The organism is Bradyrhizobium betae, assembly GCF_004123905.1.
GTDB lineage: Bacteria > Pseudomonadota > Alphaproteobacteria > Rhizobiales > Xanthobacteraceae > Bradyrhizobium > Bradyrhizobium betae_A.
Genome location: NZ_MZXW01000015.1, coordinates 171,370 through 285,088, shown reverse-complemented (window position 1 = coordinate 285,088; position 113,719 = coordinate 171,370). Strand labels below are relative to the sequence as shown.

The window sequence follows — 113,719 nt, the reverse complement described above, 5'->3', positions numbered from 1 at the left end:
GCGGCGCTGGAACCGCCACGCCGGGCACACACAGTTTGATTGATCAGCCCTTCGAGACCACCGCGCGGCCGTAAGGCGGCTGCGCCTGGACCGGCGGATTGGTGGTCTGGGCGGCGAGCTCGCCGATCAGGCGGTCGGCGTCGGCGGCCATGCCGTCGGGCGCCTGGATCACGAGGCGCTCCAGCCCCCAGCGATAGGACGAGACGCGCTGCTCCAGGCATTGCTGCACCCACTGGATGATCAGCGAGTTCTCCTGCATGCGCGCGACCGCATCCTCCTTCTCCTTCGGCGAGAGGGCGGAGACGCGCGCCATGCTGGCATTGCGCTTCTTGTCGAGGTCGATGACGCGGATCGCGGAGGCGAAAAACGGCTCGAAACGGGTGATGTCGTTGCGCACGTCCTCGATCAGCTGCGCATAGCGCGACGAATGCGAGCGGTGCGGCTCGTCGATCAGCGTGCGGCCATACATGGTGCGGTCGAACACGACCTTCTGCTGCCAGGGCGACGGCAAGGCCTTGTAGTCGCCGAACACGCTCTTCCACGCGGGGCGCGACAGCGGCGGCTCGATCAGGGGATAAGCGAGGTCGCGCAGCTGGCGCTCCTCGTCGGTCAGCTGGAATTGCGATGGCTTGAGGCCGAGGCTGCCGGTGACCTCGGCGCCGAGCCAGCTATGCATGTCGTCGCTGCGCATGCTTTCGCGGGTACGGCCGAAATCGCCGCCGCTACAGGCGGCAAGGCTCGCGCCCACAGCTGCGAGCAGGAGGGCCGTACCGAAAGGCCGGAGATGGCGAATGGTGTCCGGCATTGCAAAAACCTGACGTCAACGACGGCGACGACGACGTCCCGGCGCAGTGCCTGCTTCCGGCCCGCGATCGCCGCTGGTTTCGTCCGCCTCGCGCTCGATGCGGATCACGGGAAGGATCAGAATGGTCCCCATGTCCGCGCTCGGCGCCACGTCCCCCGATGAGCCTACCCGGCGACCGGCCGGAAATTCGATGATGGTCCCCATGTCAGCTCTCTCAATTGCCGCGCGATGAAATGCGCTCCTGCAACATGAGGGGCATTAGGATCAGTTTATGGTTAACGGGGTGTAAACATGGGCTTTGGACCGTAACCGCACGGGCCCGGCCAGCCCGTCCCGTTGCGGCACGAGAAGCCCTTAAATTGCAGGGCTGGCTTCACGCCTCGTTTTCCTTAACGAGCCTTTAAAGGAACCTGCGCTAGCCTCGGGCCGAGTATCTTTTCCGAGTTGCGTACGCCTCCATGACCAAGTCGCTGTTTCCCGGATTCGACGGGTTGATGAACCTGTCCCGTCGCGAAGGCGTCGATGTTCGCCCGACGCTGCTGCGCGTGCTGACGGACCTCTATGTCCAGACCCGCATCCACAGCGACGACGAGCAGCGCCAATTCGTCGAGCTCGCCACACGATTGATCGACCAGGTCGACGATGCGACGCGCGCCTCCGTCAGGGCAAAGCTTGCGATCTATCCGCAGACGCCCGTCCCGGTCCTGCAGAAGCTCGGGCTGGTCGCGGCCCAGGAAGGCCGCAGGGTCCCGCTCGCGCGCGAAATCCCCTCGCCCCCGGCAGCGCCCTCCCCGGCGCGCGCGCCGACCGAAGCCGAGCAGCGCATGGCCGCGAACCTGGAGATGCAGCCGAAGGACGCCGCCGAGATCCACGACATGTTCTTCCGCGCCGGCGCAACCGAGCGCGCGCTGATCCTGCACAATCTCGCGCAGACGCCGCTGAAGGCCGCACCGCGGATTCCGACCGTGCGCGCCAAGCGCGCGATCCAGATCCTGGAGATGGCGGCGATCGCCAACGACGCCGAAAACTTCACCTTCGAACTCGGCGACAGCCTGATCCTGCCCTCGCGCGTGGCAGGCCAGATCGTCGACGATGCCGGCGGCGAAGCGCTCGCGATCGCAGCGCGCGCGCTCGACATGCCGAGCCCGAACTTCCAGCGCATCCTGCTGTTCTTCAAGCCCGAGATCGGCAACTCGGTGGACATGGTCTATCGGCTGTCGCGGCTCTACGATCGCCTCAGCGACCGCTCCGCGCTGGTGATGCTGGCGGCCTGGCGTGGCTCGACGCTTGCTGTGACCCGCGCCAAATATCAGCCGTCGCTGCACGACAGCGACCGCCAGCGCGCACGCGCGAGTGCCAGCCAGACGCGGCCGGGCGTGCAGCCGGGCTCCGCGTCTGGGGCGCGGACCGGCACCGGTGGATCGTCGGATCGGTAACGCCAATCTTCACAGGCAGCGACAGTGGATGTGGGGCGCGCGACACCTCCCCAAGCTCGTCATTGCGAGGAGCTCTTGCGACGAAGCAATTCAGAATGCCTCCGCGGAAGGATTCTGGATTGCTTCGCTATGCTCGCAATGACGATGCTGCCCCGGCAGCGCGCCAGCCTGCGGTCTCGTGCCCCGGACGCAGCGCAGCGCTTCTTAGCGATGCGCTGCAGAGCCGGGGCCTACGCAGCAGCGAGTGCCGCAGCCTGCTGGGTCCCGGCTCTGCGCCGCAACGCAAGAGCGTTGCAGCGCGTCCGGGACACGAGAGAGGTGGACGCCGCTACTCCGCACTCCGTCATAGCAATGACGGCGGTTAGGTCTTCGCCAGGTCGAGAAAATGCCGCCCGGCGCGGTCTTCGGTCTCGACGATCCAGGCATCCGGATCGAAGCGAAGTTCCTTGGTCAGACGCTCCTCGACGGCTGGCTCCGGCATCGGCTGCGGCGCAAGCGGCACGAAGAAGCGATCGACCGGCCGGCCGTCATCATAGGAGGTCTGCGGCGCCGGCACGTAGAGCATCGCATTGCCGTCGAGCAGCGACACTTTGACGAACACCGCGCCCGCCTCCTCGGCGCCGCGACGGCGCACGGCGCCGAACACGCCCTCGGTCTGGCACCGGCGCAGATAGGCTGAGACCCAGATATTTGATTTCAAACGCATCAGCGCACGATAGGCCAGCGCTGCAATCAGCACCAGCCTCCAAGATTCAGTCTTCGCTCAGCGATGACGCTTATTCGACGGGATGACCGATCGCGGCCCCGAGCTCGCGCAGCAGGCGGTCGGACACCTGGCCGGTGACCTGCATCTTGTGCTCGCGCTCGAATTTCTGAATCGCGGACTGGGTCTCTGCGCCCATCGCGCCCGTGATCTTCAAATTGCCGTAGCCGTATTCGGACAGCGCGCGCTGCACGCCGGCGATACGCTTCGCGGCCGGGCTCTGCTGCACCGGGATCGGCGCCGGCGGACGCGCGACGGCGACCGCGGACGGTTGCGGTGTCGTGGCCTTGATCACCAGATTGGTCATGGGATCGCCGGTGCGCGACGTCGAGGCTGTCGTCTCGGCGGGCTTCTCAGGCGCCTTCTCGGCAGGCTTCGGCTCGACGCGAAACTCGGTCGCCTTCGGCTCGAGCGGCGAGGTGTCGGCACCGACGGGGCGCGGACGCGGCATGGGATTGGACAGTGCTACCGCCGAGGGCGCGGGAAGATTGATCACGGTGCCGAACATCGGCGCCGGGTGCCGGCCGGTCTGGAGGAACAGCGCGTTGGCAACGATCGCGGTGATGGCGGCAACGGCGACGAGGCCGGCCAGCGTATCCTTGGGGCTGTGCAGCAGCACGCGCATCACAAGGTTGCGCTCGGTCTCGACATCGACAACCGCGGCCTTGGCACCACGACGGCGCGGAGCGGCTTCGCCTTTGGCAGACTTCTTAGGCACTTTTCTTCACCGGAGCAGGTTGATCCTGAAGGTCTTCGTGAGGTTCGCTATGAGATTCCTGGCGCAGCACCGGCGTCAGCGTCGCGATCTTGCGCTCAGCCGGTTTCGTTTGCGGCGGCGTGTAGACAAGCGGCAGCTTGACGGTGACGGCGGTACCCTCGCCGAGCCTGCTTTGTACCGTCATTTCACCGAGATGCAACGCCACAAGGCTCTTCACGATGGAAAGGCCGAGACCGGTCCCTTCGTGACGGCGCTGATAGGTCTTGCCGCATTGGAAGAACGGCGCGCCGATGCGCTTGAGATCGTCGGGCGCGATGCCGACGCCGGTGTCGCTGATGCGCAGCGTGAGCTGCGAGCCCGTCACCGCGGCGGTGACCGAGACCTGACCGCCGCGCTCGGTGAACTTGATGGCGTTGGCGACGAGATTGAGCACAATCTGCTTGAAGGCCCTGGGATCGCCGGTCATCACCGGCAAATCCTGCGGCGCGTCGGTGACGAGGTCAATGCCGTTCTCCCGCGCCTTCAGCGCCAGCAGATTGCAGCAATGCATCAGCGAGGCGCGCGGCGCGAATGGCTCCGACGCAATCTCGAAATTGCCCGATTCCATCTTCGACATGTCGAGGATGCCGTTGACGACCGACAGCAGATGCTGACCGGAATCGTTGATGAGCTGGGCGTATTCCTTGCGCTGGCTGGCTGCCAGCATCAAGGTCTGCTCCTGCGCAATCATCTCGGAGAAACCGATGATGGCATTGAGCGGCGTGCGCAGCTCGTGACTCATGGTGGCGAGGAAGCGCGTCTTGGCGGCATCGGCCGCTTCCGCCGCGCTGCGGGCCTGATCGAGCGCCTGCTCGGACAGCTTGCGATCGGTGATGTCGCGCATCACGCCGACGACTTCGGCCTCGCGCGTGGCATCACGGCCGAGATCCTGGTCGAGCGGACGGCAACGCATCTCAACCCAGATGAAATCGACCTGATTGCGCTCGGAGCCGACAGGCTCCCGCCGCAACCGGAACTCGACGCTGCGGACGTCGCCGCGCGCGGCATCGGACAGCGCCGTGAGATAGGCCGGACGATCGGCGACATGGACGCGGTCGAACAGGCCGTGGCCGTGCAGCTGCGCCACTGATATGCCGAGCATGACTTCTGCGGCCGGCGAGATGAACTGCACCGCGCCGTTGCGCTGATGCCGCGAGATGACGTCGCTCATGTTGCGCGCGAGCAGGCGATAACGCTCCTCCTCCCGCGACAGCAGCGCAACGCTGGTGCGGGCGAGCGATTCCGCGCCGAAGGCAAGGCCCGCAGCATAAAGAGTGGCTGAAGCGACGCCGAACGCCATCAGCACGCCGCGCTGCGCGGTTCCCGGCTCTTCCACCGGCAGCCAGCCGAGCTGGCTGACCAGGATCAGCATTCCGGCGCAGGACAGCGCGAGCAGCGACGCGAAGGCCGCGACGCGACGCGAGGCCGATAGCGCAGCTTCGAGGGGAACCACGACCAGCCAGACCGCAGCAAATGATTCGATGCCGCCGGTCGTGACCGCAACCGCCATGATCAATCCGGCGAGCGCCAGCGACGACAGCACATGCGCGCCTTCGTAGCGTCCGGTGCGCGACAGGAACCAGGACAACATGATGGGCGCGATCAGCCAGGCGAAGGCTGCGACCTCGACCGCACTCGGCGCGCCACGCATGGCGAGATAAACCGGGAATGCGGCAAAAGCCGCCAGGCTGCCCAGCAGCCGCGGCGCCATGAAGGCACGATGGCGTGCACGCGTCAGCGCATCGTAACGCGCGGAGGGATGCAGCAGCGCATCGAGACAATCGCGGATGATACTCAAAACTGTCACGGGTCTCGCGCTTCGGCTCACTCGTCGAGAAGACGCGCCGGAACGCCTCCTTATCGTTGAGCCACCGTGTCAGAGCGACCTTAAACGAGTGCTAAGGCGATGCCGCGTGCAGCCGGACACCGTGTCATCGCGGAGCTTTTTAGACGATTTGACGACGTCTTCAGCGGGGATGGTGAACACAGGGTTTCACCTTGCTTCTCATGGTTTCGAATTGGTGGATATGTGAACCCGGCGGAATTACGGGCATGGGCATCAATGGAAAATTTACGAGACTGCGACTTCCGACAATTTTTGCGTAAATTTTCCGCGAATTAAGCGGAAGGCAATCACTTGCGATTTATCGAGAGTTGCTAGGTCCGACACGCTCTGCGGGGATCGCCGCGGCGGGATCTAACGTACAGGTCGATAAGATGCGCTTTCTGCTCCGCATCACATTCTGGCTCGGGCTGGTGCTGGTGCTCCTGCCGCGGGACAAGACACCCGAATCGGAGAAGCTGCCGCAGATCGGTGCTGCCGACGCGGTGCAGGCCGCGACCGCGGCCGTCTCCGACATGACCCAGTTCTGCAAGCGCCAGCCAGCGGCCTGCGAGGTCGGCGGACAGGCCGCGACCATCATCGGCCAGCGCGCCCAGGACGGCGCGCGCAAGATCTACCAGATCATCAACGAGAAGAAAGAGCAGCTCGATAAGCCCGACAAGAGCGACAAGAAGGCGCCCGACCACACCGGCTCGATCGCGCTGGCCGGTGAAGGCGATGCCGCATCGGGCGAGGCGCCGCGCGACACTCTGAGCCAGGACGACCTCGCGCTGGAATGGCGCGGCCCTGCGGCGGCGAATTAGCCCCCCAAACCCTATCGATTTCACGGCTTTCCGTCCCTATATTGGCCCAAAGAGGAACTTTGGGCCAATATGACGACGATTGACGACATCAGGGACAATTTCGAGCTTCTGGACGAGTGGGACGACCGCTACCGGTACGTCATCGAGCTCGGCCGCACCCTGGAACCGATGCCCGAGGCCGAGCATTCCGCCGCCAACAAGGTGAATGGCTGCGTCAGCCAGGTCTGGCTCCAGAAGCTGGTCGACCGCGATGGTGGCGCGCCGATCCTGAAATATCGCGGCGACAGCGACGCGCATATCGTGCGCGGGCTGGTCGCCATCGTGCTCTCGCTTTATTCCGGCCGCACGCCGCAGGAGATCCTCGCCACCGACGCGATCGCGGTGTTCAACGAGTTCGGCTTTCGCGATCATCTGAGCCCGCAACGCTCCAACGGCCTGCGATCGATGGTCGAGCGCATCAAGACCGATGCGAAAGAGGCGCTCGCGGAAGCGTCCTAGGAATTTTACTTCCGCTTCCGCTGCTGCTGTCCCAGACCCATCTGCTTTGCCAGTTGCGAGCGCGCCACTGCGTAGTTCGGCGCGACCATGGGATAGTCGGCGGGCAGGCCCCATTTCTCGCGATATTGCTCCGGCGTCATATTGTACTGGGTGCGCAGATGGCGCTTCAGCGACTTGAAGCGCTTGCCGTCTTCGAGGCACACCAGATAGTCCGGCGCGATCGACTTCTTCAGCGACACCGCCGGCTTTGCCGGCTCGAGCGGCACGGCCTCGGTGCGGCCTGACGAGACGCGCACCAACGCGCCGTGCACCTGGCTGATCAGGTTCGGGATCTCGGCGGCCGGCGTCGGGTTGTTGCCGACATAGGCCGACACGATGCTCGCCGTCAGCTCAATGAAATTCTTGGCCCCGGCATCCGACATGGCCCGACCTTTCCCTCATGCGCCTCCTGGCAGAGACGCCACCAAAGTATTCCGTGTCAACAATACGTTCGGCTGAAATAAGACGACAGACGAATATGGGCTGATTACTGACGACAGCGGCAGCACTTTACTTGTGAATGCCCGGCTTAGCCACGCTGGTCGAGATGGGCGCGCAACTCGTCGATCGAGGCAAAGCGCATCATGCCTTCCGGCATCTGCGCTTCGATCGAGCCGTCGGAATAGAGCGAATAGGCCATGCCGTCGACGATGCCGGATTTGAGCACGGTCACCGGCGGATGCTCGACCTCCGGCTCGGGCGCAGGTGGTGGCGGCGGTGCGGCCTCGGTAAAGGTCGATCGCGAGCGCGGCGGCGGGTGGCGCGCGGCGGCCGGCGGCTCAGGAGGGCGCATCCGATCCTGCTTTGGCCAGGCGTCGTCGAAGCTTGCGGGCGGCGTGTCCGGGGCGGCGGGCTCTGCATGCGGCTGCGATGGCGGCGTACCGTCTGTGGCCTTTGCCTCCGCGCGTTCGCGTTCCCTGCGCGAGGTCGAGGCGAACAGCAAATTGCGCCGGCGCGGCGCTTCCGAAGCGTCAGGCGGCGTCGGCATGTCCGGCTCCGGAACTGACGGCGGCTCGACCCGCGATCGCTCCCGCACCGGTGCTTCACCTTGCCATGGCGGAGGCGCGGCGGGCGCTGGCGGGGCCATCGGCTCGGTCCGCATCGCCGGAGCAGGCGTCGGCGCGGGAGCTCCAGGCACTGCGAGACCCGGCAGCACCGGCCTGACCAGAACCTCGGACGGTGCGCCGGCCAGCCGGCGGGCGATGCCCTTCAGCTCCGCGACCACGACGTAGAGACCAGCCAGTAACATTCCGGAGCAGACGCCGATCGTGCCGGAGATTATGAGGGTGCTGCCAAGGCTGAATTCCCTGACGGAAAAGCCAAAAGCGACCGCAAGGAGGCCCGCCACGACGGCGACGATGCCCGCGATCAACAATGCCAAGGTCATCGAACTCACCCCAAGCCGCGCGTCCACGCGCGACATCCTCTACGCCACGATACCGTCATACTGTGTTCCTCGCCAACGGCCAATTGTTGGCAGCGTTCCTTAGAGGAAGGAAATCAGGGACTTATTCACATTCCCTTCAGCTACGGATCGTTACTGCTAGTCTGCTCCGGGTTGCAAGGATTTGCTGCGTCGCATCAGGAATTTAGCCATAATGCCCAATTACTTGGTAATGGAACTGCGCTATAGGGATTCCGGGGAAATGGCCCGCGCGCACCGGCAGGGCCAAGAGGGGATTCCGGGTCACCAATAGCCATGACATCCATCACGACTTCGGCGATCGACACGCCTCTGCGGCGCTCGGTCGAACGGACTTGCGACGATCTCGCCATGCTGGTGCTGGCGGCGGTCGCCGTCATTGCAGGCTTGACCTTCCGCGACTACGGGCTCGGCTGGGACGATTACACCCACGCTGAATACGCCGATTTGTTGCTGCGCATGTACGGTTCCGGCTTCAGGGACACCGCGGCGCTCTCCTTTGCCAATCTCTATATGTATGGCGGCGGCTTCGACATGGTCGCCGCCCTCCTCCACAAGGTCATTCCGCTCGAGCTGTTCGAGACGCGTCGCTTGGTCGGTGCGATTGTCGGCCTGATCGGACTTGCCGTGACCTGGCGGCTCGGCCGCCGCATCGGCGGACCGCTTGCAGGGCTTGCGGCGGTGCTGTTGCTCGCGCTCTGCCCGATCTTCTACGGCCACATGTTCATGAACCCGAAGGATGCACCCTTCGCGGTGGCGATGATCATCCTGATGCTGGGTCTCGTCCGGCTCGCGGAGGAATATCCGCAGCCCTCGCCGCGCACCATCCTGATCGTCGGCCTGGGTGCCGGCCTCGCGCTCGGCACGCGCGTTCTCGGCGGCCTTTCGCTGGTCTACGCCGTGATCGGCTTCATGCCGCTGTTGCTGGAGGAGCTGCGCACCGAAGGCCTGCGCGAGGCGGCCCGCCGCTTTGTCCATGTGGTCTATGTGCTGCTGCCCGGGCTTGCGCTCGGCTATCTCGTGATGGGCCTGATCTGGCCGTGGTCGATCATGGAGCCCGGCAATCCCTTCGAGGCGCTGACCTACTTCTCGCACTTCTTCGAGAAGCCCTGGAAGGAGATGTTCGACGGCGCGATCGTGTCCGTGCCCGACATGCCCTGGTCCTATTTGCCGACGCTGTTCGCGCTGCAGCTGTCCGAGGTGATGCTGATTCTGTTGGGCGGCGCGGTGTTCAGCACCTTCGCCATGCTGCCCCGCCGCGAGGTTCCGGGGCGCCGCAAGACCATCCTCCTGATGCTGACGCTGGCGGCGACCCTGCCGCTCGCGATCGCGATGGTGAAACGCCCGGCGCTGTACAACGGCATCCGCCACTTCGTCTTCGTGATCCCGCCGATGGCGGTGCTCGGCGGCGTCGCCTTCGCCTGGACCATGGAGCGCCTGCGCGCCAATCATCGTGCCTGGCAGCCGGTCGTGCTCGCCACCTTCTGCTTTGGCCTCGCGCTGCCGCTCGCGGAGATGATCCGTCTGCATCCCTATCAATATACGCATTTCAACCACATCGCCGGCACCGTGCGCTCTGCCGACGACCGCTTCATGCTGGACTATTGGGGCCTGGCGCTGAAGCAGGCCTCGGATGAGCTGCGCGAGCAGCTCGTGGAACGCCAGGAAGCGCCGCCGCGCAACCGCAAATGGAAGGTCGCGGTGTGCGGTCCGCAGCGCCCCGCCCAGGTCGCGCTCGGGCCCGACTTCACCATCGGCTGGGATTCCAATGCCGCCGATTTCGCCATGACGCTCGGCGAGTTCTACTGCAAGGGCCTGACCGCGCCCGTTCTGGTCGAGATCAAGCGCGACGACGTGGTGTTCGCCCGCGTCTACGACATCCGCGGCAGCAGCATTTCCAGCCTGCTCTCGATCCCGGCGCCGTAATAATTTTCTCCTGACTCCTAGCCCGGATGTAGCGCCAACGACATCCGGGACAGCGACCGCCCCCCGCATTCCGCTGGCGCTCCATGCGGGCTACGCTTGACTGCCGCGCTTTGTGCGCCTTGCCGCCTGCCATCACCGCGACTACGCTCCCTCCCCGCAACAACGATGTTTCGGAGAGACCAGCCATGTCACCAGCGGAAGCGCGCCTGAAGGAAGTGCCGTCTGATATGACGGAGGCCGAGTGGCAGCAACGGGTCAATCTCGCCGCCTGCTATCGCCTCGTCTCGCTGTACGGCTGGGACGATCTGGTCGACACCCACATCTCCGCCCGCGTGCCCGGCCCCGAGCATCACTTCCTCATCAACCCCTACGGGCTGATGTTCGACGAGATCACGGCCTCGAGCCTGGTCAAGGTCGATTTGCACGGCAACCAGCTGTCCGAGAGCGAGTACAGCATCAACCCGGCCGGCTTCACCATCCATTCGGCGATCCACGAGGTGCGCGAGGACGCGACCTGCGTGCTGCATCTCCACACCCTCGACGGCACCGCGGTGTCGAGCTCGGCCGAGGGGCTGCTGCCGCTGAATCAGACCGCGCAGCTCGTCACCCACGACCTTGCCTATCACGACTATGAAGGCATCGCGCTCGACCACGACGAGCGACCGCGGCTGCAGAAGGACCTCGGCGACCACAACCACATGCTGCTGCGTAACCACGGCACGCTGACGGTCGGCCGCTCGGTCGCCTCCGCTTTCGAGCGCATGTACCACCTCGAGCGCGCCTGCTCGATGCAGGTGCGCACCCGCGCGCTGGGCACCCCGGTCTATCCGGTCGACGATATCGCGATCGACAAGAACACCGAGCTGCTCGCCAACCGCGACCGCGCCGAGCTGCGCGCGACCAACCTGGTGTGGCCGCCCCTGCTGCGCAAGCTCGACCGCGAGTTGCCGGGCTACCGGTCTTGAAATTCTTGGGATTTCGTGTAGGATAGTTTTCGAACGACCTCTGCACGTTTCGGAATGAAACGCCGCCCAATTCCGGGCGGCGTTTTTATTTGGGGCAGGTCGCCGCCACACCCGTCATTGCGAGGAGCTCGCGACAAAATTGCGAAGCAATTTTGCGCTGATGCGACGAAGCAATCCAGACTGTCTCCGCGGAGGGATTTCTGGATTGCTTCGCTTCGCTCGCAATGACGGATGAAGGTCTCGTAGGGTGGGCAAAGCGAAGCGTGCCCACGTCTTCGTCGCGATCGGGGAGAGATGGTGGGCACGGCGCTTTGCGCCTTTGCCCACCTTACGGCACCGCCGCCTCTACTTCACCTCGGCCAGCGCCGCGAGAATCCGGGCCCAGGAGCGGATGCCCTTCTGGAAGCTGCGGAGGTCGTATTTCTCGTTCGGCGAGTGGATGTTGTCGTCGTCGAGACCGAAGCCGACCAGCAGCGAGTCCAGGCCCAGCGTGCGCTTGAAATCGGCGACGATCGGGATCGAGGCGCCGGAGCCCATCAGCACGGTCTCCTTGCCCCATTCCTCCGACAGCGCCTTGCTGGCGGCCGCAAGCGGCTTCATGTTCCAGTCGAGCGCGACGGCGGGTGCGGCGGAATGATCGCCGAACTCGACCTTGCAGTCACCCGGGAGCCGCGCGGTCACGTAGTCGCGAAAAGCCTTGCGGATCTTCTGCGGGTCCTGCCCTTCGACCAGACGGAACGAAACCTTTGCCGAGGCGTGCGACGGGATCACCGTCTTGGAGCCTTCGCCGATATAGCCGCCCCAGATGCCGTTGACGTCGCAGGTCGGACGCGAGGACGCCTGCTCGATCAGCAGCCGGCCCTTCTCGCCGGCCGGGATCGACAGCCCGATCGGCTTCAAGAACATCTCCGGCGTGAGATTGAGCTTCTTCCACTGCTCCAGGATGTCGGGCGGCAGATCCTGCACGCCGTCATAGAAGCCGGGGATGGTGATGCGGTTGTCGTCATCGAACAGCCCGCCGAGAATCTTCGTGAGAACCCGGATCGGGTTCATCGCGCTGCCGCCGAACACGCCGGAATGCAGATCGCGATTGGCAGCCGTGATCTTCAGCTCTTCATAGAGCAGGCCGCGCAGCGACGTCGTGATCGCCGGCGTGTTGCGGTCCCACATGCCGGTGTCGCACACGAGCACGTAATCCGCTTTGAACTCGTCCTTGTTGGCCTCGATGAACGGGACAAAGTTCTTCGAGCCGACTTCTTCCTCGCCTTCGATCAGGAAGGTGATGTCGATCGGCAGCGAACCCGTCACCTTCTTCCAGGCGCGGCAGGCCTCGACGAAGGTCATGACCTGGCCCTTGTCGTCCTCGGCGCCGCGGGCGACGATGATCTTGCGGCCGTCGGCATGATCGGTGACCACGGGCTCGAACGGCGGACGATTCCAGAGATTTTCCGGATCGACCGGCTGCACATCGTAATGGCCGTAGAAGATGACGTGCGGGCGGCCGCCTGCGTTGGTCTTGCCGACGATGGCGGGATGGCCGGCGGTGGCGCGCACTTCGGTTGCGACACCGAGGCTCGCGATATCCTTGGCGAGATGCTCGGCGGCCGCCTTGCAATCTCCGGCAAAGGCCGGATCGGCGGAGATCGACTTGATCCGCAACAGCGAGAACAGACGCTCCAGGCTGTTGTCAAAATCCTTGTCGATGTGGTCGAGCACGGATTGAAGCTGCGGATTGGCCATGGTCGGATTCCCTGCGTTCAAGATGTCTTGTCGTTCAAGATGCTTTGGCTTTTAGCGCCGTCTCGGGCTCGGAGCCAGAAGCAACCGGCGGATGGCGGATGTGCCATGCGAGGCTACCTGCAAGAATGGCCGTGGCAATGAGGTTGTTGCCCCAGGCCTGGATGACATTCGGAAACCACGGCAGCGCCAGCAGCATGAGGATGCCGGCCGCGCCCAGCGCCAGCCAGGTTCCCAGACGCACATTCGGCCGCACGTCGAAGGCGGCACGATGCATCAGCACCGTCATCGGGAAGAACAGCCACATGAAGTAGTATTGCCGCGCCAAAGGCGAGGCGACCGTCATGAGGCAGAACAGGATGCCGAGCTCCTCGGCATCCGAGCGCGCCGTCCGCCGCGCTTGCGGCGGCATCACCGCGAGGAATCCTAGCCCGAGCAGCGCCGACACCGCGAGCACGATCAAGTTCGCCGTCTTGTAGTCGACGTCGATGATGTTCATCGTGCGCGGTGGCTTGTTGGGATCTTCCTGATTGTAGTTGATCGGCCGGACCAGGCGGTGCGTGACCGCAATGACGGACTGGTTGACCCACGACCAGTTCTGCTCGTCGCGCTGGCCAAAGCCCTTTTCCGAGCTCGTGCCGACCATGCCCTGGTACCAGGTCTTCAGTTCGGCCGCGTTGCGCTCGAAGCCGCGGATCGGCGCCGGCACGACATAAAGAAGGATGCCGGTGAAGGCGACGGTCGCGACCACGGCCGCCCACTGCCGCCGCCAGATGAGATAAGGCAGCACCGCGATCGGAAACACCTTGATGGCGGTGGCGAGCGCGAACAGGAAGCCTGCGAGCCAGCCCCGCTGATGCTGCAAGCACCAGAAGCCCCACAGCATCATCGCGAGCAGGACGAGGTTCGGCTGGCCAAGGTCGAACATGTCGAACACGAAGGTCACGGTGACCAAGGCCGGCAACGCTTCCAGCCATGGGCCGGCCCGTTGGCCCGATCCCGTCATGGCATTGGAGAACATGCCCGTGTACCACCACGCCACGACATTCAGGATCGACAGGACGGTGTAGAGCGCGATCTTGCCGAACCAGCTCGGGATCGCCAGCAGGATCGCGGGCAATGGCGGATAGATGAACTCGAAGTACTCCCTGACATCGCCGGGATAGAGCGGCCCTCCCTGCAAGACCTGCTGTCCGGCCCAATACCAGAGCCCATAATCCTTGGTCTTGCCGTGGCCGAAGATCTCCGGACCGAGAACATCAGCGGTCAGGATCAGGCAACAGAGCAGGAAGAGCAGGTCGAGCGGCGCATGCAGCGAGAAGGTCCGGAGTGCGCCCGGTTTGTCTGATAGATTCGGTGATGTCACATTATGTCCAGTCGGCAACAGGTAGCACGTAGCAGACCGGCGGACGCTTGGAGAGTCCCCCTCACCCAAATTTGTACCGTCGCGCGCTCGCCCCCGGCAGACGAATTGCCCCAAACAGGGCTTGACTTGCCTACCTCCGCAGCAGGCCGCCAAGCGCGCCGCGGACCAGGGTGCGGCCGATCGAGCCGCCGAGCTGGCCGGCAACCGACTTGCCGACATTGGCCGCCATTCCTCCGATCACCTGGTTGGTCACCGATCGCGTCACGTCGCGCGCGATGACCTGGCCCGCCGACAGGCGACCCCGCTTGACGTTGGTGCCGAAGATGGTGCCGACGATCGAGCCGATCTGGCCGAGGATGCCTCCACCTCCGCCGACCGCGCTGGTATCCGCCGTCGCCGCCGTGCCGGCGATGCGCTTCTGGATCATCTCATAGGCTGACTCTGCATCGACGGCGGTGTCGTATTTGCCCTTCACAGGGCTTGCATCCATGATCGCCTTGCGCTCTTCCGGCGTGATCGGCCCGATCCGGGCGGATGGCGGCCGGATCATGACACGCTCGACCATCGCCGGCGTGCCGTTGCCTTCGAGGAACGATACCAGTGCCTCGCCCTTGCCGAGCTCCATGATCACCTTGGCGGTGTCGAGCTTCGGGTTGGGGCGGAAGGTCTGGGCCGCGGCGGCGACCGCCTTCTGATCGCGTGGGGTGAAGGCGCGCAGCGCGTGCTGCACCCGGTTGCCCAATTGTCCGAGCACGCGGTCGGGAACGTCGACCGGGTTCTGCGTCACGAAGTAGATGCCGACACCCTTGGAGCGGATCAGACGCACCACCTGCTCGATCTTGTCCATCAGTGCCTTCGGCGCATCGTTGAACAACAGATGCGCCTCGTCGAAGAAGAACACCAGTTTTGGCTTGGGCAGATCGCCCGCTTCAGGTAGCTCCTCGAACAGCTCCGACAGCATCCACAGCAGGAATGTCGCGTAAAGCCGTGGACTCTGAAGCAGCTTGTCGGCAACAAGGATGTTGACCATGCCGCGGCCGTCGCGGTCGGTCTTCATGAAATCCTTCAGCGTCAGCGCCGGCTCGCCGAAGAATTTGGAGGCGCCCTGATTCTCCAGCACCAGCAACTGGCGCTGGATGGTGCCGACGGTGGCCTTGGTGACGTTGCCAAACCCCTGCGCCGCCTTCTTGATGTCGGCAAGCGGACTTTCCTCGGCGTCCGCCGCCTTCTTGCCTGCGTCGGGCACGATGGCATCGAGCAACGCGCGCAGATCCTTCATATCGATGAGGGTCAGTCCGGCGTCGTCGGCGACGCGGAAGGCGACGTTGAGCACGCCTTCCTGCACATCGTTCAGATCGAGCATGCGCGCGAGCAGCAGCGGCCCCATTTCCGTGACGGTCGCCCGCACCGGATGGCCCTGCTCACCGAACACGTCCCAGAACACCGTGGAGAATTGATCAGGCTGGAACGTCAGCCCCATCTCGGTGGCGCGCTTGACAATAAAATCCTTGGCCTCGCCGACCTCGGAGATGCCGGAGAGGTCGCCCTTGATGTCGGCCGCGAAGACCGGGACACCGGCGCGCGCAAATCCTTCCGCCATGACTTGCAGCGTCACGGTCTTGCCGGTTCCAGTTGCACCGGTGACGAGGCCGTGGCGATTGGCGAGCGCGAGCGTCAGCCATGCCTGCTCGTCTCCCTTGCCGACGAAGATCTTGTCGTCGGTGTCGTCGAGCTTGCTGTCCTGTGCCGTCATGATGCTCTCTGATCTCTCTGCCGTGTTTCGCGTATTGAAACCTAAATGCACCAGTTCCGTAGTTTAACGCATGTCGCGTGTCGATTAAAACCGTTCAACATGCCCTGAACATGCGACATTGTCGGAAAAGAAGCCGACGACATCAGACAAAAGTCGGAACGAGGCGTTCGCACCGCGGCAATTTTTTGCCGATTCCATCTCCGCTCTTGCATCGCTGCAACACTTTCCGCGCGTTCGAGAATGAATCGGAACGTTGGTCGCGTTCATCGCTTGAATTTCACATCACACCGGCTCAAGATCGTTTTTCGAAGAAATACTCCGGCGTGCAACCGGCTGAGGGGCGAGCTTTATGGACGAGCTGATCGGGCGGCTGGCGACAAACGCCAGCATAGACGGTGCTGTGGCTGAAAAGACCGTCGGCATTATCCTGGGCTTCCTTCGCAACGAGGGTCCTTCCGACAGCGTCCAGGCCCTGATCGATCAGATTCCCGGTGCTGAAGCAGCCATCGAGGCGTCCAGGAGCGGCGGCGGACTATCGCGGCTGATGGGTGGCGGCCTGATGGCGGTAGGCACGCGCCTGATGGGCCTTGGACTTGCCATGTCCGACATTCAGACGATCGCCCGTGAACTTTTCCGCTTCGGCCGAGACAAAATCGGAGCGGATCAGATGGGCAAGATCATTGCAGGGACTCCCGGCCTCAGCCAGTTCGCCTGAGGCTTTCGCATTTCATATCGAGTATCATGACATATCCGATTTCCGAGATTGAGGGCCTGTCGGCCTTTGCCGCCAACAAGTTGAAGGCGCAAGGCATCCGCACGACCGACGCGCTGCTCGAGGCGGCCTCGACCGTGAAGGGCCGCAAGGCGCTCTCCGCTAAGACCGGCATCAGCGAGCAGCAATTGCTCGAATGGGCCAACGTCTCCGACTACATGCGCATCCCCGGGATGGGCCGCGCCAAGGTCGGCCTCGTCCGCGCCGCCGGCGTCACCACCGTGCGCGAGCTCGCCTATCGGAATCCGGCAAGGCTCGCCCAGAGCATGCGGGACGCCAACGAGAAGAAGAAGCTCGTCCGCATCCTGCCGTCGGAGAAGTCGGTCGGCGACATCATCGCCAGGGCGAAGAAGCTGCCGCCGAAGATCACGTATTAGGGCCGCTCTCGCGTCATCCGACCTGCAGCCATAGCTCTCGGTGTCATACCCCGCGAAGGCGGGGTATCCAGTACGCCACGGCTCCTCCGTATCACCACACTGCCTCGGAGTACTGGATTTGCCCGCTTTCGCGGGCAATGACAGTCGAGTGTTGGTCTTGAACTCCCCCTCCCCGACCGCTAAAGCGAGCCGCATGAATGCCTCGCCCTCCCCATCCGTCCCGTCGGCCGGCTCGGCCGGGGCTGATACGTTGCGGAAACTGCTGGAACGACCGATCCCGGCAGTGATGGGCGTGCTCAACGTCACCCCGGACTCCTTCTCCGACGGCGGCCAGTTCATCGCGCCCGAGCAGGCGCTGAAGCGGGCGCAGGCGATGATCGAGGCTGGCGTCGACATCATCGATATCGGCGCGGAATCCACCCGGCCCTACACCGGCGCGAAGACCGTCACCGCTGCGGACGAGCTCGCCCGGCTGAAGCCGGTGCTGGCAGGCCTGGTAGCGCTCGGTGTGCCGGTGTCGATCGACAGCATGAAGGCGGACGTGGTCGCCTTCGCACTCGACCAGGGCGCAGCGATCGCCAACGACGTCTGGGGTCTGCAACGCGATGCGGCCATGGCGCCGCTGGTCGCGGCGAGAGGCGTCCCAATCATCGTCATGCACAACCGCGACAGCGTCGATCCCACCATCGACATCGTCGTCGACATGAAAGCGTTTTTCCTGCGCTCGCTGGATATCGCCGCGAAAGCGGGCATCGCGCGCGAAAAAATCGTGCTCGATCCCGGCATCGGCTTCGGCAAGACCGCCGAGCAGAGCATGATCGCGCTGGCGCGGCTCGGCGAGCTCGACATGTTCGGGCTGCCGATCCTGGTCGGCGCCTCGCGAAAACGCTTCATCGCCTCGGTGTCGCCATCGGAGCCATCGGAGCGGCTCGCCGGCTCGATCGCCGCGCATCTGATCGCCGCACAGAAGGGCGCAAAGATCATCCGGACCCATGACGTCGCCGAGACCTTGCAGGCTCTGCGGGTCGCGCACGCAATCGAGAGCAAGCCAGAGAGCAAGCCATGACCGATACGATCTTCGTCACCGGCCTGTCGATCCACGCCCGCCATGGCGTGATGGAGCACGAGACCGAGGTCGGCCAGCGGTTCGTCATCGACCTCGAACTCTATACCGACCTGTCGGAGCCTTCGCGCAGTGACCGGCTCGCCGACACCGTGTCCTACGCCGAAGTCGTGGCGACCACGACGGCGGCGTTCAAGAACACCAATTACAAGCTTTTGGAGCGCGCGGCCGGCGCGGTGGCCGATGCCATTCTGTCGCACTTCCCGCGCATTCGCGCCGTGAAGATCACCGTGCACAAGCCGCATGCGCCGATCGCCGCGATCTTCGACGACGTCGGCATCATGCTGACGCGCTCGCGGCATCCCTGACATGGCAAGCGTGCTGATCGCACTCGGCGGCAATGTCGGCGATGTCCGCGCGACATTCCGTAAGGCGATCGCCCATATCTGCGGCATGGCGCAAGCCGCAATGATCGCACGCTCCTCGGACTACAGCACCCCGCCCTGGGGCGACGAGGATCAGGATCCTTTCGTCAATGCCTGCGTCGAGATCGAGACCGGCCTCGATCCGCACGCGCTGCTGTTCGTGATGCAGAAGGTCGAGCAGAAATTCGGCCGCACGCGCAACAAGGACCGGCAATGGGGCCCGCGCACGCTCGATCTCGACATGATCGCCTATGACGATGTGTCGTTTCAGAAGCCCGACCTGACCCTGCCGCATCCGCGCCTGTTCGAGCGGGCCTTCGTGCTGGTGCCGCTGGCGGAAATCGCGCCCGACCGCGTCATCGCAGGCATTCGTGTGCGTGACGGGCTTGCCAGCGTCTCGACGCAAGGCATTGAGCGGCTTCGGGATACCGGTTAACCAAAAACAACCGTTTGCAGAGACGGCCCGCCGTGGCAATTTCGGCTGCGAACAACAAGATTTTTGGGAGCCCCTGGCCGCATGACCTCCGTGACTGACGACCTGCCGCTGGCGGCCGATTTTCCCAAGGCGACCGTCGAAGACTGGCGCAAGCTGGTCGACGGCGTGCTGAAGGGCGCGCCGTTCGAGAAGCTGGTCGGCAAGACTTATGACGGACTCAAGATCGAGCCGCTCTATCCGCGCGCCACAGGCGTTGCGCCCGTGGTGGGGCGGTCTGCGGCAGCGCCCTGGCAGATCGTGCAGCGGATCGACCATCCCGACGCGGTGGCCGCGAATGCGCAGGCGTTGCAGGACCTCGAGAATGGCGCGACGGGGCTCGCACTGGTGTTCGCCGGCGCCAATGGGGCTTACGGTTTCGGCCTGGAACCTTCGGCCGATGCGGTCGCAACGGTGCTGAAGGACATTCATCTCGACGCCGGCATCGGGATCGAGCTCGAGATCGGGCCGCAATCGCGGATGGCGGCGATCCATGTCGCGGAATATGTGAAGAGCAACGGCCTCGATCCCGCCGCCTGCAACATCCGCTTCGGCCTCGATCCGCTTGCAGCTTGCGCGGTGTGGGGACACAGCCCTTATACCTGGGACGAAATCGCTCCTGCCGTCACCGGCGGCATCAAGGGTCTCGCCGCGCTTGGCTTCAAGGGGCCGTTCGCGTCCGCTGACGGCCGCGTGATCCATGATGCTGGCGGCTCCGAGGTGCAGGAGCTTGCTTTCGTGCTCGCCTGCGGCGTTGCTTATCTGCGCGCGATTGAAGGCGCCGGCGTTCCGCTGGAGCAGGCGCAAGGCATGGTCTATGCGCGGCTCTCTGCCGACGCCGACCAGTTTTTGACCATGGCCAAATTCCGCGCGCTGCGGTTCTTGTGGGCACGCATCGAGACGGCGTGCGGGCTGACGCCAAAGCCGCTGTTCATCGCCGCCGATACCGCCTGGCGCATGCTGACGCAGCGCGACCCCTATGTGAACATGCTGCGCGCGACCATCGCGACATTCGCGGCCGGACTCGCCGGTGCCAACGCGATCACCGTGCTGCCGCATACGCTGGCGCTCGGGCTGCCCGATCCGTTCGCGCGGCGCGTGGCACGCAACACGCAACTTCTGCTGCTGGAAGAAAGCAACCTCGCCAAGGTCAGCGATCCCGCGGCCGGTGCCGGCGGCATCGAGACACTGACGGCGCAGCTCTGCGACGCCGCCTGGACACTGTTCCAGGACAGCGAAAAAGCCGGCGGCGCTTTTGCCGCGCTTCAGCAGGGTGTGTTCCAGAACAAGGTCGCAGCCGCGCGAAAGGCGCGTGAGGCCAACATCGCAAAGCGCCGCGACGTGCTGACCGGCGCCAGCGAGTTTCCGAACCTGCATGAGCGCGAGACGACGGTGCTGAAGGCGACACCGATCGCGCTCGCACCTTACGGCGAGCAGAAATACAAGTTCGACGCGCTGCCGCCGATCCGGCTGGCGGAACCGTTCGAGGCACTGCGCGACAAATCCGATGCTGCGTTCAAGGCGCGCGGCGCCCGGCCAAAAGTGTTTCTGGCCAATCTCGGCACGCCCGCCGATTTCACCGCGCGCGCGACTTTTGCAAAAAGCTTCTTCGAGGCCGGCGGCATCGAGGCCGTGGACAGCGAGGGTTTTGCCGATCCAGCCAAGCTGGCGGCCGCCTTCAAGGCCTCCGGCGCCGGGCTCACCTGCCTTTGTTCCAGCGACAAGGTCTATGCGGAACACGCCGAAGCCGCTGCAAAGGCCCTGCAAACTGCAGGCGCACGACATATCTATCTGGCGGGACGTCCGGCCGAGGCCGAGGCGGTCCTGCGGGCAGCGGGCGTCACGGGCTTCGTCTTCGCCGGCGGCGATGCGCTTGCCACGCTGCAAGACGCTTATGTTCGGATGGAGCAGGCATGACCGAGGCCAGCAAACCCGTTCTCACCGGCGGCTGCCAATGCGGCGCAGTGCGCTTTGCGCTGACCGCCGCGCCGAACAAGATTTCGATCTGCCATTGCCGGATGTGCCAGAAGGCCAGCGGTGCGCCGTTCGCCTCCTTTGCCGACATCAACCGGACCGATTTTGCCTGGACCAAGGGCGAGCCGGCGTTCTTTCGCTCCTCCTCGATCGCCGACCGCGGCTATTGCGCCGCCTGCGGCACGCCTCTCAGTTTTGGCCGCATCGACGGCGAGCGGATCGAGATCATGACCGGCGCCTTCGACCGCCCCGACCGGCTGGTGCCGACAAGGCAATACGGAACCGAGTCCCGCCTAGGCTGGGTGGTCGGGATCTCCAATCTGCCAAGCCAGACCACGCAGCAGAATTACGGCCCGGAGAAGATGGCGACCATCGTCAGCCATCAGCATCCGGATCATGATTGAGCGTCTATGATATGGTTGAAACCATGAGCCGCATTCCCAATTTCGCCGATGTTGCGTTCGAGCGCGCCGCTACCGCTGCGCCGTCAGGCAGCGCCGAGCCGTGGCTGACGCCCGAGGGCATTCTGGTGAAACCCGCTTATGGCGAGGCCGATCTCGCCGGGCTCGATTTCCTCGAGACCTATCCGGGCATCGCGCCCTATCTGCGCGGCCCCTACCCGACCATGTATGTCAACCAGCCCTGGACCGTCAGGCAATATGCCGGCTTCTCCACGGCCGAGGATTCCAACGCGTTCTACCGCCGCAATCTCGCGGCCGGACAGAAGGGCCTGTCGGTCGCCTTCGACCTCGCCACCCATCGCGGCTATGACTCTGACCATCCGCGCGTCGGCGGCGACGTCGGCATGGCCGGCGTTGCGATCGATTCCATCTACGACATGCGCACGCTGTTTGCGGGCATTCCGCTCGACCAGATGAGCGTGTCCATGACCATGAACGGCGCGGTGCTGCCGATCCTCGCGCTCTACGTCGCGGCTGCGGGCGAACAGGGCGTGGCGCCGGAGAAGCTGTCGGGCACCATTCAGAACGACATTCTGAAAGAGTTCATGGTGCGCAACACCTATATCTATCCGCCCGCGCCCTCGATGCGGATCATCTCGGACATCTTCGCCTACACGTCTCAAAAGATGCCCAAATACAATTCGATCTCGATCTCCGGCTATCACATGCAGGAGGCCGGGGCGACGCAGGACCTCGAGCTCGCCTATACGCTCGCCGATGGCGTCGAATATCTGCGCGCCGGCCTTGCCGCGGGTCTCGACGTCGACCGCTTCGCGCCGCGGCTGTCGTTCTTCTGGGCGATCGGCACGAACTTCTTCATGGAGGTCGCCAAGCTGCGCGCCGCGCGCCTGCTCTGGGCGAAGCTGCTGAAGCCGTTCAATCCGAAGGACCCGCGCTCGCTGTCGCTGCGCACGCATAGCCAGACCTCGGGCTGGTCGCTGACCGCCCAGGACGTCTTCAACAACGTGATGCGCACGACGGTGGAGGCGATGGCGGCCACCCAAGGCCATACTCAGTCGCTGCACACCAACGCGCTCGACGAGGCCTTGGCGCTGCCGACCGATTTCTCGGCGCGCATCGCCCGCAACACCCAGCTCTTCCTGCAGCAGGAGAGCGGCACCACCCGGATCATCGATCCCTGGGGCGGCTCGTATTATGTCGAGCGCCTCACGCGCGACCTCGCCGCGAAGGCCTGGGGCCATATCCAGGAGGTCGAGGAGCTCGGCGGCATGGCCAAGGCCATCGAGGCCGGCGTGCCAAAACTGCGCATCGAGGAGGCCTCGGCCAAGACCCAGGCCCGGATCGATGCCGGCAAGCAGGCCGTGATCGGCGTCAACAAGTACAGGCCGACGGACGAAGCTCCGATCGACATTCTCAAGGTCGACAACACCAATGTCCGGCGCTTGCAAATCGACAAGCTGACGCGGCTGAAATCCGAGCGCAACCAGAAGGACGTCGACGCGGCGCTTGCCGCGATCACGCGCTCGGCGGGCGAAGGCAACGGCAATCTGTTGGCGCTCGCGATCGACGCGGCGCGGGCGAAAGCGACCGTCGGCGAAATTTCGGACGCGATGGAAAAGGTGTTCGGCCGCCACCGCGCCGAGATCAAATCCATCACCGGCGTCTACAAGCGGGAAGCATCCAGCATGGGCAACCAGGTCGAGAAGGTTCAGGCGCTGATCGATGCCTTCGAGGAAGCTGAAGGCCGCCGCCCGCGCATCCTGGTCGCAAAAATCGGCCAGGACGGCCACGACCGCGGCCAGAAGGTGATTGCGTCTGCGTTTGCCGACATCGGCTTCGACGTCGATATCGGGCCGCTGTTTGCGACCGCCGACGAAGCCGCGCGACAAGCGGTCGAGAACGACGTGCACATCCTCGGCGTCTCTTCGCTCGCTGCCGCCCACCTCACCGCGGTGCCTGAATTGAAGGCTGCGCTGAAGAAGCAGGGCCGCGAGGACATCATGATCATCGTCGGAGGCGTGGTGCCGCCGCAGGATTACGATGCGCTCTATGCGGCCGGGGCCGAAGCGATCTTCCCGCCGGGGACCGTGATCGCGGACGCGGCGGAGGAGCTGATCCGCAAGCTGAATGCCCGGCTCGGGCATAGCGAGGCGGCGGAGTAATTCCGTTGTTGCTCGGCCTCCAGACATCAAACCGGCAGGCATGTTGGCGGGACTGATCTTCACAAGCCGGTGTTCGCGCACCGCGTTCTGGGCCGGTTCATCTTGCGATCACTGCGCTCGGACGCATCGGTGCCGGCCGGATAGAAACAGAAATTCACGGATATTGAAGTGACATATCATCGTGCGCGCGCGGGGTCGCTCCCACGTACCATCGCCCTCCTTTCGGCCATCGCTGCGATCGCGCTGGCTTCCCCTGCTCTCGCCGCCGCCCCCAAGCCTGACGCCACCGTCAAGACCAAGAGCATCGACGCCCGAATCTTCCTCGACGACAAGATCAAGGCCGACGCGGCACTGGCGGCGGATTGCCTCGCCGAGGGCAAAAAATGGCTCGCCAAAAACGCCGCTGATGCGGCCGCCTCGCGCAAGGAGGACCCGCAGTTCTTCAAGGACGGCGGCTGGGATTTCGAGCGCAAATACACGATCCGCTCCGTTGTTGCCGATCGCTACATCAGCGTATTGCGCAACGACTACATGGATACCCACGGCGCCCATCCGAACTCGGACGTGAACACGATCCTGTGGGACAAGGCCGAGAACAAGCGCATCTCGATCCGGCCGTTCTTCGCCGAGACCGCCGATGGCGGCCCGACCATGAAGGCGATGGTGAAGGCCATCATCGTCTCGCTCAGGAGCGAGAAGAAGAAGCGTGACACCAGCGAGACCGCGACCGACGAATGGTTCAAGAGCGTGGAGCCGAGCCTCGTCAAGATCGGCGCGGTGAGGCTGGCGCCGTCGACGGAAGCGGGCAAGAGTTCGGGGCTCACGTTCCATTACCCGCCTTACGCGGTCGGTCCTTACGCCGAGGGTGAATATGTCGCATTCGTGCCGTGGGAGACGCTGAAGCCTTACCTCACGGCGGAAGGCGCACGCATCTTCGGCGGCGGACGGCCGAAGGGCGATGCGGAAGAGCCGCAGTGATCAACGCTTGAGCAGCGACACATTGCTCACGGCGCGCTGGTAGCGCTATCTTGCAGCGAGCTCGCAAAGCCGACTAGAATGCCGCCATTGAGAAGAGCGCCCGGTGTCACGGGCGCCGCTGGGAGGCATTCATGTCCAAGATTTCGCGCCGCAGCTTTGCGGCCTCAACTGCGGCCGTCGCGGCATCCGCCGCATTCGGCCTCACACCAGCACGCGCACAGGCCTATCCGGCCCGCCCGGTCACCGTGATCGTGCCCTGGGGCGCGGGCGGCGGCACCGACGCGACTGCGCGCATTGTCGCAGCCCTGCTGGAAAAGGATCTCGGCCAGCCCTTCAACGTGGTCAATCGCACCGGCGGCTCCGGCGTGGTCGGCCATAGTGCGATCGCGACCGCGCAGCCCGACGGCTACACCATCGGCATGCTCACGGTCGAGATCTCGATGATGCACTGGCAGGGCCTCACCGAGCTGACGCCGCGGAGCTACACGCCTCTCGCTTTGATGAACGAGGATCCGCCCGGCATCCAGGTCTCCTCCTCCTCGCCCTACAAGACGGTGAAGGAGCTCGCCGAGGCGATCAAGGCCGCGCCTCCCGGCAAGTTCAAGGCCTCCGGCACCGGCCAGGGCGGCATCTGGCACCTGGCGCTGGTCGGCTGGATGCAGGCGATGGGCCTGCCCGCCAACCAGGTCGCCTGGGTGCCGTCGAACGGTGCCGCGCCGGCGATGCAGGATCTCGCTGCCGGCGGCCTCGATCTCACGACGTGCTCGGTGCCGGAAGCGCGCGCCATCATCGAAGCGGGCAAAGCGAGGAGCCTCGCCATCATGGCGCCGGCGCGCAATCCGATCTTCCCCGACGTGCCGACGCTGAAGGAATCGATGGGCATAGACTACGCCACCGGCGCCTGGCGCGGCATCGGTGCGCCGAAGAACCTGCCGCCGGAGCTCGCAACGAAGCTCACCGCGGCGCTGAAGAAGGTCTACGACTCCGCCGAGTTCAAAGACTTCATGAGCAATCGCGGCTTCGGCATCGTGTGGGGCGATGCCGGCCACTTCGCCGGCTTCATGGACAAGGGCGACGCCCAGATGGGCGAAGCGATGAAGGCCGCAGGCCTGAGCAAGGCGTGACCAGGCACCGCGGCGCTCAGTTCACCTCTCCCCGCTTGCGGGGAGAGGGAGAAGGATACTCATAGGACCTCTCGCCATGCGTCTTCCCGACTCCGTCACGGGATCGTTTCTCGTCGTGCTCGGCGCAGCCTCTGCCTATGGCGGCTGGCTGCTGCCGCCGGTGCCGGGGCAGCCGGTCGGGCCCAATGTATTTCCGCTGGTGATCGGCATCGGGCTCGCGCTGTGCGGGCTCGCGATCGTGTTCGGCATCGGCCACACCTTCGAGGAGGAGGAAGAGCTGATCCCGCTCGAGGATGGCCTGGCCGCGGTTGCCCCGCCGCCGCAAGGAAAACTCCAAGGAAAGCTGTACGGCCTGCGTGCGCTGCTGCCGCCGGCGCTGCTGCTGTTCTATGTCGTCGCGGCGGACCGGCTCGGCTTCATCATCACCGCGGCGATCATAGTCTACGTCACCTCGACCGCGTTGGGAGCAAAGTGGAAGCTGGCGCTGCCGCTCGCAGCACTCTCGCCCTTCGCCATCCACCTCATCTTCGGCAAGCTGCTGCGCGTGCCGCTTCCCGCTGGCCTGCTGCCGACGCCCTGGTGATCCCATGCTGAAAACCCTGCTTGAGGCGTTCGCGCTGATCTCCACTTGGGAGGTGGTCATCGCGATGTTCGCAGCCTCCGTGTACGGGCTCGTCATCGGCTCGCTGCCGGGCCTGTCGGCGACGATGGCGACCGCGCTGCTGGTGCCCGTCACCTTCTATCTGTCGCCGATCGCAGCGATCGCGACCATCGTCGCGGCCTCCTCGATGGCGATCTTCTCCGGCGACATCCCCGGCGCGCTGTTGCGCATTCCCGGCACGCCCGCTTCCGCCGCCTATGCCGACGAGGCCTATGCCATGACGCGCAAGGGCCAGGCCGAGCTCGCGCTCGGGGCCGGCGTCTGGTTCTCCGCAGTCGGCGGCATCGCCGGCGTGCTGTCGCTGATGATCCTGGCGCCGCCGCTCGCGGAGGTCGCACTGTCGTTCTCGACTTTCGAATATTTCTGGCTGGCGTTGCTCGGCCTGATGTGCGCCACGCTGGTGGCGCGCTCCTCGCCGGTGAAGGCGATCGCGGGCATGTTCCTCGGCCTGCTGGTCTCCTGCATCGGCATCGAGAATCCCGGCGGCGTGCCGCGCTTCACCTTCGGGATCACCGACCTGTTCGGCGGCATCGAGCCGATCCCGGCGCTGGTCGGCGTGTTCGCGGTGGCGCAGGTGATGCGCGCGATGCTGACGCCCGAACCGCCGCCGCTGCCGCGGCGAAAATTCGGAAGCATCATGGCCGGCCAGTGGATGCTGACCAAGAAGTACCACTGGCAGATGACGCGCGGGAACATCGTCGGCATCATCATCGGCGTGCTGCCCGGCGCCGGCGCCGACATGGCCGCCTGGGTCTCCTACGCGATGTCCAAGCGCTTCTCCAAGGAGCCGGAAAAGTTCGGCACCGGCCATGTCGAGGGCCTGGTCGAGGCCGGCGCCAGCAACAATGCCAGCATCGCGTCGGGCTGGGTGCCCTCGCTGCTGTTCGGTATCCCCGGCGACACCATCGCCGCGATCGCGATCGGCGTGCTCTACATGAAGGGCCTCAACCCGGGTCCGACGCTGTTCACCGAGAAAGCGTCGAGCATGTACGCGATCTATCTGATGTTCATCATCGCGAACATTTTGATGATCCCGCTCGGCATCGCCATGATCCGCGTCGCCGCCTACATCCTGCTGGCGCCGCGCTCGGCGATCATGCCGATCATCATGCTGTGCTGCGCCGTCGGCTCATTCGCGATCGGCAACAACATGTTCGGCGTCGTCACCGTCGCCGCCTTCGGCGTGATCGGCTATGTGATGGAGGCCAACGGCTATCCCGTGGCCGCCATGGTGCTCGGCATCGTCATGGGCACCATGGTCGAGCAGGCCTTTGTCACGTCGCTGATCAAGTCGGATGGCAGTATTTTGCCGTTCTTCGAGCGCCCGGGTGCGGCGATCCTCGCCGCCATGGCGATCGGCGCGCTGCTCTGGCCAGTGATGGTGTGGGTCTGGCGCAAGGTGAAACCGGCGCAGGCGGCGGTGGCAACGGGCGGGTGATATCGGCCACAGCCAGAGTATTGGGTTAACTGGTGTTCTTGTGCTAGTATTTTGGCATGACCGAAGTCACCGACATCCCGCTCCAGGCCATAGTTGGGAAGCTAGGGGATATTACCCCTGCCCTCAGGGCTGCGGGCGTGACCCGGCTTTATGTGTTCGGTTCGCGCGCGCGTGGCGACGCACGTCCGGATAGTGATCTTGACATCCTGATCGAAACAAGACCCCGAGACGGGGCGCAACGGTTCGACTATTTCGCCGTCCAGCACATGATCGAGGACCATATCGGGATCGGTGTGCAGATTTCGATCCGCGACCTCTTGAAGCCGCGCGTAGCCGAGCGGATCGCGGACGATCTGGTCGAGGTTTTCTGAATGCCGCCGACCGCAGAAGACCGGCTGCGGGACATCCTCGAAGCCATCACTCAAATTGAGGATATCCTGCACGGCGCCACGTTCGATCGATTTACCTCGGATCGAATGACGCGATTGGCCACTGAGCGGCTTCTCGAAATCGTCTGCGAGGCATCACGATCGATCCCAAGTGAAATGAAGCAAGCCACGCCGGCCATCGACTGGCAAAAACTGATCGACTTTGGAAATCTGCTGCGCCACGCCTACCATACAACCAACGCCGAGTTCGTGTGGGACATCCTTCAAAACCACTTACCTTCCTTGAAATCCAGCGTAGAAGAACTCGTTCGCACGTCGGACCGATAGCGACGGCGCGCGAAGACAATGATGACTGATCGCAAATCCATCGACATCAAATCCCTCGCCCGTGACTTGCGATCCGGCAGCCGCGCGGCGCTGGCGCGGGCCATCACGCTGGTGGAGAGCCGGCGCGGCGATCACCAGGCGCTGGCGCGGGAGCTAGTGCAGATGCTGCTCCCTGACACCGGCAAGGCGGTTCGCGTCGGCATCACGGGGTCGCCAGGCGTCGGCAAATCCACCACCATCGATGTGCTCGGCAGCTATCTCATCGAACAGGGCCACAAGGTTGCGGTGCTCGCGGTCGACCCGTCCTCGGCGCGCAGCGGCGGCTCGATCCTTGGTGACAAGACGCGGATGGCCCGGCTGTCGGCCTCCGACGATGCCTTCATCCGCCCGTCGCCGTCGTCGGGCACGCTCGGCGGCGTCGCGGCCAAGACGCGCGAGGCGATGCTGCTCTGTGAAGCGGCTGGCTTCGGCGTCGTGCTGGTCGAGACCGTCGGTATCGGCCAGTCCGAGACGGCGGTCTGCGACATGACCGATTTCTTCCTGGGCCTGATGCTGCCGGGCGGCGGCGACGAGCTGCAAGGCATCAAGAAGGGCCTGGTCGAGCTCGCCGATATGATCGCGATCAACAAGGCCGACGGTGACAACCTCAAGCGCGCCAACATCACCGCCGCCGACTATCGCGGCGCGCTGCATATTTTGACGCCGCGGTCCGAGCATTGGCATCCGCCTGTTGTCACCTACTCCGCGCTGGCCGGCACCGGCATCGCCGAGCTGTGGCAGAAGGTGCTCGATCACCGCAAGGCGATGAACGCGTCCGGCGACTTTGCCATGCGGCGGCGCGACCAGCAGGTCAAGTGGATGTGGTCGATGCTGGAGCAACGGATGCTGGCGCGGCTGCGCAGCGAGGCATCGGTGCGGATGAAGGTCAAGAAGATCGAGACTGAAGTCGCCGAAGGCCATCTCACACCGGCGCTTGCCGCCGAGAAGATCCTGGAGTTGCTGCAATGAGCGAAAAGCTCCGCATTCTTCTGACCGGCTTCGGACCGTTTCCCGGCGCGCCCTATAATCCCACGCAGCCGTTGGTGGTGCGGCTGGCGCAACTGCGCCGACCGGCACTCGACGATGTCGCGATCGCCAGCCACATTTTTCCGGTCACCTATGCCGCGGTCGACCGGCAATTGCCCGAGGTGCTCGCGAAAGAGCAACCGGACGCGCTGTTGATGTTCGGCCTCGCCGCCCGCACGCCTTATTTGCGCATCGAGACCCGCGCGCGCAACGCGGTCACCATGCTCTGGCCCGATGCCGCCAACACCCGCTCCAGCAAGCGCGGCATCGAAGGCCATGCGGACGCGATGATGTTCGGCCCGCATACGGCAAAACTGCTGCGTGCCGCGCGCCTCACCGGCATCGACGCGCGCGCCTCGCGCGATGCCGGAGCCTATCTCTGCAATTACCTGAGCTGGCGCGCGATCGAAAACGTGCGGGCCGGCGGACCAAAGCTTGCGGCGTTTATTCATATCCCCCTGCTTGCGCGCAGCGGCGGGGTGCGACGCAAGGGCGCGCCGCGCATCACGCTGGAGGAACTGGTGGATGCGGGGGAAGCGATGTTGATGGAGATGGTGGGATTGGCAAGGAAGACGCGGAGCACACCGGTCTCGTAGGGTCGGCAAAGGCGCGCTCGCGCCGTGCCCACCATCTGCCTGCGTTCATGACGAGATTCGTAGGCACGCTGCGCTTTGCCCACCCTACGGCACCGTCTCTGCGGTAAAGATTTAACCCTACCGCGAACAATCCTCACCGCACCCGCCGCCCTGCGCTACCTAGTCCGCTGCGGACCCCCGCGTCCGCCGGAGGACGCGTCATGGACCTCAATCGCCGCCATCTCATCGGAGCTTCCACCGTCGGCATTGCCGGCGCGCTCGCCATGCCGGTCAACGCCGCGCGCGCGGCACCGCTGACACCGCTGCTCGGCCGCGATGCCACGCAATACGGCGTGCGGCCCGGCAGCAGCGAGGATCAGACGCGCGCGCTCCAGCGCGCCATCGACGAGGCCGCGCGGGCGCAGATGCCGCTGGCGCTGCCGCCGGGCATCTACCGTACCGGACTGCTGCGGCTGCCCAACGGGGCACAATTGATCGGCGTGCGCGGCGCGACGAAACTCGTCTTCACCGGCGGGGCATCCGCGATCCAGAGCGACGGTTCCGACTCCATCGGCCTCACCGGCATCACCTTCGACGGCGGCGGCGTGCCGCTGCCGACGCGGCGCGGGCTGATCCATGTGCTCGGCGGGCGTGACGTCCGCATCACCGATTGCGAGATCACCGGCTCGGGCGGCAGCGGCATCTGGCTGGAGCAGGTGTCCGGCGATGTCTCCGGCAACATCTTTACCAACATCGCGGTGACGGCGGTGGTCTCGTTCGACGCCAGGGGCCTCAGCGTGTCCCGTAACACCATCATCGGCACCAATGACAACGGCATCGAGATCCTGCGCACCGCGATCGGCGACGACGGCACGCTGGTCGCTGATAACCGCATCGAGGACATCAAGGCCGGGCCCGGAGGCTCCGGCCAGTACGGCAACGCCATCAACGCGTTCCGTGCCGGCAATGTCATCGTGCGTGGCAACCGTATCAAGAACTGTGATTACTCGGCCGTGCGCGGCAATTCGGCTTCCAACATCCACATATCAGGCAACAGCGTCAGCGACGTGCGCGAGGTCGCCCTCTATTCGGAGTTCGCATTCGAGGCCGCCGTGATCGCCAACAATACCGTGGATGGCGCCGCCGTCGGCGTCTCCGTCTGCAATTTCAACGAGGGCGGCCGCATCGCGGTGGTCCAGGGCAACATCATCCGCAATCTGATCCCGAAACGGCCGATCAGCACCGCGCCTGATGACGATGCCGGCGTCGGCATCTACATCGAGGCTGACAGCTCCGTGACCGGCAACGTCATCGAGAACGCGCCGTCCTATGGCATCGTCGCCGGCTGGGGCAGATATCTGCGCGACGTCGCAATCACCGGCAATGTGATCCGCAAGGCCCTGGCCGGCATCGGCGTCTCCGTGGTGCCTGGCGCCGGCACCGCGCTCGTCAACAACAACATGATCTCGGAAACCCCGCGCGGCGCCGTTGTCGGGCTCGACCACGCGCGCGCCGTGACGTCGGATCTGTCAGCGGACGGCGCGCAGCGGTTTGCGCAGGTCGTGATCGGCGGGAATGCGGTGCGGCGGTAGGCACCCGCCCTCGCGTCCAGCTCCCAGACGCTAGAATGCGTTGCGCAGCAGCGGATACTTCGCTTCCAGGCCGTCGAGGTTGAAGGTGAATTCGACGACGCGTTCGGGGGCTGCGACGATTTCGGCGGCCGGCGGGGCGAATTGCGGCAGAAGCGTTGCCATGGCGGCAGGCGTGGCAACCGGCGGCCTCACAGCGGGCGCGGTGAGTGACGCCGTTGCGGCAGACGCGGCGATCGGCGACCTCACGGCAGGTGGGATGAACGGTGCTCTCGCCGCAGGTGCCCTCAGCGATGGCATCTCGGCGGGCGCGGTGAACGAGGCCATCGCAGCACGCGCCGCAAGCGGTGCGGCCGGGGCGAGCGGCGCTTCCGTCACTTCGGCCAGCACATTCGGCTTGGGATCGAGCCTGACCGGCACGGCGGTCTCGGCGGCGACGTGCACGGCCTTCGGCTGCACGGTCTGGGCCGGCCCGGCCTGCGCCTGCTCGCGGGGAAACACGCGGGGCATGGTCGCCGGCGACCAGCCGAAGGCGGAGGTGACGCTCGCGGCGGCCGCGGCGACGTCCCCACCCGTGGCAATGGCGCGCCAGGTCTGGACGGCGCGTTTGGCTTCCTGGATGTTTTCGAGGAATGCGATTTCGGAGTGATAGCGGCGCCAGCGCCCGGTCTCGAACATTTCGGAGAGATGTTCCAGCCGCTGTTCGGCGAGAGCGCACCAGCGTGCCGCGATGTCGCGGTGACCGGCGCTTTGGCGATGTGTCATGAACCAGCCCGTCAGGAGAAAAATACGGACGCGGGGGACGCAACGCACACGAATCAATTTAGACGCGACATGAATATTTTGTGGAAAAGTTTTGACTTGTCCAGCAACGACGCGGCGTTCGTCATGAAAGACCGTAGTCGTGCGGAGTTTTCACGCATTTTCGAGTCAAGCTTCGCGCAAGCATGACGGACTTGCGGTGGACCTGAACGCGGCCGGCGATGGACGCAGCCGCGATCGCTCAACCGCAAGCTGATCCCAAACTTCGCTTCAAGGAATCGGATGCCCAAAAAGAAAAGACCCGTCCGGGGGGACAACCGGACGGGTCGAGCCATATGGGCGCTTGGGGTGGATGGGCGCTCGCGCCTAATATGACTTATGGGGAGGGATGACCGCTCCCACATAATTTGGTCGTGGCAGCCGGCTGAATGTTCAATGCGGTGTTCGATTTTTCGACCGTCGCGCGGCGCGCAATGTTGTCGCAGCCGCTAGCGCGTCGCCGCCCTATCCGCCTGAGAAACCGCGGATTTATCGCCCCCGCCCGACAGCGAGGGCTGGTCGATCGCGCGGATGCCGGGCTCGTCGCGACGTGGCTGCGCATCTTCACGTTTTGTTGTACCGGACGCAGCCGCAACCGGCGTCGCGCTGTCGGCGGGAACGGCCATGACTGCGGCGAAAGCATCCGCCTCGCCGTCGCCGAACAGATCATCACGGCCGGGCGAGCCGAGGTCGCGCGCGGTCTTCGCCAGCGTCATGCGCAGCGCTTCCGGCTTCAGCGCGTAGTTGCGCTCGAGCAGCAGCGCCGCGACGCCGGAGACATAGGCGGCCGAGAACGAGGTCCCCGACGTCATCTGGTACTTCCCGTCAGGCGCCGGCAGGAAGATGTCGACGCCGGGCGCCGCCAGCGCGATGTAATTGCCGCGGTTGGACGCCGAGAACAGTCTGTCCTGCTGGTCGGTCGCGCTGACCGCGATCACGTTGGGATTGGCGGCGGGATAAAGCGGCGGCGATTTCGCCCCCGCATTGCCGGCGGCTGCGATCAGCACCAGCCCGCGCCCGGCGGTGGCGGCGATGGCGCGCTCGATCACGGCATCCTTCGGGCCGGCGAAGCTCATATTGACGATCTGGGCGCCGTGCTCGGCGGCGTAGTTGAGCGAGCGCAGGATGATGTAGGACGAGCTCTCGGCACCCCCCGTGGTGCCGCCGAAGGCGCGGATCGCGATGATGCGCGCCTCGGGCGCGCTGCCCATCAGCTTGGCATGCGCCACGATCGCGCCGGCGATGCCGGTGCCGTGGACGTGCGGTCCCTCGGTGCTGCCGAGCGCATCAAAATTGTCGGAGATGGAATTGGCGAGCTCGGGATGTTTGGCGTCGATGCCGGAATCGATCACGGCCACCGTCACGTTGGCACCGTGCGCCAGGGTGTGCGCCTGCGGCAGACGTAGCTTGGCCAGTGCATATTGCGCCGGATCGCCTTCGGTCGGCGTCGTCGGCTTCTGGTCCTGGAGCACGTAACGGAAATTCGGCTGGACCGAGCGCACGCTGCCGTCCGCGGCGAATTCGCGCCGCACCGTCTCGTAAGCGCGGCCGTCGGTGATGCGGAACAGGCCGAACGTGGCCCCGATCAGCGGGAAATTTTCGGATGAGATGCGCGCGAGGCCGTGGCGGCGCGCAAGCGCGTCGGCCTCGGTCATCGACAGCGCGCCGTCGATCTCGGCAACGAATTCGTTGGCGATGGTGCGCAAGTCGACGGTAACAGGCGTATTGTTGCCACGCCCCTTGCTAGCGCTCTTCTTGCCGGACTTGCCGGTACCCTCGCCGCCCGCATTTGGCTGGGCGAGGCATTCGCCGCCGGCGTCGCGGTAGGCAGCCGTACAGGCCGGATAGAGGTTCGGCGAGTAGCGCGCGTAGGGCAGCACCGGCGCCGGCCCAATTCGGGGCACTGAGATCCGAGCGGTCGAGATCGTGCGCGGCCCGCGGTCGACGCTGACGGCGCGTGCGGTCACGCTCGGGCTGACACGTGCGGCGACGCTCGGAGAGATGGTCGGTGTGCGCGAGGGAACGCTGATGGTGGGCGTGCGCATGATCGCCTGCGCCTGCGCAACCTCGACGCCGAGACAGGCCGCGAGCAGCAGCGCAGCTCCGACCGACGAGGTGTAGGCCGCGGCTCGCAACTTGCTCTCGGACTTGCGCGTCATCGGTTCAGAGGCGCCTTACGGCGCCGCGACGGCGAGGTTGACGAACTTCTCGCGCTGCATCCTGCCGAGCAGCGCAGCAAGCTCGTCCTGGCTCATCGCCTTGTCGAACTGGAGGCGGAACATGCCGCCCTTGGCATCGCCGATGATCGACGCCTGATAGCTGTCGAGCAATGCGGTGATGTCGGCAACCCGCGCCTCGGGGGTGAAGCGCACCAGCGCGCGAGCCGGTGCTGCGGATGCACCCAGTTCGCGCGTGATCGGGGCACCGGTCGAGAGCGAGGCGGTCTGGAAGGTCGCGGTCTGGGTCTTCATCAGCACGGCGCCGATGATGCCGGCCTGGAGCAGCAGCGCGATGGCACCCAGGCTCGCCGACCAGGCCAGCGTGCGCGGCGACAGGCCCGAGAAGAAGGTCGCGATGCGCGCCGAGAGCGGCAGTGAACCGATCGGACGCGCCGGCTCGGCGTCGATCGCGGCGAACAGCTTCTGCATGGCACGCGCCGACGGCGCCCCTAAGCTCTCGTTCAGATGGATGGTCTCTTCGTACTCGCCGCGGATCGCAGCATATTGCTTCGCGAGCGCCGGATCATTCGCCAGCGCTTCCTCGACGCGGTGGGCGTCGCGCGCGCTCAGCGTGCCGGCGGCGTGCCAGGGCAGCAGCAGTTCAATTTCACTGGGCTCTTGCTCCAGCATCTTCTTGCTCAAAGCCATCATGGCCAGCCTCGCTCAATGCCGGCTGCCTTCAGCAGTTCGGCCAATTTCTTGCGCGCATAAAACAAGCGCGTCTTCACAGTGTTCTCCGGAATGCCAACGATTTCGGCCACTTCTTCCACGGATTTCTCGTGGTAGTAGACGAGATCGACGATTTCCCGATGGTCCGGCGAGAGGCCCGTCAGACATTCCCGCAACGCTTCACTGGTATCCTTCTTCTGCACCACCGTTTCCGGATTGTCGGACGAATCCTCAATCGCGTTCGCGGCGTCGTCGTCCAACTCAAAATCCTTCCTGCGCCGGAGCGCCGAGAGGGCCTTGAATCGGGTGATTGCCAGCAGCCAGGTGGAAACAGCGGATCGGCCTTCGAACTTGCCGGCTTGACGCCAGACGTCGAGAAACACCTCGCTGATGAGGTCTTCCGCCGCCTGCTCGTCCCGCACGAGCCTCAGCCCGAACCTGTAAACCCTGACATGGTGCCGCCCGTACAGCACCTGCATGGCGAGCCGGTCACCCTGAGCGATCCTGGCGATGAGGACCTCGTCCGTAGCCGCCTGTGTCACGCTCAAAGCCCGTCTCGCAAAGTAGGTCGGGGCGGCGCGGCAGACGGTTCGACGGGAGGAGCGAAATTCTTCAACCTACCGCAGCCATACGGGGGCTTGTGTGATCTACCCCACATACACGAATTTTCCTTTTGCCACCCGCGGCGGTCGGCCGCTTCGCTCAAGAACGGTAACATAGTAATGAAGCACTTTCCTGCGCAATGCCGCCCCAGTGCGGACGGCCCGACCTGCATGGAACCATAGCAGCCCTGCACGACATATGTCTCACCAAGCCATGTTTTGGCTCGACCGCATCGCCAGCGATGCCTAATTGCCGGCAAATTCACCTGCCGGCCGCCATCACCCTGTACTGCGCTGCACCGTTTGGATTCCGTTTCAAAGGATACCAAACCTAAAGGCTTGCCGCGTAGATTTTTGCGCTGAACTCCACGATTGGCGGGACAATGAGCACGGCCGCGACGTCCTTACCGGAGAGGAATGCCGTTGAGGTCGCGGATCTCGTTCTCATGCCCGACGCGGCGGCGCCCGAGGTCCGGGCGCGCCGGGCACGGCAGCGCCGGCAGATGTATGTCGGCCAGGTCGCGAGCTACTCGCTCGGCGCCTTCGTCCTGCTGCTCTACGGCTATGACGGCACCGTTGCGATGCACGTTCCGTCGCTGTTCTGGGTCGGCGGCCTGTCGATCATCGGCATCTTCGTCGTGATGTCGGAGGCCGGCGTCGGCGACAGGCATACCGATCACTATCTCACCGTCTTCCAGATCTCGGCGCATATGGCGCTGCAATTCGTGTTCCTGGTGTCGGTGCCGGCGATCGGCATCGCCTTCGTCAGCGTGCTGTTCCTGATCTTCGCCTTCGGCACGCTGCGCATGACGTCGGCGCAGGCGATGTTCACCTGGGCGATCGCGACCACTTGCCTTGCTGCCGTCTTCCTCGGCTCCGACCTGCCGATCGGCATGCCCGTTGCCACGAAGCTGCAGCGGACCGCCTCGATGCTGTGCTTCGTGCTGGTGATCGGCCAGTGCGCCTTCCTCGGCCTGTTCGGCGCCACCCTGCGCAAGGTCCTGTACCGACGCAGCATCGAGCTGAAGGACGCCTATCGGCGCATCGAGGAGCTGGCCGAGCTCGACGAGCTGACCGGCTCCTACAATCGCCGCTGCATCATGCGTCTTCTCGACGCCGAGATGGAAAAGTCGCGGCAGACTTCCGCGCCTTGCGCGATCGCGCTGATCGACCTCGACTGGTTCAAGCGCATCAACGATGCCCATGGCCATCCCGTCGGCGACGAGGTGCTGCGCACCTTCGCCATCACCATTTTCGCCAACATCCGCCCCGCCGACTGTTTTGGTCGCTACGGCGGCGAGGAATTTCTGCTGCTGCTGCCGGATACAGCGGGCGATGCCGCCTCGCGCATGATGGAACGGCTGCGCGGCATCATCGCCGATCTCGACTGGAGCGCATTTTCCCCGGGCATGCGGGTGACGATTTCCGCGGGCGTCGTGACGCTCCGCCACACCGATACTGCCGATACTTTTCTCGCGCGCGCCGACAGCGCGCTCTATTCCGCCAAGGCGCAAGGGCGCAACCGAGTTGCAACGAGCTGACCAATCCATTTCCTCCCGGCGCGTGAGAATCCGCCGCCGGACCGAACGCTCCAGGACAGGGCCATGAGATCGAAATCCGCCAAACCATCCGAAAACCTGCTGGAGGAATTGCAGGCCGCGCTCTCGCACGGCACCGTTGCGCGCCGGGTCGAGACGCTGCGCCGTGTCACCGATCTCTTCGTGGGCAATGTGGTGGAATATTCGGACGAGCATGTCCGCGTGTTCGACGACGTGTTCCAGTGCCTGGTCGAGCAGATCGAGACCTCGGCCCGGGTGCTGCTGGCCGACCGCCTCGCACCGCTCGCGGTCGCGCCGCCAAAGATCATCCGCACGCTCGCGCTCGACGAAGTCATCGAGGTCGCCGGGCCCGTGCTGTCGAAATCGGACCGGCTGGACGAGACGACGCTGCTCGAGATCGCGCGCACGCGCGGCCAGGCGCATCTGAAGGCGATCTCGCTGCGGCGGGTGCTGTCGGAAGCGCTGACCGACGTGCTGGTCACGCGCGGCGACGAGGACGTGGTGCAGTCGACCGTCGGCAATCCGGGCGCGCAGCTCTCCGAGGGAAGCCTCACCGACCTCGTCGCGCGCGCCGAACGCGACGATGATCTTGCTACCTGCATCGGCCTGCGGCCCGATTTGCCGCGCCATCACTATCTGAAGCTGGTCGCGAAGGCCTCGTTGAGCGTGCGCAGGAAGCTGGAGGCCGCCCATCCCGAGCTTGCGGACGAAGTCTCGATCGTGGTCCATGAAGCCACCCAGCGGGTCCGCACCGCCGCCATGACCCGGCAGACCGAGATGGCGCGCGCGCTGGTGAGATCGCTGCACGAGGACGGCCGCCTCAACGAATTCCAGGTCGCGACCTTCGCCGAACAGTACAAGTTCGACGAGACCAATGCGGGGCTGGCGGCGCTGGCAGGCGTCGCGGTCGAGACCGCCGAAAACATGATGATCGAAAGCCGGACCGAGGGCGTGATGATCCTCGCCAAGGTCGCGGGCATGCAATGGTCGAGCGTGCGCGCGATCATCGCGATGCGCGAGAAGCTGTCAGGCGGCCCGCAGACCGAGGTGCTGACGCTGCGCGATACCTACGAGGCACTGCGCTCATCGACCGCACAGCAGGTGCTGCGCTTCCACCGCATGCAGCGGGGCGCCACTCCCGCAGCCTGAGACCGCCGCGAACCGCCTCAGGCGTCAGGCATGTGATCCAGCAGCTTGTCGAGCGTGATCGGATAGTCCCTGACCCGTATGCCGGTCGCGTTGTAGATGGCGTTGGCCAGCGCCGCCGCGACGCCGCATATCCCGAGCTCGGCGATTCCCTTTGCCTTCATCGGCGACGACATCGGGTCCGTCTCATCCAGGAAGATCGTGTCCTGGTGCGGGATGTCGGCATGAACCGGAACCTCGTAGCCGGCGAGATCGTGGTTGACGAAGAAGCCGCTGCGCTTGTCCACCGCCAGCTCTTCCATCAGCGCCGCCCCCACGCCCATGGTCATGGCGCCAATGACCTGGCTGCGCGCCGTCTTCGGATTGAGAATGCGGCCCGCGGCACAGACGGCAAGCATGCGGCGGATACGGATCTCGGCCGTCGCCACGTCGACGCCAAGTTCGACGAAATGAGCGCCGAACGTGGATTGCTGATGAGTCTTGGCGAGATCGCCGTACTCGATCGAATCCTCCGCCGTCAGCTCACCGTCCGACGCGGCCTGCCCCAACGGAGCGCTTCGGTTGCCTGATGACACCTGGCCATCTACGAAAGCAGCGTCGGCAGAGTTGAACCCGAGCTTCTGCGCCACGGCCTCGCGCAGCTTGACGCAGGCGGCATAGACGCCCGAGGTCGAATTGTTCGCACCGAACTGGCCGCCGGAGCCTGCGGACACGGGGAAACTGGAGTCACCAAGGCGCACGACGACCTTCTCCAGCGGCACGCCCATCATCTCCGCTGCGGTCTGGGCGATGATCGTATAGCTGCCGGTTCCGATGTCGGTCATATCGGTCTCGACAGTCACGCGCCCCTGTCCGTCGAGGCGAACGCGAGCCCCCGATTTCATCAGCAGATTGTTGCGGAACGCAGCGGCCACGCCCATGCCCACCAGCCAGCGGCCGTCACGTTGCTTGCCCGGCTCGGCATGTCGCTTGCTCCAGCCAAAACGCTCCGCGCCGATCCGCATGCATTCGACCAGTTGCCGCTGCGAGAACGGACGGTTCGGGTGTTCAGGATCGACCTGGGTATCGTTGCGCGCGCGGAATTCGACCGGGTCGATTCCCAATCGCTCCGCCATCTCGTCCATGGCAATCTCGAGCGCCATCATGCCGGGCGCCTCGCCGGGCGCACGCATCGCGTTGCCTTCAGGCAGATCCAGCATGGCCAGACGCATCGCCGTCATCCGGTTCTCACCGGCATAGAGCAGACGGGTCTGGTTGACCGCGGTCTCCGGCCTGCCTTCCGGCAGATTGCCCGACCAGCTCTCGTGTCCGATCGCCGTGATCTTGCCGTCTCTGTTGGCGCCGATACGAATGCGCTGGATCGTCGCCGGTCGATGCGTCGTATTGTTGAACATCAGGGGCCGCTGCATGGCGACCTTGACCGGACGGTTGGCAGCACGGGCGCCGAGCGCCGCGAGGACAGCATCGGCGCGAAGGAATAGTTTGCCGCCGAAGCCGCCGCCAATGAACGGCGAAATGAGGCGAACGTTTTCCTTGGGCAGGCCAAGGGTCTTCGCAACATCTCCGGTGGTCCAGGCGATCATCTGGTTGGAGGTCCAGAGCGTGAGCTTGTCCCCTTCCCATGCCGCCATCGACGCGTGCGGCTCCATCATCGCATGGGCCTGATCCGGCGTGGTGTAGGTCGCATCGAGCTGCACCGGCGCAGACGCGAAGGCGCCGGAGAAATCACCGACGGTTGTGTCCGGCTGATTGTCGCCCCGTCCGGGAGGCTTGGCGGCCCCATCCCGTCCGGCCCAGAGGTCGAACGAACCCTTCGTGGCGGTGTAATCGACCTTGACGAGCTGGGCGGCAGAACGAGCCTGCTCGAAGGTTTCGGCGACGACGACCGCGACCGCCTGGTGATAATGGTCGATCTCCGGGCCGCCGAGCAGCTTTGCCGTGTTGTAATTGCCTTTGCCGAGCTTGCCGGCGTTCTCCGACGTGACGATCGCGATGACACCGGGTGCAGCCTTGGCGCGCGACAGATCCATCGAAGCAATCCGGCCCTTGGCGATGGCCGAGCCGACAATGTAGCCGTAGGCGGGGTTCGTAGCGCGATCGTGCCACTCATAGGCATAGGTCGCCCGTCCCGTTGTCTTCAGCGGGCCGTCGATCCGGCTGGTCGCATGACCGATGACCTTGAGCTGATCGATCGGGTTGGTGGTCGCAGGCGTATCGAACTTCATGGCTCAACCTTTCGCTTCGGTCAGGACCGCGCCGAGGGTTCGCTCCACCAGCGAAAGCTTGAATGCATTTTCTTTCGTTGGCCTTGCGCCTTCCAGCAACCGCGCGGCAACGGCCTTGGCGCCGCGCGGCATTTCGGCTTCGGCCGCTTCGACCCGCCACGGCTTGTGCGCAACGCCGCCGACCGCGACGCGGCCTGTTCCGTCACGCTGGACGATCGCTCCGACGGAGACCAACGCGAAGGCGTAGGAGGCGCGGTCGCGGACCTTCCGGTAGATATGCGTTCCGCCAACGGGCTTCGGCAGTGTCACAGACGTGATTAACTCGCCTGACGTCAGCGTCGTCTCGATGTGCGGGGTATCGCCGGGCAGACGGTGGAGATCGGCGATCGGAATGTCACGGGTCGAGCCGTCCGGGCGAACTGTCTGCACGGTCGCGTCGAGCGCACGCATCGCGATCGCCATGTCGCTTGGATGCGTCGCGATACAGGCGTCGCTTGCGCCGATCACGGCATGCTGGCGCGTCACGCCGCCGATGGCCGCGCAGCCGCTGCCGGGACTGCGTTTGTTGCAGGGCTGGTTGGTATCATAGAAATAAGGGCAGCGCGTCCGTTGCAGCAGGTTGCCGGCAGTGGTTGCCTTGTTGCGCAATTGCCCGGACGCACCCGCAAGCAGCGCACGTGACAGCAAGCCATAGTCGCGCCGGATCCGCGCATCGGCCGCCAGCGTCGTATTGCGCACCAGGGCGCCGATGCGAAGTCCGCCGTCGGGCGCCGGCTCGATCTTGTCGAAGCCGAGGCCGTTGACGTCGATCAAATGGGACGGGGTCTCGATTTCGAGCTTCATCAAATCGAGCAGATTGGTGCCGCCCGCAATGAATTTTGCGTTGCTGTTGCTGGCGGCCGCGGATGCTGCCGCCTCGGCGGAGTTCACCTTCTCGTAGGTAAAGGATTTCATGCAGGCCTCCCGGCAACCTCAGTGATCGCCTCGGCAATGTTGGAATAGGCGCCGCAACGGCAGATATTGCCGCTCATGCGCTCGCGCAGCTCGGTGTTCGTCAGATGCGGAGCCGCATTCAGATCGCCGGTGACGTGACTGGGAATCCCGGCCTTGATCTCATCCAGCACCGCCACAGCCGAGCAGATTTGACCGGGCGTACAATAGCCGCACTGAAAACCATCATGCCTGACGAAGGCGGCCTGCATCGGATGCATATGCTCCGGCGTACCAAGCCCCTCGATGGTCGTGACGCTCTCGCCCTCATGCATGACCGCGAGTGTGAGGCACGAATTGATCCGCTGCCCACCGACGATCACGGTGCAGGCGCCGCATTGACCGTGGTCGCAGCCCTTCTTGGTACCGGTGAGATGGAGATGCTCGCGCAGGGCGTCGAGGAGCGTCGTGCGGGTGTCGAGCTTCAGAGCGCGGACCTCGCCGTTGACGCTGAAGGACAACGTTGCCATCGCCGGCGTTCCTTCCGCGGCGGCCGGAAGCGCGGCAGCAGAGTTCTGGGCTTTGGCGGCTGGCGAAGTGGCTCCGACCGCGACCGTCGTGGCGGTTCCGATCAAGAGGTTCCGCCGCGACATTTCGAATGCGCTGGGTTTTCGCATGGTTGGGCATATCCCTCGCTACAGCAGCGTCCATCGACGCGCTGGATAGAAGTCGTCCAACCGAAGTTAGTTTCTAGACACGAACGGGATTAGCCGTTCACAATGGCATGACCTTATTAGCGGTGCTCATGAATGCTGGCGCCATGATGATGGCGACATGGGGCCGATCGAATGCCGCAAGTCGCGCAGATGTGACGCGACTTCAATCTGTGCGGAACGTCCCTAGTACCGCAACACCCTCGATCCGACCGCCGCACCGATCGCCGTCACCAGTGCGGTTGCGATCGTGTACCAGGTCGCGACAAACAGCGGCGAGTCGTCGGTGCAGTGGGAGGCGTAGAGCGTCGCGGCGAGCCCGGCTGACACCAGGCCGGCGAGCGCACCGGCCAGCGCAGGCCGCGACGGCGCGCCGTGGCGGAGGCCATACAGCGCGCCCGCCAGCAACGGCAGCGACATTGCGGGGATTGCCGAGAGGCACCACCGCGAGTTCTTGCCGACGAGTCGCATCGTCATCGGCATGGCCGGCGCCATCATCGCCTCGCTACCGATCGCCACCGCGAGCAGCCCGACCGGGAGCAGCAGCAGCCAGCCCCAACCACGCATCAAGGCTTCGGGCCGCGACAAATGCAGGCTGATGATGATTGCGGGGATCGCCAGCGACAGCGTGACTGCGAACTTCATGTCGAAGAACGGGTTGCGCATCGCGCTCATCACGTCAGGCCGCACGCCGAGGAAGGTGGCGAAGATCAAAATCGACAGCGGCGCTCCGACGAGGAGTCCCATCGTCAGCACGGCGCCGACGCGCGGGGCTCGGCTGGCATTGTCGGCCGCAAGCGAGCGAATGAGTTGATCGGTATCCATGACTAGTGGTCCCGCAGTTTGGCAGTCAGTGCCGCAAGTCCGCGATGCAGCGCGACCCGCACCGCACCTTCGCTCATCGAAAACTTCGCCGCCGTGTCCTTGATCGAGGCGGCCTCGACCGCGATCGACTGCAACACGTCGCGCTGGCGCTGCGGCAGCGTGCCCAGCTGCGTCGCGACCTCGGCCGCCGAAGCGGTCTCCTCCGGCACCTCGCCCGGCAGCGTCTCGGAGAAATCGTCGATGTCGACGAAGATCCGCCGGCCCCGCCGCCGCAACGTATCGATCAGCTTGTTGCGGGCGATTGCAAACAGCCACGGCGCGAAGGGAGCTTCGCTGTCCCAGGTGTGCCGCTTCAGATGCACCGCCAACAAAATCTCCTGCACGATATCCTCGGCCTGATCAGGGGGCTGCCCGGCCCGCGCCAAACCCCGCCTCGCAGCAGCGCGCAGCACGGGCGTGACCGCCTTCAACAGGCGATGATACGCCGCATCATCGCCTGCCATGGCCGACCGCATCAGGCCGGTCCACTCGTCTTCACGTCCGCGCACGCGCGCCCTCACCATGCAATTCGGCCGCTCTTTCAGTTTGTTACGCGGGCGCCCTCATAATCACGAAGTCGTGATCGATGCTGGCCCATTGTCTGCGCGGCCGTCAGAAATCTGCGACGGCTCATAACACCGATCGGTCCCGTCCGCACCCGGCCTCGGCTGCGGTCGGGACGGCTCGCCCCGTTTTTGCCCGATGTGGCCCGAAGATTCCCATTTTCTGCCCCGCTGTCGTCACGCCACGGCGTCTCTGTTCGGTCCCGGGATGGGGGATTGGGGAGATCGTCAACATGATGAAAGCGAGCGGGCGCACCGCCCTGATTCTTCTTGCCGGGCTTTTCCTGCTATTCGGAGGCGCCGCACAGGCGGCGTCGAATTCGGCTGCGAGCGGCAAACCGGACAGCGCAGGCCAACCGGCCGACGCGGTCAAGCCGGACAAGCACCGGCGCCACACTTCGCGCCACATAAGCAGCAAGACCGCGCAGAAGTCCTCCGACGACAAGGCCGGCAAGACCGACGCCGCCCCCAAATCCGACAAGGCGAGGACGGACGAGGCGAAGGCCGATAGCGACATCCCGGCCGCGAGCCAGATGTCGCCCGAAATCGCCAACGCCCATGCGCAGCTCGCCGCCGCCGATACGCCGCCCGCGGCTGCGGCCTCCGCGATGACAGGCCGCGCCAACGACAACGTCCAGGCAGCGGCCGATAATACCGCCACGCCGAATGCCGAGAACCAGGCAACGGCCCCCGATCAGCTTGGTGATCCCGACCCTGCGCCGGCGCAGAAGGCGGTGATCGCCGCAACCGACGCGCAGCCGCGGCCGGCACCGGTGATGGCGAGCAGCCAGCACAGTTCGGCCTGGGACCAGAGCTCCCTGATCGGCAAGATCTTCATCGGCGTCGGCACACTGCTGACGCTGGCCTCCGCCGCGCGCATGTTCATGGCTTGATCTCTTGGCCTGAGGGACCTCGCCCGGGACGCGCACCCGCTGCGCGTTCCGGCGGCCTTTGGCCCCCTTGAAGCCATCCGCGCCAGCGGGCACATTGCGCGCCCAATCAAACGCGTGGGTGGAGCATGAGCACGTTCGAACACATCATCGTCGAAAGCAAAGGCGCAGTCGGCATCATCAAGCTGAACCGGCCGAAGCTGCTCAACGCGCTCTCGTTCGGCGTCTTCCGCGAGATTGCCGCCGCCGTCGACGATCTCGAGGGCGATGACGCCATCGGCTGCATCGTCGTGACCGGCAGCGAGAAGGCCTTTGCGGCCGGCGCCGACATCAAGGAGATGCAGCCGAAGGGCTTCATCGACATGTTCTCCGAGGACTTTGCCGCGATCGGCGGCGACCGCGTCGCGCGCTGCCGCAAGCCGACCATCGCGGCGGTTTCGGGCTACGCGCTCGGCGGTGGCTGCGAGCTCGCCATGATGTGCGACTTCATCATCGCCGCCGATACCGCAAAATTCGGCCAACCCGAAATCACGCTCGGCACCATTCCCGGCATCGGCGGCACCCAGCGCCTGACCCGCGCGATCGGCAAGTCGAAGGCAATGGACCTCTGCCTCACCGGCCGCATGATGGACGCCGCGGAAGCCGAGCGAAGCGGGCTCGTCAGCCGCATCGTGCCCGCTGACAAGCTCATGGACGAAGTCATGGCCGCGGCAGAGAAGATCGCTTCGATGTCGCAGCCCGCCGCCGCCATGGCCAAGGAAGCGGTCAACCGGGCCTTCGAGACCACGCTCAGTGAGGGCATGAGCGTCGAGCGCAACCTGTTCCATTCAACCTTCGCGCTGGAAGATCGCTCCGAGGGCATGGCGGCGTTCATCGAGAAGCGCAAGCCGGTGAACAAGAACCGCTGATACCGGCGAACGGTCAGGCTGGTGTAAGGCTCTGCCACCTTCCCGCAGAAACCCTGTGACGCACCTGCAACAAGCACGGAATAGATGGGGGTTTTCCCCGCGGCAGTTTGCCTGCGGGACCCCGGCTGGTTAAACAGTTAAGAGGCCACCGTCGGCGGGGGCGGACAGCCGGTGTTTTGCAGGATTACATGATTGGGCGTACCGCCAGAGCTGGTCGCGTGATGACGCGACGTCGACCGGGCGTGGGTCCTGTGCTTGCGACATGGGCCACGCTGGCGCTCTGTTGCGCCCTGCCCTCGGCTGCACGGGCGGAAGCCCTGCCCGAGGCATTGGCAAAAGCCTACCAGACCAACCCGCAGCTCAATGCCGAACGCGCGCGCCAGCGCGCCACCGACGAGAACGTGCCGCAGGCGCTCGCCGGCTACCGGCCGCAGATCGTGGCGAGCCTCAGCGCCGGCCTGCAATCGGTGCGCAACCTTTTGCCCGACAACACCATCCAGACCGCCAATCTGAAGCCGTGGATCATCGGCGTCACCGTGACGCAGACCCTGTTCAACGGCTTCCGCACCGCCAACAACGTGCGCGCCGCCGAGCTCCAGGTCCAGTCGGGCCGCGAGGCGCTACGCAATGTCGGCCAGGGCGTGCTGCTCGACGCGGTCACTGCCTACACCAACGTGCTGGCAAACCAGTCGCTGGTCGAGGCGCAACGCTCCAACGTCGCGTTCCTGCGCGAGACGCTGTCCGTCACCCAGCGCCGCCTCAACGCGGGCGACGTCACGCCGACCGATAGCGCACAGGCCGAGGCGCGACTCAACCGCGGGCTCTCCGATCTCAACGCCGCTGAAGTCGCACTCGCGGTGAGCCAGGCGATCTATGCACAGGTGATCGGCAATGCGCCCTCGCAGCTCCGGCCCGCAGAAGTGGTCGACCGCTATCTGCCGAAGAGCCGCGAGGACTCGCTGACGATGGCGATCCGCGAGCACCCGGCGGTGATGGCCGCCGGCTTCGACGTCGACGTCGCCTCCACCAACATCCGCGTCGCCGAGGGCGCGCTGCTGCCGAGCGCCAGCGTCCAGGGCAGCGCCAGTAAGAGCCGCAACAACGACCCGACGCTCGGCACCTTCGCCGAGGACCAGGCCTCGATCGTCGCCAATGTCACCGTGCCGATCTATGACGGCGGCCAGGCCGCTGCGCAGACCCGGCAGGCCAAGGAAATCACGGCGCAGAGCCGGCTCGTGCTCGATCAGGTGCGCAACCAGGCGCGCACGGCGGCGACCAGCGCGTGGGTTGCCAATGAAGGCGCCAAGATCGCCGTCTCGGCCTCGGAGTCCGAGGTGAAGGCGGCAACCGTCGCGCTCCAGGGCGTGCAGCGCGAGGCCGCCGGCGGGCAGCGCACCACGGTGGACGTGCTGAATTCGCAGGCCGATCTGATCCAGGCCAAGGCCCGCCTGATCGGCGCGCTGCGCGACCGCGTGATCGCCTCCTACACGCTGCTCAGCGCCGTCGGCCATCTCGACGTCAAGACCTTGAGCCTGAACACGCCGGACTATTTGCCCGAGGTGCACTACCAGCAGGTTCGCGACGCCTGGCACGGCCTGCGCACGCCGTCGGGGCAGTAGTAGTTTCAAATCTGTTGGCTTGGTACCGATGAAAAGCCGCCGCATCCATCTGATGGGAGCTTCGGGCTCCGGCGTGACGACGCTCGGCCGCGCGCTCGCGGGCCGGCTTGCGCTGCCGCATCACGACACCGACGACTATTTCTGGCTGCCGACCGCGCCGCCGTACCAGACGACGCGTCCCGCGACAGAACGCCTGCGCCTGATGCGCGAGATGTTTCTGCCGCGTCTCGATTGGGTGCTGAGCGGATCCATCACCGGCTGGGGCGACGAACTCGTTCCGTTGTTCGATCTGGTCGTCTACATGACCACGCCGCGCGACACCCGGCTGAAACGATTGCGCGCCCGCGAGGCCGCTCATTTCGGCGCTGACGCCGTCGCGCCGGGCGGCTGGCGCCATGAAGAGACTGAATCCTTCGTGGAATGGGCCTCCCATTACGAAGCCGGCGATCGCGAGGGCCGCAATCTCGCCACGCATGAAGCCTGGCTCGCGGGCCTGCCCTGCCCGGTCGTGCGCGTTGACGGCTCACGTCCACTTGCGGACCTTGTCGAGCAGGTATGCAGCGAAGCGGAGCAGCTGCCGGGCTGATGTGATACCGTTCTCTACGATAACCAAATAAAAATCAGGGAGAGAACCGTGCTCAATCGACGCAATGTCCTGCTTGCCTCCCTCGCCGCCGGAGTAGCCATGACCAACAGAGCCCACGCCCGCGCGGCGCAGCCCGCGACGCCGGTCAATTTCGAGGTCCCGACACACGCCTGCGACTGCCACACCCATATCCACGGTGATCCCGAAAAGTTTCCGTTCTTCGCCGGGCGCGTCTACACGCCCGAGCTGGCCTCGCCGGAAGAGATGGCCGCGCTGCACAAGGCTCTGCATATCGAACGCGTGGTGATCGTCACCCCCAGCGTCTACGGCACCGACAATTCGTCGACGCTGTTCGGCATGAAGGCGCGCGGCGCGAATGCGCGCGGGGTCGCCGTGATCGACGACAAGACCACCGAGGCCCAGCTCGATACGATGCAGCAGGACGGTTTTCGCGGCATCCGCATCAACCTTGCGACCGGCGGCATCAGCGATCCCAATGTCGGCCGGGCCCGCTTCACCGCGGCCGTCGAGCGCATGAAGGCGCGCGGCTGGCACGTGCAGCTCTACACCACGCTGCCGATGATCTCGGCGATCAAGGAGTTGGTGCTGGCCGCGCCCGTACCCGCCGTGTTCGATCATTTCGGTGGCCTCGAGGCTTCGCTCGGCGTGGAACAGCCGGGATTTTCCGATCTTGTCGCCCTCGTCAAATCCGGCAAGGCCTATGTGAAGATCTCCGGCGCCTATCGCTCGTCGAAGCTCGCGCCTGACTACCAGGACATGGTGCCCTATGCGCGCGCGCTGATCGCGGCGAACCCCGATCGAATCGTCTGGGGCACCGACTGGCCGCATCCTGATTCCGCGCAGGTGCCGGGACGCAAGGCCACCGACATCGCACCACTCCACCAGATCGACGACGGCGCGTTGCTCAACCAGCTTCCGGTGTGGGCGCCTGATGCGGATGTGCGCAAGAAGATCCTGGTCGACAATCCCGCGCAACTCTACGGGTTCTGAGTCGCGACAAGTGCAATTAGGTCCAACGGCGCGCGACATCTTTTCACGTCGCGTCGTGGAACTGTTGTCGCGAGAGCACAACGTCGCCGGACTCACATGAACGTGTTTGAGTTCCCTTTCGCTTCTCACCCGTATGGTTGAAGCGACAATTCGTTTTCGCCGGTACGCACGCACACAGATTTCATCTGTTCGTGCGGTCGCATGCCTTTATCGCATTATCTTGCCGCGCTTTTGTCCGGCATCGGAATTGGTTTCACTGTCGCCGCCCCGATCGGGCCCATGGGCATGCTGTGCATTCAGCGCACCTTGGCATCGGGCATGGCGACCGGCCTTGCAACGGGCTTTGGTGCTGCGACCGTGCATCTTGCCTACAGCGCCTTTGCGGTTCTGGGCCTCGGCTCGCTGGCACAGCCATGGGTCGAGGCGAATGCTGCAGGCTTCAGCATCATCTCGGCGCTGACGTTGCTGTGGTTTGCGATGCGGACGCATCGCGGTTCCATCTCGCTTGAGGAGAGGGGCGAGATCGACAAGGTGCGACTCACCCGCGCCTATCTCAGCGCCATCGCGCTTGGCTTCACCAATCCGCTCACAGTCATCCTGTTTCTGGCGGCCCTGCACGCATTCTCGACGCAGGCAGCGGCGGCACCGCTCGTCGCGGGAGTCTTCGTGGGCTCTGCGGTCTGGTGGATGATACTCAGCACCATCGTCGCAACCGCGCGATCACGGCTGACGCCCCGAATGCTGTCGCTCAGCAGCCGGTTCGCGAGCCTGATGCTGCTCGGGCTCGGCACCAGCATACTGGTGCGGATCGCTCAGCGAATGTTGTGACGGACGGCGGTTAGCGGGCGCGGCGGGAGAAGAAGGAGATCAGCACCGGCAGCGTCACCAGGATCACGACCGGCGCCAGCATCATGCCGGTGACGACGACGACCGCGAGCGGCTTCTGCACTTGCGAGCCGATGCCCTCGGACAGCGCCGCCGGCAGCAGGCCGACGCCGGCGACGACGCAGGTCATCAGCACGGGCCGGAGCTGCAACTCGCCGGTGCGGATCACCGCGCTCATGCGGTCCATGCCTTCTTCGATGAGCTGGTTGAACTGCGACAGGATGATGATGCCGTCCATCACGGCGATGCCGAACAGCGCGATGAAGCCGATCGCCGCGGAGACGCTGAAGGCGGTGCCGGTGATCAACAGTCCAAGCACGCCGCCGAAGATCGCCATCGGAATCACGCTCATGGCGAGCAGCGTGTCGGTCATCGAGCCGAAATTGAACCAGAGCAGAACGCCGATCAGCGCCAGCGAGATCGGCACCACGATCGACAGCCGGCGGATCGCGTCCTGGAGATTGCCGAACTCGCCGACCCAGTCCATGTGCGAGCCGGGCGGCAGCTGCACCTGGTCGGCGATCTTCTGCTGCGCCTCGCGGATGGCGCTGCCGAGGTCGCGCTCGCGCACCGAGAACTTGATCGGAAGATAGCGTTCCTGCTGCTCGCGATAAATGTAGGCCGCACCCGAGACGAGGCTGATGGTGGCGACCTCGCTCAGGGGAATCTGCGTCACGGTGCCGTTCGGACCAGGCGCGCCGATCCGCAAATTCTGGATCACCTCGGCGCTCCGGCGGAATTCCGGCGCGAGCCTAACGATGATCGGGAAATGCCGATCGGAGCCGGGCTCGTAGATATCGCCGGCGGTGTCGCCGCCGATCGCGACCTTGATGGTGGCGTTGATGTCGCCAGGCGCAAGGCCGTAGCGCGCGGCCTTGGCGCGGTCGATGTCGATCTGGATGGTCGGCTGTCCCAGCGAGGTGAACACCGCAAGGTCGGTGACGCCCTGGACCGTCGACAGCACCTGCTTGATCTTGTTGGCGGTGTCGGTCAGCGCCTGGAGATCGCTGCCGAACAACTTGATCGAGTTCTCGCCCTTCACACCTGAGACGGCTTCGGAGACGTTGTCCTGGAGATATTGCGAGAAGTTGAACTCGACACCGGGGAAGCGGTCGTCGAGCTGCTTGAGCAGCTGCGCGGTCAGTTCTTCCTTGTCGTGGGTGCCGGGCCACTGGCTCGCGGGCTTGAGCGGCGCGAAGAACTCGGCGTTGAAGAAGCCGGCGGCATCAGTGCCGTCGTCGGGACGGCCATGCTGCGACACCACGGACTCGACCTCCGGCCGGGCCCGGATCAGCTTGCGCATCTCGTTGACGTAGCTGTTGCCTTCCTGGAGCGAGATGGTCGGCGGCAGCGTGGCGCGGATCCAGAGATTGCCCTCTTCCAGCTTCGGCAGGAACTCGAGACCGAGCAGCCGGCTCAGCGCGACCGTCATCAGCACGAGGCCAACCGCGGCCCCGAGCATGATGCCGCGATTGGCGACCGCCCAGTTCAGCACGGGCATGTAGATCCGATGCAGGATCTGCATCACCTTGGTCTCGGTCTCCTGGACATGCGCGGGCAGGATGATCGCTGACAGCGCCGGGGTGACGGTGAAGGTGGCAAGGAGGCCGCCGGCCAGCGCATAGGCATAGGTGCGCGCCATCGGTCCGAAGATGTTGCCCTCGACGCCTGACAGCGTGAACAGCGGCAGGAAGGCTGCGATGATGATGGCGGCGGCGAAGAAGATCGAGCGCGACACGTCGGCCGCGGCGCTGAGAATGGCGTGGCTCTTCATGCCGAACAGCGTCTCGGGCGACATATGCTCGGATTCAGACACCGGCGTCGTCTGCGTCAGGCGGCGGAAGATCGCCTCCACCATGATGACGGTGGCATCGACGATCAGACCGAAATCGATCGCGCCGACCGACAGCAGGTTGGCCGATTCCCCGCGCAGCACCAGGATGATCACGGCGAAGAACAGCGCGAACGGTATAGTAGCGCCGACGATCAGCGCGCTGCGGAGATCGCCGAGGAATATCCACTGCAACAGCACGATCAGAAAAATGCCGACCACCATGTTGTGCAGCACGGTGTGGGTGGTGAGCTCAATCAGGTCGCCGCGGTCGTAGATGCGCTCGATGCGCACGCCCGGCGGCAGGATGCTGGAGTTGTTGATGGTCTGAACGAGCTGGTGGACACGCTTGATGGTCGGCGAGCTCTGCTCGCCGCGGCGCATCAGCACGATGCCCTGCACGATGTCGTCGGAATCGTCGATGCCGGCGATACCGAGACGGGGCTTCTGCCCAACGGTGACTGTGGCGACGTCCTTGACCAGCACCGGATTGCCGTTGGTCTGGGCAATCATGGTGTTGGCGAGGTCGTCGATCGAGCGGATCAAGCCGACTCCGCGCACCACGGCCGATTGCTGGCCGATATTGACGGTGTTGCCGCCGACATTGACGTTGGAATTGCTGACGGCCTGAAGCACTTGCGGCAGCGTCAGGCCGTTGGCGACCAGCTTGTTGTTGTCGACCTGGAGCTCGTAGGTCCTGCTCTTGCCGCCCCAGCCGGTGACGTCGATCACGCCGGGCACGGCGCGGAAACGACGCTGGAGGACCCAGTCCTGGATGGTCTTGAGGTCGAGGACGCTGTAGTTCGGTGGGCCGACCAGACGGTAGCGGAAGATTTCGCCGATCGGGCTCAGCGGCGAGATCTGCGGCTGCACGTTGCCCGGCAGCGGCGCGAGCTGCGCCAGGCGGTTCAGGACCTGCTGCAGCGCCTCGTCATAGGTGTAGGCGAAGGAGAACTGGAGCTTGATGTCGGACAGGCCGTAGAGCGAGATGGTGCGGATGGTCGTGAGGTTCTTCAGACCCGCGACCTGGGTCTCGATCGGGATCGTGATGTAGCGCTCGATCTCTTCCGCCGACAGGCCCGGCGACTGCGTCACGATGTCGACCATCGGCGGGGTCGGATCGGGATAGGCCTCGATGTTGAGCTGGTTGAACGCAATCAGGCCGCCGATCAGCACGGCGACGAACATGCCGACCATCAGGAAGCGCCGGTTGACGGCAAGGGCGACGAGGCGATCCATTCAGGTCTTCAGTCTGGCTTTTCAGTTTCTTGGGTCGTCGATCAGCTGCCGGACGCCGCGCGGTCGATGAACAGGCTGCCCTTGACGACGATCTGCTCGCCTGGTTTCAGGTTGCTCGTGACTTCGACGAGGTTGCCGTTGATGAGGCCGATCTTGATCTCGCGCAGCTCGACCGACTTGTCCTCGCGCGCGACCCAGAGGCGGACCTTGTCGGCTTCATAGATCAAGGCCTGCTTTGGCACCGCCGGCGCGGCGCGGTCGCCGGCCGAATAGATCGTGACGTTGGCGAACATTTCCGGCTTGAGCAGGCCGTCCTTGTTGTCGATGGTGGCGCGCACCAGCAGGCGGCGGGTGCTGGGATCGATCGCGGCGGCAACGTAGTTGATCTTCGCGGTCAGCGGACGGCCCGGCAGCGCCATCACGTTGACGGTGATGTCCTGTCCGATGCACACGGCGGCCGCGTCGCTCTCGCGCACGAAGGCGGTGAGCCAGACGGTCGAGAGATCACCGACCACGAAGACCGGATCGCTGGCGCCGGAATTGACGTATTGGCCGGGGCCGATCTTGCGCTGCACGACCGTGCCCGCGATCGGCGAATAGATCGTGATCTCCCGATCGATGACGCCCTTGTCCTGGAATGCCTTGATGGTCTCGTCGGTGAAGCCGAGGATGCGCAGCTTGTTGCGCGCGGCCTCCAGCGCCGTCCCCGAGGAGCGCATGTCGTTCTGCGCCTGGACCTGGGTCGCCTCCGCCTGCTGATAGTCCTTCAGCGGAATGGCGTGGCCTTCATAGAGATCCTTGGCGCGCTTGAACTGGATGTCGGCAAGGTCGATCGCCGACTTCGCCTTGTTCTGCGAGGTCATCGCCGCGATGAAATCGTTCTGGGCCTGCACGGTGTCGGCGGCCTCGATCGTGAACAGCGGTTGGCTTTGCTTGAGCATCTCGCCCGGCTTGGCGAGCAGCTTGGTGACGCGTCCCGCATAGGGCGAGAACACCGGTGTCGAACGGTCCTCGTCGACCGCGACCTTGCCTTCGGTGACATATTCGGCCCGGAAGGTCTTGGCCTTGACCGGCTCGATCGTCAGCGTCGCCCATTCGGACGGCGTGGGCGTGAAGTTCTGCGCATTCCTGCGCGATTGGCTGGAGATCTCGGAGTGGCTCTTGTCCTTGGTCCCCGCATAGAGGAAGCCATAGGCGCCGGCGCCGGCGAGTGCCAGTAAAACTACGGATGTGATCACCCGTTGTTTTGTAAGCACCTGCAATCTCTTGGTATTTTCAACTACCATGGGGCCCGGTCATGTCAGCGACGATCTCGGCAAACGACTGCCTCATCGGTCGCGCTAATAGTGCCGAATTGGTATTTCAAACAACCTAAAAAACGCCGGGCGCCTTTCGGTTTGCGTTAAAATTTTGCGACACGTCAGCTTCACGTCAGTTTCGAGCCGGCCACTTCGCGGGATGACTGCCAAGCGGCATCGCCGGACGGCTCCATTGCGCCGGCGTCTTCGACAGCAGCGCCGAATGATGCACCGCCTTCAACGTGCCGAAGCCAGATGGCATGCTCTCGATGAACGCAGCATGTACGGCTTCCCCCGTAAGATCCGGGGTATTCAGCCCGCCGTCGAGCCGGCCGAGTTTCCACAGCCAGCGCCCGGTCTGGGCCAGCGACACGCGCACGTGCCAGCTGCCGCCTTCGCTGGCCTGGCGGATCTTGGCCATCATCGCGCCGAAGGCCATCAGATAGCCGGTGGCGTGGTCAAGCATCTGCGCCGGCAATTCCTTGGGACCGTCGATGCCGGCAGCCTGCCCCTCGGCATGGTTGAAGCCGGTGGTGGTCTGCACCAGGGAATCGAAGCCGCGCCGCTCGGCCCAGGGGCCGGCATGGCCGTAGGCCGACAACGTGACGTAGACGATGCCGGGATTGATTTTCGCGGCGTCCTCCGGCGGGAAGCCGAGGGCGGCAAGCGCACGCGGGCGATAGCCTTGCGAGAAGATGTCGGCGTCTTGCAGGAGCTCGCGCATTTGCGCCCTGCCCGCCTCGCTCTTCAGCGCGATGAACGTCGTGAGCTTGCCCCGGCCGGTATCGATGGTGAGCCAGGGAATGGCGGGCAGTTCAGGCCCCGAGACCAGCAGCACATCCGCACCGTGCGCGGCGAGTGTGCGGCCGGCGACGGGGCCGGCAATGACGCGCGAGAGATCGAGCACGCGCAGACCTGAGAGCGGACGATCGCCTTGAGGCCACGGCTTTTTAGACCAAGGCTTTGGCGGGGCCTCGCCGATCTTCTCGATCGAGACCAGCGGCAAGTCGGCGAGCGCACGTGCCTGTGGCAGCGCCGACCATTCGTCGTAGGAGCGCATCAGGGCAACGACGCCGCCCGCGGCATAAGCCGCGGTTTCAAAATCCTCGCCGTTCCACTGCATCAGCGCGGCCTGCACCTTCTCGCGCTCGGGCACGCAAGCCAGCACCTTGCAGACGGCATCGCGGTGATGCGGGAAATTGGTGTGGCAGCGGACGAAGCGGTCGTCGCCGGTTTTGTAGACGCCGGCGATGGCGTCCCAGGCGGGAGGCGGCGGCTTGTCGTCGACGCGCAAATAACGCTCGGAGCGGCATTCGGCGACGGCATGGCGCATGTCGACAGTGACATCCTGCGCCTCACCGCTGCGCAGCCGCCATATCTCGGCGGCGGCGAGGCCGGCCGCGGCGATCGCCGTCTGTCCCGCGACGGCGACGCGAAACGAGGACGGGATCTGCGGCTCCGCACCCGTCAACCGCACGCGCGAGAGCGCGGCCTTATCGCCCCCGGCAGAGGTCCAGATGTCCTTGAGAATATCGGCGGGGCTTTGCATAGCCGCTTCTCTCTTTTCGGAGTGAGCATGATCTTTTCGGAAAACCGCTGCGCACTTTTCCGGATCATGCTGTAGTTTTGGCACGATCTCATTAGCACATAAAGGAAGGCAATGGCCGCCATCGACCCCCTCACCGCAGGCGCCGTGTTCATCGCAACGGCGGCCACCGACGCAGTCTATGTGATGTTCACCTCGGCCGTAATCGCGCGAAAACGCGTGCCGGCGGCGAACTGGAGCGCGGTCTGGTACCTGCTCTCCTCCTACGCCGTGATCAGCTACACGGAAAATGCGTTCTATGTCGCTTTCGCGGCGCTCGGCTCCTGGGCCGGCGCCTACGCCTCGCTGACCTTCCTGCACCGCCCGCCCGGCGGCCCGCCGGTGGGCGCAGCGCCGGAGTGAGGGGCGCGTTGCTCTCTCCACGTCATTGCGAGCGCAGCGAAGCAATCCAGGGTCTTTCCGCGGAGGGATTCGGGATTGCTTCGCTGTGCTCGCAATGACGGTGTGGAGGCTTCTGCGTCTCTCCTGAAGCGGCTACACTCCTGCACCAAGAAAAAGGAAAACCAAACAATGGATCTGGGTCTCAAGGGCAAGAACGCCATCGTGCTCGGCGGCACGCGCGGCATCGGGCGGGCGATTGCGGCAACGCTGGCCGGTGAAGGCACCAATGTCGCGGTGTGCGCGCGCAACGCGGAGCAGGTTGCGGCGACCGTTGCCGAGCTGAAGGCGAGCGGCATCCGCGCCACCGGCGGTTCGGTCGACGTCACCGACGGCGCGGCGCTGAAGGCGTGGGTCGAGGGCGTGGCAACGGAGCTCGGCGGCATCGACCTGCTGTTCGCCAATGCCGGCGCCATGGCGCAAGGCCATGATCCCGCATCGTGGGAGCAGAACTTTCGGCTCGACGTGCTCGGCGCCGTGCATGCGTTCGACGCCGCGCGGCCGTTCCTGGAAGCCAGCGGCGAAAAGAGCGGCGATGCCGCCTTCGTCATCATCTCCTCGATCGCGGCGGCGCAGGCCGATTTCGCCAGCTCCTACGGCCCGATCAAGGCGGCGCTGATCCACATGGCCAAGGGACTGGCGCGGCAATACGCCAAGAAGAAGATCCGCATCAACGTGGTCTCGCCCGGCACCGTCTACTTCAAGGGCGGCGTCTGGAACATGATCGAGCAGAACGCGCCCAAGCGCTACGAGGATGCGATGGGCCGCAATCCGACGGGGCGCATGGCCACGCCGCAGGAAATCGCGAGCGCAGCGGTGTTTTTGGCGAGCCCGGTGTCGGGGTTTACCACGGGATCGAATCTCGTGGTGGACGGCGCGATCTCGAACCGGGTGAATTTTTAGAGGGCTGCGCGTCCCTGCCGACCCGTCATCCTGAGGTGCGAAGCTTGCGATGCAAAGCATCGCAAGGAGAGCCTCGAAGGATGCACGGCCCCGCTGCTGCAGCCGGGCCGTGCATCCTTCGAGGGCCGCTGAAGAAGCGGCCACCTCAGGGTGACGGTCGGAGCGATGTTGTCAGCAACAAAGCTCAATGAAAATCCCGCGACGGCGGCAGGATGCGGACGTTGCGGGGGTGGCGGTGTTTTTGCGCAGGCCTATCCGCGGGGGCGCGGGGGTCTTCGTTGAGCGGCTCGATCACGGCGGCGCCTGCCGGGACCGGATGCTTGCGGCTCAATGCGTCGTTGGCGAGGCCGACCAGATCGTGCGAACGGTCGATCATGCGCTGGGCGATGAGATGCGTCACCTTCTCCGGGCTGCTCTGGATATAGCCCTGGACCTCGATGAGGCGCGCGCCCATCACCTCTTTCCGGTACTGCTCCATGATTTTTGGCCACACCACGACGTTGGCGATGCCGGTTTCGTCTTCCAGCGTCATGAACACGACGCCGCTGGCGCTGCCCGGCCGCTGCCGCACCAGCACCACGCCGGCGCAGCGAACGCGGCGCCGCTCGTTCTCATGGCTGATCTCCCTGCAGGCCACGACACGCTCGCGCGAAAACATCTCGCGCAAGAATTCCATCGGATGGCCTTTGAGTGACAACCGGATGGTCTGGTAGTCCGCGACCACCTGCTCGGAGCGCGGCATCACGGGCAATGGTTTTGCGTGCTCATCCGGCTGCTCGCGCGCAGTCGCCGCCTCGAACAGCGGCAGCGGCACGTCGTCCGGCAGCCGCCGCACCTGCCACAGCGCCTCGCGGCGATCGAGCCCGAGCGAGCGGAACGCGTCGGCGTCGGCCAGCAGAATCAGCGCGCGCTTGGGTAGCTTCGTGTCACGAGCGAAGTCTTCGAGCGAAGTGAAGGGACCGCTGTTGCGAGCATCGATGATGAGGTCGGCCCAGTCCTTCTGAGTGACGTAGACTTTGTCTTGTCGCTTCGCTTGCTGCCTCTTGAGTTCTTCCTCATCCGGATCGAGCCAATGAAAACCGTCGATCTGGCGAAAACCGAGACGCACGGCGCAATATTTTTTGTCAGTATTCTCCAGCGTGTTCTGCGCAAAGCTGTAGGACACGTCGATGTCGCGCACCTCGACGCCGTTCTTGCGGGCGTCGCTGACGATCTGCGCAGGCGCGTAAAAACCCATCGGCTGCGAGTTCAGCAGGCCACAGCAGAAGGCATCCGGATGATGATACTTCAGCCATGAGGAAATGTAGACGAGCTGGGCAAAGCTCGCAGCATGGCTCTCCGGGAAACCGTAGGAGCCAAAACCTTTGATCTGGTCAAAGCAGCTACGAGCAAAATTAGGGTCGTAGCCGCGCGCGACCATGTTGCCGATCAGCTTCTCCTCGTATTGGCCGATGGTGCCGACATTGCGGAACGTTGCCATCGAGCGGCGCAGGCCATTCGCTTCTTCGGAGGTGAATTTCGCCGCCTCGATCGCGATGCGCATCGCTTGTTCCTGGAACAGAGGCACGCCTTTCGTCTTGTGCAGAACCTTGTAGAGCTCGTCCGCAGGACCGTTCTCGGGCGATGGCGAGGGATAACGCACCTCCTCCTGACCGTTCCGCCGCCGCAGATACGGATGCACCATGTCCCCCTGGATCGGCCCGGGCCGCACGATCGCAACTTCGATAACGAGATCGTAGAAGGTCCGCGGCTTCAGGCGCGGCAGCATGTTCATCTGTGCGCGGCTCTCGACCTGGAATACGCCGAGCGACTCTCCGTCACACAGCATGTCGTAAACCTTGGGATCGTCCTGCGGGACGCTCGCCAAAACCCAGCGCTTGCCCTTGTGCTGATCGATCAAATCAAAACACTTCCTGATGCAGGTCAGCATGCCCAGTGCGAGCACGTCGACCTTCATCATGTTGAGCGCGTCGACGTCGTCCTTGTCCCATTCGATGAAGGTGCGGTCATCCATTGCGGCGTTACCGATGGGGACATAGGTGTCGAGCCGGTCCTGCGTCAGCACATAGCCGCCGACATGCTGGGAGAGATGGCGCGGGAATTCGATCAATTCGGTCGCAAGCTCGACCGCGAGGTTGATCATGGGATTTTGCGGATCGAGCCCGGCCTGCCGGACCTGCATGTCGTTGAGGCCTTTGCCCCAGCTGCCCCAGACGGTATCGGCGAGCGCGGCGGTGACATCCTCGGTCAGGCCCAGCGCCTTGCCGACGTCGCGGATGGCGCTGCGCGGGCGATAATGGATGATGGTGGCGATGATCGCGGCGCGGTGGCGGCCGTAGCGGCGATAGACATATTGCATCACCTCCTCGCGCCGCGAGTGCTCGAAATCGACGTCGATGTCGGGCGGCTCCAGCCGCTCCTTGGAGATGAAGCGCTCGAACAACAGATCGACCTTGGTCGGATCGACCGAAGTGATGCCGAGCACGTAGCACACGGCCGAATTCGCCGCTGAGCCGCGTCCCTGGCACAAAATGTTCTGGCTGCGCGCATAGTGCACGATGTCGTGCACGGTGAGGAAGTAATGCGCGTATTTCAGCTCGGCGATCAGCGCGAGCTCTTTCTTCAGGGTCGCGCGCAGCTTGTCGTCGATCTTTCCATTGAAATATGTCTGCACGCCCGCCCAAGTCAGATCCTCCAGATGCCCCTGCGCGGTCTTGCCCGGTGGCACCGGCTCGTCCGGATATTGGTATTTGAGCTGATCCAACGAGAAGACGATGCGATCCGCAAAGCGCATGGTCTCCGCGATCGCCTCAGGGAAATCGCGGAACAGCCGCGACATCTCGCGGGGCGTCTTCAGAAAGCGCTCGGCATTGGCCTCCAGCTTCCGTCCGACCGCCTCGATCGTGGTCTTTTCCCGGATGCAGGTCAGAACATCCTGAAGCGGCCGGCGGCCGGGATCGTGATAGAGCACCTCGTTGGTCGCAAGCAGCGGCACCTTTGCTTTTGCGGCGAGATCATCGAGTCCTGCCAGACGGCGGCGGTCGTCGCCGCGATAGATCAGGCTCGCCGCCAGCCAAACGCCCTCCGCGCGGCTCGCTTTCAGCTTTGCAAGAATATCCAGCGCCTGCGCCGGCTCGAAGCGATGCGGCAGCGTCAGGACCAGCAGCTGGCCTTCGGAAAACTCCAGAAGATCGGCGAAGCTGAGACGGCATTCGCCCTTCTCGATCCGCGTAATGTCATCGCCGCGCTTGCCTCGGGTGAGGAGCTGGCACAGCCGGCCATAGGCGGCGCGGTCGCACGGATAGACAAAAATGTCGGGCGTGCCATCGATGAAGACGATGCGCGTACCGATCAGCAGCTTTGGCTTGTGCAGCACCTTGTCATTGTCGAGCTCCTTCCAGGCGCGCACCACGCCGGCAAGCGTGTTGTGGTCGGCAATGCCGATCACGGGGATGCCGAGGGCGCTCGCCTGGTGCACATAGGCGCGCGGATCCGAGCCGCCGCGCAAAAAAGAAAAGTTCGTGGTGATGCCGATCTCGGCATAAGCTGATGTATTCATGCGAAGAGACCGTGCACATACCAGCCGGGGGAAGCGGGTTTGCCGTCGCCGTCGAACACTTCCCCCTCGTAAAGACCGTCGCGAAAAATCCAGAAGCGCAGGCCCTCGGCATCCTCGATGCGGAAATAATCCCGCGTCAGTTGCTTGCCGTCCTGCCGCCACCATTCCATCGCGATGCGCTCGGGTCCCTCCACCCGCACCACCGCATGTTTTGCACGCCGCCAGGTGAACTGATGCGGCGGGCCGTCAGGCACGGTCGCGAACGGCACCGTCACCGGCTCGGGCTTGTCGAACAGCCGCAAGGGACGCAGCGGCGGCTCGCTTTCGACGCGTGCGGGCCATTCAGCCTGCATGGCGGCAGCGAGATGATGCTGCGCGGGCGCGGCCAGCACCGCGCATTCGGGAATATGGGTATCCTCAGGCAGATGCACGACGACGCGCTTTCCGCCGATGCGGGCCGCGATGCGGTCGATCAGCGCAGCAAGCTCGTCATTGTTATGGACATGGGCGTCGAGATCGCGCTGCTCCTGCACCACGATCTCGGTGCGGCTCGCCGACAGCCGCACCATGTCGAAGCCGAAGCCGGGATCGAGGGGATCCGCGAGCGCATCGAGGCGCTCGCGGAACAGGCGGTCAATGACCGCGCTTCGCGTCACCGGACGCCCGGTCTCGACCATGATCGCGCGTACCACGCCGTCAGTGCGGAAGAACGAAGCCTCAAGGCGCCGCGCGCCCTTGCCCTGCTTCTCCATCGAGGCGATCAACGTGTCAGCGAGCCGCGACAACGTCATCGCGATCATGGTGTCGGTCGCGATCGGCTCGGCGAAACGTTTTTCCACGATGTAATCCGGCAGCGGTTTTCGCGGGTTGATCGGCGCATCGCCCTGCCCCAGCGCATGCGCGAGCAGCGTGGAAAACCGCGCGCCGAACCGCGCCGTGATCTCGCTCGGCGCGCGTGAGGCGACATCGCCGATGGTCTTCAGACCGGCCCGGCGCAGGCCGGTGGTGATGGCCTCGCCCGCACCGAGCGCGGACACCGGAAACCGGTCGATCGCCGCCGCCTCGCCGCCATCGGCCACGATGGTGCCGGAAGATTGCCGCGTCAGCGTACGCGCGCAGACCGAGGTGCCCGCAATCGCCGCGCTGACGGCAAAGCCCTGGCGTGCGAGCGCACGGACCAGCGTCTGCAACAGCGCGGCTTCGCCGCCGAACAAGTGCGCGCAACCGGTGATATCCAGAAACAGCCCGTGCGGCGGATCGAGCGCCACCAGCGGCGTGAAGCGATCGCACCAGTCGGCGATGTCGCTGAGCGTCTTCACATCGGCCACGACATCGGCGTCAAACACTTTCAAGTCCGGGCACATCGCCCGGGCATTCGCCAGTGGCTGGCCGATATGCAGACCGAGACGCTCGGCGGCCTCGTCCAGCGCATGGATCACCAGCGCATTGCCGTCCTTGATGACGACGATGCTGGGATCATTGGTTTTACCCAGCGCGCCGAAGAACCGCTGGATCCGGTCGATGGGCAGACGCGGCAGCCACAGGCTGAGGATACGTCGACGGTTCACTGAACTGGCACTCATCACATTTCCATTCCATGATCCACCGGCCGCACGGGCCATGACGATTGCGCAACAGCTCGGCATCGAAGCGCGGCGCGCCCCAGGCGCTCCACGCGGAGCCCGGCGGCGAATGCGCCGCGCGCAGCATCCATCGCGTCTCCGCGGTCGAGGGCAAAGGTTGCGCGGCCATCCGCAACATCAGACCCGTGACGCCGGACGCTTGCGCGGCCAGCGTCAGCTTGCGGCTCGCGACGAGATCGAACTGCCTGATATCGCCCCAGAGCTCGAGCACGACGGCGCCCAGTGCATCGCAGGCAAGCGCATCGGCCGCAGCGCGGAGCGCGCTCTCGACATCGGCGGCGCGCACCATCACCACGCGGCGCGGATCGAGGCCGAGCTCGGCGAGCCCGCTCATCGACAGCGCGCCGGTCTCGCGTTCCGAAAAATCCTGCCGTACCCATAGCAGCGGTTTGCGCGCCGTCACCCGGCCCGCGAGCCCGGTGACAAAACCCGTCGCTGCTGCACCCTGCCGCCCCTCGCAAAACACTTCATGGATCGCCGCGCGCGCGAGCCCGCCTTTCAACGCGGTGTCGGCCTCGCGATGGCCGAGCGCGACGCGATCGTGCTGATGCACGACCTCCGCCGTCTCGATGCGCTCGATCTGGCCGCGCAAGGTTGCAAGCGCGCTTGTTCGTGCGCCGCTCATCTACGCCGCTCCTTCAGAGGTGATTGCCGAAGGCTCTCAAAAAGAGAACCAGCGGCTGGCTCATTTGTTCATGATATGTTCTAATATAAAGCTAACGGGATCGGGTGAGTCAATCGAATTGGTGCTCATCCGGATTCGTAAGTTGAATCAAAGGGATTCCGGGATGGACGTACAACGCAAGCTGGAAATTCTGGCGGACGCCGCCAAATACGACGCATCCTGCGCCTCCAGCGGCACCGAGAAGCGGGATTCCAGCGACGGCAAGGGCATGGGCTCGACGTCGCCGGGCATGGGCATCTGCCATTCCTACGCGCCTGATGGACGCTGCATCTCGCTGCTCAAGGTGCTGCTGACCAACGCCTGCAATTACGATTGCCTCTATTGCGTCAATCGCGCTTCTTCGAACGTGCCGCGTGCCCGCTTCACCATCGACGAATTGGTCAAGCTGACGCTCGACTTCTACCGGCGCAATTACATCGAGGGGCTCTTCCTCTCCTCCGGCATCATCCGCAATCCTGATTACACCATGGAGCAGGTGGTCAGCGTCGCGCGAAAGCTGCGCGAGGAGCATCACTTCCGCGGCTACATCCATCTCAAGACCATTCCCGAGGCCGACGACGCGCTGATCGCGGAAGCCGGCAAATATGCCGACCGCCTCTCCATCAACATCGAGATGCCGGAGGAAACGAGCCTCCAGCAATTCGCGCCGGAGAAAGACGTCCGCGCGATCCGCCGCACCATGGGCCGGCTGCGGCTGAAGCTGGACGAGGCCGAAGAAAGCCGCAGCGCGAAGACAAAGACAAAACCGCAGCGTTTCGCACCGGCCGGCCAAAGCACGCAGATGATCGTCGGCGCAGATAGCGCCTCCGACCACACCATTCTCCACAGCAGCGCCAATCTCTACGGCTCCTACCGGCTGAGGCGCGTCTATTACTCCGCGTTCAGCCCGATCCCCGATGCCAGCCGCGCGTTGCCCCTGCGCGCGCCGCCATTGCTGCGCGAGCACCGGCTCTACCAGGCCGACTGGCTGATGCGGTTCTACGGTTTTGACGTTGCGGAGATCGTCGACGACAGCGCGATGCTGCCGCTCGACATCGATCCAAAGCTCGCCTGGGCGCTGCGCCACCGCGACCGCTTCCCGCTCGACGTCAACCGCGCCAGCCGCGAGGAGCTGTTGCGTGTGCCGGGCTTCGGCACCAAGGCGGTCGAACGCATCATCGCGACGCGGCGTACCACCACGATCCGCCTCTCCGATCTCGCGCGGCTGCACGTGCCCAAGCACAAGGCGCTGCCGTTCATCGTCCTCTGCGATCACCGCCCCTCACCGCATCGCCTCGACGAGGCGCGGCTGATCGAGCGGTTCAAGCCGAAGGCAACGCAATTGGGGTTTGGCTTCTGATGCAGTACATCACCCTCGACACCGAAACCGATTTCGCTGGCTGGCGCAAAGCTGCACGTCACCTCGTGCTGCATCATGTGCAGCCCACCGATGTCACCTGGACCGTGCAGGGCGGCGAAGCCGAGTTGTTCGCACCGCCCGCGCCGTCTCCGATCCTCGAGGTGAACGACGGCACCTTCACCGTATCAGGCAAATTTGTCGATCTCGCGAAATCAGCGATCCTGCATCGCGACCCCGAACGCTTTGCGATCCTCTATCGCCTGCTGTTCCGGCTGAAGGACAATCACGATCTCATCGAGGTCGCGACCGACCCTGATGTCGCGCAAGTCATTGCGATGGCAAGAGCGGTTCATCGCGACGAGCACAAGATGCATGCCTTCGTGCGTTTCCGCGAAATCGGCCGGGAACGCGCAGCGCATTACGTTGCCTGGTTCGAGCCGGAACATCACATCGTCGAGCTCGCCGCGCCGTTCTTCGCAAAGCGCTTTGCCGACATGCCCTGGTCGATCCTCACACCCGACCTCTGCGCGCATTGGGACGGCCACGCCCTCTCGTTCACCCCCGGCGTCAGCAAGAGCGAGGCGCCGGGCGAAGACCGGTTGGAGGAAACCTGGCGGCGCTACTACGCCAGCATCTTCAATCCGGCGCGGTTGAAGGTGAAGGCGATGCAGAGCGAGATGCCGAAGAAATACTGGAGGAACCTGCCCGAGGCTTCGATCATTAAACCCCTGATCGAGGACGCCGAGCGCATGACCGGCGCCATGATCGCCAACGCCGCAACCGATCCGCACAAGCCTCAGAAGCGGCCGGAGGCTCCGATGACACGCAAGACCGTCACTGACGATCTCGAAGCGCTCCGCGAGGAAGCCGCGCATTGCCGCGCCTGCCCGCTCTACAAGAACGCGACGCAGACCGTGTTCGGCGAAGGGCCAAAGAACGCCACCATCATGCTGGTCGGCGAGCAGCCCGGCGACAAGGAAGACCTCGCCGGCCGTCCCTTCGTCGGTCCGGCCGGCCAGATGCTCGACCGCGCGCTGGAGGAAGCTGGCGTCGATCGCAAGAAGGTCTATGTCACCAACGCAGTCAAACACTTCAAATTCGTGCCACGGGGAAAGATCCGCCTGCACCAGAAGCCGGCGACGCCGGAGATCAGGGCGTGCCGGCAATGGTACGAGCGGGAAGTTTCGGCAATCCGGCCCGAGCTGATCGTGGCGATGGGCGCCACCGCCGCGCAAAGCGTGTTCGGCAAGATCAACCCAATCGGCAAGACCCGCGGCCGGCTCATAGACCTGCCCGATGGGTGCAAGGCGCTGGTGACAGTGCACCCTTCCTATCTGCTGCGGCTGCCCGATCCGGAAGCCAAGGTGCTGGAATATCAGCGCTTTGTCGAAGATCTGAAGATCGCCGCCGGCTTGCAGAGGAAAGCCGCACGCGCCGCCTAAATATAGGTGGGAAAGCGACTTTAAGACGCAGGCTGTCATCCAGCCTTCAAATCCGTGACGGACAATAGCCCTTCCAAAAAGTTAAGGGGCGTCCAAACATGACCGATGTAGCATTTGACAGGGCGGTAGCCGATGGCGCGCCGATCCAGCCGGCCTCCCGGCCCAATCTCGACAAGGGTTTCAACCCGCTGACCATGATCCTGTTCTTCGGCATCTTGGCCGCGGGCCTGCTCTATGTAGCCTACAGCATCTATTCCGATGTCGATGCGACCGGCACCAGGGTCACGAGCTACCTGCCCTACATGCTGCTGTTCGTGGCTCTCTTGATTGCCCTCGGCTTCGAGTTCGTCAACGGCTTCCACGACACGGCCAATGCGGTCGCGACCGTGATCTACACTCACTCGCTGCCGGCGGAAGCTGCGGTGATGTGGTCCGGCCTGTTCAACTTCCTCGGCGTGCTGACCTCGACCGGCGCGGTGGCGTTCGGCATCGTCTCGCTGTTGCCGGTCGAACTGATCCTCCAGGTCGGCAGCAGCGCCGGCTTCGCCATGGTGTTCGCGCTCTTGATCGCTGCGATCCTGTGGAATCTCGGCACCTGGTATTTCGGCCTGCCGGCGTCGAGCTCGCACACCCTGATCGGCTCGATCATCGGCGTCGGCGTTGCCAACGCATTGATGCGCGGCCGCGACGGCACTTCCGGCGTGGACTGGGGCAAGGCCACCGAGATCGGCTATGCGCTGCTGCTGTCGCCACTGGTCGGCTTCGTCTGTGCCGCGGTTCTCCTGCTGCTGCTCAAGATGATCGTCAGGAACCCGGCGTTGTATGCCGCGCCGGACGGCCACAAGCCGCCGCCGCTCTGGATCCGCGGCCTGCTGATTGCGACCTGCACCGGCGTCAGCTTCGCGCATGGCTCGAACGACGGCCAGAAGGGCATGGGCCTGATCATGCTGATCCTGATCGGCACCGTGCCGACCGCCTACGCGCTGAACCGCGCGCTGCCGGACTCCCAGGTGGCACAGTTCCAGAAGGTCTCGGAAGCCGCCTCCAAAGTGGTTGCCGCCAAGGGCGCCGGCCACTCGATCATCGGCGATCCCCGTCCTGCGGTGACGCAGTACATCACCTCGCACCACATCAGCGAAGGCACCTATCCCTCGCTGGCGGTGCTGGTGAAGGATGTCGGCGATCAGGTCGCCAAGTACGGCTCGCTCAACAAGGTGCCGGCGGAAGTCGTCGGCAACACCCGTAACGACATGTACCTGACCTCGGAAGCGATCCGCTTCCTGATGAAGGACAAGGAAAACGACCTCAACAAGGACGAGGTGGCGACCCTGAATGCCTACAAGGGCGGGCTCGACAGCGCCACCAAGTTCATCCCGACCTGGGTGAAGGTTGCGGTGGCGATCGCGCTCGGCCTCGGTACCATGATCGGCTGGAAGCGCATCGTCGTGACCGTCGGCGAGAAGATCGGCAAGACCCATCTCACCTATGCCCAGGGGGCGTCCGCCGAGCTCGTCGCCGCTGCCACCATCGGTGCTGCCGACATGTTCGGCCTGCCGGTCTCGACCACGCATGTCCTGTCGTCGGGCGTCGCAGGTGCGATGGCCGCCAACGGTTCGGGCCTGCAGTTCGCCACCCTTAGGAACATGCTGATGGCTTGGGTGCTGACGCTGCCGGTCGCGATCCTGCTGTCAGGCACGCTCTACGTGATCTTCTCGCGGCTTTTCTGAGAAGCGATCAGATCCCTCAAAGACAAAGGGCCCGTGCGTTGCACGGGCCCTTTTCGTTTTTGCTTCGCGTTCGGCCCTACGACGCCGCGAGCGATTCCTCGACCAGCTTGACCCAGTAGGACGTGCCGAACACGATCGCCTTGTCGTCAAAATTGTAGGCGGGGTGATGCAGGCCGGCGCTGTCGCCATTGCCGCAGAAGATGAAGGCGCCGGGGCGCGCTTCCAGCATATAGGCGAAATCCTCGCCGCCCATCAGCGGCGGCATCTCGTGCACATTGGCATCGCCCGCAACCTGCTTCGCGATACGCCGCGCGACTTCCGTCTCGGCGGCGTGGTTGTTCACGACGGGGTAGTTGCGCTTGTAGCGCAGATCGATCTTGGCGCCGGTGATCTGCGCGACGCCCGCCACCACCTCGTGCACGCGCTTCTCGACCAGCTTGCGCACTTCCGGCGACAGCGTGCGGATGGTGCCCCGCAGCGTCGCGGTTTGCGGAATGACGTTGCGGGCGTTGCCGGCATGGAATTCGCAGATCGAGATCACGGCGGATTCCAAGGGATCGACGCTGCGCGCGACGATCGACTGCAACGCCGTGATCACCTGTGCGCCGACCAGCACGGAATCGATGCATTTGTGCGGACGCGCGGCATGGCCGCCGAGGCCCTCGATCATGATGTCGACCTCGTCGGTCGCCGCCATGATCGGACCCGATCGGATCGCGAACGAGCCGACCGGAATGCCAGGACCGTTGTGCATGCCGTAGACCTGCTCGATGCCGAAGCGCTCCATGATGCCGTCCTTGACCATGGCCAAGCCGCCGGCGCCGCCCTCCTCGGCCGGCTGGAAGATCACGACCGCATCGCCGGCGAAGTTGCGGGTCTCGGCGAGATAGCGCGCAGCGCCAAGCAGCATCGCGGTATGGCCGTCATGGCCGCAGGCGTGCATCTTGCCCGGCGTCTTGGAGGCGTAAGGCAGGTTGGTCTGCTCGTCGATCGGCAGCGCATCCATGTCGGCGCGCAGGCCGATGGCCTTGAGGCCCTCGCCCGCCGGCTTGTTGCCCTTGATCACGCCGACCACGCCGGTCTGACCAAGGCCGGTCACGACCTCATCGCAGCCAAACTCGCGCAGCCGGTCCGCCACGAATGCTGCGGTGCGGTGGACGTCGTACAGCAGCTCCGGATGCTCATGGATGTCCCGGCGCCAGGCCTGAATATCGGGTTGAAGGTCGGCGACACGGTTCACGATGGGCATTGAGGGTCTCAAGCTTTGTTGAAAATACAGGACTGTCTACCATGCAAGCGCCAGTCCACCCAACTGCCTGACATCGGGGCCTAGCCTGTCCATCCGGCATGGCCGGGACTTGTCCCGGTCCGCTGCGTCTGCCTATTAGGACGGAACGTCAAGTGACCATCCGGGTGGAAGCAGAATGCCAAGGCGGCTCGAAGGTGAGTTTGACTACATTGTCGTCGGTGCCGGCACCGCCGGCTGCATTCTTGCCAACCGGCTCTCGGCCGTACCGGGGAACCGCGTTCTCATCCTCGAAGCCGGCGGCGACGACAACTGGATCTGGTTCCACATTCCGGTCGGCTATCTCTTCGCGATCGGCAATCCGCGCTCGGACTGGATGTTCAAGACCGAGGCCGAGCCGGGCCTGAACGGCCGCTCGCTGGCCTATCCCCGCGGCAAGGTGATCGGCGGCTCTTCCGCAATCAACGCCATGATCTCGATGCGCGGACAGGCCGCCGATTACGACCATTGGCGCCAGCTCGGCATGACCGGCTGGGGCTACGACGACGTGCTGCCGCTTTTCAAGCGGTTGGAGGATCACTTCCTCGGCGCGAGCGAGCATCACGGCACAGGCGGCGGCTGGCGCATCGAGGCGCCGCGGCTGTCGTGGGATGTGCTCGATGCGGTCGGGGACGCCGCCGAGGAGATGGGCATCAAGCGCATCCCGGATTTCAACACCGGCGACAACGAAGGCACCAGCTATTTCCACGTCAACCAGAAGCGCGGCCGGCGCTGGTCGTCAGCGCGCGGCTTCCTCAAGCCCGTGCTGAATCGTCCCAATTTGCGGCTCGAGAAGCACGTGCTGGTCGACCGCCTCATCATCGAGCAGGGCCGCGCCGTCGGCGTCCGCTTCATGCAGAACGGCGAGATCATCGAGGCGCGCGCCAAACGCGAGGTGATCCTTTCGGCAGGCTCGATCGGTTCGGTGCAGGTGTTGCATCGCTCCGGCATTGGCCCGGCCGACTGGCTGTCGCCGCTCGGCATCGACATCGTCATGGACAAGCCCGGCGTCGGCCGCAATCTGCAGGACCATCTCCAGCAGCGCGCGATCTACAAGGTCGAGGGCGTGCGCACGCTGAACGAGACCTACTACAACCTGTTCCGCCGCGGCCTGATGGGCCTCGACTATGCCTTCCGCCGCCGCGGTCCCCTCACCATGGCGCCGTCGCAGCTCGGCGTCTTCACGCGTTCTGACGCGACGCGCGCGCGCGCCAACATCCAGTTTCACGTGCAGCCGCTGTCGCTCGACAAGTTCGGCGATCCGCTGCACCGCTTCCCCGCGATCACCGTCAGCGCCTGCAATCTCCAGCCGACCTCGCGCGGCACCGTGCGGCTGCGCGCGGCGAGCCCGGACGAGAAGCCCATCATCGCGCCGAATTACCTCTCGACCGACGACGACCGCCAGGTCGGCGCCGACGCCATCCGCACCACCCGCCGCCTGATGCAGCAGAAGGCGCTGGCAAAATACCGCCCGAGCGAATATCTGCCCGGCCCCTCCGTCGGCGACGACGATGCCTCGCTCGCAAAGGCCGCCGGCGACATCGGCACCACCATCTTCCATCCCGTCGGCACCGCCAAAATGGGCGCGGCGAGCGACCCGATGGCGGTGGTCGACGAACGCCTGCGCTTCTACGGCCTCAACGGATTGCGCATCGTCGATGCCTCGATCATGCCGACCATCACCTCAGGCAATACCAACACGCCGACAGCGATGATCGCCGAGAAAGGCGCGACGATGATTCTGGAGGATGCGAGGTAGCATCCCGCCGCCATGATCAATCCGCACCGCTTTTCAATCGGCCCTGCCGATGCGGGGATCGCCATGCTGCGATGGGGCGAGAGCGGGAAGCCGCCTGCCCTGCTCGTGCACGGCACCGGCTTCGTTGCCGAAGTCTGGGAGGAGGTCGCGCGCGAACTTGCATCAACCTACACCGTTTATGCGCTCGACCGCCGCGGCCATGGCGCAAGCCACAAGCCCGACGCGTATCATTTCCTCGACTTTGCTGAGGATGTCAGCCGGGTGATCGATGCGCTCGATCTGCGCGACGTCTACGGGATCGGCCACAGCGCAGGTGCGACCGATCTTCTGCTCGCAGCAAAACTCTTGCCCGGACGCTTCACACGCCTGTTCGTGATGGAGCCGACCGTCATGGACCCGCGCGCTACGCACTCCGGCGGATTGGACGACGACTCCATGGCCCGCGTCCACGGCGCGCGGCGCCGTCGGGCCGAGTTCGATAGTGCCGACGCCGTCTTCGAGCGCTACCGCACATCGCCGACATTTGCGGATTGGACCGAGACCTCGCTGCGGGCCTATGTGCGCCACGGCTTCGTGACGCTCGACGATGGTCGGGTCCGGCTCTGCTGCACGCCTGAGATCGAGTCGGCGATGCTGCGTCCGATCTACGAAGCGATGGCACAGGTCTATGTTGGCGATGCCCGCGGCAATCCGTTTGCCTCGCTCGCCGAGATCGATTGCGAGGTCCGCCTTACGACTGCCGCGAATTCGGGGCCGGTCTACTGGGAGATGGCGCGACGCGCGGTGTCGCTGATTCCGCGCGTCAGCACGCTGGTCTTCGAGGGCGCCGGGCATTGCGTGGCGCAGGAAGTGCCGGCGGCCGTGGTGAAGGCCGTGCGAGAGTTTGCGAAATAAGTCTCGGGTCCCGGCTCTGCGCAGCAATGCTACGCATTGCAGCGCGTCCGGGACACGAGACCTCCCCCTCACGAAATCGTCATCGCATCCGGGAATAAGCCCCTCCCTCCCCCGATCACCTCCCCGAAGCCCAATTCCGGGCGAAATGGAGACGTGGGATGAGCGGACACGATCACGGCGACGACGGCGTCAGCCGCCGCAAGGTGCTGGAATGCATGACCTGGGCCGGCACCGGGGTGCTCTGGACCATCACGGGCGGCGTGCCGCGCTCGCTCGGCATCATCGATTCCGCGCAAGCCGCGACCCCGGCCGCACCCGGCATGACCTTCCTCCAGATCAGCGACAGCCATGTCGGCTTCGACAAGCCGGCCAACCCCAACGCGCTCGGCACGCTGGAGGAAGCCGTCAACAAGATCAACGCGATGCCGGTCAAGCCGTCGTTCATGATCCATACCGGCGACATCACCCATCTGTCGAAGGCCGCCGAGTTCGACAATGCAGACCGCATCATCTCGCAGAGCAAGCTCGACGTGCACTACGTGCCCGGCGAGCATGACTTCCTCGACGAGGAGGTGAAGTTCTATCGCGAACGTTACGGCCGCGGCACCAAGGGCCAGGGCTGGTACTCCTTCGATGCCGGCGGCGTGCACTTCATCGGCCTCGTCAACGTCGTCGACCTCAAGGCCGGCGGCCTTGGCAACCTCGGCGCCGAGCAGCTCGCCTGGCTCGAGGACGATCTGCGCGGCAAGTCGAAATCGACGCCGGTCGTGCTGTTCGCCCACATCCCGCTCTGGACCGTCTATCCCGAATGGGGCTGGGGCACCGAGGACGGCGGCCGCGCGCTGGAATACGTCAAGGGCTTTGGCTCGGTCACCGTGCTGAACGGCCACATCCACCAGGTGATGCAGAAGGTCGAGGGCAACGTCACCTTCCACACCGCGCGCTCGACTGCGTTCCCGCAGCCCGCGCCCGGTGCGGCTCCTTCGCCCGGGCCGATGAAGGTCGAAGACGCAAAACTCCGCTCCATGCTCGGCGTCGCCAGCATCAACTTCAAGCAGAACGAGCAGCGGCTCGCGATCATCGACACGCCGATCCAGGGTTGATCCAGGGCTAGACGGAAACTGACAATGAAGACACTCAATCGCCGCGACTTCGGTGTCGCTGTGGCCGCGGCTATCCTGTTGCCCGCAACAACTGCCCGTGCCGACGACATGGAAGTCCATATCGACAACTTCGTTTTCCAGCCGGCCGAACTCAAGATCAAGGTCGGCACCACCGTGAGCTGGACCAACCGGGACGACATCCCCCATACCGTGGTGTCGGCCGGCAAGTTCAGGTCCAAGACCCTGGACACCGACGACAAGTTCTCGTTCACCTTCACCAATGCGGGCGACTACAAATATTTTTGTTCGTTGCACCCGCACATGACGGGGATGATCAAGGTTGAGTAACGTCTCCAACCAAGGCATCAACGTCTTGCCCGGCCGGTGGTCCCACGCCGGCCGGGCTCCTGCGCCTTCAGTGACGCATAGGGATGAAACGAAGCCACGAGCGGAACAAGAGGCAAAGCGAGGAGCGATGCCCGCCAACGACGATTTGCAGAAGGCGCAGCGCTTCCGCGAGGCGGCGCTACCCCATCTCGACGACGTCTACACGCTTGCGCGCTATCTGCTGCGCGACGCCTCCGATGCCGAGGACGCAGTGCAGGAGTGCTATCTGCGCGCGCTGAAGCATTTCGACAGCTATCGCGGGCCGGCGATGAAGCCCTGGCTGTTCGCGATCCTGCGCAATGTCTGCAACGCCGAATATGCACGGCGCGCGCACAAGCATAGCGCAATCGAGGATACACCCGGCGCCGCCGAGCAGACGCCGCTCTGGCAGGAGAGCGAGGCGAGCCCGGAGGCCGAAGTGCTGCGCAGCCGCGATGCCGGCGCGATCCGCAAGCTGATCGACACGCTCGCCGAACCGTTCAAGGAAACATTCGTGCTGCGGGAGATCAACAACCTGTCCTACCGTGAAATCGCCGAGGCCGTCGGCGTGCCCGTCGGCACCGTGATGTCCCGCCTCGCCCGCGCCCGCGCCATGCTGCGCGCGGCCTGGACGGCGGAAGAGGAGCAAGCAAGATGACCTGCGACGAAGCAAAGATCCTGCTTCATGCGCTGCTCGACAACGAGCTGGATGCCGGCCACGCGCGCGAGGTCGAAGCCCATATCGCCGGCTGCCCTGATTGCGCCGCGGAGTTGGCCGCACAGCGCGAGATGCAGCGCGTGCTCACTGAGACCAATCTGCGCTACACCGCGCCCGCAAGCCTGCGGAACCGGATCGAAGCGTCGCTGCCGCAAGCACAGCGCCAGCAGCCGACCCGCCGCTCCGTGTTGCGCGGCTTTGCCATGGGCTCGGCCGTCTCCGCGCTCGCGGCCTCCGGCGTGGTCGCCGTGGTGCTACGCCAGGACGACCAGCAGCGCATCCTGTCGGAGGTCGTCTCCGCGCATCTGCGCTCGCTCCAGGCCGGCCACCTCATCGACGTGGTCTCGACCGACCAGCACACGGTAAAGCCGTGGTTCAACGGCAAGCTCGACGTCGCCCCGCCCGTGATCGATCTCACCGCGCAGGGCTTTACGCTGGTCGGCGGCCGGCTCGACTATATCGACGCCCGCGCCATCGGCGCAGTCGTCTACAAGCGCCGGCAGCACGTGATCAATTTGTTCGTGTCGCAGACCTCGAGCACCGAGCACCGGCCGCCGAAGACCCAGACCATGCAGGGCTTCAACTGCCGCCGCTGGGGCGAGCGCGGCCTGAACTTCTGGGCCGTCAGCGATCTCGGCGCCGACGAGCTCGCCGAATTCGTCGACAAGTTCGAGGTGGCGATGAAGGGATGAAGTGAGTGCGGAGGGATAGTCGCATCCCCATCCTTGCCAGCGCTAGTCTAGCGAAGCAATCCAGAGCGTCACCACGGAAGGATTCTGGATTGCTCGCCTTCCCTCGCGACGACGACGATGATGCTGTCCGAACTCTCCGACGACCGATCCAGTCAGAACATCCCGTTGCCATGCACCGCGGCGTCGGGCACGGACTGCCGCACCTCCCAATGCTCGACCAGCTTGCCGTCCTCGAGGCGGAAGATGTCGACGATGGCAAGGCCGGGGTCGGCGGGCGAGCGTCTGGCGTGAACATGCGCCACGACGAGATCGCCGTCGGCGGCGATGCGCTTCACCTCGGCCTTCAGCTCCGGAAATTGCCGGCGAAGCTCGGACAGATGTTTGCGGATGCCCTCGACGCCGTCTCCGATCATGGGATTGTGCTGGACGTAGCGCGGTCCGAAATGGATTGCGGCGCCATCGAAATTCCCCTGATTGATCGCTGTTTCCAGGAAGTCGCGCACGATGGCCTTGTTGGCCGAAATGATGTCGTTCATCACGTTGTCTCCAATGGGATCGCCGTCATGCTTCTGGACTGACAAGACGTTCGCCGTCGATGTGCGGGGCTTGCAAAGTCATGTCCGATCGTCTCAAACAGCAACCGTCGGGCCGCGGGAGCCAACGTGATGGATGCAATGGCGGACGTGCTGGGGTCGTATCGCACCGGCAGCGCGTTTCTCGGAACGGTGGTGTTGCGCTGTCCCTGGGGGATCGGCGTCGATCCGCAGCGGGACTCCGCGCTGCACGTCGTTCTCGCCGGCCATTGCTGGCTGAGGTTGGCGGGCCGTGACGAACCCGTTCGTCTTTCGCCCGGCGACGTGGTCCTGGTGGCGAGCGGCATCGGCCACGCACTGAGCGATCCGCCCGATGCGTCCATCGTTCCCATTCGCGCCGCGCTATCCGCCGCGCCGTACCAACAGGCGGTTTCAGCGCCCGATACAACGACGCTGCTGTGCGCAAAATACCAGCTCGATGAGGCCGCGCCTCATCCGATGGTGTCGCTGATGCCGCCGTTGATTCATCTCACTGCGCAGCAGGTCGAGGCTAACGAGCCGTTGCGACTTGCATTGCAGCTGCTACGCGTCGAAGCGGAAGGCCGCCGCAGCGGAGCCGACCTCATCGCATCGCGCCTGCTCGACAGCGCATTGGTTCTGCTGTTGCGCGCGTGGATGGACACCCAGCCCGCAGGCGCCGCCGACTGGTTCGGCGCATTGAGCGACCCCTCCATCGCGCGCATCTTGCGCCTGATCCATGAGCAACCGCAAGACGCATGGACGGTCGCGGCTCTGGCGGATCGCGCCCTGCTCTCCCGCGCCACCTTTGCGCGCCGGTTCACGCAACTGGTTGGAGAGCCGCCACTCGCCTATGTCACGCGCTGGCGGATGAGCCTTGCGGCGAAAGCGCTGCGTGAAACCGGCCACTCCATCGACGAGATCGCACGCGCCGTCGGCTACGAGTCCGGGCCGGCGTTTTCGAAGGCGTTCAGCCGCGTGTTTGGACAATCACCGGGGCGGTACCGAAACGGCGGCTCGTGAGATCGTGGACTATCACTAGGAGGACGTGACGACGGCCGAGCTTTGGCTCAATCTTCAGAACGATTATGACATGCAGATCGCCAAGCGCGATCTGGGCAAGGCGTTCGATCGCATCGAGACTGTGAACAAGCCGCAAGCGGCCTGAACGATCGGCCCTACGCCGACCGCCGCACCGCGTTGTCCACCAGCGTCTTGCCGAGCGACCAGATCGCGCCGGGGACCTTGTGGCTGCCGGCGATGACGTCGTCGAACGCCTTCTCGATCCAGCTGCAATCTTCCTCGGTGATGGTGAGCGGCGGCAACAGCTTGATGGTGTGGCTGCCGTGACCGGCGACCTGCGTCAGGATCTTGTGATCCTTGAACAGCGGCACGGTGATGAGCTGGCAGAACAGGCCCTTGTTGGCGGCCTCCAGCACGTTCCAGGAGGCGCGCAGCCGCAGTGACTTCGGCGGGCCGAACTCGACGCCGATCATCAGCCCCTTGCCGCGAACTTCCTTCATCAGCTCGTAGCCGGGCACCATGCGCGTCAGCGCGAGTCGCAGTTCGGCGCCGCGCTTGGCAGCGGACTCGATCAGCTTCTCGGCCTCCATGACGTCGAGCGTCGCAATGCCCGCAGCCATCGCCAGATCGTTCTTGGAGAAGGTCGACCCGTGCACCACGGCGCGGTCCATCTGATTAAAGATCTTGTCGAAGATGCCCTTGCGCGTCAGCACCGCACCGACCGGGACGTGGCCGCCCGACAGCGACTTCGACAGCAGCACCATGTCGGGCTCGACGTTCCAATGCTCGACCGCAAGGAAACGGCCGGTACGGCCCATGCCGGTCTGGATCTCGTCGGCGACGAACAGCGTGCCGTATTTCTTGCAGAGCGCGGCCGCGCCCGGCAGGAACTCGTCGGTGGGCATATTGACGCCCTTGCCCTGGATCGGCTCGACGACGAAGGCGGCCACTTCGCGCGAGGCCAGCGCCTTTTCGAGCGCGGCCAGATCGTTGAACGGAACCGAGGTGCAGCCCGGCAGCAGCGGCTCGAAGCCGGTGCGGAAGTTCGAATCACCGGTCAGCGACAGCGCACCATAGGTCAGGCCGTGATAGCCGTGGGCGCAATAGACGATGCCGGGACGCCCGGTGGCGCCACGCGCGAACTTGATCGCGGCCTCGACGCATTCGGCGCCGGAATTGGCGAAGAACACCTTGTCGAGATAGGGAACGTATTTCAGCAGCCGCTCGGCCAGCACGCCGGCGAGCACCGAGACGTCGAACTGAACGAGATTGGGCAGGTCGGCATCGAGCACGCTCTTGAGCGCCTCGCGCATAACAGGATGATTGCGCCCGATCGCAAACACGCCAAAGCCGGACAGCAGGTCGAGATAGCGCGCGCCGTCGCGGTCGTAGAGGTACTGCCCCTGCCCCTTCTGGAAGCCGACATCGTAGCCGATGGTCTTCAGCACCCGAACGAACTGCTCGTTCAGATACCGATTATGCAGGGCGCTGCGCTGGGCCTGACGGTCCGCGAATAGCTCAGACATGTCTGGATTTGGGCTGTGCATCCGCTACATACTTCGATTGAGGACCGTTTCGTCAACTGAAAACGGACCGTACCTGAAAACGGTCTGTGCGGCCTTTTGCCCTTTTTCGGACCATCTTCGCAAGCACAGCTTTAAACCATGTTGCACTGCCAAGGAACACTCATGCGTTTGGCCCTTTACACCGGAATAATACTGGCTGGCGGTTACACCAGCCTGCCCCCTGCGCTCGCCGCCGATCCCACCGGCGACTGGCGGGTCGCCGACGGCGTCGCCAATATCCGTGTCGCCCAGTGCAATGGCAGCATGTGGGGCGCCGTTTCCTGGGAAAAGAAGCCCGGCGGCCGCGACGAGAACAACCCGGATGTCTCGAAAAAGAACAGGCCGACGCTGGCCATGCCGACCCTGATCGACATGAAGAAGAAGCCCGGCGCCGATCAGTGGGAAGGACAGGTCTATAACGCCCAGGATGGCCAGACCTACAGCGCGACCATCACGCCTGTCGGTACCGACCAGCTCGAGATCAAGGGCTGCGTGATGGGCTTCCTCTGCGGCGGCGAGACCTGGACCCGGGTTGGCCCGCCAATCCCCTTGAGTCCCGCTAACGCCATGGCCAAGGGCGCGCCGAAGCCCGCCGGCGCGGCGCCGAAAGCCGCAGGAGCCCAAGGGACGCAAGCAGCCCAACAAGGCGCAGCAGGCACGACGGGTGCCACACCACCTGCGCCCGCAGCGCCGGCCCCGAAGACGGCCGCCGCCCCCAAGCCCGCTCAGAAGGGTGCAGCCGACCCCGTCGGCGACATCTGCCTACTCCCTGAGATTGCGGGGTTTGCCCATTAGGGCGGGCTGGAACAGCAGCACGGCGGCAAGCGTCGTCACCAGCGAAAGCGCGAGCAGCTTGCCCATGCTGGACGTGCCGGGATGGCTCGACAGCCACAGGCTGCCGAACGCGGTTGCCGTCGTCAGCGCGCTGAAAAAGATCGCGCGTGTCAGGCTGGTCTGAAGCAGGTTTGTCCTGCCCGAGCGCCAGGCCACGACATAATAGATCTTGAAGGCGACGCCGACGCCGAGCAGCAGCGGGAACGCGACGATATTGGCGAAGTTGAGCGGCAGGCCGATCAACACGCAGATCTCGAGCGTCACCGCGCCGGCAACCAGAAGCGGCACCAGCGTCATCAGCACGTCGACGAACCGGCGCAGCGCGAGCCACAGCAACAGGCTGATCACCAGCAGCGCATAGATGCCGGCGTGGATGAACGCATTCACCACGGTATCACCGGATTTCAGGATCGAGACCGGCCCACCGATCGCGGTCGGCTCGGCAGCGAGCACCGCCGCCGCAAACTTGCGCAGCGTGTCGTTGTCGTTGGGATCGCCCTTCGGCTGCGCCTCGACGCGAATGATGCCGTCCTTGCTCTTCCAGGCGCTGACCAGCTCGGGGGGCAGTGAGTTCAGGGTGACGGGACCTGCCTGCATCGCATTCCGGAGCTGGTCGAACACGATCTTCATCGGCGTGACGAACACGTCCTGCGCCTTGTTGCGCGTCGCCTCGTCGCCATTGGCGAGCTTGTCGAGCGCATCCGCCAGCCGGCGCGAGGCGATGGCGCCCGGGCCCTTGGCGTCACCGGCGGTCCGGCGCAGATTCTCGACCGAGGATTTCAGCGCCTCGACGTTCTCCTTGTCCGTCGGCGCCGCATCGACCTGGTCGGGGTTGAGCGCGGGGTTCAGCACCTTGGCACCCTGGGCGATCAGCTTCAGCTTCGGCTGCTGGTCTTCAGGCACGAAGCTGTTGAGCGACATCACCCGCAGCACCTCGGGCACCTTCTCGAGCTTCGCCTCGACCGCCCTCGCCTGCTCCTCCGACGTCGTCATCACGTTGATGGCATTGGCGCCGGTGTTCGGGTCCTTGCGCAGATCGAGGAAGGTCGCGATCGACTCCGCCTTCGGGTTGCGCAGGTTCATCGGGTTGAAGTCGAACTTCAGGAAGTAGAGCAGCGGCAGGCCGGCGACCGCCAGCAGCAGCGTGCCCCCGACGACCAGCACGCGGTGCTTCTCCAGGAAGTGATCGAGCGGCGCCAGGAAGGCATAACCGACCGGCTCCTGCTCGCCCGGCGGGTTCAGCAGCTTCAGCATCGCGGGCAGCACGGTGATGCTGGAGAGGAACGCCACCAGCATGCCGACGCCGGCGATCTGGCCGAGCTCGGAGATACCCTTGTAATCGGTCGGCAGGAAACAGAGGAAGCCGGCGGCGGTCGCCATTGCCGCCAGCGACAGCGGCACCGCCGAGCGCTTGGCGGCCAGCACCAGCGCGCCGGAGAGATCGTTGTGCTTGTAGCGCTCCGAGCGGTAGCGGACGCTGTACTGGATACCGAAATCGACGCCCAGTCCCACGAACAGCACGGCGAACGCGATCGACAGCAAATTGAACGAACCGACCATCATCAGGCCGGCAGCGGTCGTCAGCGCAAGGCCGACGAAGAGATTGACGAACACCGCGAAGATGATCTTCGACGAATGCAGCGCCATCCACAAGATGAGCAGCACGACGAGGACGGTGCCGATGCCGTTGACGACGGCGCCTTCCTGGACGGTGGCGTATTCCTCGTTGGCGATCGGGACCGGACCGGTCAGTCGTACCCGCGCCTGGTATTTGGTCGCAAAATCCAGATCCACTGCCGCCTTGCGGATCGCGTCGGTGGCGCCCTTGCCGGGCTCCAGCGCGTTGTAGTCGAGGTTCGGCTTGAACTCGATGAAGGCGCGCTTGTCGGAAGCCGTCAGCGGCTCGTCGCTGACGAGTTCGCGCCAGGAGAAGCTCGCATTGCCCTTGTTGAGCACGGTCTCGACCGTCTGCGCGATCATGTTGAAGGGACGCTCGGTGTTGTCGAGCTTGACCTGGCCGCGCTTGACGCCGGCAAGCCCCGTCTCCAGCGCGCCGGTCAGGCCGCGGATCGAGGGATCGCCTGCCATGATCTCGATCAGGGGCGCTGCGGATTCGAACTGGCTGGTGGTCTTGCCGACTTCCTCGGTCGGCAGGAACAACAGGCCGTTCTTCTCGAAGAACTCACCGGTGCCGAGCTGCTGCATCGACTGGAAGTTGGTCTTGTCGTCCTTCAGCTTGGCATAGAGCGCGTCCGATGCCGCCGTCGCCATCTCCGGCGTCTTGGCCTCGACGACCGCGAGAATCGTCGCGTCGCGGTCGAAGGCCCGGTCGAACTGTTGGTCACGCTGGCGCCAGTCCAGATTCTGGGCAATCAGCGAATTGATGTCGGTGTTGATGGCGAAGTGCTGCGACGTGTAATAGCCGGCCCCCACCGACAGCAGGAGCCCGAGAATGACGACGAGGGAGGCAAACCGGGTGCAGGCCCTGACGATGGCAACGACTACGCTTTGCAGCACTTCTTTTCTTTCTGCGGTTAACAGCTCGCCGAAAACGCCCGCTGTTTATCGGAGTTCCCGGGCGAAACCTATTGCTGTTTTGAGTGGCAACCGCCGGAACAAGGTTCGAGGTAAACGGCGGGAGACCGTGGCAAAAACATGCGGGGCGGTCGGTATAGCCAGCGAGTTGAGGCGGGAAAGTGACGAAGGGGTGAGCACAAATGTCGCCATTTTGCTCACGGCAATTCCAATACTATACTACCTCAGGACTGAGGCGACAGGGAACCAAGGCTGATCCGACCTTTCCTTTCTGCCGATTTTTTGACACAAATTGCTGTGCCTCCATGCGCCGGACCCAGTTGGGGTGGGCGGTTACCGCGTGCGCGAGGCCGATGGTGCGGTTATTGCAACTCATTGGTCAGTATCGGGGTGCCGCCGGGACTTAGGAAGCGGATTGGTGCAACTTGCGTGATGGGCGTCCTATGGAAGTTTATCTAGCGCAGCCGCGCGGCTTCTGCGCCGGCGGGGTGCGGGCGATCGAGATCGTGGAACGGGCGCTGGAGAAGTACGGCCCGCCCGTTGACGTGCGCCATGCGGTCACAAAGGTTCACGATCAGGGGAAGCCCACCGTCACCAAGGGCCGTACTCTGATCTTGATCGGCCATCCCGAGGTCGAGGGCACGATGGGCCAGATTCCCGCCCCCGTGCTGCTAATTCAAAGCGTTGAAGAGGTTAACGCCCTGGCCCTGCCGGCGGATGAGCCAGTGGCCTACATCACCCAGATCACCCTGTCGGTGGACGAGACAAAGGATATCATTTCGGCCCTACCGGCCCGCTTTACAGATATTCAAGGTCCGGATATCCGGGATATCTGCTATGCGACACAGAACCGCCAATCTGCGGTAAGGGACTTGAGCAAGCTGGTCGACGTGATCTTGGTGGTGGGCGCTGCCAATAGCTCGAACTCGAACCGGCTCCGCGAAATCGGCACTGAGGCCGGCGTTGCGAGTTATATGATTGCCGACGGCAGCAAGCTCAATCCGGAGTGGTTGGAACATGCCAGAACCGTCGGCGTCACGGCCGGCGCCTCGGCGCCCGAGGTGCTCGTGGATGACGTGATCGAAGCGATGCGGCGGATCGGACCGGCGAAGGTCCAGGTGCTGCCGGGCCGCGAGGAAAACATCGAATTCAGGCTTTCGGCCCGATGGGCTGCGAGCTGACCTACCCGAATTCCAAGCCCAGAAAGAAACTTTGTAATGGCTATCCCCTTCTTCAAGGAAATGCGTATCGGCGGTTATTTGATCAAGCAGAAACTGCTTGGCCGCAAACGCTATCCGCTCGTGCTGATGCTGGAGCCGTTGTTCCGCTGCAACCTCGCCTGCGTCGGCTGCGGCAAGATCGATTATCCGGATGCGATCCTCAACCGCCGCATGACCGCACAGGAGTGCTGGGACGCGGCCGACGAGTGCGGCGCGCCGATGGTCGCCATTCCCGGCGGCGAACCGCTGATCCACAAGGAGATCGGCGAGATCGTGCGCGGCCTCGTCGAACGCAAGAAGTTCGTCTCGCTCTGCACCAACGCGCTGCTGCTCGAGAAGAAGCTCGACCTGTTCACGCCCTCGCCCTATCTGTTCTTCTCCGTGCATCTCGACGGCCTGAAGGAGCATCACGACAAGGCGGTGTCGCAGAAGGGCGTGTTCGACCGCGCCGTCTCCGCGATCAAGGCCGCCAAGGCGCGCGGCTTCACCGTCAACGTCAACGCCACCATCTTCGACGGCCACCCGGCCGAGGAGATCGCGAAGTTCCTGGACCTCACCGTCGAGCTCGGTGTCGGCGTCTCGATGTCGCCCGGCTACGCCTATGAGCGCGCGCCGGACCAGGAGCACTTCCTGAACCGCACCAAGACCAAGAAGCTGTTCCGCGACGTCTTTGCGATGGGCAAGGGCAAGAAGTGGAATTTCATGCATTCCGGCCTGTTCCTCGACTTCCTCGCCGGCAACCAGGAATACGAGTGCACGCCGTGGGGTATGCCCGCGCGCAACATCTTCGGCTGGCAGAAGCCCTGCTACCTGCTCGGTGAAGGCTACGCAAAAACCTTCAAGGAGCTGATGGACACCACCGACTGGGAGACCTACGGCACCGGCAAGTACGAGAAGTGCGCCGACTGTATGGCCCATTGCGGCTACGAGCCGACGGCTGCAACCGCCGCCATCAACAACCCGCTGAAGGCAATGTGGGTGTCGCTGCGCGGCATCAGGACCACGGGTCCGATGGCGCCCGAGATCGACATGACGAAGCAGCGCCCGGCGCAGTACATCTTCTCGGCCGAAGTGCAGAAGCGCCTCTCGGAGATCCGCAAGGACGAAGCCGCCGCGGCGCAGGAGAAGGCCGCGCGGAAGGCTTCGACGGCCGCGTAAGCACACGCGGCATCGACTACAACAAAAGGCCCGGTCGCCAATGGCGACCGGGCCTTTTCGTTATTCGGCTCGAGCACCCCAGGGGAAATAGCAGAGTGGGTGCGGCAGCCGCAGCCGCTCTCTCGTTCTCTGGCCGCTGTGCACTGGAGCCGACATTGCACTCAAGATGTGCAGAGACACCGCGATCGAGGCGCGTGGTGCACAAAATCCGACATGTACCTCGCGGAAATGTCATCTAACAATATTGGTTCCCTGCCGGACGGCGCCAGCCCGTGGCCAACATCGATGGAGCCCGACATGAACCTGTGCACGACAAGCGGTCTGCGACGCGCTCTTCTGTCGATCGCCGCCGCCATGTTCGGCCTGAGCACTGCAGCTCGCGCGGCGGACCTCACCGTCTACACGGCGCTAGAGGCCGACCAGATCAAGCCCTACAAGGCCGCGTTCGAGAAGGCCAATCCGGGCATCAACATCCTCTGGGTCCGCGACTCCACCGGCATCATCACCGCAAAACTCCTTGCGGAGAAGGCAAACCCCAAGGCCGACGTGGTCATGGGTCTTGCCGCCACCTCGCTGATGCTGCTGCAAAAGGAAGGCATGCTGATGCCTTACGCGCCCGCGGGTCTCGACAAGGTCGACGCCAAGATGCGCGACCCCGCCGCCTCGCCGCAATGGGTGGGCATGGACGTCTGGGCATCGGCCTTCTGCGTCAACACCGTCGAAGCGGGCAAGAAGAACCTGCCGGAGCCCGCCTCCTGGGCCGATCTGACCAAGCCGGTCTATCAGGGACAAATCGCCATGCCGAACCCGGCCTCCTCGGGGACCGGGTTTCTGATGGTCTCCGCCTGGCTGCAGATGTTCGGCTGGGACGGGGGCTGGAAGTACATGGATGAGCTTCACAAGAACATCGCGGCCTACACCCATTCCGGCTCCAAGCCGTGCCGACAGGCCGCCGCCGGCGAGTACACGATCGGCCTCTCGTTCGAATATCGCGCCAACAAGACCAAGAAGGGTGGAGCGCCGATCAGCATTGTCCTGCCGAAGGAGGGCCTCGGCTGGGACATGGAGGCTATCGGAATCATGAAGACCACCAAAGAGTCCGAGGCGGCGAAGAAGCTTTCCGACTGGGCCGTGACGGCGGAGGCCAACAAGCTCTACGCCGAGAACTTCGCCATCGTCGCGTTGCCAGGCATCGCAAGCTCCATGGAATTCATCCAGGGTGACATCGACAAGATGCTGATCAAGAACGACTTCGCCTGGGCCGCGGAGAACCGCGACAAGATCCTGGCGGAATGGAGCAAGCGCTACGACGGCAAGTCCGAGCCCAAGAACTGAGGGACAAGAACTGAGGGATCCGAGGATCCAGGGAGCGACGAAGCCGGCGATGCATGGGCGCCGCCGTTCAATGCGGGACAGTACAATGGACAGCACGCCGACGACGGTACCCTATCTCCGCATCCGCAACCTCTCGAAAAATTTCGGTGCGTTCACCGCGCTCGACGATATCGACCTCGACATCATGCCCGGGGAGTTCGTCTCGTTTCTCGGGCCATCCGGCTGCGGCAAGACCACGCTGTTGCGCGCCATCTCCGGACTGGACGTGCAGACCACCGGGTCGATCCATCAGGGCGGGCGGGACATTTCGACGTTGCCGGTCGCCAGGCGCGACTTCGGCATCGTGTTCCAGTCCTATGCGTTGTTCCCGAACCTGACGATCAAGGACAATGTGGCCTACGGCCTGGTGTCGGCCGGCACGCCTCGCATCGAGATCGACAAACGGGTCAAGGAGCTTCTCGAACTTGTCGGTCTGCCCGAGCAAGCCGGCAAATATCCGGCCCAGCTCTCGGGTGGGCAGCAGCAGCGAGTCGCGCTGGCCCGCGCGCTGGCGCTATCGCCCGGCCTTCTGCTGCTGGACGAACCGCTATCCGCTCTCGACGCGCGCGTCCGGGCGCGTCTGCGCGGCGAGGTCCGCGATCTGCAGCAACGTCTCAAGCTGACCACGATCATGGTGACCCACGATCAGGAGGAGGCGCTCACAATGTCCGACCGGATCGTGGTGATGAGCAATGGCAGGATCGAGCAGGTGGGCACGCCCGACAAGATCTACGGCCAACCCGCGACGGCTTTCGTCGCCGACTTCGTCGGCAAGATGAACTTTCTGGAGGGGCGCCTCGTCACGAGCAAACGCGCGAACGTCAGGGGTGCCGTGCTCGACTTCAGCGAGGAGGTGCCGCTCGGCGAGGGCGCGGCCGTCACGGTCTGCCTTCGGCCGGAGGACGTGGTGGTGCGCGACATCGGCGAGCATTCGGACAATCGCCTGTCAGTCCAGGTCGGCGTCATGGAATTCATCGGCAATCATTTCGCAACGACCTTGCATGCGAGCGGCACGGGACTGAACTTCTCGGCCGACTTTTCGATCAACGCCGTGCGCGACCTCGGCATTTCCTCGGGCGCGACCATCGAGGTCGCGCTGCCGCCGAAGCGGTTGCGCGTATTTGCCCAACCGCGCTCTGCGACTGCCTGACACGGAAAACCAGCGATGGCGACCGAGACGCTGATTCTGCCGGACCGTCCCGCCGCAGTGGCGCCCCTGCGGCAGAAGCTGGGGCGCGACGACTGGATCATGCGCGGCGCGGTCGTGGCGCTCGGCCTCTGGTTGATCCTCACCGTGTTGCTGCCAATCTGGGCGCTGCTGTCCAAGAGCTTCCAGGCGGCTGATGGCAGCTTCGTCGGCCTGGCCAATTTCCAGGCCTATTTCGCCAGTCCGGCGTTGGCCAATTCGATCTGGCACTCGATCTGGGTCTCGCTGCTGAGCACGGTCATCTGCGTTCTGCTCGCCTTCGTCTACGCCTACGGACTCACCCGCACCTGCATGCCAGGGCGGGGACTGTTCCGCATCATCGCGCAGATCCCGATTCTCGCACCCTCGTTGCTGCCCGCGATAAGCCTCGTCTATCTGTTCGGTAACCAGGGCCTCGTCAAATGGATGCTGTTCGGCGCGTCAATCTACGGTCCGATCGGCATCGTCATGGGCGAGGTGTTCTGGACATTCCCGCACGCGCTCATCATCATCACCACGGCGCTGGCGATTTCGGACGCGCGTCTATATGAGGCGGCGGAAGCGCTGCGGGCAAGTCCGCGCCGCACCTTCTGGACGGTGACCATTCCTGGGGCACGTTATGGGCTGATCAGTGCAGTCTTCGTCGTCTTTACCCTGGTGATCACCGATTTCGGCGTACCGAAGGTCATCGGGGGCAAGTTCAACGTGCTCGCGACCGACATCTACAAGCAGGTGGTCGGGCAGCAGAATTTCCGGATGGGTGCGGTGGTCGGCTTGATTTTGCTGTTGCCCGCGGCGCTGGCCTTCGTCGTCGATCAGCTCATGCAGCGACGCCAGTTGGCGCTGCTCTCCGCGCGCGCCGTGCCGTATGCGCCCAGGCCCGACGCCACGATCGATCGCGCGATGCTGGCGATCTGTTCGCTGATCGCGTTCGCGATCCTGGTCATTCTCGGCGTATCCTTCTTCGCCTCGATCGCGACGTTCTGGCCCTACAATCTGACACCCAGCTTCAAGAACTTCGACTTCGACATGATGGATGGCGGCGGCTGGCGCAGCTATTTCAACTCGCTCGTCATGGCCGGCCTCACCGCGCTGTTCGGGACCGCGGTGATTTTTGCCGGCGCCTATCTCGTCGAGAAGACCCCGCGCTTTCGCACCATTCGCGGCTTCGTGCAGTTTCTCGCGCTGCTTCCATTGGCCGTTCCCGGGCTGGTGCTCGGCCTCGGCTACATCTTCTTCTTCAACAACCCGGCCAATCCGCTGAACTTCATCTACGGCACCATGGCCATCCTCGTCATCTGCAGCATCTCGCATTTCTACTCCGTCTCGCACCTGACCGCGGTGACGGCGCTCAAGCAGATCGACCGGGAGTTCGAGACCGTTTCGGCATCGCTCAGGGTGCCGTTCTGGCGTACCTTCATGCGAGTGACCTTGCCAGTCTGCCTGCCCGCCGTGCTGGATATCGCCATGTATCTGTTCGTGAACGCGATGACGACAGTCTCCGCGGTGGTCTTCATCTACGCGCCGCACACGACGCTTGCGGCCATCGCCATCCTAAATATGGATGACGCAGGCGACGTGGCTCCGGCGGCGGCCATGGCCATGGTCGTGTTCGCGACCGCCGCCGTAACACGAGCCATCTATATGCTACTCACACAGGGCTATCTTGCGCGCGCGCAGATGTGGAGGAAGCGGTGAGCGTGTCCGGAGACGAATTCGATCTGGCCGTGGTCGGGGGCGGCATCTGCGGTCTCGCCCATGCGCTTGCGGGCGTGCGCCGGGGCTTGCGGGTCGTGGTTATCGAGCGCGATGCAAGGGCGAACGGCGCCTCGATCCGCAATTTCGGCTTCGTCACCGTCACCGGGCAGCAGCGCGGCCAGTGCTGGCAGCGGGCGATGCGGTCGCGGCAAGTCTGGGCCGAAGTGGCCCCGGCCGCGGGCATCAGGATCGAACATGCCGGACTGGCCGTCGCGGTGCGGCGACCGGAAGCCGCGGCCGTGCTCGAGGCATTCCGCACCACCGAGATGGGAGAGGGTTGCGAGCTTCTGAGCCCGGCTGAGGCGGGCCGCCGTTTCCCGATGCTGCGGACCGACGATCTGCAAGCCGTGCTGGCGAGTCCGCACGATTTGCGGGTGGAGTCGCGCATCGCTGTGCCGGCGCTGGCGCGCTGGCTGGCCGAAGTGCACGGCGTCACCTTCCTGTATCAGACGCTGGCCAAGGCGGTGACACCGCCGGTCATCGAGACCACGCGGGGACCGGTCCGGGCCCGGCTCTGCGTGGTCTGCCCCGGCGACGATTTCCTGAGCCTCTATCCGGAGCGCATCAGCGCTTATGGGCTCGTCCGCTGCAAGCTGCACATGCTGCGGGTCGCATCGGCAGTCGCGGCGCCGCGCTTCAACGCGGCCGTGATGTCGGACCTGGGCCTTGTGCGCTATCTTGGCTACGCCGAACTGCCGGAGGCCGCCGCACTGAAGCAGCGCCTCGAATCCGAGCAGGGTCAGCATCTGGCCAACGGTGTGCATCTGATCGCCGTGCAGAGCGAGGATGGTTCGCTCGTCGTCGGCGATTCCCACCATTACGACGCGACGCCGGACCCGTTCGGTCCTGAAGCGGTGGACGAGTTGATCATGGACGAGTTCCGGCAGGTTCTGGCCTGGCCAACGCCTGGCATTCGCGAGCGCTGGATCGGCACCTACGCCTCGGCGTCCGACCGGCTGATGCTGATCGACCGCCCATCTGAAACTGTGCGCCTCGTCATGATCACCAGCGGCACCGGCGCCAGCACCTCGTTTGCGATCGCCGAGGAAGTGATTGACGAATTGACGTCCGGGAGCGGAGCCACATGACCGATAAATTCGAGCACGTCCAGGCCGTCGTGTTCGACTGGGCCGGTACGACGGTGGACCACGGCTCGCTGGCGCCGATGGGCGTGTTCGTCGAGGCCTTCGCGCGCTTCGGCGTGACGATCACCGTCGACGAGGCGCGCGGGCCGATGGGCATGGCCAAGCGCCCGCACATCGCCGCCCTGATGCGCTTACCCCGGATCGCCGCCGCGTGGCGGGACAAGCATGGGCGTGAGCCGACCGAAGCCGACATCGATGCGCTCTACGCTGTGTTCGTACCGATGAATGTCGAGGTCGCCGCCCGCTACGCCGACGTGATCCCGGGCGTGGCGGAAGCTGTCGCCGGCTTGCGGCGCCGCGGCCTGAAGATCGGCTCGAGCACGGGCTACACGCGCGAGATCATGGCCGAGGTCATTCCGGTCGCGGCCGCGCAAGGCTATGCGCCTGACAGCATCGTCTGCACCGGGGACACGCCCGACGGCCGGCCCACGCCGTTCATGCTCTACAAGGCCTTTCTAGAGCTCGCCGTCTGGCCGGCCTGGAGCTGCGTCAAGGTCGACGACACCGAGGTCGGGATCAAGGAAGGTCTCAACGGCGGCTGCTGGACCGTCGGCGTTGCCGTCACCGGCAACGTGTTCGGGTTGTCGCTCGCCGACACTGCGGCGTTGCCGCCGAAAACCTTCGCCGAGCGGCGCGCAGCCGCAGTCGAGCGGCTGGAAGCCGCCGGCGCCGATTACGTGATCGACGGCGTCGCCGACATCATCCCCGTGATCGCTGCGATCGAGGGCCGGCTGGCCCGCGGAGAGCGGCCAGGAGCCTGATAGGAGCGCGTCTGACATGAGCGAGTCTCGCATAAGCGCCTCCGAGGGCGACGTCAATTTGTCGGCGGAGCGGGGATCGTTTCAGCAGCGCCACATCGACGCAGAGACCCAAAGTTGGCTTGACGAGGACGAGCGCTGGTTCCTGCGACAGTCGCTGTCGACGCCTTGCCTGAACGTGGCCACCGCCGCCGAAGGCAGCCACATCGTCGATCTCCAGGGGCGGCGCATCCTCGATTTCCACGGCAACAGCGTGCATCAGGTCGGCTACGGTCATCCTCGCGTGGTGGCGGCCATCAAGTCGCAACTCGATACCCTGCCCTTCTGCCCGCGCCGCTACACCAACAAGTCCGCCATCGACCTCGCCCGGCGCCTCGTTGAATTGGCGCCCGCGCCGCTGGAGAAGGTGCTGCTGGCACCCAGCGGGTCAGCTGCAATCGGCATGGCACTGAAGCTCGCGCGCTATGCGACCGGACGACACAAGACGGTGTCGATGTGGGACGCGTTTCACGGCGCCAATCTCGACGCGGTCTCGGTCGGCGGCGAAGCCCTGTTTCGGCGCGGCGCTGGCCCGCTGCTGCCGGGCACGGAGCATGTGCCGCCGCCGGGACTGGCCGCGCGCTTCTTCGGACAGGACGGCCATGCGCATGAGCGCCTCGCCGACTACATCGATTATGTCCTCGAGGTGCAGGGCGACGTCGCGGCCGTGATCGCCGAGCCGATGCGTTGGACCACGGTCGAACTGCCGCCGCCCGGCTTCTGGCCCCGCGTGCGCGCGAGCTGCGATCGGCACGGGGCGCTCCTGATCTTCGACGAGGTGCCGAGTTGCCTCGGCCGCACCGGGACCATGTTCGTCTGCGAGCAGGCCGAAACTGCGCCCGACATTCTCGTGCTCGGCAAGGGACTGGGCGGCGGCATCATGCCAATGGCAGCTATGGTGGCGCGGGCCGATCTCGACGTGGTGCCCGAGGGAGCGCTCGGCCACTACACCCATGAGAAGAGCCCGGTCGGCTGCGCTGCAGCCCTCGCCACGCTCGATGTGATCGCGGAGGAAGGGCTGCTTGCCACAGCGCGTGTCCTCGGCGCGCACGCCCTCGAACGGCTGCGATCGATCGCAGACCGGTACCCCCTGATCTCCGAGGTGCGCGGCGCAGGTCTCTATCTCGGCGTCGAGATCGGCCGTCGCGACGAGGCCGAGGCCAACGCGCGCGCGGAGCGCCTCTTGTATCGCTGCCTGGAAGCAGGCCTGAGCTTCAAGCTCGGCGGCGGCAACGTGGTCACGCTATGCCCACCGCTGACGATCTCGCGCGCTGAACTCGACCGGGCCCTCGATATCCTCGAAGAGGCGATGTCAGCCTTGTGAGGAGATCGCGACGCGCACGCTTCGCGACACCGCGCTCCATCCGGGCAACGGTCCGTGCCCTCCTTTGCTGGGCCGATCCGAGCGGCCGTCCTGCAAGAACGTGAAAAACAACCCCATGCACAGTAGAAGCGCGGCTGCCGGACGGTACGATGTCCATTCGATCAAGCCATTGCCGCGCCGAGCAAATCGGCGACAAACGGGCAATGGCCGGGATTCCGCGGTGCTGCACCGCAATTCGAGGCACGCCGTCAGGTTCAGCGCAATTCAAGGTCGGCACCAATTTCGTATTTTACGAATTCTCGTTGACGCGTCGGGCAAAACAGTGGCATTATGCCATCGTGGCTCATTCGACAGCGGCACCACCCAGTGGGCGACGCGCAGAGCCTCTGTTTTCAGGAAATCCAATGCACGATTTCAGCGACAGCCGAGCGCTGTCACCGTAATTCTCGTGTCTCACTTAAGGGGTGCAGTCCAGTGCGGTCGCCACGAACCAAAAGGCCCGATCGCCATCGCGACCGGGCCTTTTCTTTTGTTCAGCTTTGCGTTCGGCGCGTGGGTTGCGCCGGGCAGCGATAACCTCGGGATGACCGAAGTCCCGGTTGCAGGGCGGCTCGGCTCATGGCGGGGCCGCCGCATGTTGCGTACACTCCGATGGGACTTATTGGCATGCCCGTCGACGGGCATGCCCCCGGCTTTCGCATCAGGCGGGTCAGCGTCACATCAGAAGTGCACCTCGGTGCGCATGCCGAGAACCACGGCATTGTCGGTCTTCACGCCTGCGGCGTTATATCCACGCCCGCCGGGATTGATCACATACTGGGCGTCGAACTTGAGGTTCAGCCACCCGGTCGCCTGCCAGCCGTACCAGACTTCGATCGGCACTTCGTTGCCGCCGGCGTTGGGGCTCAGCGCGGCCGAGTTCACGTGGGTCGTGCCCACGGCGAAGCCGACTTCGTCCTGCGGACGCCAGGTGAACGTTCCGGTATGCCGGAAGCCCCCGGCGATCTGGTAGTCCTGGTATGACGTTCGGTGATCGGCAACGGTCGTATTGAGGAAAGTATACCAACCCACCGCACCGGGACCATCAACGGTCAAGCGCTGAATGATGGACTCGTACACGCCGAAGCGGCCACGTTGATCCCCGAGATTCTGATCGGGGACGCCACCGATGCCCGGGATGGTGGTGGTGATACCGGGCAGACCGCCATCAATGCTCGACGCGTTGTCATACCAGCCGCCCAATCTCCAGGTCCCGTTCAACGGTCCCTTCGGCGCCCAGACCAACTCGACGGGCACCAGGACGCCGCTTGCGGGATTTGAGCGGGGGACGCCCGGCAGGAAGTAGACGGTCGGATCGTCCGTCGTCAGGTAATTCGGGTTGGCGTCGTAGACGCCGACCGAAATCGTGAATTCCGGCGCGATCTTGTAGTGCACGACGCCGGCCCACTGGCTCACCGGCCAGTTATAGATGTAGCCGCCCTGGATGTTGCCCGGCTGGCCGCCGCAGAAGGTCAGGTTGATGAACTCGCACAGGCCGAAGAAGAAATCGGAGCCGACAGGCAGACGGCCGCCCTTGAGTTCGAGGCGGTCATCGAAAAGCTTCTGCGAGTAGTAGAGCTGCGTCAGGCGCAGGATGTTACCGCGGCCGAACACTTCGTTGGTCAGCTGCAAGGCGGGAATGCCCGCCTGGTCATTCAGATTACGGCCAAAGCGATCGACCAGCGTCAGGCCGATCGTGCCGCCGGGGATGCCGGCAAGCTTCGCCATGTCGAACTTCGCGCCGAACCACAACTGACCAGCGTTCGCCGCAGTGTTCTTGCTTCCACCCGTGACGTTGCCGACGGCCTCGTCACCCAGCGTCAGGCCGATATCGATGCCCCGCTCCTTCAGCCTTGTCCTGCCGAGATCGCCGAACAGGTACGGCCTGGTCCAGAAGTCATCGGTTTCGGCATAAGGAACAGGCGCAGCTTTCGTTACAAGATCGGCCGCATGCACTCCACCACCCAACAGCGATGACAAAGCAATCCCGACACCGCACACACGTGCAGTGCTCACTAACCTGCGCAACATTTTCGTCGTCCTCCCGCGTCTTGGGCTTGGTCTATTTTGCCTCACGTCCTTGCCCGAAGCCCACGGGCCTGAAACGCGTTCCGTCCCCCAGAAGGCCGCCAACGACGCGGCCTCGTGTCTGTCATGCCTGATCGCCTGTTCGCGTTGGCACCACGGCCGCGCCGCGCGGCGGTGCGCTCTTTTCTTGTGCAGATGCGGATCGCGGCGTGGTGCGTGCGACGCTGGCCAGCGCCACCTTGCGCCGACGACGTGCCTGCAATTGCTGATCCGCCAGCACGCCGATCAGGATCACCGTCCCCATCACCGCGAAGTTCAGGGAATTGGGAATCCCGAGGATGTTCACGAGGTTCTGCAGCACTTGCAGCAGCGCGGTCCCCAGCACGATGCCGAGAATGGAGCCCTCGCCTCCGCGCAGGCTGCACCCGCCCAGCACGGCCGCCGCGATCGCGTAGAGTTCGTAGAAGTTGCCAAACGAGCTCGGCGAGACCGAGTTCGTGTAGAACACGAACAGGACCGTTGAAACGCCGGCGAGCCCGCCGCTGATGATATAGGCGGTTGCGATCACGAGATTGGTGTTGATGCCGGAGAAGCGCGCCGCTTCCTCGTTCTTCCCGACGGCATAAAGCCAGCGCCCGTAAACCGAGCGATGCAGCAGCACGCCGAGGACGAGCGCAAGGATGATCAGAAGGATGAAGGTGTTCGGGATGCCCGCCACGTTGCCGGAGGCGATGCTGCTCAGCGTCCCGGCCTCGTCGCCATAGCCGAAGCCGCGTGTCGAGTCGCTCGTATAGTACCGGGCGGCGCCGCGATAGATCAGCAACCCACACAGCGTCACGATGAAGGGCTGCATCTTCAGCCGGGTGACGAGGAAACCCTGAATTCCTCCCAGCACCAGGCCGCCCAGCAGCACGGCCAGCAGCGCGAACGGCCAGGGAACCTGATAAGTCGTCAGAAGGTCGATGAAGACGACGCCGAGCAGCGCGAACATCGAGCCGAGCGAGAGGTCGATGCCGCCGGTGATGATCACGAGCCCCTCGCCCAGCGCGAACACGCCGAACAAGCCGATCAGATTGGCCATATTCAACAAGTTCACCAGCGACAGGAAGGCCGGATTGATCGCGCCCGTGATGGCGGCGATCACGACCAGCAGCATGCCCAGGCCGAGTTCTTTCTTGATCATGGCGCGGCCGCTTCCACGGTTTCCAGCGCCTGGCCGATCGCAAGCTGCAACACGTTGTATTCGCTGAACTGCGGTCGCTCCAGCACGCCGCTGACGCTCCCTTCATGCATCACCGCGACCCGGTCGGAGACGCCAATGACCTCCTCCATGTCCGAAGAAATCATCACGATTGCGACGCCATGGTCTGCGAGCTCGCGCATCAGCGCATAGATCTCGCTCTTGGCACCGACATCGACGCCCCGGGTCGGCTCGTCGAAGAACATCACGCGCGGCTGCATCGAAAGCCACTTGCCCAGCACGACCTTTTGCTGATTGCCGCCGGAGAGCGTCACGGCCTCCGTATCGATGCTCGCCACCTTGATGGAGAGGCGCCTCACCTGCTCTTTCGCGACCTTGCGCTCGTCCACGCTGCTGACCAGCCACATCCGCGCATAGTTCAGCAGGCTCGCCAGCGTCACGTTCTCCCGGATCGGGAGCTCCAGCACGAGCCCGGATTTCTTGCGATCCTCCGGCATCAGATAGATGCCCTGCCTGATCGCGTCCCGCGGCGATGCGACATCGACCGGCGCGTTGTCGATCCTGATCTCGCCGCCCAGCAGCGGGTCAATGCCGAAAGCCGCGCGGGCAAGGGAGGTGCGGCCGGCGCCCACCAGCCCTGCCAGTCCGAGTATCTCGCCATGCCGCACGGACAGATCGATCTGCCGGTCGGGAAAGGCCGATGTCACGAGGCCGACGATGTCGCAGCCGCCCGGCTGCGGCGGCCGCTTCGGCGGCGTATGCAGCGCTTTCAGGTCGCGACCGATCATCAGCCGGATCATTGCGGCATGGCTCAGCCCGTCGCGCGCCAGCTCTCCCACCGTGCGCCCGTCGCGGAGCACCACGACGCGGTCGGCGCAGGTCATGATCTCGCCGAGCCGGTGAGAGATGTAGATCACCGAGATGCCGTGCGCCTTCAGATCGGCAATCACGTCCAGCAGCCGCTCAGTCTCCGAAATCGTGAGGCTGGAGGTCGGCTCGTCCATGATGATCACGCGGGCGTCGATCGAGAGCGCCTTGGCGATCTCCACCAACTGACGCTCGGCGATCGACAAATTGTCGACCAGCGTGTCCGGGGTGAAATCGGCGCCCAGCCGCTCCAGCAGCGGCGTCACGCGGGCGCGCATCTGCGCGTCGTCCACCAGCTTGAGCGGTCCGCCGACAAGCCTCTCGCGTCCGATGAAGACGTTCGCGGCGACGTCGAGATTTTCGAACAGGTTCAGTTCCTGATGCACGAAGGCGATGCCGGCCTGCGTCGCCTCGTTCACCGTCAGACGGGCGTGGTCGGTGCCGCCGATGCGGATCACGCCCTCGCTCGGCGCGATCACGCCACCCAGCACGCGCATCAGCGTCGATTTGCCGGCGCCGTTCTCGCCGATCAGGCCCAGCACCTCGCCGCGGTACACACGCAGGCTGACGTCGTCGAGGGCCATGACCCCGGGATAGGACTTGCTGATCCCGGCGAGTTCGAACAGGATTTCCGCCATTCATCTCCTCCCGCACGACGCCCGACTGTGCCAGCCGGGCGTCGAAAGGCGCTGAAAGTCACTTCTTCAGCAGTCCCTTCAGATTTGCGGTGAATTCCGCGACGTTGGCCTTGCTGATCACCTGGGTTGGCACGATCAGCTTGCTGTCAGCCGGGATCCAGGACTTGTCGCCGTTCAGCGTCTTGATGATGTTGGTGGCGGAGAGATACCCGAATTCGTACGGCTGCTGCACGACAGTGGATTCGATTGTGCCGTCGGATATTCCCCGCAGCGTGCGCTGATCCTCGTCGAACCCGACAATCTTCACCTTGCCGGCCTTGCCCGCCGCCTTGACCGCGTCATAGATCAGCGGCGTCTCGTAACTCCAAAGGCCTGATAACAGCGCGATGTCGGGATATTTGACGAGCACGTTCTCGATATTCGCCTTGGCCTTGGCGAAGTCCACCTGGTCGGTGAACACGTCGACCAGTTCGACCTTGGTGCCGGCGATCGCATCCTTGATCCCCTGCACCCGCTCGCGGGCATTGTCCGCGTCCATCGTGCCGACGAACAGCGCGATCTTGCCGCCGTTCGGCAGCGCCTTCTTGATCTCCTCGCCTGCCTGCCGCCCGGCCGCGACGTTGTCGGTGCCGATATAGGCGAGACGCTTGCTCTGCGGCGCGTCGCTGTCCGTCGTGATCAACACGGTCTTGGCCGCAACCTTGTTGAGCTGCTCGGTCGCGTGTGGCGCATCGTCGACCGAGATGGAGATGCCGGCGACGCCGCGCACCAGCAAATCGTCCAACTCGCGCCGCTGGCCCGCCGCGGTGCCTTCGTTGGTGACGATCAATTCGATATTGTATTCCGGATGTTCCTTCTGCGCCTTTTCGAGCCCGCGGCCGGCGATGGTCCAGAAGTCGGCCGCAACATTGGTGACCAGCGCAATGGTCTTCTTTTGCTGGGCCTGCGCTGTCCCCGTCGCCATCGCGAGCGCGGCGGTCGCGAGCAACGGCACTAGCAATTTTGTCATTGATCCGTTCATGTTCACCTCCCTTTGGTCACCCCGGCTGAGGGGCTTCACGACGCTTTTGCGCCTTATTTTATTTACGTAGCGAAGAAATGTCGCAGAGCAAAAACATCGAAATCGGGATGTACTGGCTCCTTCTTCAAGCGGAGATAGTACATGCGGTATGATATTAGTAAATATGGGTCTCAGACGACGCTTTCTGGCTGTGCTTTTTCGATCACACCACCAACTTCCAGCTATTAACTTCACAAAATGAATTAAAGAGACAACATGGTTGACCAAATTGAGCCGCCGAGACGCATTTCAAGCCCTGCCCGCGGCTCGAACCGCGGCCGCCTCGTGGAAGTCTTGCGACGCCAGGGGCCGTTGCCGCGTGTGGAGCTCGCACGGAGTACGGGACTGAGCTTCCCCGCCGTTTCCGGCCTGACGTCGCGGCTGATCGCGGAGGAGTTGCTGTGCGAGACCGAGACAGCGGCAACCTCATGGCCCGACGACACCGACGAAGACGATGCGGACGGACTGAACGGCCGCCGCCGTGGCCGGCCCGCCGTGCTGCTGACCCTGAACCCGGAGTTCGGCCGCATCATCGCGATCTCGCTGCGCATGAATCTGATTGAAACGCTGATCGCGGATTTCAGCGGCTCCGGCCTGGCGCAATCGCGGCTCGAAATCGCGACGCGGGCTCTCGATGCGGGCGCGCTGTGCGATCTCGTGATTGCGCAGATCGATGCGATGCTTGGAGCGACGGCCACGCCGCGCCATCGCCTGTTGGGAATAGGCATTGCCCTGCAGGGTATCGTGAACGCGGACACCGGCCGGCATCTGTGGAGTCCGGCACTGTCCGTCACCGATATCGACCTGGTGAAGCCGGTGCGCCAGGCCTTCGGCGCCGAAGTCGTAATGGCGAACGACGCTGTCGCGGTTGCGCTCGCACTCTCTGCCGCGGAGCCGTCACTGGCGCAGGGCCTCTCGGCCACGATCATGGTCGGCCACGGCGTCGGCATGGGCGTCGTTGTCGACGGTGAAGCGCGCTGGGGCGCCGGCGCCGGCAGCGAAATTGGCCATATCAAATTGGGATCGAACGGGCCGCAATGCCGCTGCGGCCAGCGCGGCTGCATCGAGGCCCATCTCGCCGACTACGCGCTCTACCGCGACGCTCGCACCTTTCTCGACTTGCCGCCGGCGGCCTCGCAGCAGCCTTCCGAGGCGCAGATGGCCCTCCTGCGCGAGCGCGCGCGGGGCGGCGATCCCCGGCTCGAGCACGTATTCCAGCAGGCAGGTCGCGCGCTTGCCGAGGCGGTCGCGGCAACGATATCCGTGCTGCGCCCACACCATGTGATCCTGGCGGGACCCGGCCTGCAGGCGTTCGACATGATGCGCCGCGCCTATGAGGAGCGGCTCGAGCAAGCGGTGTTGCCATGGCTGCTCAAGTCCACGGCGATCTATCTGCGTCCAAGCGAGTCGGCGGCAATTGTCGAGGGCATGGTGCGACGGACGCTGTGGGTCGTGGACCGAACCCGCATGGAGGCGACTGAGTGAGCACGGGAAGGCGCCAAAATACAGAAGGCCCGGTCGCCAATGGTGGTGACCGGGCCTTTCTCTTGTTCAGCTCAAGCGATGCGCAGGCTGCTGCCCGGTCACAAGCTGCGGAATGCGGGAAGAGCTTGAAAAATGGAAAGCGGAAATGCCCGACAGCGGATCGATCTTTCGATCACGCCCTCGATGAACTGGGTCAGGCAACATGCAAAATGTTCGTAGTCAGGACTGCGCGCCTCGTTCACGACAATTGTCCAATCAGCTGCACCGCCACTTGTGAGCCAATGGATTACATCTCCATTGTCCGTGATGCCTACCGGCAATAGGCCGCCTTTGATCGGGTGCAGCTTGAACGGGATTTGTTCGCCGAACGTGTCTTGCAAAGCAAGCAGCACGTCCAACTGCCGCCTGGACTGCTTCGGCAAATTTAGCTCGGGTCTCGTGGAGAAGGGATTTAGAATCGTAAGGAACTCTCCGATCACACCGCTTCCGTAGATTCCTATGAATCTCTTGAAGTCATCCGGGAACGCGACGCCCATGGCGTCTTCAATGGAGGACCAGTCGCCTGTTGCTTCCAAGGGACGTAGTGGGGGCTCTAATTTGCGGACGAGTGATTCAAGCGACATCCAATGAATACCCCGGAGGACTAACAACAGTCACGTCGAGCGGAAACCACGCGAATCTTCACGTTGCAAGGTGCCGGATTGCGCTTCCGCCTTCGCTCGCCGAGCTATGGCGGGCAATTTCGCTCCGTCCGGGTTACGGCATCAAACGAAAAAGCCCGATCGCCGATGGCGACCGGGCCTTTCTTATTTGATCGACGCAGCGCTCAGGCCGCCTCGGCGACCACGGCCTCCCTCTCGACCAGCTCCGTGCCGATCAGATAATCGCGGCAGCCGCGCAAGGAACGCAGCGCGCGGTTGAAGTCGATGCCGGTCGAGACCAGCGCATGCAGCGTCGCCGGGTTGCGCACGATGCCGCGCAGCACGGCGGCGAGGTCGATCTGGCCGTTTGGCTTGATGGCGGCGCGGGCGAGTGCCGGAAGGGCGCGATGGGCGGGATCGCTGATGACGCGGACGGCGGCGAAGGGTAGCCCGGCCTCGGCGGCGTAGGCGGCCGCGATGTGGCTTTCCATGTCGACGGCGGACGCGCCGGTCTCGGAGTGCAGCGCCGCCTTGCAGGCGCGCTTGGTGACCACTTCCTCGGCGCCGGCGAGGCTGCCGCGCACGACGCGGCGGCGGCCCGAGGTCAGGCGGTCGATCAGGTCGTCACCGAGCGACAGGCCGGCGGCCCAGCGGGTATCGCCGGAGAGCACCTCGGTCGCCAGCACGACGTCGCCGGAGCGCAGCGTCGGGTCGAGCCCGCCGGCCACGCCGAACGAGATCACGCCGCGAATCGTCTCGGGATCCACCACGGTCAGAAGTGCCCGCAACTGGGTCGGGCTGCTGGACGAGCAGATCACGGCCATGCCGGGCCCGGCCGCGATGCGGGCCTCCTGAACCAGTCCAGTCACGATCAAGATCGGCCGCGGATCAATGGCATTGCCCGCGGTAAGATAGTCCCCCGTCCCCAAAGTCACATCCCGACCCCTACCACCCTGCTGTTGGTGTTCCGCAAGTTCCGATACCGCGCCAACGCCCACAGCGGAAAGAACTTCGGGTAACCATGATACCGCAGATAGAATACACGCGGAAAGCCCGTGGCGGTGTACCGCTGCTCGTCCCACAGTCCTTTTTTGTTCTGTGTTGCAATCAGGTACTCCACCCCGCGGGCGACGGCCGGGTGATCAACCTCGCCTGCCGCCATCAGGGCAAGCAAGGCCCATGCCGTTTGCGAGGCGGTCGAGGGGGCTGCTTCCCAGCCCTTGTAGTCGAGCCGGTAGCTGACGGCATCCTCGCCCCAGCCGCCGTCCTGGTTCTGGATCGAGGCCAGCCAGCCGGCGGCCTTCCGGATCATGGGGTCGTCGTGGCGGACGCCGGCCATGTTCAGGGCACAGAGCACCGACCAGGTTCCATAGATGAAGTTCATGCCCCAGCGGCCGTACCAAGACCCTTCCGGGTGCTGGGTCTTGCGGAGGTAGGCAACACCATCGGCGACGTGCTTGCTGCTCTTCTCGGTCTCACCGAGCTGGGCCAGCATCGAGATGCAGCGCGCCGTGACGTCCTCGGTCGGCGGGTCGAGCAGCGCGCCGTGGTCCGAGAACGGGATGTTGTTCAGATAATATTCGAGATTGTTGACGTCGAAGGCAGCCCAGCCGCCGTCGTCGCTCTGCATACCCTCGATCCACTCCCGGCCACGGTCGATCGCGGCATCATAGCCGGTCGCACCGTGCTCCCGGCGCATGCGGTCCATCGACATCACCACCACCGCGGTGTCGTCGAGATCGGGATAATGCGCGTTGTTGTACTGGAAGGCCCAGCCGCCCGGACGTACGTCGGGCCGCTTCACCGCCCAGTCGCCCTTCACCTCGAGCTCCTGCTTCGGGATCAGCCAGTCGAGGCCCTGCTTGGCCGCAGGCACCGCCTTGTCGCCGCCGGCTTCCAGCAACGCATGAGCCGTCAGCGTCGTATCCCACACCGGCGAGACGCAGGGCTGGCAATAGGCCTCGTCGTCCTTGATCACGAGCAGCTTGTCGATGCCCCGGCGCGTGATCGCGCGCGGCGGGAAGTTCTCGTCCTTGCCGAGCGCGTCGTACATCATGACGATGTTGGCCATGGGCGGATAGATCGCGCCCATGCCGTCCTCGCCGTTGAGCCGCTCCTCGGTGAAGGCGAGCGCGGCATCGATCGCGCGCTTGCGCAGGCGCTTCGGAAACATCGGCTCGACCACGCGCAAGATCGCATCGAGCGCGCGGAACAGCACGAACCAGGCCATGCTCTGGTGCGGCGCCTTCGCGGTCATGCCGATCGAGCGCGGATCCTGCAGGAACAACTCGTCGATGCCGACGCCCTTCGGATTCCTCGCCAGCGGCTTCAGCGCGGCGATCACCATCAGCGGCACCATGGTGGTGCGCGCCCAGTAGGAAATCTTGTTGAGGTGGAACGGCGACCAGAACGGCAGCAGCACGATCTCGATCGGCAGCACCGGCACCGCGCGCCAGGTCACCACACCGAACGTCGCGAGCAGGAAGCGTGTGAAGACGTTGCTGTTGATCGCACCGCCGCGGGAATGGATCGCCTCGCGCGCACGCACCATATGCGGGGCATCGACGGAATCGCCGATCATCTTCAGCGCGAAGTAGGCCTTCACGCTGGCGCTCATGTCGAACGCGCCGTCATGCACCAGCGGCCAGCCGCCATGGGCGCCCTGAACGCGGCGCAGATAGTTCGCGATCTTGGCTTCGAGCGCGGTGTCGACGGGCTCGGCGAGATAATGACGCAGCAGAACGTATTCGGCTGGAATCGTGCAGTCGGCCTCGAGCTCGAACACCCAATGGCCGTCGGCTTGCTGCAAGCCGATGACGCCTTCGGTCGCCGACGCGATGCTCGATTCCAATACTTTCGATTCCAAAGCTTCGCGGCTGGTCGCGTTCACGGAATCCATCTCGCTCGATTGCTCCGATAGTCGATTGAAATTGAGTTGCCTTGGAAGTGAGCTGGACATTTGCCCGTCAGGGCCGCTTTTCAAGATTTCTTGGCGGCCAAAACCAGATCTGCAGCACGATCACCTGATCGAACCGATCCCTCGATGGTTGCAGGCAATCCCGTAGCAGTCCAGTCGCCGGCGAGGAACAGGTTTTTCAGCGCAGTGACCGGTCCTGGACGCAGGGCATTCTGTGCCGGCGTGGCCGCAAATGTGGCGCGGCGCTCGCGCACGATCTGCCACGGCGGCAGTTCGCCGGACACCCCACCCGCCTTGCAGACATCGTTCCAGATCGCCTGCGCGAGTTCCTCGCGCGGCATGTCGACCAGACGATCGCCATTGCTGATGGTCACGGACAACCGGTTCGGAAACGCGAACAGCCATTCCACGACGCCGCCGATCACGCCGAGAATCGGCGCCGAACCCGGCGGCGGCGCAATACGGAAATGCGCATTCACGATAGCGCGGAATTCAGTCGGCGCCGTCAGGCCCGGCAGCAGGCTCGTCGCCGCGCGCGGGGGCACCGCCATCACGATCATATCGCCTGCAGCGAGCTGGATCACATCCTCGCCGCCGAAATTCAGCGCGCTGACCTTGCCGTCAGTGGTGACGAAGGAACGCAGCTCATGGCCGAGCTGAACGGTGTGCCCGCGTTCCTGCAGGAATTTGACGGCCGGCTCGATCAGCACATCGCTCAGGCCATCGCGCGCGATCAGCGGACGGCAGGCCTGCCCGCCGGCGAGCAGCGTCTCGCGCACGATCGCACCGGCAAGCCCGGCCGAACCCTCGGGCGGATCGACGTTGAGCGCGGCGAGCAGCAGCGGCTGCACCAGGCGTTGATAGAGCACGCCTTCGCAAGGAATGGACTTGCCGACCAGCGTCTCTTCCGACGCCCAGATCAGCGGCGCCAGCTTGAGATAATCGGTGAGCCCGGTGTCGGGAACGCGGCGGCTCTCGTCGAGCACCCAGGCGGGCCACCTGCCAGCGCCGAGATCGATCTGCCAGCGCTGTCCGGTCTTGATATCGACGAAGGGAAACTGCGCACTGTCGGGGCCGACGAGGCCGGCCTCGGTGCCGATCGAGCGCGCATAGGCGCGCGCGTGACTGTTGCCCGACAACAGCAAATGATTGCCGTTGTCGATGGTGAGATTGGTGGCGCCGTCGAAATAGGAACGGCAGCGGCCGCCGGCCTGGTGCGTCGCCTCATGCACAGCGACCTTGAAGCCGGCATTGGCGAGCCGCACGGCGGCGGAGAGGCCAGAAATTCCGGCACCGATGATGTGAGCTGTGTTTTGCATCAGATGAAAGCGTAACGGAGCAGGATCAGGATGCGTGTGACTTTCGACACACGCACCGGCTCGCGCGGCGCGTTGAAGCCGCGCGCGATCAGGAGGTCCAGAATGGCATGATAGTATTTCGACATCATCCGCGGCGCGCGCACCGCGCGGCGCTTGTTGCGGTTCATGATCTCGTCCGACTTCTCGAAATACACCTTTGCGCGCTGCGCCAGCGGCAGGCAGACCTTTGGCAGCGCACGCTCGACGATCACGCGGTTCGGATCGTTGGAGGTGATGCCGGCATGCAGCAGCGCTTCGCGCGGCAGGTAGAGCCGCCCGAGGCCTGCGTCCTCGTCGATGTCGCGCAAAATGTTGGTGAGCTGGAGCGCGCGGCCGAGATGATGGGCGAGCTCGATGCCGTCCGCTTCCGGCAGGCCGAACACGCGTACCGACAATCGTCCCACGGCGCTGGCGACACGGTCGCAATAGAGATCCAGCGTCGCCATGTCGGGCGCGCGGATGTCCTGCGGCACGTCCATCTCCATGCCGTCGACGATCGCGAGGAAATCCTCGCGCTTGAGGCCGAAGGTTTTCACGGAGCCGACGTAGTCGGCAAGGCGCGGCGGCGGATTACCCTGATAGAGCGCGTCGATGTCGTTGCGCCACGCCTGCAGCGCGGCGAGCCGTTCGTCGCGCGGACCGTCGGAATCGGCGATGTCGTCAACCTGGCGGCAGAAGCTGTAGATCTGGAACATGGCTTCGCGCTGGTCATGCGGCAGGATGCGCATCGCAGCGTAGAAGGAGCTGTTCGATGCGGTCGAGCCATAATTGGCGCTGGGCGCGGCCGCCTCAAGCGTCATGTGCGGTCCCCGGTCTGGAAATGGCCTTGCGTCCGATCGCGCGGCGGCCGGCTTCGCCGATCATCCCGGCGAGGCTGAAGGCGAGCAGCTCGAACTTGTTCAGATGCACGCGCTCGCGCAGGGGATCGCGCACCTGCAACAGCCGCACGATGCGATCGGCATAGGCCTGGATCACCGCAACGTCGACGCCGAGGCGAAAATCTTTGATCTCCGCGCTGAGCGACCTGCCCTCGTCAAGCAGCGCTGCGTTACGAACGGCAAGCCCCTGAAGGCAGGCCAGCATTGCCGGCGGCGACTCGGCAAGCCCGAGCTGCTCGACGGAAGCACCGCTCGCAGCCAGCGCATCGCGCGGCAGATAGACGCGATTGAGCTCGCGGAAATCCTTGCCGCAATCCTGGAGGTGGTTGTTGATCTGGAGCGCCGCACAGAGCGCGTCCGAGGCAGCCCACGTCGAGGTGCTCTCGCCGTGGACATCGAGCATGAAGCGCCCGACCGGCATCGCCGAGTAGCGGCAATAATGGATGACCTCGTCCCAGTTCTCGTAACGCAGCTTGGTCACATCCATGCGGAATGCAATGAGCACATCGAGCGCGTGGCGCGGCGCCATGCCGCGCTCGGCCAGCGCGCGGCGCAGGGTGACGGCTTCGGCCTGGGTGTCGCCCCTGCCGAGCAGTTCCGCCTCGAACAGGTCGAGCAAGCGTAGCTTCTCGTCGGGCGGCAGGGTCGCGTGATCGGCGATGTCGTCGGCGGTGCGGACGAAATTGTAATACGCCAGGATCAGCGCACGATGACGCGGATGAATGATCCAGGACGCGACGGGAAAATTCTCGTCGCGGTCACCTTTGCCGGATCGCAATTCGCTCGCAGAGGTCATCGAATGCTGGCTTACAATCGTTTGGACAGGGAGGGCTTTTTCGCTCACGCGGGCTCATGCCGACGATGCCGCCGCGGCCCCCATATAGGGGAATACGGCCGCAAAACCAATCCTGTCTCTCGATGGCAGCCCTTCCGGATCCGGCCCGAAAAGGCGGCCCCAGGACCGCCTTTGTGGGCCAGTGGCCGAGCTTACTGATTGTGGCTCTTCAGGACCTGGTCGCAGGCCTGCGAGATCTTGGCCCGGTTCTCCTTGAGGCAGGCCAGGATGGTGAAATCGCCCTGGTCGATGACCGGACGGCAGAACTTCTGCACATCGCGCGTGCAGGCCTTCTGCTCGGCGTCCGTGCCGCGTCCTGCTTGGGCGAAAGCCGCGGTGGAAAGGGAGGCCGACAGCAGGGTGAGAGCGACGAGAAGCTTACGCATTGTATTCCTTCGTTCTGACGGCAGAAGCGCACCGGTCCCGGACAGCACAGGGCGGACGGCCGGAGCGGATTGTTCTGATGGCAAGTCGCCGCGGAAAGTGCGACCTCGGAGAAGGCACAAGCACTGGCAAATGCGGCCAAATTGGCGCCGCGCCCACCAAATCAGGTCTTCCCCGAGCCTTCCTTGGCAGATGTAAGGGTTTGATACTACGTCATAATTCAGGCACCACGCATTTTACTGCACGTCTGTTGCAGCGCTGCATCGCCCCACCCTGCCGTTTCGGCCAGAAACATGCCGAAACACAGCAAATCGCGAGGTCCAAGCATTGCACAGGTGCCTGGTGAACCGCCATCTCTGGCGATCAGGCGTTGAACCTGACACAGGCTCGGAACACTAAACCTTCGATGTGGCGAGACGTCCCCGATGAGCGGACGTCGTTCCAAAACGGGATATTTGTGATGAAATTTTTTGGACGATCTGCACTGGCGATCAAGGCGGCCGGCATCGGGGCTGCGCTGCTCTTCTCAGTTTCGGCAAGCCACGCGCAGTCGTCCGGACCGTTTGCCGGCTTCGACGGCGCGTGGACCGGCACCGGCACGGTGTCGCTGTCCGACGGTTCCACCGAACGGATTCGCTGCAGGGCGGACTACAAGGTCGCCGGCACCGGTCTCAACCTCAAGCAGGCGCTGCACTGCGCGTCCGATAGCTACAAGTTCGACCTCACCAGCGACGTGACGAGCCAGGGCGAGCGGATCTCCGGCAACTGGAGCGAGACCAACCGCAACATCTTCGGCAATCTGCAAGGCACCGCCGGCGGTGGTCAGATCGAGGTGTTCGTCGAGGCCAACGGCTTCGCCGCCAATCTGTCGCTGCGCACCAACGGCACCAAGCAGACGGTGCAGATCTCCTCCAAGGGCGAAATCCGCGGCGTCAACATCACGTTGACGAAGGGCTGATTGCACTTCCAGATCAATGGCAATACGGCCCTCGGTTCTCGCGAGCCGGGGGCTTTTTGCTGATATGAACCATCTGCGCAGGCACCTGCTCAAAGCCATCGGGCTCTTCGCCGCCAGTCGGGCGTGGGCCAATGATCAACCGTCGATCCAGCGGAGGACGGACATGCAGCCTTCGTCCGTGAAGCCACGTCACGTGCTCTGTTTCCTCGGCACGGATGACAGCCTGCTGCATCCGCCCAAGGCGGTGGCCAAAACGATCGCGGATTTCAACTTCGAAATCGATCGCACTTATTCGCAAGGAAAGCCCGATCCCCACATGGAGCGATCGTTCGGGGTGTGCTGGGATCGCGTCTTCCCCAACGCATGGTCCGCCGCCGACGAAACCGCGGTGACCAACCATAAAGCGGTGCTCTACGTGCTGAGCCCGCCGCTGGAGCAGCAGAAATCAGTCGCCTATTCGGCAGCCGCCTTGCGCATCGTCGAGGAGATGATCGAGGCCGGCGCCACCGCCGTGAAGGGCGAAAGCGCGGGCGTCGCTCATGGTCTCAAACGATGGATGCAATTGGCCGGCGAGTGCAAGGCGGCGGCGAGGACGAACCAGGGCCTCGCCGTGACGGCAGCGATGAGCCGGACCTGCCGCCTCGCCTTCGCCAAGCGCCCGCTCGGCGACAACAGCTACAACGAAAGCGTCGGCTTCCACCTCGTCGGGCTGCCGGAGGTCTATGTCGCGAAGTCGCACGGCAGCGATCGGGACGCAGCCAAGTTGATCGACGAGATCGCCGACGACATGGCGGAGCACGGCGTCGACGCGACCTTGCGCGGGCGCAAGCTCGCACTTTCGCGAGAATCGCAATACGCCGACGACGATTTCAAGTTCAATCCATACGGGATCGTCCACGTCGAGGCGTGAGCCGAAGCGCGCCGGATCAGTCCTTGCGCGCGACGCATTCGCACCGGCATCTGAAATAGACTGCGTCTGGATCGGCTCCCCAGGCCTCCCATCCGGCAAGCGCGGCCTGAATCTCATCATCCGCGGCGAGCCCCTTGCCCACGAGTTGCGGTCCGAGGCCAAGCAGGCTTCGCCTGGCGTCGGCGACGGCCTCGCTGCGGCTCGCGGCATCGGCACTGTGGTTGACATAGCTGGCGCCCGCCCAGACCGGTGTGAAACCGTGGGCGCGAAGAATGGAGCTCTGCCGGCGACCGAAGAAAAGCGCCTTGGGATCGTCGTGCTCGTACCAGCGCTGCCAGAGATCGAGCGCGAGGCGCACGCCGTCGATTTCGGGGTGAAGCACATTGCCGCCGACATCGGCGTCGCGCGTTGCGAGGAAGCCACCCGGCTTGAGTACCCGGCGGGCTTCCGCCAGCGTCCGGGTCAGTACCGCCTCGCTCTGATGGTAGAGCACCGCATGAAAGAACACGGCGTCGAACGATCCATCCTCGAACGGCAGCGCCGTCATGTCGGCTTCGGCAAAGGTGAGGTTGGTCAAGCCCGCCTCCGCCGCGCGTGCGCTGGCGGCGGCGATCGCCCTCGGCTCGATATCGACGCCGACTGCGCTTCCAACAATGCCCGCGAGCGCTACCGTGATGGTCCCGGGTCCACAACCGGCGTCGAGCAGGATCGTGTCCGACGTCAGGAACGGAACGAAAAAGGCGGCTGAATCGCCGCCTCGCTTCTGCTGAAACTCCACGATGGAGCCGTCGTGCCGCATGGCGCATCCTCGACCGGAACTCCGGCGCAGTCGTTCAGACTGCGCCGATTCCATGTCCGGTGGATGAAGCCGCTCAGATCGCCGGCTTATCAGGGCCTTGCAGCTTGGCGTGCAGGTTGATCAGCCACATCGCCGTCGGCCGCAGGATGAAGAGGTCGGCGACGAGCGCCATCACCATCGAGAACGCGCTGAGCCAGCCGAACAGCCGCAGCGACGGCAGGTCGGAGAACACGGTGACGACGAGGCCGCAGGCCAGCACCAGCGTGGTCAGGATCAGCGCCGGGCCGACCAGCACGGTCGCGCGCTCCACCGCGAGCGCCGAACCGACGCCCGGCTTGCTCTCCAGCCTGAGGCGATTGAGGAAGTGGATGGTTGCGCTCAGGCCCAGGCCGAACGAGACGGTGAGCGCGACGACGCTGGCGAATTGCAGCCCCTCGCCCATCGCCCACAGCACCGTTCCCGACATCACCACCGGGAAGATGCCCGGCAGGATGCAGGCGAACATCACGACCCAGGAGCGGAACGCCAGGCCGATGAAGATCGCGACCAGCGCGAACTCGACGGTCAGGCCGCGGTTGAGTTTCTCGATCATGCCGGCCGAATTGCGCGCGGCGATGGCGGCAAGACCCGTCACCGCAACCTCGTAGCCGGGGTGCTTCTTGCGGACAGCGTCGAGTTCGGAATCGAGTTTCTCGACGATCGGCAGAAGCTGGCTGGAATCCTTGTCCGGCACGCGGCCTGCGACCACGACGGCATCCTGCTCCGCATCGATGAAGCGCCGCACCAGATGCTCGGGAATGACGCTCACATATTCCTTGAGCGTCGCGACGTCGGCGCCGCCGGCCTTTTCCGCAAGCCAGCGGCGCAGGGTCTCGAGCGACCAGACATTGCCGACACCGGCGGCTTTCTCGACGGTCGCGTGCACGTCTGCGATGGTCTGCAGCGTCTCCGGTGAGTAGAGCGTCTCACCCTTGGGGAACTGGATCAGCACGTTGACCGGGTTGGCGCCGGTGAGCTTGGCGTCGAGGCGGTCGCTGGCGGCAACCGCCTGGCGCTTGTCCGGCACCTGGTCGGCGAGCCGGTAGCGCGGCTCGAGATTGGCATAGATGACGCCGAGGCCCGCGACGAACACCACCGCGATCAGGCTGAACAGGCCGGGGCGGCCCACCATGCGCACCGCGATCCAGTAGCAGAAATTGCGCAGCGCCTGGACGCCGGCATCGGCGCTCTGGAACTTGGTCGCAAAGACTTTCTCGTTGCGCACCAGCAGCACGCCGAACACCGGCACCAGCGACAGCACCGCGACCAGCGCGATGATGGTGGCGGCGAGACCCGCCTCGCCGAATTTGCGGATCAAGTCGGAGTCGGAGAACTGGAGCGCGATGAAGGAAATGCCGGCGGTGCCATGCGTCAGCACGCAGGCCGGGCCCACCACCAGCACGGCGTTCTTGAATGCGGTGAACTTGTCCTGGCCTGCAATCAGCCGGTCGCGCGCGGCAAACGTAAGCTGCATCGAGTCGGAGAAGCTGATCACCATGATGAGCGGCGTCATCACGTTCAGGAACATGTTGAGATTGAAATTGGCCCAGCCGAGCGCGCCGAGCGCCAGCAGGATCGCGATCATCGGCGGGAACGCCGCCGCCACCATGAACGATATCTTCCGGAAGAAGATGATCGCGATGATGCAGCCGGCGAGGATGCCGAGGATGTTGTAGGTGAGGCCGTCGCGCTCGACCGCGTTACGGATCTCGAGCTGCATCACCGGCACGCCGGAGAGCTGCACGTTGAGCCCGGTATCGCTGAGATCTTCCTTCATCAGCCCGCGGATGTCGGCGATGGTCTTGGTCAGCTTGCTGGAGGCAACCACCTCCGGATCGAGCGACAGCACGATCAGCGCCAGCGTGCCGTCCTCCGACAGCAACTTGCCGCGGATGATCTCGTTGTTCTTGACGGTCTCGATGAACTTGTCATAGGCCGCGCCCTCGGGCAGCTCGGGCGGGAATAGCGCCGCCGGCAGCTTGCCCGGCGCCGGCGCCTGGCGCGCGGAGAACAGCGAGACCAGCCCGCGCGTGCCTTCGACCAGCTGCATGTCGGTGACGAAGTCGCGCAGCTTCTCGAGGTTATTCCGCGCCAAGAGGGTCTTGCCCTCGACCACGACGAGGACGTCGAATTCCTCGGCCGGGAACTTCTTTGTCACCGCTTCGTATTGGCGGAATTCCGGCGTGTTGGACCGGAACAGCTGAGACAGCGAATCGTCGATCTTGATCCGGTGGATGCCGAACACCGCGCCGACAATCAGCACGAGCAGGACGATGCAGGAGACGATCGGCGCCCGGACGGCGATCAGCCCGATGCGCTCGAGCCCGAACGCGATCGAGGACGCAGGTCCCTGCTCGACCTTGTCGACATGAACCTCATTCTCGCGGTGCTTTTCGAGCATGCCTTGTCCAGTTCCTAAATCGGCTCAAGCTGTGAACTTATTGCGTCCCGCGAACGGCTTGAAAACGCCATACAAATGGGAGGCTTGCCCTTTGAAAATGCGCGGAAAATCGCCGGCAGCGGTTTAGCAGGTCAATCACCCTTTTCGCAAGCCAGCGGAGGGTGGCCAAATCGATCAAGATGCGGCGATTTTGACGGAATGCCCGTCATTCGGGCAAAGCCGTGCCAATTCGACGCGGCGCGCGGTCGCCGCTCTCGTCTTTCAGCGCCACCCCAGTGACTTCCCGCGCCAGCCCCTCGCGGACCAGCCAGGCGATCTTGAAGGCGGCCTCCTGATAGCTCAACCCAGCCTTGTGGATGTTCGACACGCAATTGCGCTCGGCGTCGGTGCAGCCGGGTTTTGGTGCGAAGGTCAGATAGGCACCGAGACTGTCGGGCGCGGACAGGCCGGGCCGCTCGCCGATCAATGTCACGACCATGCGTGCACCGAGAATGGCGCCGATCTCGTCGCCAAGCGCGACGCGCGCGCCTGAGGCCACGACGATTTGGCCGACCGCGACATCGCCCGCTTCTTTGAGCAACGGCAACAGGTGCTTCAGCAAACCCACCGCATGGGCGTGGATTGCCGCTGCGGACAGGCCGTCGCCAATCACGACCGCGATCTGGCATGGCCCGCTCGCACCTCGCGCCAGAAGCTCCGCCGATTCGGCATCAAGCTGTCGTCCCAGATCGGGACGCCGCAGATAGTCCCTGCGGTCGACCGCACGGCTCCGCGCCTCGGTGACGACGAGACCAAGCGCGCGCAGCTCTACAACCAGTCGCGGCGCGTCGAAGGCAGCGTGCACGGCGTCGCGGGCGCGGGCATGGTCCAGCGTGAAGTCGAGCAGTGCCTTCGTCGGTACGCTTGCGCCGCTGCGTCCGAGCGCAACGCGCGCGGGCGTGAGCGACCTGAGATCAAGGGTCGGGCGACGCGGGACGGCCGGATCAGACATGTCGCATCATTCGGCGGGAACGGAGGCCTCGCGCAGTCGGATCGAATAGTTCGAGGCGTTCTGCTTGCCGCTGGAGGCCGCGCGCGCAAAGGTGATGAGGTGGTGTGCGATCAGGGTGCAGCCGATCAGCCCTTCGAGGTCACCCTGCTTGATGCGCCCCATCGCGAATTTCCAGAACACGCGCTTGTAATCGCCGAGCACGCCGACTTTCCAGAAGATGTTGCGCATCATGATCAGACCACGCCTGATGTTCCGCCAGGTCTTCATCTCGTCGGGCACCGGCATCTTGAGGCGATGCGGATAGGTGTGGTCGCATTGATACTGGAAGCGCGCGAACACCTTTTCCGGCTCGTAGGCGACACTCATGGCGTGCTTCCAGGACGCGACGACGTCGTCGTAAGGAAGCAGGAAATTGACGTTGGAGTCGCGCCCGTCGTCCTCGATCAGGCGCCCTTCCCGCTCCAGCCGGTCCCACAGCGGCGTCTTCGGCAGCGCCTGGAGCAGGTTGATGGTGAGCAGCGGAATGCGCGATTCCTCGACGAACGCGAGCAGCGCGTCCGCGGTGTTCGCCTTGTCGGTGTCCAGCCCCATGATGATGCCGGACACGACCTCCATGCCGTAGGAGTTGATGGTGCGCACGCCTTCGAGGATCGGGACCATCATGTTGTGGTCCTTGTGCATTGCCTTCAATGCGTCGGGATCAGGCGTCTCGATGCCGCAGAAGATGGTGATGAAATAGGCCTCACGCATCTTCTTGAGGATCTCGGGACGCTTGGCGATGTTGAGCGTCGCCTCGCAGGCAAGCCGCACCACATAGCCGGTCTTCTTCTGCCATTCGATCAGGTGCGGCAGCAGATCCATCGCCGCCTTGCGGTTGCCGATGAAATTGTCGTCGACGAAGTAGACGGTGTCGGTCATGCCGCATTCGCGCAGGCGGTCGAGCTCGGCGATGATCTGTTCCGGCGACTTGATGCGCGGATTGCGGCCATAGAGGCCGGGGATGTCGCAGAACTCGCACTCATAGGGACAGCCGCTGGAGTACTGGATGCTGCCGAGCATGTATTTCTTGACGTCGGCGAGCTCGTAGGCCGGGATCGGAAACTCCGTCATCGGCACGCGGTCCTTGGTGGTCAGCACCACCTGCGCCTCGGGACGCGAGACATCGCGGGATAGGATCTCGAACAGCTGATTGGTGGCGTCGCCGAGCTCGCCGACGTGGAGATAGTCGAAGGACGGATAATAGTCCGGGCAGGCGCTGACCGAGGGACCGCCGAGCGCGACCGGCAAATCGAATTCATGGGCGCGGCGGCAGATGTCGTTCATCTGCTGGCGCTGGATGTGCATCCCGCTGACGAAGACCGCTTCGGCCCACTCGAACTCCTCCTTCGTGGCACGCCGGAGGTTCTCGTCGACGAACTTCACCTGCCAGTCCTCAGGCAGATAGGCCGCGAGCAGCAAGAGCCCCTGCGGCGGCATGAAGGCGCGGACGCCGTCGGTCAGCGGATAGGAATGCTCGAACGTTCCGAACGACGACGTGTAGCGCGGAAATACGCAGAGAATCCGCCGGGCCGTCCCGTTACTTTCAGCTCGCATTGAAGCTCCCCCGCCACACTCAAGATAGCTGCGGAAATTGCCGGCCAGATACATAGCGTAATGCTGCCGCCGGAATTTCTCAATATTGTGGCACCATCTTAATTCGCGAGGGTCACCAATGGTTTCCTCAAGGCGAATTGGCGGTTTTGCCGCGTCAGGCGATCAGCCGCGAGGCAAAATCGGGCAGCAGGCCTGGATCGCCGGCCAGACGGAAATCGGCACCCGCAATGCCTGACCGCACCAGCCAATCGTCGAATTCCGGCGCGCGGCGCAGCGAGAAGACGTCACGGACATAGAGCGCGTCGTGAAAAGACGTCGACTGGTAGTTCAGCATGACGTCGTCGGCGCCGGGGACGCCCATGATGAAGGTGACGCCGGCGGCCGCAAGCAGGGTCAGGAGATTGTCCATGTCGTCCTGGTCCGCCTCCGCATGGTTGGTGTAGCAGATGTCGATCCCGAGCGGCAGGCCGAGCATCTTGCCGCAAAAGTGATCCTCCAGCCCCGCCCGGATGATCTCCTTGCCGTCGTAGAGATATTCCGGGCCGATGAAGCCGACCACGCTGTTGACCAGCAATGGCGCATAGGCGCGGGCGACCGCATAGGCGCGCGCCTCGCAGGTCTGCTGGTCGACGCCGTGATGGGC

The 113,719-nt window shown here is 64.5% G+C and carries 99 protein-coding genes (1 of these 99 cut by a window edge); 54 read left to right on the top strand and 45 right to left on the bottom strand.

Annotation, left to right across the window (positions count from 1 at the left end; genetic code table 11):
- Positions 1 to 43: 43 nt before the first annotated feature.
- Complete coding sequence (locus B5V03_RS09135; protein WP_129269309.1) at positions 44 to 805, bottom strand: hypothetical protein; 762 nt, start codon at positions 803 to 805, stop codon at positions 44 to 46.
- Between the two features lie 15 nt (positions 806 to 820).
- Positions 821 to 1,009, bottom strand: a complete 189-nt coding sequence (locus tag B5V03_RS09130; protein WP_129269307.1) for a hypothetical protein — start codon at positions 1,007 to 1,009, stop codon at positions 821 to 823.
- Between the two features lie 254 nt (positions 1,010 to 1,263).
- Between B5V03_RS09130 and B5V03_RS09125 the strand changes: the two genes are divergently transcribed.
- Positions 1,264 to 2,241 carry a DUF2336 domain-containing protein gene (locus B5V03_RS09125; protein ID WP_129269305.1) on the top strand — a complete coding sequence of 326 codons (978 nt, stop codon included), beginning with the start codon at positions 1,264 to 1,266 and terminating at the stop codon, positions 2,239 to 2,241.
- 361 nt (positions 2,242 to 2,602) lie between these two features.
- On the opposite strand, the gene B5V03_RS09120 is transcribed toward B5V03_RS09125, so the two are convergent.
- The 3 genes from B5V03_RS09120 to B5V03_RS09110 form a co-directional block, all read right to left on the bottom strand.
- A complete protein-coding gene (locus tag B5V03_RS09120; RefSeq protein WP_129269702.1) occupies positions 2,603 to 2,947 on the bottom strand; it encodes a DUF1491 family protein in 345 nt (114 codons plus the stop codon).
- A 70-nt stretch (positions 2,948 to 3,017) separates the two neighbouring features.
- Positions 3,018 to 3,722, bottom strand: a complete 705-nt coding sequence (locus tag B5V03_RS09115; protein WP_129269303.1) for a peptidoglycan-binding domain-containing protein — start codon at positions 3,720 to 3,722, stop codon at positions 3,018 to 3,020.
- Complete coding sequence (locus tag B5V03_RS09110; RefSeq protein ID WP_164987888.1) at positions 3,715 to 5,568, bottom strand: PAS domain-containing sensor histidine kinase; 1,854 nt, start codon at positions 5,566 to 5,568, stop codon at positions 3,715 to 3,717. Before B5V03_RS09110 ends, B5V03_RS09115 begins: the two co-directional genes overlap by 8 nt.
- Positions 5,569 to 5,978: 410 nt before the next feature.
- Between B5V03_RS09110 and B5V03_RS09105 the strand changes: the two genes are divergently transcribed.
- Together B5V03_RS09105 and B5V03_RS09100 are read left to right on the top strand one after the other, a co-directional pair.
- Positions 5,979 to 6,407, top strand: coding sequence for a DUF5330 domain-containing protein (locus tag B5V03_RS09105; protein ID WP_129269299.1), 429 nt, complete (start codon positions 5,979 to 5,981; stop codon positions 6,405 to 6,407).
- Positions 6,408 to 6,476: 69 nt separating this feature from the next.
- Positions 6,477 to 6,905, top strand: a complete 429-nt coding sequence (locus tag B5V03_RS09100) for a SufE family protein (protein ID WP_129269296.1) — start codon at positions 6,477 to 6,479, stop codon at positions 6,903 to 6,905.
- 5 nt (positions 6,906 to 6,910) lie between these two features.
- Here the strand turns inward: B5V03_RS09100 and B5V03_RS09095 are convergent, their stop codons facing one another.
- Complete coding sequence (locus B5V03_RS09095; RefSeq protein WP_129269294.1) at positions 6,911 to 7,327, bottom strand: MucR family transcriptional regulator; 417 nt, start codon at positions 7,325 to 7,327, stop codon at positions 6,911 to 6,913.
- Between the two features lie 146 nt (positions 7,328 to 7,473).
- Positions 7,474 to 8,331: a DUF308 domain-containing protein gene (locus B5V03_RS09090; RefSeq protein WP_164987887.1), complete on the bottom strand. Its 858-nt coding sequence runs from the start codon at positions 8,329 to 8,331 to the stop codon at positions 7,474 to 7,476.
- A 312-nt stretch (positions 8,332 to 8,643) separates the two neighbouring features.
- Between B5V03_RS09090 and B5V03_RS09085 the strand changes: the two genes are divergently transcribed.
- Both B5V03_RS09085 and B5V03_RS09080 read left to right on the top strand, forming a co-directional pair.
- Entirely contained in the window at positions 8,644 to 10,293 is a 1,650-nt protein-coding gene (locus B5V03_RS09085; protein ID WP_129269290.1) for an ArnT family glycosyltransferase, read from the top strand.
- A gap of 185 nt (positions 10,294 to 10,478) precedes the next feature.
- On the top strand, positions 10,479 to 11,258 hold the full coding sequence (locus tag B5V03_RS09080) for a class II aldolase/adducin family protein (RefSeq protein ID WP_129269288.1): 780 nt from the start codon (positions 10,479 to 10,481) through the stop codon (positions 11,256 to 11,258).
- A 345-nt stretch (positions 11,259 to 11,603) separates the two neighbouring features.
- On the opposite strand, the gene B5V03_RS09075 is transcribed toward B5V03_RS09080, so the two are convergent.
- The 3 genes from B5V03_RS09075 to B5V03_RS09065 form a co-directional block, all read right to left on the bottom strand.
- Complete coding sequence (locus B5V03_RS09075) at positions 11,604 to 12,998, bottom strand: M20/M25/M40 family metallo-hydrolase (RefSeq protein ID WP_129269286.1); 1,395 nt, start codon at positions 12,996 to 12,998, stop codon at positions 11,604 to 11,606.
- Positions 12,999 to 13,032: 34 nt separating this feature from the next.
- Positions 13,033 to 14,361, bottom strand: coding sequence for a glycosyltransferase family 87 protein (locus B5V03_RS09070; RefSeq protein WP_164987886.1), 1,329 nt, complete (start codon positions 14,359 to 14,361; stop codon positions 13,033 to 13,035).
- 130 nt (positions 14,362 to 14,491) lie between these two features.
- Entirely contained in the window at positions 14,492 to 16,114 is a 1,623-nt protein-coding gene (locus B5V03_RS09065; RefSeq protein WP_129269284.1) for a helicase HerA-like domain-containing protein, read from the bottom strand.
- Between the two features lie 349 nt (positions 16,115 to 16,463).
- Between B5V03_RS09065 and B5V03_RS09060 the strand changes: the two genes are divergently transcribed.
- The 17 genes from B5V03_RS09060 (at position 16,464) to B5V03_RS08980 (ending at position 31,930) form a co-directional block, all read left to right on the top strand.
- The gene (locus B5V03_RS09060; protein WP_129269282.1) at positions 16,464 to 16,829 is read left to right on the top strand and encodes a DUF2267 domain-containing protein; all 366 of its coding nucleotides are present in this window, start codon (positions 16,464 to 16,466) and stop codon (positions 16,827 to 16,829) included.
- A gap of 26 nt (positions 16,830 to 16,855) precedes the next feature.
- The gene (locus B5V03_RS09055) at positions 16,856 to 17,263 is read left to right on the top strand and encodes a DUF4332 domain-containing protein (RefSeq protein ID WP_129269280.1); all 408 of its coding nucleotides are present in this window, start codon (positions 16,856 to 16,858) and stop codon (positions 17,261 to 17,263) included.
- Between the two features lie 193 nt (positions 17,264 to 17,456).
- Complete coding sequence (gene folP, locus B5V03_RS09050; protein ID WP_129269278.1) at positions 17,457 to 18,329, top strand: dihydropteroate synthase; 873 nt, start codon at positions 17,457 to 17,459, stop codon at positions 18,327 to 18,329.
- Complete coding sequence (gene folB / locus B5V03_RS09045) at positions 18,326 to 18,694, top strand: dihydroneopterin aldolase (RefSeq protein ID WP_129269276.1); 369 nt, start codon at positions 18,326 to 18,328, stop codon at positions 18,692 to 18,694. Before folP ends, folB begins: the two co-directional genes overlap by 4 nt.
- Position 18,695: 1 nt before the next feature.
- A complete protein-coding gene (folK, locus tag B5V03_RS09040; protein WP_129269274.1) occupies positions 18,696 to 19,187 on the top strand; it encodes a 2-amino-4-hydroxy-6-hydroxymethyldihydropteridine diphosphokinase in 492 nt (163 codons plus the stop codon).
- Positions 19,188 to 19,268: 81 nt separating this feature from the next.
- Positions 19,269 to 21,140: a methylmalonyl-CoA mutase family protein gene (locus B5V03_RS09035; RefSeq protein WP_129269272.1), complete on the top strand. Its 1,872-nt coding sequence runs from the start codon at positions 19,269 to 19,271 to the stop codon at positions 21,138 to 21,140.
- Positions 21,137 to 21,601, top strand: a complete 465-nt coding sequence (locus B5V03_RS09030; protein ID WP_129269270.1) for a GFA family protein — start codon at positions 21,137 to 21,139, stop codon at positions 21,599 to 21,601. Before B5V03_RS09035 ends, B5V03_RS09030 begins: the two co-directional genes overlap by 4 nt.
- A 23-nt stretch (positions 21,602 to 21,624) precedes the next feature.
- On the top strand, positions 21,625 to 23,781 hold the full coding sequence (scpA, locus tag B5V03_RS09025; RefSeq protein ID WP_129269268.1) for a methylmalonyl-CoA mutase: 2,157 nt from the start codon (positions 21,625 to 21,627) through the stop codon (positions 23,779 to 23,781).
- Between the two features lie 210 nt (positions 23,782 to 23,991).
- Entirely contained in the window at positions 23,992 to 24,759 is a 768-nt protein-coding gene (locus tag B5V03_RS09020; protein WP_129269698.1) for an RsiV family protein, read from the top strand.
- A gap of 131 nt (positions 24,760 to 24,890) precedes the next feature.
- Positions 24,891 to 25,883, top strand: coding sequence for a tripartite tricarboxylate transporter substrate binding protein (locus B5V03_RS09015; protein ID WP_129269266.1), 993 nt, complete (start codon positions 24,891 to 24,893; stop codon positions 25,881 to 25,883).
- Positions 25,884 to 25,959: 76 nt separating this feature from the next.
- On the top strand, positions 25,960 to 26,466 hold the full coding sequence (locus B5V03_RS09010; protein ID WP_129269264.1) for a tripartite tricarboxylate transporter TctB family protein: 507 nt from the start codon (positions 25,960 to 25,962) through the stop codon (positions 26,464 to 26,466).
- Between the two features lie 4 nt (positions 26,467 to 26,470).
- Entirely contained in the window at positions 26,471 to 27,982 is a 1,512-nt protein-coding gene (locus tag B5V03_RS09005) for a tripartite tricarboxylate transporter permease (protein ID WP_129269262.1), read from the top strand.
- Positions 27,983 to 28,038: 56 nt separating this feature from the next.
- Entirely contained in the window at positions 28,039 to 28,353 is a 315-nt protein-coding gene (locus tag B5V03_RS09000; RefSeq protein ID WP_129269260.1) for a nucleotidyltransferase family protein, read from the top strand.
- Positions 28,354 to 28,698: a HepT-like ribonuclease domain-containing protein gene (locus B5V03_RS08995; protein ID WP_129269258.1), complete on the top strand. Its 345-nt coding sequence runs from the start codon at positions 28,354 to 28,356 to the stop codon at positions 28,696 to 28,698.
- A 21-nt stretch (positions 28,699 to 28,719) separates the two neighbouring features.
- On the top strand, positions 28,720 to 29,706 hold the full coding sequence (gene meaB / locus B5V03_RS08990) for a methylmalonyl Co-A mutase-associated GTPase MeaB (protein ID WP_206736130.1): 987 nt from the start codon (positions 28,720 to 28,722) through the stop codon (positions 29,704 to 29,706).
- Positions 29,703 to 30,359, top strand: a complete 657-nt coding sequence (locus B5V03_RS08985; protein WP_129269254.1) for a pyroglutamyl-peptidase I — start codon at positions 29,703 to 29,705, stop codon at positions 30,357 to 30,359. The genes meaB and B5V03_RS08985 overlap by 4 nt, the downstream gene beginning before the upstream one ends.
- A 200-nt stretch (positions 30,360 to 30,559) precedes the next feature.
- Complete coding sequence (locus tag B5V03_RS08980) at positions 30,560 to 31,930, top strand: TIGR03808 family TAT-translocated repetitive protein (RefSeq protein WP_129269252.1); 1,371 nt, start codon at positions 30,560 to 30,562, stop codon at positions 31,928 to 31,930.
- 30 nt (positions 31,931 to 31,960) lie between these two features.
- Here the strand turns inward: B5V03_RS08980 and B5V03_RS08975 are convergent, their stop codons facing one another.
- From B5V03_RS08975 to B5V03_RS08960, 4 genes are all read right to left on the bottom strand, one after another.
- Positions 31,961 to 32,692 (bottom strand): TIGR03809 family protein, encoded by a 732-nt coding sequence (locus B5V03_RS08975; protein WP_164987885.1) that lies wholly within the window; start codon positions 32,690 to 32,692, stop codon positions 31,961 to 31,963.
- A gap of 485 nt (positions 32,693 to 33,177) precedes the next feature.
- Positions 33,178 to 34,887: a S8 family serine peptidase gene (locus B5V03_RS08970; RefSeq protein ID WP_129269248.1), complete on the bottom strand. Its 1,710-nt coding sequence runs from the start codon at positions 34,885 to 34,887 to the stop codon at positions 33,178 to 33,180.
- Between the two features lie 15 nt (positions 34,888 to 34,902).
- Positions 34,903 to 35,598, bottom strand: a complete 696-nt coding sequence (locus B5V03_RS08965) for a hypothetical protein (RefSeq protein ID WP_129269246.1) — start codon at positions 35,596 to 35,598, stop codon at positions 34,903 to 34,905.
- Positions 35,595 to 36,164 (bottom strand): sigma-70 family RNA polymerase sigma factor, encoded by a 570-nt coding sequence (locus B5V03_RS08960; RefSeq protein ID WP_164987884.1) that lies wholly within the window; start codon positions 36,162 to 36,164, stop codon positions 35,595 to 35,597. The genes B5V03_RS08965 and B5V03_RS08960 overlap by 4 nt, the downstream gene beginning before the upstream one ends.
- Before the next feature lie 437 nt (positions 36,165 to 36,601).
- Here B5V03_RS08960 and B5V03_RS08955 point away from each other — a divergent pair, with 437 nt between their 5' ends.
- Together B5V03_RS08955 and B5V03_RS08950 are read left to right on the top strand one after the other, a co-directional pair.
- Positions 36,602 to 37,759 carry a GGDEF domain-containing protein gene (locus B5V03_RS08955; RefSeq protein WP_129269244.1) on the top strand — a complete coding sequence of 386 codons (1,158 nt, stop codon included), beginning with the start codon at positions 36,602 to 36,604 and terminating at the stop codon, positions 37,757 to 37,759.
- A 63-nt stretch (positions 37,760 to 37,822) separates the two neighbouring features.
- Positions 37,823 to 38,926: a DUF2336 domain-containing protein gene (locus B5V03_RS08950; RefSeq protein ID WP_129269242.1), complete on the top strand. Its 1,104-nt coding sequence runs from the start codon at positions 37,823 to 37,825 to the stop codon at positions 38,924 to 38,926.
- Positions 38,927 to 38,943: 17 nt separating this feature from the next.
- Here the strand turns inward: B5V03_RS08950 and paoC are convergent, their stop codons facing one another.
- From paoC to B5V03_RS08925, 5 genes are all read right to left on the bottom strand, one after another.
- A complete protein-coding gene (paoC, locus tag B5V03_RS08945) occupies positions 38,944 to 41,148 on the bottom strand; it encodes an aldehyde oxidoreductase molybdenum-binding subunit PaoC (RefSeq protein ID WP_129269240.1) in 2,205 nt (734 codons plus the stop codon).
- 3 nt (positions 41,149 to 41,151) lie between these two features.
- Positions 41,152 to 42,102: an FAD binding domain-containing protein gene (locus B5V03_RS08940; protein ID WP_129269238.1), complete on the bottom strand. Its 951-nt coding sequence runs from the start codon at positions 42,100 to 42,102 to the stop codon at positions 41,152 to 41,154.
- Positions 42,099 to 42,755 (bottom strand): aldehyde dehydrogenase iron-sulfur subunit PaoA, encoded by a 657-nt coding sequence (gene paoA / locus B5V03_RS08935; RefSeq protein WP_129269236.1) that lies wholly within the window; start codon positions 42,753 to 42,755, stop codon positions 42,099 to 42,101. The genes B5V03_RS08940 and paoA overlap by 4 nt, the downstream gene beginning before the upstream one ends.
- Before the next feature lie 222 nt (positions 42,756 to 42,977).
- Positions 42,978 to 43,616 (bottom strand): NrsF family protein, encoded by a 639-nt coding sequence (locus B5V03_RS08930; protein WP_129269234.1) that lies wholly within the window; start codon positions 43,614 to 43,616, stop codon positions 42,978 to 42,980.
- Positions 43,617 to 43,618: 2 nt separating this feature from the next.
- A complete protein-coding gene (locus B5V03_RS08925; RefSeq protein WP_164987883.1) occupies positions 43,619 to 44,164 on the bottom strand; it encodes a sigma-70 family RNA polymerase sigma factor in 546 nt (181 codons plus the stop codon).
- A 287-nt stretch (positions 44,165 to 44,451) separates the two neighbouring features.
- On the opposite strand from B5V03_RS08925, the gene B5V03_RS08920 reads away from it, so the two are divergent.
- From B5V03_RS08920 to B5V03_RS08895, 6 genes are all read left to right on the top strand, one after another.
- A complete protein-coding gene (locus tag B5V03_RS08920) occupies positions 44,452 to 45,111 on the top strand; it encodes a hypothetical protein (protein WP_129269230.1) in 660 nt (219 codons plus the stop codon).
- Positions 45,112 to 45,236: 125 nt separating this feature from the next.
- Positions 45,237 to 46,016 (top strand): enoyl-CoA hydratase, encoded by a 780-nt coding sequence (locus B5V03_RS08915; protein ID WP_129269228.1) that lies wholly within the window; start codon positions 45,237 to 45,239, stop codon positions 46,014 to 46,016.
- A 221-nt stretch (positions 46,017 to 46,237) separates the two neighbouring features.
- On the top strand, positions 46,238 to 47,635 hold the full coding sequence (locus B5V03_RS08910) for a TolC family outer membrane protein (protein WP_164987882.1): 1,398 nt from the start codon (positions 46,238 to 46,240) through the stop codon (positions 47,633 to 47,635).
- A gap of 28 nt (positions 47,636 to 47,663) precedes the next feature.
- Positions 47,664 to 48,221: a hypothetical protein gene (locus B5V03_RS08905; RefSeq protein WP_129269224.1), complete on the top strand. Its 558-nt coding sequence runs from the start codon at positions 47,664 to 47,666 to the stop codon at positions 48,219 to 48,221.
- Between the two features lie 48 nt (positions 48,222 to 48,269).
- Positions 48,270 to 49,232 carry an amidohydrolase family protein gene (locus B5V03_RS08900; RefSeq protein ID WP_129269222.1) on the top strand — a complete coding sequence of 321 codons (963 nt, stop codon included), beginning with the start codon at positions 48,270 to 48,272 and terminating at the stop codon, positions 49,230 to 49,232.
- Between the two features lie 201 nt (positions 49,233 to 49,433).
- Complete coding sequence (locus B5V03_RS08895; RefSeq protein WP_129269220.1) at positions 49,434 to 50,060, top strand: LysE family translocator; 627 nt, start codon at positions 49,434 to 49,436, stop codon at positions 50,058 to 50,060.
- Positions 50,061 to 50,070: 10 nt separating this feature from the next.
- Here B5V03_RS08895 and B5V03_RS08890 read toward each other — a convergent pair whose 3' ends face one another.
- The 3 genes from B5V03_RS08890 to B5V03_RS08880 all read right to left on the bottom strand — a co-directional run bounded on the left by B5V03_RS08890 (position 50,071) and on the right by B5V03_RS08880 (position 56,034).
- Positions 50,071 to 53,187: an efflux RND transporter permease subunit gene (locus B5V03_RS08890; protein WP_129269218.1), complete on the bottom strand. Its 3,117-nt coding sequence runs from the start codon at positions 53,185 to 53,187 to the stop codon at positions 50,071 to 50,073.
- A gap of 41 nt (positions 53,188 to 53,228) precedes the next feature.
- Positions 53,229 to 54,473, bottom strand: coding sequence for an efflux RND transporter periplasmic adaptor subunit (locus B5V03_RS08885; protein WP_129269216.1), 1,245 nt, complete (start codon positions 54,471 to 54,473; stop codon positions 53,229 to 53,231).
- A gap of 145 nt (positions 54,474 to 54,618) precedes the next feature.
- Entirely contained in the window at positions 54,619 to 56,034 is a 1,416-nt protein-coding gene (locus tag B5V03_RS08880) for a CoA transferase (RefSeq protein ID WP_129269214.1), read from the bottom strand.
- A gap of 111 nt (positions 56,035 to 56,145) precedes the next feature.
- Here B5V03_RS08880 and B5V03_RS08875 point away from each other — a divergent pair, with 111 nt between their 5' ends.
- Both B5V03_RS08875 and B5V03_RS08865 read left to right on the top strand, forming a co-directional pair.
- A complete protein-coding gene (locus B5V03_RS08875) occupies positions 56,146 to 56,433 on the top strand; it encodes a hypothetical protein (RefSeq protein WP_129269212.1) in 288 nt (95 codons plus the stop codon).
- 168 nt (positions 56,434 to 56,601) lie between these two features.
- Positions 56,602 to 57,372 (top strand): SDR family NAD(P)-dependent oxidoreductase, encoded by a 771-nt coding sequence (locus tag B5V03_RS08865; protein ID WP_129269208.1) that lies wholly within the window; start codon positions 56,602 to 56,604, stop codon positions 57,370 to 57,372.
- 184 nt (positions 57,373 to 57,556) lie between these two features.
- Here B5V03_RS08865 and B5V03_RS08860 read toward each other — a convergent pair whose 3' ends face one another.
- The 3 genes from B5V03_RS08860 to B5V03_RS08850 are packed head-to-tail and all read right to left on the bottom strand — an operon-like array spanning position 57,557 to position 63,199.
- Positions 57,557 to 60,931, bottom strand: coding sequence for an error-prone DNA polymerase (locus B5V03_RS08860; protein WP_129269206.1), 3,375 nt, complete (start codon positions 60,929 to 60,931; stop codon positions 57,557 to 57,559).
- The gene (locus tag B5V03_RS08855) at positions 60,928 to 62,514 is read right to left on the bottom strand and encodes a Y-family DNA polymerase (RefSeq protein ID WP_164987881.1); all 1,587 of its coding nucleotides are present in this window, start codon (positions 62,512 to 62,514) and stop codon (positions 60,928 to 60,930) included. The genes B5V03_RS08860 and B5V03_RS08855 overlap by 4 nt, the downstream gene beginning before the upstream one ends.
- Positions 62,417 to 63,199, bottom strand: coding sequence for an ImuA family protein (locus B5V03_RS08850; RefSeq protein ID WP_129269204.1), 783 nt, complete (start codon positions 63,197 to 63,199; stop codon positions 62,417 to 62,419). Before B5V03_RS08850 ends, B5V03_RS08855 begins: the two co-directional genes overlap by 98 nt.
- Positions 63,200 to 63,362: 163 nt before the next feature.
- Here B5V03_RS08850 and B5V03_RS08845 point away from each other — a divergent pair, with 163 nt between their 5' ends.
- From B5V03_RS08845 to B5V03_RS08835, 3 genes are all read left to right on the top strand, one after another.
- Positions 63,363 to 64,598 (top strand): putative DNA modification/repair radical SAM protein, encoded by a 1,236-nt coding sequence (locus B5V03_RS08845; RefSeq protein ID WP_129269202.1) that lies wholly within the window; start codon positions 63,363 to 63,365, stop codon positions 64,596 to 64,598.
- Complete coding sequence (locus tag B5V03_RS08840) at positions 64,598 to 66,040, top strand: UdgX family uracil-DNA binding protein (protein WP_129269200.1); 1,443 nt, start codon at positions 64,598 to 64,600, stop codon at positions 66,038 to 66,040. The genes B5V03_RS08845 and B5V03_RS08840 overlap by 1 nt, the downstream gene beginning before the upstream one ends.
- Positions 66,041 to 66,138: 98 nt before the next feature.
- On the top strand, positions 66,139 to 67,767 hold the full coding sequence (locus B5V03_RS08835; protein WP_129269198.1) for an inorganic phosphate transporter: 1,629 nt from the start codon (positions 66,139 to 66,141) through the stop codon (positions 67,765 to 67,767).
- Positions 67,768 to 67,843: 76 nt separating this feature from the next.
- Here the strand turns inward: B5V03_RS08835 and B5V03_RS08830 are convergent, their stop codons facing one another.
- Positions 67,844 to 69,016, bottom strand: a complete 1,173-nt coding sequence (locus B5V03_RS08830) for a M20 aminoacylase family protein (protein WP_129269196.1) — start codon at positions 69,014 to 69,016, stop codon at positions 67,844 to 67,846.
- Between the two features lie 175 nt (positions 69,017 to 69,191).
- Here B5V03_RS08830 and B5V03_RS08825 point away from each other — a divergent pair, with 175 nt between their 5' ends.
- The 6 genes from B5V03_RS08825 (at position 69,192) to B5V03_RS08800 (ending at position 74,584) form a co-directional block, all read left to right on the top strand.
- A complete protein-coding gene (locus tag B5V03_RS08825) occupies positions 69,192 to 70,811 on the top strand; it encodes a GMC family oxidoreductase (RefSeq protein ID WP_129269194.1) in 1,620 nt (539 codons plus the stop codon).
- Between the two features lie 12 nt (positions 70,812 to 70,823).
- Complete coding sequence (locus B5V03_RS08820; protein WP_129269192.1) at positions 70,824 to 71,705, top strand: alpha/beta fold hydrolase; 882 nt, start codon at positions 70,824 to 70,826, stop codon at positions 71,703 to 71,705.
- 158 nt (positions 71,706 to 71,863) lie between these two features.
- On the top strand, positions 71,864 to 72,808 hold the full coding sequence (locus B5V03_RS08815) for a metallophosphoesterase family protein (protein WP_129269190.1): 945 nt from the start codon (positions 71,864 to 71,866) through the stop codon (positions 72,806 to 72,808).
- Positions 72,809 to 72,832: 24 nt separating this feature from the next.
- A complete protein-coding gene (locus tag B5V03_RS08810) occupies positions 72,833 to 73,156 on the top strand; it encodes a cupredoxin domain-containing protein (RefSeq protein WP_129269188.1) in 324 nt (107 codons plus the stop codon).
- A gap of 127 nt (positions 73,157 to 73,283) precedes the next feature.
- Positions 73,284 to 73,832 carry a sigma-70 family RNA polymerase sigma factor gene (locus B5V03_RS08805; protein WP_164987880.1) on the top strand — a complete coding sequence of 183 codons (549 nt, stop codon included), beginning with the start codon at positions 73,284 to 73,286 and terminating at the stop codon, positions 73,830 to 73,832.
- Entirely contained in the window at positions 73,829 to 74,584 is a 756-nt protein-coding gene (locus B5V03_RS08800) for an anti-sigma factor family protein (protein WP_129269186.1), read from the top strand. The genes B5V03_RS08805 and B5V03_RS08800 overlap by 4 nt, the downstream gene beginning before the upstream one ends.
- 152 nt (positions 74,585 to 74,736) lie before the next feature.
- Here the strand turns inward: B5V03_RS08800 and B5V03_RS08795 are convergent, their stop codons facing one another.
- Positions 74,737 to 75,120 carry a nuclear transport factor 2 family protein gene (locus B5V03_RS08795; RefSeq protein WP_129269184.1) on the bottom strand — a complete coding sequence of 128 codons (384 nt, stop codon included), beginning with the start codon at positions 75,118 to 75,120 and terminating at the stop codon, positions 74,737 to 74,739.
- Positions 75,121 to 75,249: 129 nt separating this feature from the next.
- Here B5V03_RS08795 and B5V03_RS08790 point away from each other — a divergent pair, with 129 nt between their 5' ends.
- A complete protein-coding gene (locus B5V03_RS08790) occupies positions 75,250 to 76,158 on the top strand; it encodes an AraC family transcriptional regulator (RefSeq protein WP_129269182.1) in 909 nt (302 codons plus the stop codon).
- Between the two features lie 155 nt (positions 76,159 to 76,313).
- Here the strand turns inward: B5V03_RS08790 and hpnO are convergent, their stop codons facing one another.
- Positions 76,314 to 77,705 (bottom strand): aminobacteriohopanetriol synthase HpnO, encoded by a 1,392-nt coding sequence (hpnO, locus tag B5V03_RS08780; RefSeq protein WP_129269180.1) that lies wholly within the window; start codon positions 77,703 to 77,705, stop codon positions 76,314 to 76,316.
- Positions 77,706 to 77,846: 141 nt separating this feature from the next.
- Between hpnO and B5V03_RS08775 the strand changes: the two genes are divergently transcribed.
- A complete protein-coding gene (locus B5V03_RS08775; RefSeq protein WP_164987879.1) occupies positions 77,847 to 78,518 on the top strand; it encodes a DUF2147 domain-containing protein in 672 nt (223 codons plus the stop codon).
- Here the strand turns inward: B5V03_RS08775 and B5V03_RS08770 are convergent.
- Complete coding sequence (locus B5V03_RS08770) at positions 78,486 to 81,074, bottom strand: MMPL family transporter (RefSeq protein ID WP_129269176.1); 2,589 nt, start codon at positions 81,072 to 81,074, stop codon at positions 78,486 to 78,488. The two genes, B5V03_RS08775 and B5V03_RS08770, sit on opposite strands and share 33 nt — an antisense overlap.
- Positions 81,075 to 81,535: 461 nt before the next feature.
- On the opposite strand from B5V03_RS08770, the gene ispH reads away from it, so the two are divergent.
- The 8 genes from ispH to pbfA all read left to right on the top strand — a co-directional run bounded on the left by ispH (position 81,536) and on the right by pbfA (position 91,054).
- Positions 81,536 to 82,273 (top strand): 4-hydroxy-3-methylbut-2-enyl diphosphate reductase, encoded by a 738-nt coding sequence (gene ispH, locus B5V03_RS08765; RefSeq protein ID WP_129269174.1) that lies wholly within the window; start codon positions 81,536 to 81,538, stop codon positions 82,271 to 82,273.
- A 36-nt stretch (positions 82,274 to 82,309) separates the two neighbouring features.
- The gene (gene hpnH, locus B5V03_RS08760; RefSeq protein WP_129269172.1) at positions 82,310 to 83,470 is read left to right on the top strand and encodes an adenosyl-hopene transferase HpnH; all 1,161 of its coding nucleotides are present in this window, start codon (positions 82,310 to 82,312) and stop codon (positions 83,468 to 83,470) included.
- A gap of 297 nt (positions 83,471 to 83,767) precedes the next feature.
- Positions 83,768 to 84,805 (top strand): putative 2-aminoethylphosphonate ABC transporter substrate-binding protein, encoded by a 1,038-nt coding sequence (locus B5V03_RS08755; protein WP_129269170.1) that lies wholly within the window; start codon positions 83,768 to 83,770, stop codon positions 84,803 to 84,805.
- 85 nt (positions 84,806 to 84,890) lie between these two features.
- Positions 84,891 to 85,994: a putative 2-aminoethylphosphonate ABC transporter ATP-binding protein gene (locus B5V03_RS08750; RefSeq protein WP_129269168.1), complete on the top strand. Its 1,104-nt coding sequence runs from the start codon at positions 84,891 to 84,893 to the stop codon at positions 85,992 to 85,994.
- A 15-nt stretch (positions 85,995 to 86,009) separates the two neighbouring features.
- Positions 86,010 to 87,728 carry a putative 2-aminoethylphosphonate ABC transporter permease subunit gene (locus tag B5V03_RS08745; protein WP_129269166.1) on the top strand — a complete coding sequence of 573 codons (1,719 nt, stop codon included), beginning with the start codon at positions 86,010 to 86,012 and terminating at the stop codon, positions 87,726 to 87,728.
- Positions 87,725 to 88,876: a TIGR03364 family FAD-dependent oxidoreductase gene (locus B5V03_RS08740; RefSeq protein ID WP_129269693.1), complete on the top strand. Its 1,152-nt coding sequence runs from the start codon at positions 87,725 to 87,727 to the stop codon at positions 88,874 to 88,876. The genes B5V03_RS08745 and B5V03_RS08740 overlap by 4 nt, the downstream gene beginning before the upstream one ends.
- The gene (phnX, locus tag B5V03_RS08735; RefSeq protein ID WP_129269164.1) at positions 88,873 to 89,694 is read left to right on the top strand and encodes a phosphonoacetaldehyde hydrolase; all 822 of its coding nucleotides are present in this window, start codon (positions 88,873 to 88,875) and stop codon (positions 89,692 to 89,694) included. The genes B5V03_RS08740 and phnX overlap by 4 nt, the downstream gene beginning before the upstream one ends.
- A gap of 16 nt (positions 89,695 to 89,710) precedes the next feature.
- A complete protein-coding gene (gene pbfA, locus B5V03_RS08730; protein WP_129269162.1) occupies positions 89,711 to 91,054 on the top strand; it encodes a (R)-1-hydroxy-2-aminoethylphosphonate ammonia-lyase in 1,344 nt (447 codons plus the stop codon).
- A 720-nt stretch (positions 91,055 to 91,774) separates the two neighbouring features.
- On the opposite strand, the gene B5V03_RS08725 is transcribed toward pbfA, so the two are convergent.
- From B5V03_RS08725 to B5V03_RS08710, 4 genes are all read right to left on the bottom strand, one after another.
- Entirely contained in the window at positions 91,775 to 93,124 is a 1,350-nt protein-coding gene (locus tag B5V03_RS08725; RefSeq protein WP_129269691.1) for a carbohydrate porin, read from the bottom strand.
- 121 nt (positions 93,125 to 93,245) lie between these two features.
- Complete coding sequence (locus B5V03_RS08720) at positions 93,246 to 94,304, bottom strand: ABC transporter permease (protein WP_129269160.1); 1,059 nt, start codon at positions 94,302 to 94,304, stop codon at positions 93,246 to 93,248.
- Positions 94,301 to 95,827 carry a sugar ABC transporter ATP-binding protein gene (locus B5V03_RS08715; protein WP_129269158.1) on the bottom strand — a complete coding sequence of 509 codons (1,527 nt, stop codon included), beginning with the start codon at positions 95,825 to 95,827 and terminating at the stop codon, positions 94,301 to 94,303. Before B5V03_RS08715 ends, B5V03_RS08720 begins: the two co-directional genes overlap by 4 nt.
- Positions 95,828 to 95,885: 58 nt before the next feature.
- Entirely contained in the window at positions 95,886 to 96,848 is a 963-nt protein-coding gene (locus B5V03_RS08710; protein WP_129269156.1) for a sugar-binding protein, read from the bottom strand.
- 255 nt (positions 96,849 to 97,103) lie between these two features.
- Here B5V03_RS08710 and B5V03_RS08705 point away from each other — a divergent pair, with 255 nt between their 5' ends.
- Entirely contained in the window at positions 97,104 to 98,372 is a 1,269-nt protein-coding gene (locus B5V03_RS08705; protein WP_129269154.1) for an ROK family protein, read from the top strand.
- 98 nt (positions 98,373 to 98,470) lie between these two features.
- On the opposite strand, the gene B5V03_RS08700 is transcribed toward B5V03_RS08705, so the two are convergent.
- From B5V03_RS08700 to B5V03_RS41390, 7 genes are all read right to left on the bottom strand, one after another.
- Complete coding sequence (locus B5V03_RS08700; protein ID WP_129269152.1) at positions 98,471 to 98,995, bottom strand: SMI1/KNR4 family protein; 525 nt, start codon at positions 98,993 to 98,995, stop codon at positions 98,471 to 98,473.
- A gap of 203 nt (positions 98,996 to 99,198) precedes the next feature.
- On the bottom strand, positions 99,199 to 99,948 hold the full coding sequence (locus tag B5V03_RS08695; RefSeq protein WP_164987877.1) for a phosphorylase: 750 nt from the start codon (positions 99,946 to 99,948) through the stop codon (positions 99,199 to 99,201).
- On the bottom strand, positions 99,945 to 101,912 hold the full coding sequence (gene shc, locus B5V03_RS08690) for a squalene--hopene cyclase (protein ID WP_129269148.1): 1,968 nt from the start codon (positions 101,910 to 101,912) through the stop codon (positions 99,945 to 99,947). The genes B5V03_RS08695 and shc overlap by 4 nt, the downstream gene beginning before the upstream one ends.
- A gap of 80 nt (positions 101,913 to 101,992) precedes the next feature.
- Positions 101,993 to 103,249 (bottom strand): hydroxysqualene dehydroxylase HpnE, encoded by a 1,257-nt coding sequence (gene hpnE / locus B5V03_RS08685; RefSeq protein WP_129269146.1) that lies wholly within the window; start codon positions 103,247 to 103,249, stop codon positions 101,993 to 101,995.
- Positions 103,249 to 104,088 (bottom strand): presqualene diphosphate synthase HpnD, encoded by an 840-nt coding sequence (gene hpnD, locus B5V03_RS08680; protein ID WP_129269144.1) that lies wholly within the window; start codon positions 104,086 to 104,088, stop codon positions 103,249 to 103,251. Before hpnD ends, hpnE begins: the two co-directional genes overlap by 1 nt.
- Complete coding sequence (gene hpnC, locus B5V03_RS08675) at positions 104,078 to 104,962, bottom strand: squalene synthase HpnC (RefSeq protein ID WP_129269142.1); 885 nt, start codon at positions 104,960 to 104,962, stop codon at positions 104,078 to 104,080. The genes hpnD and hpnC overlap by 11 nt, the downstream gene beginning before the upstream one ends.
- Positions 104,963 to 105,153: 191 nt before the next feature.
- Positions 105,154 to 105,387: a hypothetical protein gene (locus tag B5V03_RS41390; protein ID WP_164987876.1), complete on the bottom strand. Its 234-nt coding sequence runs from the start codon at positions 105,385 to 105,387 to the stop codon at positions 105,154 to 105,156.
- A 458-nt stretch (positions 105,388 to 105,845) separates the two neighbouring features.
- Here B5V03_RS41390 and B5V03_RS08660 point away from each other — a divergent pair, with 458 nt between their 5' ends.
- Positions 105,846 to 106,343, top strand: a complete 498-nt coding sequence (locus B5V03_RS08660; protein WP_129269138.1) for a hypothetical protein — start codon at positions 105,846 to 105,848, stop codon at positions 106,341 to 106,343.
- Between the two features lie 64 nt (positions 106,344 to 106,407).
- Positions 106,408 to 107,253, top strand: coding sequence for a hypothetical protein (locus B5V03_RS08655; RefSeq protein ID WP_129269136.1), 846 nt, complete (start codon positions 106,408 to 106,410; stop codon positions 107,251 to 107,253).
- 16 nt (positions 107,254 to 107,269) lie between these two features.
- On the opposite strand, the gene B5V03_RS08650 is transcribed toward B5V03_RS08655, so the two are convergent.
- The 5 genes from B5V03_RS08650 to B5V03_RS08630 form a co-directional block, all read right to left on the bottom strand.
- Entirely contained in the window at positions 107,270 to 108,052 is a 783-nt protein-coding gene (locus tag B5V03_RS08650) for a class I SAM-dependent methyltransferase (RefSeq protein ID WP_164987875.1), read from the bottom strand.
- Between the two features lie 73 nt (positions 108,053 to 108,125).
- On the bottom strand, positions 108,126 to 110,492 hold the full coding sequence (locus B5V03_RS08645; protein ID WP_129269132.1) for an efflux RND transporter permease subunit: 2,367 nt from the start codon (positions 110,490 to 110,492) through the stop codon (positions 108,126 to 108,128).
- Positions 110,493 to 110,697: 205 nt separating this feature from the next.
- A complete protein-coding gene (gene eutC / locus B5V03_RS08640) occupies positions 110,698 to 111,483 on the bottom strand; it encodes an ethanolamine ammonia-lyase subunit EutC (RefSeq protein ID WP_129269130.1) in 786 nt (261 codons plus the stop codon).
- Between the two features lie 6 nt (positions 111,484 to 111,489).
- Positions 111,490 to 113,076 (bottom strand): B12-binding domain-containing radical SAM protein, encoded by a 1,587-nt coding sequence (locus B5V03_RS08635; protein WP_164987874.1) that lies wholly within the window; start codon positions 113,074 to 113,076, stop codon positions 111,490 to 111,492.
- A gap of 154 nt (positions 113,077 to 113,230) precedes the next feature.
- Positions 113,231 to 113,719, bottom strand: partial view of an ethanolamine ammonia-lyase subunit EutB gene (locus tag B5V03_RS08630; protein WP_129269126.1) — the 3' portion only. 894 nt of this gene lie beyond the right edge of the window; 489 of the gene's 1,383 nt are visible here — the last part of the coding sequence; its start codon lies beyond the right edge, outside the window — the gene reads right to left on this strand; its stop codon occupies positions 113,231 to 113,233.

What these genes read in the sequence shown, in the direction of transcription:
- B5V03_RS08860 (WP_129269206.1), bottom strand. Translation starts at nt 60,931, where the DNA reads ATGAATACATCAGCTTATGCCGAGATCGGCATCACCACGAACTTTTCT.
- B5V03_RS08950 (WP_129269242.1), top strand. Translation starts at nt 37,823, where the DNA reads ATGAGATCGAAATCCGCCAAACCATCCGAAAACCTGCTGGAGGAATTG.
- B5V03_RS08655 (WP_129269136.1), top strand. Translation starts at nt 106,408, where the DNA reads ATGAACCATCTGCGCAGGCACCTGCTCAAAGCCATCGGGCTCTTCGCC.
- B5V03_RS08705 (WP_129269154.1), top strand. Translation starts at nt 97,104, where the DNA reads ATGGTTGACCAAATTGAGCCGCCGAGACGCATTTCAAGCCCTGCCCGC.
- B5V03_RS08750 (WP_129269168.1), top strand. Translation starts at nt 84,891, where the DNA reads ATGGACAGCACGCCGACGACGGTACCCTATCTCCGCATCCGCAACCTC.
- B5V03_RS08710 (WP_129269156.1), bottom strand. Translation starts at nt 96,848, where the DNA reads ATGAACGGATCAATGACAAAATTGCTAGTGCCGTTGCTCGCGACCGCC.
- B5V03_RS08865 (WP_129269208.1), top strand. Translation starts at nt 56,602, where the DNA reads ATGGATCTGGGTCTCAAGGGCAAGAACGCCATCGTGCTCGGCGGCACG.
- hpnH (WP_129269172.1), top strand. Translation starts at nt 82,310, where the DNA reads ATGGCTATCCCCTTCTTCAAGGAAATGCGTATCGGCGGTTATTTGATC.
- B5V03_RS08810 (WP_129269188.1), top strand. Translation starts at nt 72,833, where the DNA reads ATGAAGACACTCAATCGCCGCGACTTCGGTGTCGCTGTGGCCGCGGCT.
- B5V03_RS09075 (WP_129269286.1), bottom strand. Translation starts at nt 12,998, where the DNA reads ATGGCCAATCCGCAGCTTCAATCCGTGCTCGACCACATCGACAAGGAT.
- eutC (WP_129269130.1), bottom strand. Translation starts at nt 111,483, where the DNA reads ATGTCTGATCCGGCCGTCCCGCGTCGCCCGACCCTTGATCTCAGGTCG.
- B5V03_RS09085 (WP_129269290.1), top strand. Translation starts at nt 8,644, where the DNA reads ATGACATCCATCACGACTTCGGCGATCGACACGCCTCTGCGGCGCTCG.
- B5V03_RS08830 (WP_129269196.1), bottom strand. Translation starts at nt 69,016, where the DNA reads ATGCCCATCGTGAACCGTGTCGCCGACCTTCAACCCGATATTCAGGCC.
- paoC (WP_129269240.1), bottom strand. Translation starts at nt 41,148, where the DNA reads ATGAAGTTCGATACGCCTGCGACCACCAACCCGATCGATCAGCTCAAG.
- B5V03_RS08920 (WP_129269230.1), top strand. Translation starts at nt 44,452, where the DNA reads ATGATGAAAGCGAGCGGGCGCACCGCCCTGATTCTTCTTGCCGGGCTT.
- B5V03_RS08885 (WP_129269216.1), bottom strand. Translation starts at nt 54,473, where the DNA reads ATGGTAGTTGAAAATACCAAGAGATTGCAGGTGCTTACAAAACAACGG.
- B5V03_RS08790 (WP_129269182.1), top strand. Translation starts at nt 75,250, where the DNA reads ATGGATGCAATGGCGGACGTGCTGGGGTCGTATCGCACCGGCAGCGCG.
- B5V03_RS08940 (WP_129269238.1), bottom strand. Translation starts at nt 42,102, where the DNA reads ATGAAATCCTTTACCTACGAGAAGGTGAACTCCGCCGAGGCGGCAGCA.
- B5V03_RS09135 (WP_129269309.1), bottom strand. Translation starts at nt 805, where the DNA reads ATGCCGGACACCATTCGCCATCTCCGGCCTTTCGGTACGGCCCTCCTG.
- B5V03_RS09095 (WP_129269294.1), bottom strand. Translation starts at nt 7,327, where the DNA reads ATGTCGGATGCCGGGGCCAAGAATTTCATTGAGCTGACGGCGAGCATC.
- B5V03_RS08820 (WP_129269192.1), top strand. Translation starts at nt 70,824, where the DNA reads ATGATCAATCCGCACCGCTTTTCAATCGGCCCTGCCGATGCGGGGATC.
- B5V03_RS08845 (WP_129269202.1), top strand. Translation starts at nt 63,363, where the DNA reads ATGGACGTACAACGCAAGCTGGAAATTCTGGCGGACGCCGCCAAATAC.
- B5V03_RS08635 (WP_164987874.1), bottom strand. Translation starts at nt 113,076, where the DNA reads ATGCGAGCTGAAAGTAACGGGACGGCCCGGCGGATTCTCTGCGTATTT.
- B5V03_RS08745 (WP_129269166.1), top strand. Translation starts at nt 86,010, where the DNA reads ATGGCGACCGAGACGCTGATTCTGCCGGACCGTCCCGCCGCAGTGGCG.
- B5V03_RS08720 (WP_129269160.1), bottom strand. Translation starts at nt 94,304, where the DNA reads ATGATCAAGAAAGAACTCGGCCTGGGCATGCTGCTGGTCGTGATCGCC.
- B5V03_RS09105 (WP_129269299.1), top strand. Translation starts at nt 5,979, where the DNA reads ATGCGCTTTCTGCTCCGCATCACATTCTGGCTCGGGCTGGTGCTGGTG.
- B5V03_RS09055 (WP_129269280.1), top strand. Translation starts at nt 16,856, where the DNA reads ATGACATATCCGATTTCCGAGATTGAGGGCCTGTCGGCCTTTGCCGCC.
- B5V03_RS08660 (WP_129269138.1), top strand. Translation starts at nt 105,846, where the DNA reads ATGAAATTTTTTGGACGATCTGCACTGGCGATCAAGGCGGCCGGCATC.
- phnX (WP_129269164.1), top strand. Translation starts at nt 88,873, where the DNA reads ATGACCGATAAATTCGAGCACGTCCAGGCCGTCGTGTTCGACTGGGCC.
- B5V03_RS08975 (WP_164987885.1), bottom strand. Translation starts at nt 32,692, where the DNA reads ATGACACATCGCCAAAGCGCCGGTCACCGCGACATCGCGGCACGCTGG.
- B5V03_RS08905 (WP_129269224.1), top strand. Translation starts at nt 47,664, where the DNA reads ATGAAAAGCCGCCGCATCCATCTGATGGGAGCTTCGGGCTCCGGCGTG.
- folK (WP_129269274.1), top strand. Translation starts at nt 18,696, where the DNA reads ATGGCAAGCGTGCTGATCGCACTCGGCGGCAATGTCGGCGATGTCCGC.
- B5V03_RS08930 (WP_129269234.1), bottom strand. Translation starts at nt 43,616, where the DNA reads ATGGATACCGATCAACTCATTCGCTCGCTTGCGGCCGACAATGCCAGC.
- B5V03_RS08700 (WP_129269152.1), bottom strand. Translation starts at nt 98,995, where the DNA reads ATGTCGCTTGAATCACTCGTCCGCAAATTAGAGCCCCCACTACGTCCC.
- B5V03_RS08645 (WP_129269132.1), bottom strand. Translation starts at nt 110,492, where the DNA reads ATGCTCGAAAAGCACCGCGAGAATGAGGTTCATGTCGACAAGGTCGAG.
- B5V03_RS41390 (WP_164987876.1), bottom strand. Translation starts at nt 105,387, where the DNA reads ATGCGTAAGCTTCTCGTCGCTCTCACCCTGCTGTCGGCCTCCCTTTCC.
- B5V03_RS08650 (WP_164987875.1), bottom strand. Translation starts at nt 108,052, where the DNA reads ATGCGGCACGACGGCTCCATCGTGGAGTTTCAGCAGAAGCGAGGCGGC.
- B5V03_RS08795 (WP_129269184.1), bottom strand. Translation starts at nt 75,120, where the DNA reads ATGAACGACATCATTTCGGCCAACAAGGCCATCGTGCGCGACTTCCTG.
- B5V03_RS09130 (WP_129269307.1), bottom strand. Translation starts at nt 1,009, where the DNA reads ATGGGGACCATCATCGAATTTCCGGCCGGTCGCCGGGTAGGCTCATCG.
- B5V03_RS08835 (WP_129269198.1), top strand. Translation starts at nt 66,139, where the DNA reads ATGACCGATGTAGCATTTGACAGGGCGGTAGCCGATGGCGCGCCGATC.
- B5V03_RS08715 (WP_129269158.1), bottom strand. Translation starts at nt 95,827, where the DNA reads ATGGCGGAAATCCTGTTCGAACTCGCCGGGATCAGCAAGTCCTATCCC.
- B5V03_RS09015 (WP_129269266.1), top strand. Translation starts at nt 24,891, where the DNA reads ATGTCCAAGATTTCGCGCCGCAGCTTTGCGGCCTCAACTGCGGCCGTC.
- B5V03_RS08805 (WP_164987880.1), top strand. Translation starts at nt 73,284, where the DNA reads ATGCCCGCCAACGACGATTTGCAGAAGGCGCAGCGCTTCCGCGAGGCG.
- meaB (WP_206736130.1), top strand. Translation starts at nt 28,720, where the DNA reads ATGACTGATCGCAAATCCATCGACATCAAATCCCTCGCCCGTGACTTG.
- B5V03_RS08725 (WP_129269691.1), bottom strand. Translation starts at nt 93,124, where the DNA reads ATGTTGCGCAGGTTAGTGAGCACTGCACGTGTGTGCGGTGTCGGGATT.
- B5V03_RS08775 (WP_164987879.1), top strand. Translation starts at nt 77,847, where the DNA reads ATGCGTTTGGCCCTTTACACCGGAATAATACTGGCTGGCGGTTACACC.
- B5V03_RS08890 (WP_129269218.1), bottom strand. Translation starts at nt 53,187, where the DNA reads ATGGATCGCCTCGTCGCCCTTGCCGTCAACCGGCGCTTCCTGATGGTC.
- B5V03_RS08755 (WP_129269170.1), top strand. Translation starts at nt 83,768, where the DNA reads ATGAACCTGTGCACGACAAGCGGTCTGCGACGCGCTCTTCTGTCGATC.
- ispH (WP_129269174.1), top strand. Translation starts at nt 81,536, where the DNA reads ATGGAAGTTTATCTAGCGCAGCCGCGCGGCTTCTGCGCCGGCGGGGTG.
- B5V03_RS08915 (WP_129269228.1), top strand. Translation starts at nt 45,237, where the DNA reads ATGAGCACGTTCGAACACATCATCGTCGAAAGCAAAGGCGCAGTCGGC.
- pbfA (WP_129269162.1), top strand. Translation starts at nt 89,711, where the DNA reads ATGAGCGAGTCTCGCATAAGCGCCTCCGAGGGCGACGTCAATTTGTCG.
- B5V03_RS09000 (WP_129269260.1), top strand. Translation starts at nt 28,039, where the DNA reads ATGACCGAAGTCACCGACATCCCGCTCCAGGCCATAGTTGGGAAGCTA.
- shc (WP_129269148.1), bottom strand. Translation starts at nt 101,912, where the DNA reads ATGGATTCCGTGAACGCGACCAGCCGCGAAGCTTTGGAATCGAAAGTA.
- folP (WP_129269278.1), top strand. Translation starts at nt 17,457, where the DNA reads ATGAATGCCTCGCCCTCCCCATCCGTCCCGTCGGCCGGCTCGGCCGGG.
- B5V03_RS08825 (WP_129269194.1), top strand. Translation starts at nt 69,192, where the DNA reads ATGCCAAGGCGGCTCGAAGGTGAGTTTGACTACATTGTCGTCGGTGCC.
- B5V03_RS08875 (WP_129269212.1), top strand. Translation starts at nt 56,146, where the DNA reads ATGGCCGCCATCGACCCCCTCACCGCAGGCGCCGTGTTCATCGCAACG.
- hpnC (WP_129269142.1), bottom strand. Translation starts at nt 104,962, where the DNA reads ATGACCTCTGCGAGCGAATTGCGATCCGGCAAAGGTGACCGCGACGAG.
- B5V03_RS08815 (WP_129269190.1), top strand. Translation starts at nt 71,864, where the DNA reads ATGAGCGGACACGATCACGGCGACGACGGCGTCAGCCGCCGCAAGGTG.
- B5V03_RS09010 (WP_129269264.1), top strand. Translation starts at nt 25,960, where the DNA reads ATGCGTCTTCCCGACTCCGTCACGGGATCGTTTCTCGTCGTGCTCGGC.
- B5V03_RS08965 (WP_129269246.1), bottom strand. Translation starts at nt 35,598, where the DNA reads ATGATGGCTTTGAGCAAGAAGATGCTGGAGCAAGAGCCCAGTGAAATT.
- B5V03_RS09035 (WP_129269272.1), top strand. Translation starts at nt 19,269, where the DNA reads ATGACCTCCGTGACTGACGACCTGCCGCTGGCGGCCGATTTTCCCAAG.
- B5V03_RS08970 (WP_129269248.1), bottom strand. Translation starts at nt 34,887, where the DNA reads ATGACGCGCAAGTCCGAGAGCAAGTTGCGAGCCGCGGCCTACACCTCG.
- B5V03_RS09060 (WP_129269282.1), top strand. Translation starts at nt 16,464, where the DNA reads ATGGACGAGCTGATCGGGCGGCTGGCGACAAACGCCAGCATAGACGGT.
- B5V03_RS09080 (WP_129269288.1), top strand. Translation starts at nt 10,479, where the DNA reads ATGTCACCAGCGGAAGCGCGCCTGAAGGAAGTGCCGTCTGATATGACG.
- scpA (WP_129269268.1), top strand. Translation starts at nt 21,625, where the DNA reads ATGAGCCGCATTCCCAATTTCGCCGATGTTGCGTTCGAGCGCGCCGCT.
- B5V03_RS09100 (WP_129269296.1), top strand. Translation starts at nt 6,477, where the DNA reads ATGACGACGATTGACGACATCAGGGACAATTTCGAGCTTCTGGACGAG.
- B5V03_RS09120 (WP_129269702.1), bottom strand. Translation starts at nt 2,947, where the DNA reads ATGCGTTTGAAATCAAATATCTGGGTCTCAGCCTATCTGCGCCGGTGC.
- B5V03_RS08855 (WP_164987881.1), bottom strand. Translation starts at nt 62,514, where the DNA reads ATGAGTGCCAGTTCAGTGAACCGTCGACGTATCCTCAGCCTGTGGCTG.
- B5V03_RS08800 (WP_129269186.1), top strand. Translation starts at nt 73,829, where the DNA reads ATGACCTGCGACGAAGCAAAGATCCTGCTTCATGCGCTGCTCGACAAC.
- B5V03_RS08955 (WP_129269244.1), top strand. Translation starts at nt 36,602, where the DNA reads ATGAGCACGGCCGCGACGTCCTTACCGGAGAGGAATGCCGTTGAGGTC.
- B5V03_RS08850 (WP_129269204.1), bottom strand. Translation starts at nt 63,199, where the DNA reads ATGAGCGGCGCACGAACAAGCGCGCTTGCAACCTTGCGCGGCCAGATC.
- folB (WP_129269276.1), top strand. Translation starts at nt 18,326, where the DNA reads ATGACCGATACGATCTTCGTCACCGGCCTGTCGATCCACGCCCGCCAT.
- B5V03_RS08995 (WP_129269258.1), top strand. Translation starts at nt 28,354, where the DNA reads ATGCCGCCGACCGCAGAAGACCGGCTGCGGGACATCCTCGAAGCCATC.
- B5V03_RS09090 (WP_164987887.1), bottom strand. Translation starts at nt 8,331, where the DNA reads ATGACCTTGGCATTGTTGATCGCGGGCATCGTCGCCGTCGTGGCGGGC.
- paoA (WP_129269236.1), bottom strand. Translation starts at nt 42,755, where the DNA reads ATGCGAAAACCCAGCGCATTCGAAATGTCGCGGCGGAACCTCTTGATC.
- hpnO (WP_129269180.1), bottom strand. Translation starts at nt 77,705, where the DNA reads ATGCACAGCCCAAATCCAGACATGTCTGAGCTATTCGCGGACCGTCAG.
- B5V03_RS09125 (WP_129269305.1), top strand. Translation starts at nt 1,264, where the DNA reads ATGACCAAGTCGCTGTTTCCCGGATTCGACGGGTTGATGAACCTGTCC.
- hpnE (WP_129269146.1), bottom strand. Translation starts at nt 103,249, where the DNA reads ATGCAAAACACAGCTCACATCATCGGTGCCGGAATTTCTGGCCTCTCC.
- B5V03_RS08840 (WP_129269200.1), top strand. Translation starts at nt 64,598, where the DNA reads ATGCAGTACATCACCCTCGACACCGAAACCGATTTCGCTGGCTGGCGC.
- B5V03_RS09005 (WP_129269262.1), top strand. Translation starts at nt 26,471, where the DNA reads ATGCTGAAAACCCTGCTTGAGGCGTTCGCGCTGATCTCCACTTGGGAG.
- B5V03_RS09065 (WP_129269284.1), bottom strand. Translation starts at nt 16,114, where the DNA reads ATGACGGCACAGGACAGCAAGCTCGACGACACCGACGACAAGATCTTC.
- B5V03_RS08985 (WP_129269254.1), top strand. Translation starts at nt 29,703, where the DNA reads ATGAGCGAAAAGCTCCGCATTCTTCTGACCGGCTTCGGACCGTTTCCC.
- B5V03_RS08910 (WP_164987882.1), top strand. Translation starts at nt 46,238, where the DNA reads ATGACGCGACGTCGACCGGGCGTGGGTCCTGTGCTTGCGACATGGGCC.
- B5V03_RS08895 (WP_129269220.1), top strand. Translation starts at nt 49,434, where the DNA reads ATGCCTTTATCGCATTATCTTGCCGCGCTTTTGTCCGGCATCGGAATT.
- B5V03_RS08980 (WP_129269252.1), top strand. Translation starts at nt 30,560, where the DNA reads ATGGACCTCAATCGCCGCCATCTCATCGGAGCTTCCACCGTCGGCATT.
- B5V03_RS09030 (WP_129269270.1), top strand. Translation starts at nt 21,137, where the DNA reads ATGACCGAGGCCAGCAAACCCGTTCTCACCGGCGGCTGCCAATGCGGC.
- hpnD (WP_129269144.1), bottom strand. Translation starts at nt 104,088, where the DNA reads ATGACGCTTGAGGCGGCCGCGCCCAGCGCCAATTATGGCTCGACCGCA.
- B5V03_RS08880 (WP_129269214.1), bottom strand. Translation starts at nt 56,034, where the DNA reads ATGCAAAGCCCCGCCGATATTCTCAAGGACATCTGGACCTCTGCCGGG.